The organism is Segatella copri (assembly GCF_019249795.2).
GTDB lineage: Bacteria > Bacteroidota > Bacteroidia > Bacteroidales > Bacteroidaceae > Prevotella > Prevotella copri_B.
This window is the reverse complement of sequence record NZ_CP156891.1, coordinates 2,990,686-3,106,028: the sequence shown is the minus strand read 5'-3', so window position 1 is coordinate 3,106,028 and position 115,343 is coordinate 2,990,686. Positions and strand designations below refer to the sequence as shown.

Sequence of the window (115,343 nt, the reverse complement as noted above, 5' to 3'; positions counted from 1 at the left end):
CTTTGCTGCCTTCAAGGTTCACACCATGGGCCAGGAGATGGCTGCAAAACTTTATGACTCCAAGGGACAGTTGAAACCTTTTGGCAAGTGGGTGGAGGATGTGAGTGCAATCAGTAGCCACCAAGTAGGTTCTTGGCTACAGACGGAATACGACACGGCCGTCATACGTGCCCATGCTGCTGCCGACTGGAGAGAGTTTGAGCGAAACAAGGACATCTTGCCAAACCTCAGATGGATGCCGACCACCTCCAAGGAGCCAGAGAGTAGCCACCGTGCCTATTGGCAGATGAAGCTCACACTCCCAGTGGATGATCCATTCTGGAATGAGCACCACCCAGGAGACCGATGGAACTGCAAGTGTTCGCTCGAAGCCACTGATGACCCAGTGGTCCGTCCCAAGGACATGGAGCCTACAAAGCCTCAGAGGGGACTGGAGAACAACACTGGCAAGGATGGACACACGTTCAGTGACAATCACCCATACTTCCCAAAGGACTGCAAACACTGCGATTTCTATAAAAAAGGTTCTTTCAGGAATAGACTTAAAAGACTATTCTCTAATAGAGCCAAGGATTGTTTTAATTGTCCATTCATAGACGGCTGTATAAATAGATTGGAAGCAAAACAACCTATAGAGGAAAAGGCTTTTGCTCGCAAGCAAGAGGTGAAAGACCAAGACCTCATGCCAAAGATGGACAAAGAACCATGTAGCTCTGTTCTTTCTGGAACTTTGAACCGTACCAACAAAGTAAGAAACGCCCTTCTGAAACATTGCCACCATGACTATGATGTCGATGCTGCCATTTATATATGGAATAATCCATCAGAAATGAAATTCATTAGGGTAAGTCCGCTTGGTGAGGGAAAGGACATGAGCCTTCCAAAAAACATTGCCAACATTGAAAAGAAACAAAAGGTTCTTCATTTCGTAGAGTTCAGACAATATGAATTTGAGTATGAGGGAAAGACCTTCGAGGTTAAAATGGCTCTATGTCAAAAAGGCTATGAGCAATTTTATTCATTGAAGGAAAAATAAAAAATCCCCAAACCTCAAGCCGTGACAGCCTATATGAGCGAATGGGGACGTTGCAAAGATACAACATTTCCTTGAAATGCAAGTAAAAAGAATAAAAAACTTTGCCTATGGATGCAAAAAACTTAGAAAAATTGGTTGAAAAGGCCAAGGATGACATAATGAAGGAAGTAAACGACCGCCTTCCTCGAAAAGTTGGAGTGATAGCTGTGAACCACTTCAAGCAAAATTTCCGTGATGGTGGTTGGCTTGATGACGGTCTTCATCCATGGAAAAAGGCCCTCAGACAAAAGCAAGGTGGCCCAGATGCCAAGTATGGGCCACTCACCTCCAGGCGAAACCACCTGATGAGTTCCATACAGAGCAAGCCAGGGTTGGGTGAGGTGACAATAGAGAACCCTGTGCCATACGCTGCCATCCACAATGATGGAGGCGACATCACCACGCATCCCACGGTCTCGCCCAAGATGAGACGCTTTGCATGGCACATGGCTTACTCGCTCGCTGGTGTCAAGGGGAAGGGAACACTGCCAAAGGAACTTCCAGAAGAGGCACGCTTGTGGAAGTGCCTCGCATTGACTAAAAAAGACAAGATCACCGTGAAAGCCCATATTCCACAACGTCAGTTCATGGGCGACTCCAAGGAGCTACAGGTGAAGGTAAACAAGACTATAAACGATTCATTGGAAAAAATCAAAGATGGAATTATTTCTTTATCAAATCATTAATCATGTCAAGGAGGGGATGCCAGGGCTTTCCCTCGTTGATGAAAACTATGGCCAGTTGGAAAACATCGACAATGCCAACACTGACATGTACCCAATAACTTTTCCAGCCGTGCTCATCGACCTACAGGAGGCGACCTGGAGCAACTTGGCAGACAGAAGCCAAAAGGGGACCATCAAGGTCAACGTTCAGTTGCTCATCGACTGCTATGATGACACCCACTATGACAGCGGAACGATGGAGGCCATAAAAGAAAGGGCTGCGATGGTGGAAGAGCTTCACCGCCTCTTGCAAGGTTATCGACCAAAGGAAGATGGGGCACTTGTGAGGGAAACATCCAAGTTCTACACCGCCAATCATGGCATCAAGGTCTATGAAATGGTCTATTCGGTTGTGGCGACCGATGCCATCAAGGACACGCAAACAGTTGCCCCTCCACGTAAGGTGACGATTTCAATGAAGAGGATGTAGAGCGAGGCTTCAACTTGAAGCCGGTGAACAAAGGTTTCTCTATTTTCTTGCCATCCACGGTCACGCCTGCCTGGATCATGTCTCGTATGATTTGCATGATACGACTTTCTGAGAGAAAGAACTCCTCGGTGCTCAATCTCCTCAAAGCGTCATCGAAACGGAGTCTTCTCACCTCTGTCCAATAATAGTAACGCTCATAAATACGCTTGTTTCTTGAATTTACAAGATTCTTGTCTCTTCCCTTTGCCACGGTGCAAAAATAACAAAAATCTCTCAAAAAGAGACATAAAAAATGAGGCATTCTTTTCGGGATGCCTCATTTTAAGTTTAATCTTTGAACGAACCGCCTACAGACGGCAAAAAGATGGCTCTATCTTGCGCCAAACACCATCCTCGCTCTTCATGCTGAAATAGTAGCTCACCACGGTCTCCTTGGTCACGTTGCTCTCACGGAACAAATCCATGATGCTGGTGTATTCCTCATCGTTGAACTTACCTTCGAGCTGGTAAAGCTTGCTGATGCTTGTATAGTTGAACTTGCCGTTACGGTTACGCTCCAGGAGGTTCATGCAAAGTTGGTACATCGGATCATCCTTGCCCTTCTCGCTCTTCTCAATGTAAGCACCAAGGAAGTCCATCAGTCTTTGCGCTGCAAGCTCGGAACGCTCATCAAAGCCCTTCACATCCTGGCTCTTCACCTCAAACTTGAAGTCATCCACCACGATGGTGAAACCACGCTGCTCCTTGTTGCGAAGCTTGCCATACTCGGCCATCACACTCTTGAAGCCCTCGCTCTCATTGTCAAGCCAGTCACGGAAACCCTTCACCTTCAAGGCTATCTCCACAACTCTGTCCTTCACGTTTCGTGCCAGGCTTCCACGGATGCTTTCATAGGCATTGCGCTTGTCAAGTTCACTCTGCTGCTTGTTGGCAGTCAATGTTCTCAGGAGTTCTTCCTGTTGCTCGGCACTGAGGCCTTTCAAAATGTCTTCTGTCTTCATAATCTTAATAATGTTTATTCGTTGTCTTTTTGCTTTTTAAGTATCATTCTCAGTTTCAGAGATAACAGCTGCAATTCTTCTATATCAAGATCTGCAAACACCTTACCTGCTATCTTTGGACTCTTGCAATAGTTGTTGATGGCTGTCCAGCTGGTAGTATCAACTCCTATTTTCTGCAAGAGCTTCAGGCAGGAACTTCGCTTCTTTCTGCGCTGCTCCACATAGATGTTTCTCTTTTCAGGGAAACGCTTCTCCAGGAGGTTGCAAAGGTCATCATACTCTTTTCGTGTGATTTCCTTCAGACTCTCGGTTCTTCCTCCAGTAGCAACGCTGACCATTTCTTTCTTCAAGTACTCGTTATCACCGATTTTTGGCACTCGTTTCAAGATGGAGTAGAACCTTGCAAAATTAGTCACTTCTTGCATATTTTACTTTTGAATATTCCTAAAAAGAACTTATCATTTATAATAAAATCACACGTCTGCATTTTGTATCTTACGGTGATTTTTATTAATTTTGCATTATTATTATCCTTACGGATAGCAACATCTGCAATTCTTTCTTTATACCATTTGATTAGAACGTCTGTGAATTCTTTCTTTTCCTTCCGATCGAAATCTTTGGCACAGGCAATACCTATCTTAATTTCAGCATAACTTTTTTTGCCATTTACCTCGTAAAACGCTGTTATTATTGCTACGCCTAATTTTTCCTTGTTCTGTTTCATAAGCCTTAATCTTTACAGGTTGGTTTCCATGTGATGTTGATGATGGCATCAAGTTCACCCTTGCCGTTACACTTTGGGCAGGTAACCTTGATTCCTTTCCCGATGTCATCGGTTCCCCAGTACCATCCGTTCCCCTGGCAATACTCACATCGATGTCCCACGCTTACCAATGTCTCATGACTATCATGTCTCATTGGCTTCAGTTCAATCATTCTGTCAACTTTACTCATTTTCAGTTCCCTCCATATTATTTAAATATTCGTTTTTAAGAGCATCCAGTGACATGTCTGTCAGTTTACCAGCTATTTCATCATACATCATCTGCTGATCCATATACGAGAAATTTTCGGTCTTTTTCTGGATGTACTCCATGATTTTGTTTATAACTTCTTCCATGATTCATTCATTTTTAGTCGTCACCCCAATATCTGTTCGCTCCTTCGTCCCAAATGGTGTATTCACCCTTTTCCCCGATGAAGCGACCTTTCGAAAAGGCTTTGAAGCCTTCCACCCATATCTTCAAGGTGGCATCGTACATCACGCTTTGCGCTGCGCTGCCTCTTGGAGCCTTTCCTTGCGCATGGCTGATGAAGATGATGAGCTTGTCACGGTGGGCCTCCTTGAAGCGGATGTATTCCCTGTAGTTCATCTGTGTGTACTGGAAGGAATCCACCACCACGATGTTCACACTCTTGCGCTTGTCAAGGCGATCGCTCAGTTCCCTCATGTTCTCACCGTTCAACAGGTAGAACGATTTGTTCACCTCGCTCATGCCATATCTCTTCAAGGTGTTCTGCATGGTGAGCGAGTCACCTTCCTCCAGACTGTTGTAAGCCATACGGTCAAACTCACACAGGTACTTGCAAAGCTGCATCACGAAGCTGCTCTTGCCGTTGCCGCTGTTGCCCCAGATGAACCATACGCCTGTACGCTCAGGCTCACCAAAGGCATCCTTCCATTTCCCCTTGAAGACAAATGTGCGCTTTTTCTGCTTCAACACCTCTTTCACTGTCAATGCTCTCATTTCTTGATGCTTTTGATTTTCTTCACTCTTCTCACGCTCTTCTTCACTCTTCTCAGGTCGTACTCACAGCCATCGGCCTCTGTTATCACTTCCTCGATGTCCTTGCGGTCACTCAGTCCGTTTGCCGTACAGATAGCGTACACGTCCTGGGGAGTCGTGTCGTCCAGCTCGAAGTACTTTCGACCGATACGGCTGTAGAACTCCTTGTAGCCACGCTTCTTGCATCTTAGGCCACGGCTTATGCGTGTCTTGATGTAATCGGTGGAGAGGAACACCACGCCACATTTGTCCTCAATCTTATTGTAGAGGCTGATGAAATACTGAAAGACGCTTTCAATGAGTTTGTCTGCCTCGTCGAACACCAGGAGAGGGGCATCCATCTGAATCAGCTCGTTTTGGATGGTTATCCATAACTCCCTAACCGTGTACCCATCGGTGCGGATGCCCATCTTGTGGGCTATCTCTCTCACAAAGTCGCCCTTGTGGAGGTCTTCTGAGCAAAGGATGTAGAACACCTCACGGTTTTCCTCACCGTAGATCTTTGCCGTGGTGGTCTTGCCACTTCCAGCTTCGCCCACCACCCAGGTCACGTTTTTGTCGTTCTGGGCATCACGCATGGCAAGGGTGATGTCATGGAAGGCATGTGTCTCCACAATCTGCCAGCCCTCATCGTTGCCACCCACCGTGCCAACCTGGTCGCTTACCTTGCGCCACATGTCTTCGCTGATGTTCTCCCACTTGCCGTTGAGGATGTTGCTCACGGTTCCTGCACTTGTGCCCTTCATGCTTGCCACGGCCTTGTTTTGGCTCGCAAACTTTGACACATACATTCTCAGTCTGCCTGTTATCTGTTCCTTTTCCTTGTTTGTAAACTCCATGATTCAGTTCCTTTCTTTATTTTAAATTGTTATTACATTTTTCCCATTGTCTTGGTATCGTCAAACTCCACCACCTGGCAAATATTATCCCAGTCGATGTTGCTCACTTTCTTGGTCACCTTGCCGATGCTCAGTTCTTCTGGCTGACCTCTGTATTTCCTTGTGCGTCGGTCTATCTGTCTTTGCACCTCCTTGCTCACACCCTTCAGCTTTGGTGTCTGCAAGCCGTGCTGTTCAGGAGCCACGCCCTCGTCATACTCGATTTGCCTTGCCTCCACTTGTCGCTCTATGCGACTTTGCTCGGTTGCCTCACGCTGTTGCCTGATGAAAAGAGCCTCGCCCTCGGTCTGTTCCTGTATGGCTCGGTGTATCACCATGTATGGCTCAGCCACTCTCTCAAATCTAAGCTGTCCTGCTTTGTCCTTCCAGTAGAGGCGAATGCTTGTGAAGTCGTATGGATCATATTTCACCACAAACTTCTGATAGGTGTGCTTTCTTCTCCATTCCAGATCTGGCACTCCAGGGCTGCTCATCACCTCATAGGTTCGCTTCTTGCCCTTGATGGTTATCTCAATGCCACTGGAGGTGAAGGTGCTCATGCGGTCTGCCTGTACCCAGAACATTTCCACCATGTCGCTCACTGTCACCACTGGGGTCTCAGGGTTCATGCTCTTCTCATACATGTCGATTCTCCTTTCTCCAGTGGCAGGGTGTGGCATTTCGTTCCATTCCTTCCTTGCCTCCAGATAGATGGCTTTCAGTTCGTCGTATGTTGGAAGGCTGTCCTTGTTTGCCTCGATGAACTCCAAGTTCGGGCGGCTCGTTTCCTTCTTGGTGGTGATGTTCTGTCCTGTAAAGTTCCATTCCTTGTGAAGTACCTGGCTCTGTAGCCTGTAGAAGAGGTTCTCGATCGTCTTGCTCGCTCCGTTGTATGGGGTGGTGGTACGATGGATGTGGCATAGCTTCTTGAAGAACTCCTGGTTCTCCAGCTTCTTATGGCCACCTTGGTTGTCATACACGATTTCGTAGGGCTTGTGTCCGCTCACCTGTATGGCCATCCTGTAGCTCATGTACTGGGCTTCATAGTCCTCGCTGTCACTGATGCAGAAACCAAGGAGACATTCTGAGTAAGCATCTATCACCTCATACACGCTCGTGGTTCTCACCTTGCCATCCTCATCCTTGTAGTAGAGGTTGAGCTTCGTGCCGTCACCATACCAGAGGGCATCCCTCATCTGTGGAAGTTGGGTCTTGTGTCTGCGGTCAAACTTTTGGTGTGCCTTCTGCTCGCCATGTACGGCATCATACCACAATGGCTGCACGGCTGCACTGTCAAGCCATATCTTCAAGCTGCGGATGCTCTTCAGGGGCTTCCACCCACGGCTCTCACACTCTTGGTTGAACTGGGTGAAAATCTGAGAGTCTGTCAGCACTGGCACACGGCTTCTTTTCAGTGCCACGAGTCTTCTGCCAGCTTCCTCTGTTATCTTCACCGTGTTCTTATTGCCTATCTTGCCACTTATCAGTGAGGGATAGCCATCCTTCTTGAAGGTGCTCATCTTCACTTTCAATCGAGCGAGGTTCTTGGGGAGTGTATGTCCAAAGGCTTCCCTCATCTTCTCGCTTTGCTTGAACACGATGCTCCAGAGGTCGCTTCTTCTGCCACCACCCAGGGCATGTGTCGTGGCTTGCAGGTCATTCATCCTGGCAAGGAGCATTTTCAGCACGCTTGCGTTCTGGGTGTATTCGTCGATGAGCTTCTGTGAAAGTCTTGTTTGAACACCATTCAAATCGTATTCAAACGACTCGTAAAACTTACGAGCTTCCTCATCCACCTGCATGTAGTCCTTCAACTCTTGTCGCTCCAACACGTCCTTGGGGTCGCCATATTTCTCCACGAATCTCATTCTGTACTTCTTGGGAAGGGAGGCATATACATACAGGGCATAGTTTCCTTCTCCTCTTGCTTGTCGGGCACATTGGATGTTGCCACGGCAAACATTTTGTGAAAGAGTGTTGCCTTTGATGACAGGCTCGTCACCACCAGTTAGCTCCTCGAAGGTCACACACAGTATCTTGTTGTAAAACTCCATTCCGTTATTTGTTTAATATTCTTGTATGTTTTTACTCTTCTATCCCATCACCAGGCACACCTCTCAAGGCGATGGCACTGGCAAGGAAGTTCACAACCACGGCAAACACACACAATACGTCACTTCTGTCAAAAGACAATGCGCAAAGCATCACAAAGCTCACCAAGAACCAAATCAATCTCAGTTTCATGGCAAGGGCAAGGCTGAGAAACCATTTCCATTCCTTACCATATATCAGTCTAAATGCTTCCTTCATAATTCTTTATTTTTGAGGATCCAACTTATCGCCTACAGGTATGCCACCAAAATCCTTGATGGCCATGTATCTCACCCTTCTTGCCAGGTGAGAGTCCTTCTTGTAGTTGAGCGATTTACTAACCATTTCGGGTGTAATACCCATCAGTGTGGCTATTCTTTTGCCAACACCATGACCTACGATGATTCTTTTATTCATGCCTTTTTATGTTAAATTCCTATTATTTTTACCTTTTCTCGCCAATATTTTGTATCTTTGGCGGCGTGTTCAATTATTAAACACGCTGCAAAGATAGAATATTTTCTAATATCTACAAAATATTTATTAGATTATTTTCTATTTTTCAATAAAAATAATTAGATTTTAAACAAAATTAGTATGATATTAGACAGAATTAAGCTATATATAGACACTAAAGGCATAAGCATTGCTGCCTTTGAAAAGAGCGTAGGAATGTCAAATGCCTCTTTTAGTAAGTCTCTCAAAAATAATGGAGCCATCGGAACTGATAAATTAGAAAATATTCTAAGTGTTTATTCAGATATTTCCCCTGAATGGTTACTGACAGGGCAAGGAGATATGCTAAAAGAAGAACCATCTTTATCTGTTAGCATGAATCCCCAAGAAGGAACACCATATTATGATGTGGATTTTTTGGGAGGTTTTGATTTGCAAGAAAATAGCCAGGCAATGGTTCCTGCACTAAATATAGTTGCTAATATTTGCCCACGTGCCGAAATGTGGTGCAATATTACAGGGCATTCCATGGAACCCACGATTTCTCATGGTGATATAATTGCATTGCACAAATGTTCCGTTGAAGACATTCAATATGGCGAAGTATATGCAGTAGTCCTTGATACTTTTAGAACAGTGAAAATACTCCGTAAGTCTTCAACTCCTGGTATGCTCAAATTTGTCCCAGTAAATAAAGAGGAATTTGATGAACAAGAATTTTCAATTTCCCGAATATTACAAGTGTATGAAGTTGTAGGAAGTATTAGACGTTTTTTCTGAAAAGTATGACTCTTTTATATACTAAAATGTGAAAGTCCTTAGTTTATAGGGCTTTCACTTGAATTTTGCCCCTTGAATATTCACAAAACACCGTATTTTGCACCCCAAAAAGCTAAGATAAAGCCTATATTTCGCTTATATCGTACCCTTTTCTTGCTTAAAAACAATATTTTGACATTGGTATTTGTCATTCCTAATGTCATTCCAAACTAAACATTTCGTTTTTCCGTGCTCGTATCTGTCACTCCTAATGTCATTCCAAGTGTCATCCCTAACACGATTTTTACGGTAAATTAGCCAATTCGTTATTGACTAAAACGAAAAAACGGCTTACAAACTATTCAAAGATAGTTTGCAAGCCGTTCAAATCCTTTTAAATGAGCGTTTTAGCCGTTTTATTCCTTGCCACCACTTCGTCTTAGATGGCTCTGTATGATCATGGCTTTGCCATTCATCAGACAGCCTCCATCCGTCAATCCTGCATGGAGCAAGCTGCTCTTGGTGTAGCCTATCTGTTCGGGCGTTAAAACGTCAAATATGGCCGAAATAGAGCCGAAATAGTAGTTCTTCCTACCTGATAGCAGGTGTACATGTATTACCTTCGTCATTGCCTTATAATTTTGTCGTAACATGAATAATTTATCGGGTGCAAAGATACCAAATATTTATTATATGGAAGAATTTAATAATATAAAACTTCTAAATATTGCTTATTTAGAATTTTCCAATAATCAAGAAATACAGTTATCTAACTTACTTTTAAAGCCTATAGATGCCTGACGAAGGAACAATCTCTGTTATCCATTCCATCCATCAAAGCCCAAAGAAGGCGATATGAGCCATCAGGAGCCTCTTACGCATAAATGGATGATAAACCACCCACCAACTCCCTCAAAAAGCCCTCATATCGCCTTCAATGTAACATTTTCCCTTTGAACGCTCTTCAAATGTTCGTTGAATGTCATATGAATGTTATATGAATGTAACATTTCGTTTTTGTTTTCGTTCACCCCTCAAATCTCTCAAACTCCCAGTGTTTAAAGGGCTTTCCACTGATTTAGGGTCTCATTCATTTTTACACATTTCGTTTTACCCCCTATATAATTTCCATATTTCTCTTCTTGTAAATTATGGGATATTAAGAAAAATATCGTATCTTTGTCCCCGAATTGAGGCGTTCTTTGCATATTGCAAAATACAGAAACGAGCAGAAGTCCGCTCGTTTCCATATTGTTACCTATATAATATAGGCAAACGCACAACTTCTTGATTTTCAATCAAAGTCCAATTTAGAGCGAGTTAGGATTCTTAACTTTTTAGCCCATTTTCTATCTTATTTACCACTAAACGGCCCAAAACAGAGACTTTTAAATCTTCTTCTTATAGCAGCGATGACGGCGATGCTGCTCGCTCTCCAGATACTGCCACTGGCTCTGAACACCGGTATTGGTCTCCATCTGCGGCATTGCCTCAGCCCATTTAAAACCATAACGTCGATACTGCTTTATCAGATCAGCAAAAATAAGCGCGTTGGCTCCCTTCTTGCGATATTCCGGAAGAACACCTATCAAGAGCAAATCTACCGTATCCGTCTTGTGCCACTTCAGAACCTTCAGCACCTTCAGCCAACCCGTAGGGAAAAGCTTTCCATCGCCTATCTCGCGCAGCGCATCGGTAAACGAAGGGAAGGAAACACCAAAGGCAACCAGCTTGTTGCCAGCGTTGCCATCTACCACACCCGTTACCAGATTCAAGTCAGCCTTCTTGATATAAGTATTTACATATTCATCTATCTGCTTCTCCGTAAGCTGCTGGAAATCATAGAGATTCTTGTAGGTTTCGTTCACGATTTCGAACACCTTCCTGCCCATTCCGCCCGAGGTAAGTTCCTTGCGGGTGAACTTATGAACATGCAGATTATATCGGCTCTCTATCATCTGGGCAGTCTTGGCAAACTTAGCCGGCGTCACTTCCGGAATCCTGATGCGGTACTCCAGCCAGTCGTTATCCTTCTCATAGAGCGGATAACTCTCCAGATGCGTCTTGTAATAAGGATAATTGTAATTGATATACATCGTAGACTTCCGGTCGAAGCCCTCGATGAGCAAGCCCTCACGGTCCATATCCGTAAATCCGAGCGGACCTACGCATTCGTTCATTCCCTTGCTCTTGCCCCAGTTTTCTACCGCGCGCAACAAGGCACAGGAAACCGCTACATTATCCACGAAATCGAACCAGCCGAAGCGAACCTGCTTCTTGTTCCACTCTTCGTTGGCACGATGGTTGATAATGCCAGCAATCCTACCTACGATACGAGCCTCGCTGTCAACCGCCAGGAAGTATTGAGCCTCGCAGAATTCGAAGGCAGGATTCTTCTTTGGGTCCAGCGTATTCATCTCGTCGAAACGCAAAAAAGGAATGGCAAACTTATGACCTCTGTAGAGATCATAATGAAACTGAATGAAGGTTTTCAGCCCTTTTTTAGTCGTTATCGGTATGATTCTTATCTCATCATTCATTAGTCTATTGTTTTATGTATATATATTCAATTGCGGTGCAAAAATACAATAATTTTATGAATAATGCAACTCTTTTCTTATAAATTTATAAAAGTTGGTTCATAATTGTCCAACTTTGTGGATATTTATGTACCTTTGCAGGTTGAAATGCCCCAAAAGAGCATCATAAAGTTATGAAGAAAGAGAAAAGAGACAACTATACGTTCCTCACTCATGCCCCTGTGCATCATGTGATTTTTACGATGGCCATACCAACGATTATCAGTATGCTGTCGACGAGCATGTACAACCTCGCCGACACCTATTTCGTGGGCAGCATCAACACGCAGAGTGTGGCAGCGGTAGGCGTTTCCTTTGCAGCAATGGCTGTGATTCAGGCGATTGGTTTCTTCTTCGGTCACGGAGCAGGCAATTATGTTTCGCGACAGTTGGGCGCCAAGCATACGGAAGAGGCACAGAAAATGGCAACAACGGGCTTTGTGCTGAGTTTTCTTACCGGTCTCCTCATCGCCATTCTGGGTCATCTTTTCCTCACTCCGCTCTGTCTTCTGATGGGTTCTACGCCCACCATTCTTCCTTATACAGAGCGCTATCTGGGCATTATCCTGCTGGGTGCTCCCTTTATGACCACCTCGCTTACGCTGAATAATCTGATGCGATTTCAGGGCAATACGATGTATGCGATGAAGGGCATCATGTCGGGTGTGCTGCTCAATCTGATTCTGGCTCCTCTGCTCATTCTCTACTTCCAGCTGGGCATTACCGGAGCCGCCGTAGCCACCCTCATCAGCCAGTGTTTCGGCTGCGCCATGCTCTTCTGGATGACGCATAAAGGCGAGAACATCCGCATCCGTCTCAGCAATTTCACCCCTACCCGCGCCTTTGCCAAGGAGATTATCTTCGGCGGAACCCCTTCGCTGTCAAGACAGGGACTGGGAAGTATCGCTACGCTGATGCTCAATGTGGCAGCAGGTGCGTTTGGCGATGCAGCCATTGCGGGCATGAGCATCGTTACCCGCATCTCCTTCTTTACCTATGCGATGGTCATCGGTCTGGGGCAGGGATTCCAGCCGCTCTGCGGATTCTGCTACGGCGCCAAACTCTATGGGCGTGTAAAGGAAGCCTTCTTTTTCTGCATTAAATGCGGCACGGTTTTCCTCAGCGTCTGTGCCCTTCTCGGCTTCATCTTCTCAACTTCCATCATCAGCATCTTCCGCGATGATGCAGCGGTTGTAGCCGTAGGTTCGGTGGCTTTGCGATGGCAGGTGCTCAGTTTTCCGCTCGTAGCCAGCATCGTGCTCACCAACATGCTGATGCAGACCATCCGTAAACCGGTGAGAGCCAACATCGTAGCGGCAGCACGAAGCGGACTTTTCTTCATTCCGCTCATCTTCATCCTCCCCTATTTCTTCGGACTGCTGGGCGTGGAGATGTGTCAGATGTGGGCAGATTGCTGCTCGTTTGCCGTTGCGGTTCCGATAGCCTGGAGCGCTTTCAGGGATATGAGAAGAGAGCAGATGGAACTTGGGTAAAGCCACTAGAAGATAAGAAGATACTAGAAGATAAGAGAAAATACTTGAGATAAGAGAAATGGAGAAGACTTATTACATAGGCCTGGACGTTGGCTCTACGACAGCCAAGATAGCCGTTATCGACAGCGATAACCAGGTAATTTACTCAAAATACGAACGCCACAACGCCCGTGTCAACGAACTTGTGTCGCAATATTTCGATGAGATTTTAGCCCTTACCGGCGATGCAGAGGCAAGAATCTGCGTAACGGGAAGCGTAGGAATGGCTACTGCCGAACAGCTCCAGGCGGAGTTTGTACAGGAGGTGGTGGCTGCATCAGTCTATGCCCGTACTGCCCATCCTGAGGCGAAGGCGCTCATCGATATTGGTGGCGAGGATGCGAAGGTTATCTTCTTCAAGAAAAACGGAAATATGGAACTGCGCATGAACGGCAACTGTGCCGGCGGAACGGGCGCTTTCATCGACCAGATGAGTGTGCTGATGGGCGTAGAGAACCAGAAGATGAGCGAGTTGGCGATGAAGGCAGAGCACGTTTATCCGATGGCTGCCCGCTGCGGCGTGTTCGCCAAGACCGACATCCAGAACCTGATGGCACGCAATCTGCCCGAAGCAAATATTGCAGCCAGCATCTTCCATTCCATCGCCGTACAGACGGTGGTAACGCTTTCTCACGGCATCAGCTTCGAGGCTCCTATCCTGCTCTGCGGCGGTCCGCTGACCTTTCTTCCGGCTCTCCGCAAGGCTTTCTGCGATTATCTCCATCTCTCACCAAACGATTTCATCGTATCAGAAAACAGCAATCTCATTCCGGCTCTGGGCTGTGCTTACCGGGCTAAATCGGCAGATTCTGCAGCCTCAGTATCTGTTCTCAGAAGCCGGATGAAAAAAGAAATACAAACGGAATGGACCAGCAGTCTGCTGCCTCTGTTCAAAAACGAGAAAGAGCACCAGGAATGGCTCAAATCAAAGGCGAAATTCGCTACCGAAACCCAACCGCTGAATAAAGGAAAACAGCAGGTTGTGATTGGTATTGACTCGGGCTCTACTACGACGAAGATTGTTGCGGTAAGGGTGAATGCGGAGACGCCTACGGGAGATATTGTCTTTACAAATTACCGCCTGAATCTGGGAAATCCGATCAAGGCAGTAGCGGATGGACTGAACACCCTGAAGCAGGAAGCTGCATTGCGAGGCGCAGAACTGGAAATCGTAGGCTCCTGCTCTACAGGTTACGGCGAAGAACTTATCAAGGCGGCTTTCGGCCTCGACAGCGGCATTATCGAAACAATGGCGCACGAAAGAGCTGCTGCCTCACTCATGCCTGACGTGAGTTTTATCCTGGACATCGGCGGACAGGACATGAAGGCTATCTTCGTGGAGAAAGGGGCTGTGGTGCGCATGGAACTCAACGAGGCGTGCAGTTCGGGCTGCGGAACATTCATCCAGACCTTTGCCAACAACATGGGTTATTCTGTAGGCGATTTTGCCCAACTCGCCTGCCAGTCGAAGGCTCCCTGCGACCTGGGAACCCGCTGCACCGTTTTCATGAACTCGAAGGTGAAGCAGGTGCTCAGAGAGGGCGCATCTGTAGCTGATATTTCTGCCGGAATCTCTTATTCGGTCATCAAGAACTGTCTGTATAAGGTATTGAAACTCCATGGTAATGAGAACCTTGGAGGCAAAATCGTTGTGCAGGGTGGTACGATGAGAAACGATGCGGTGGTAAGAGCATTTGAGTTGCTCACCCATACCGAAGTGGCACGAAGCAACATGCCGGAACTGATGGGTGCCTACGGCTGTGCCCTTCATGCGGCGGCAGATTATAAGCATCGCACTTCTGCAGAAGATACGAACCCTGCCTCATCAAGATCCATCGATGATCTCCAGAATCTGGCTCATTATGAAACCAAACAACTGCAATGCAAAGGCTGCGAAAACCATTGTTATGTTTCCCGCTACACCTTTGCCGGCGGCAACCGATTCTACTCCGGAAACAAGTGTGAGCGTGTGTTTAACAACAAGGGAGCAAACGGGATAAAAGGCAAAAACATCTACGAATACAAATATAGTTTACTATTTGATAGAGAAGAAGTTAACCCACTTGAAGTTGCAAAACACAACGTCAAAGTAGGCATTCCTCGCATCCTCAACATGTACGAGGAATATCCGTTCTGGAATGCGCTGCTCCGGGCAGCAGGATTGGGCGTGATTCTCTCTTCCGATTCCACTTTCAGCCAGTATGAAGGAGCCTTGAATACGGTGATGAGCGACAATATCTGCTTCCCGGCTAAACTGGCTCACAGTCATCTGAAGGAACTCAACGAGAACCCGAAAGTAGACCGCATCCTCATGCCATACGTGGTTTATGAACATAATGACGACCCGAAGAATACGCTGAACAGTTTCAACTGTCCGGTCGTTTCGGGCTACAGCGATGTCATCAAGTCGGTCATCAATCTGAAGAAACCGATCGATACGCCCGTCATCAACTTTGCCCAGCCTAAGGCGCTGGAAAAACAGATTACCGATTATCTCAAGCAACTGGGAGTAAGCAAGAAGACTGCCCGTAAAGCACTGAGAGAGGCCCTCTATGCTCAGGCAGTATATGCAGCTGAGATTAAGAAACAGGGCTGGGAGATTCTGAAGTCAAACAAGGGACTTACGATTCTGCTGGCGGGCCGTCCTTATCATACAGACCCGCTGATTCAGCACAAGCTGAGCGAGATGATAGCCAATCTGGGAGTCAACGTCATCAGCGAAGACATCGCCCGGGGTAATCTCTTTGCAGATTTCAAAGACTTCAATTTGGAGGATCTGGCGGCAGAAAGAAATGAGGCAGCATTAGCCAGCCAGGACAACAACGAAGCATACAACTGTCAGCCAGAGACTTATCTCGTGAAGCAATGGGCGTATATGAACCGCATTCTGAAGGCAGCGCAATGGGCTGCAGAACAGGGCGATGAGGTTCATTTCGTCCAGATGACCAGCTTCGGCTGCGGTCCTGACAGTTTTATCCAGGACGAGATTCGCGACATCATGAAGCGCCACAACAAGCCTTTCACGCTGTTGAAGATAGATGATGTGAGCAATATCGGCTCACTGAAACTCCGTGTCCGCTCGCTCATAGAAAGCCTGAAGGGAGTAAAGGAAGTGAAGAGTGAAGAACGAAGAGTGAAGAAACAATGTTCGGCGGCCGAAGGGAAAGCCAATTCAACACTCAACACTCAACATTTACAACAGACCAAGGTATTCACCAAGCAGGACATTCATCGCAAGATTCTCGCTCCTTTCATGACCGAATACCTCACCCCTATCATTCCGCCTATCCTGAAACTGATAGGCTATGATGTTGAGGTTCTTCCGATGAGCAATGAGGTAAGCGCCGAACTCGGCTTGAAGTTTGCCAACAACGAAGTCTGCTATCCGGCTACACTCATCGTCGGCGACATCATCAAAGCCTTGAAATCAGGCAGATACGACCTGAACAATACAGCAGTAGTGATGAGTCAGACGGGCGGCCAGTGTCGCGCAACCAACTACGCCGGTCTCATCAAGCGTGCGATGATTTCCAATGGATTCCAGGACATTCCGCTGCTCACGCTCGGTGTAACAACCTCAACAGGCGAAGCATCAGGCTCAACAGACGACAAGCAAGACTATAACGAGCAGGACGGTTTCAATGTGCCTTGGCTGAAATACAGTCAGATTATCGTTACCGCCATTTTTTATGGCGATGCAATCAACGAAATGTACAACGCCTGCATCGTAAGAGAGCGTAAACCGGGCATTGCCAGAGAGTTGCGCGATAAATACATGCAGCTGATAGACGGACCTATCGCCCAGAATTCAGCCAAAGGACTTATCCGACTCCTGGAACAGGCAGCCGAAGAATTCAACCAGATGACCCTCGACAGAACGTTGCCGAAGGTAGGAATCGTAGGCGAAATCTTCCTGAAGTTCAATCCTTTCGCCCACCAGTTCCTGGAGCAGAACATCATCTCGCGCGGCATAGAGGTGGTTCCGCCTCTGCTTGCCCCCTTCTTCCTGCAGGAATTTGTGAATGTAGAGATACAGAAACACATGCGGCTGAGTTGCACCAAAGTGCCCGATTTCATCATCAAGGGCGCTTATCAGGCGCTGATAGGCAGAAGATTGCGCCAGGTAAACAAGGCAGCCGGCAAGTTCCGCTACTTCCGTCCGTTCACCAATATCTATGATGATGCGAAGGACGTACAGGGACTGGTTTCACTCGCAGCCCAGTTTGGCGAAGGCTGGCTTCTGCCTGCCGACATCGTAGGTTACATCCGTGATGGCGTGAACAACATCATCTCGCTCCAACCTTTCGGCTGCATCGCTAACCACGTGATTTCCAAGGGTATCGAGAAACGTCTCCACGACCGTTTCCCTTCACTCAACCTCGTATCGCTCGACTTCGATTCCGGTGTTTCAGAGGTAAACGTCACCAACCGACTGCTCCTCTTCCTGGACAGCATCGCAAAATAAGACAAGCCAGACCCATGTACGGTAAAACACCGTACATGGGTCTTTCCGTCTTTCATCCCTCAAAAAATCACTCTAAAAAATACAAAAAACCGTAGCTATTTCTTTGTCATTCAAGAAAATAATCGTATCTTTGCACTCAAATTTTATTGAGACATTAAGAAAATGAGTAAAGATACATTAACTCATCAGCTGACAGAGACCATCGAGGAGCTTTCGAGCGCCGAATCTTTGAAGGGTCTCTTCCATCAGCATCGAGACGGGAATCCACTTCCTTCGGGCAAGGCGCTCGAAGAAATCATCAGTTTGTCCCGTTCTATCCTCTTTCCGGGATATTTCGGCAATTCTTCGGTAAATATCTCAACCATCAAATATCATATTGGAGTAAGAGTAGAGAAACTCTATGAGATGCTGTCAGAGCAGATTCTCGCCGGTCTCTGCTTCGCCAACGACTGTGAAACGGAAACCCAGGCTGAACTGCAGCACCAGCGTGCCAAGGCAGGCGTGATTGCAGCCAAGGCAATCATGGAATTCCCGAGACTGCGCAAGATTCTGGCTACTGATGTAGAGGCTGCCTACGAGGGCGACCCGGCTGCCATGAGCCACGGAGAAATCATCTCCTGCTACCCGGTCATCAAGGCGATTACCAACTACCGCATCGCTCACGTGCTGCACGAACTGGGAGTGCCGCTCATTCCGAGAATGATGACCGAACTGGCGCATTCGGAAACCGGTATTGATATCAACCCGGAGGCTACCATCGGCAAGCACTTCACCATCGACCACGGTACGGGTGTGGTAATTGGAGCTACCTGCATCATCGGCGACAATGTGAAACTCTACCAGGGTGTAACCCTCGGAGCCAAGAGTTTCCCTCTCGATAAGGACGGCAATCCTATCAAGGGAATCCCTCGCCACCCTATCCTCGAAAATGATGTCATCGTCTACGCCAATGCCACCATCCTCGGTCGCATCACCATCGGAGAAGGCTGCGTAGTGGGAGCCAACGTATGGGTTACCAAGGATATGAAACCGAAAACAAAGAAATATAAAAAAGAAAAACAAAGTTTATTAGATATAGAATTCAATAATGGAACAGGAATTTGAACTCATTGCCAAGACCTTCATGGGCCTCGAGCCTGTCTTGGCTGAAGAGCTCACCCAGTTGGGTGCCAATAATGTACAGATCGGTCGCCGCATGGTGTCTTTCACAGGCGACAAGGAAATGATGTATCGTGCTAACTTCCAGTTGCACACAGCCATCCGTATCTTAAAGCCTATCAAGCACTTCAAGGCTAGAAGCGCTGAAGAGGTGTATGATCAGATTCAGAAGATCAAGTGGGATGACATCTTAGATGTGAAGAAGACTTTCTCGGTTGACTCAGTAGTCTACTCAGAGGAGTTCCGCAACTCACGCTTCGTAACCTACAAGGTAAAGGATGCGATTGTTGACTGGTTCCGCGAGAAGCAGGGTACACGTCCAAATATCAGCGTATCTAACCCGGATATCCGCCTCAACATCCACATTGCAGAAGACAATGCCACCTTGAGTCTCGATTCGAGTGGTGAGAGTCTGCACCGCCGTGGCTACCGCCAGGAGCAGGTAGAGGCTCCTCTGAACGAGGTTCTCGCTGCAGGTATGATTCTGATGACCGGCTGGAAGGGCGAATGCGATTTCATCGACCCGATGTGTGGTTCAGGTACCATCGCCATCGAAGCTGCCCTCATCGCCCGAAACATCTCTCCAGGTGTATTCCGCAAGGAGTTTGCCTTCGAGAAGTGGAACGATTTCGACCAGGATCTCTTCGATACGATTTATAACGACGACTCTCAGGAGCGCGAGTTCGAGCACCATATCTATGGTTACGATGTTGACATGAAGGCTGTCAATACAGCTAATCTCAACGTTCGTGCTGCCGGTCTCAGCAAGGACATCACCATCTCACAGGCTGATTTCAAGGACTTCACCCAGCCAGCCGAGAAGAGCATCATCGTGATGAACCCTCCATACGGTGAGCGCATCTCTACCCCTAACCTCCTGAACACCTACAAGATGATAGGTGAGCGCTTCAAGAAGGCTTTTGCCGGCAACGAGGCTTGGGTATTGAGCTACCGCGAGGAGTGCTTCGAGCAGATTGGTCTGAAACCATCTATCAAGATTCCTGTATTCAACGGAAGCTTGGAGTGCGAATTCCGCAAGTATGTGATGTTCGACGGCAAGATGAAGGACTTCCGTTCTGAAGGCGGTATTGTGAAGACTGAGCGCGAGAAGAGCGAGATGGCTCAGAAGCACCGTTTCAAGAAGGAGCGTGAATTCAAGAAGCGTGTAAGCGAGGAGACTGAAAACGAGGAGGACGATATCCGTTCTTTCAAGTTCCATACTCACCGTCTAGAAGACTTCGAGAAGAAGCGTGCAGAGTTCCATAAGGGCGGCCGTTCACGTATCGGTGGCGGTCGACGCAATGATGACGACGATGAGAAGCGTGGCAGCCGCAGCTTCAAGAGCGACCGCAAGGGTGGCCGTGACTTCGGTAGCAAGCGCGACGGAAAGCGTTTCGAGAAAGGCGACAAGCGTGGTGGCTTCAAGGGCGACAAACGTGGTGGCCGTGATTTCGGAGGCAAGCGCGGAGGCAAGAAGAACTTCAGCGTTGACTTCGACGACGAGGATTAAAGACATATCGACCCATACGTCGTGTTTCACGACGCATGGGTGTTAAACCCGATAAAGTAAAGAATATAATGAATCTGAAGAATTCAATTTATAAATTATCTTTTGCTGCTATGATTATGATGGCTATGAATGCAACCGACTTACAGGCTCAGGGCGTGGTTCCTGCTCAGAAAGGCGAGAAAACCTTTACATTGGAAGACCTGAACTTCGGCGGCAACAACTATCGTAACATGGTAGCTAAGAACCGCTGGTGCACCTGGTGGGGCAATGAACTCGTTCGCCAGGATGTGGATGCCTGCTATCTCGTCAACAAGACGACAGGCAAGGAGACCAGACTCTTCGGCATCAATGACATCAACCAGTGGATTGCTCCTACCAAAGACATCAAGGTAAGAGCCCTCTACAATGCTCTCTTCCCGTTTGCAGGCAAGAGCATCGTGATGGTAAGCAACGGCAGCAAGACTTATACCGTAGACTTCAAGAAGCATAAGCTGCTGAGCGAGATGGATTTTGCTGACGGCGAGAACCTCCTGGAGGCTAATGCCCAGCAGAACGCCTTCGCCTATCTGAAGGGCAGCAACCTCTATGTGCGTACCTTCGATGTAACCAGCAACGCCTTGACAAAAGAGAAGAAATCTCACGATTTCCAGCTCTCAAAGGACGGAAGCCGCGAAATTGTTTATGGACAGAGTGTTCACCGCGATGAGTTCGGTATCAGCAAGGGAACCTTCTGGAGTCCGAACGGCGAACTGCTCGCCTTCTATCGTATGGACCAGAGTATGGTAACCGACTATCCGCAGGTCGACATCCCGGAAATCGGTTTCAATCATCCTGAAACACAGAGTTGCATTGCTACTCCTGCACCAGACAAGTATCCGATGACAGGCGAGACATCACACAAGGTAACCGTAGGCGTGTTCGACTGCATGACCGGCAAGACCGTCTATCTGAAGGCTGGCGATCCAACCGACCGCTATTTTACCAACATCGCATGGAGTCCGGACAGCAAGACCATCTATATGTTCGAACTGAACCGCGACCAGAACGACTGCCGTCTGACTGCCTACAATGCAGAAACCGGCGAGAAGACAGGCGAACTCTATCGCGAGACCGACGAGAAATACGTGGAGCCTTGCCACCCTATCCAGTTCCTGCCTTGGGACAGCAACAGCTTTATCATGCAGAGCCGCAAGGATGGCTACAACCACCTCTATCTCTGCACCCTGGGCAAGCACGGAAGCCGCATGGCCAGCAACACAGAATCGCTCGAAATCAAGCAGTTGACTTCCGGTAAATGGGAGGTGATGGAAGTACTCGGCTTCAACACCAAGCGCAAGAGTATCATCATCGCATCCAACGAGAAATCGCCTATCCAGAGAAACATCTTTGCCGTAGATACAAAAACCGGCAAGCGTACGCTGGTAGATGATTGCGGCAAGGGATGGCACAGCGCTACTTTGAGCGAGAACGGACAGTATGTCTTCGACAACTACTCTACTCCTACCGTGCCTCGCAAGATAGCTCTTGTGAACACCGAGAACGGCAAGCGCACCGCTTACTTCACTGCCGAGAACCCTTGGAAGGGCTACAATGTGCCTGAGTACAGCTGCGGTTCCATCAAGGCTGCCGATGGCGAAACTGACCTCTACTGGAGAATGGTGAAGCCGGTAAACTTCGATCCAAACAAGAAGTATCCTACCATTATATATGTATATGGTGGACCTCATGCCCACAACGTAGATGCCCGCTGGAACTACTCTAGCCGTGGTTGGGAAACCTACATGGCAGAAAAGGGCTATCTGCTCTTCATCCTCGACAACCGTGGAAGCGAGAACCGTGGCAAGGCTTTCGAGCAGGCTACCTTCCGCCAGCTCGGACAGATTGAGATGCAAGACCAGATGAAGGGCGTAGAATATCTGAAGACGCTTCCTTACGTAGATGCTGACAAGATTGGCGTTCACGGCTGGAGCTTCGGCGGATTCATGACCATCTCGCTGATGACCAACCACCCTGATGTGTTCAAGGTAGGCGTAGCAGGCGGTCCGGTTATCGACTGGCACTGGTACGAGGTGATGTATGGCGAGCGCTATATGGACACCCCACAGACCAACCCAGAGGGTTACAGGAAGACCTCTCTGCTCTATCAGGCAAAGAACCTGAAGGGCAAGCTGCAGATTATCCAAGGCTTGAACGATGTGACCGTAGTGCCACAGCACTGCCTCACCTTCCTCAAGGCTTGCATCGCAGCAGGCACCCAGCCAGACTTCTTCGTCTATCCTGGCGAGCCTCACAACATGAGAGGTCATCAGAGCACTCATCTGCATGAGCGCATCAGCAATTATTTCTTCGATTATCTCAAGTAAATATCTAGGAGTAAACATCCCCCGAAAAAGGGGAGTTTACTTCTACATCAAATAACAAACAATAACTTACAGCAAATGAAAATTTTATTGTTAGGAGGCGGTGGCCGCGAGCACGCCTTAGCATGGAAAATCGCTCAGAGCGAGAAGTGTGAGAAACTCTTCATCGCTCCTGGTAATGCCGGTACACAGAATGTCGGCGAGAACGTAGATATCAAGGCAGACGACTTTGAGGCGCTCAAGAACTTCACAGTAGAAAATGGCGTTGATATGGTGGTAGTTGGTCCGGAAGACCCATTGGTAAAGGGTGTTTACGATGACTTCAAGAACGATCCTCGCACCCAGAACATCCCTGTCATCGGTCCATCAAAGGCTGGCGCCGTATTGGAAGGCAGCAAGGACTTCGCCAAGAAGTTCATGAAGCGCCACAACATCCCTACTGCCCAGTATGAGACTTTCGACGGCGAGCACGTAGAGGAAGGCTTGAAATTCCTGGAGACACTGAAGGCTCCTTATGTATTGAAGGCTGACGGTTTGTGCGCCGGTAAGGGCGTTCTCATCCTCCCTACCCTGGAAGAGGCTAAGAAAGAGTTCAAGGAGATGCTCGGCGGTATGTTCGGCAACGCTTCTGCACGCGTAGTCATCGAGGAATTCCTCAGCGGCATTGAGTGCTCTGTATTCGTATTGACCGACGGCAAGAACTACAAGATTCTGCCTGAGGCTAAGGATTACAAGCGCATCGGCGAGCACGATACCGGTCTGAACACCGGCGGTATGGGTAGCGTTACCCCTGTACCATTCGCTACCAAGGAGTGGATGCAGAAGGTTGACGAGCGCATCATCCGTCCTACTGTAGAGGGACTTGCTGAGGAGAACATCGACTATAAGGGATTCATCTTCTTCGGTCTGATCAACGTTGAAGGCGAGCCTATGGTCATCGAGTACAACTGCCGTATGGGTGATCCAGAGACTGAGAGCGTGATGCTCCGTCTGAAGAGCGACATCGTGGATCTCTTCGAAGGTGTAGCAGCAGGCGATTTGGACAAGCGCAGCATCGAGTTTGATGAGCGTGATGCAGTCTGCGTGATGCTCGTAAGCGGCGGTTATCCTGAGGCTTACAAGAAGGGTTATCCTATCCAGGGCATCGACGATGTAGAAGGTTCAGTAGTATTCCACTCCGGTACAGCCATGAAGGATGGTCAGGTAGTAACCAACGGTGGTCGTGTCATCTGCGTAAGCAGCTACGGCAAGGACAAGGAAGAAGCCTTGAAGAAGAGCTTTGCTGAGGCACAGAAGATCCAGTTCACCGACAAGTACTTCCGTTCTGATATCGGACAGGACCTTTAGTTTTTTAATGTTGAATTAGATGTTAAGAAAGAAAACTTTTCAAAATAAAGTAGCGGCTAGCCGCTACTCTTTACCTATTACTGCAACCCTTGCCACGCTGGTTTGGGTTGCAGTAGGTTTATTGGTATCCAATATCTGGGTAGAATTTGCTTTTACAGCCATGTCTACCCTGCTGATGGTGGAACTGAACAACCGTAATGCCCTGATGCGTACCTACAGCCGAATGGTATCCTGCACTTTTCTGGCATTACTGACGATGACAGGACTCTCCCACCCCTCTTTAAAAAGCAGTATTGTGACGATGTGTTTCATCGCCTTTTATCTCATTATCTGGAATTGCTATCAGGATAAACGCTCAACAGGCTGGACTTTCTACGCCTTTGCCTGCATCGGTCTGGCATCGATGGTTTTCGTGCAGATAGGCTATTTCATGCCTATCCTGTGGATTATGATGATGGTGTTTACCCTCTCGTTTAGCGTAAAGACATTCTTTGCAACACTAGTAGGTCTCATCGTGCCCTATTGGTTTGCAGCCGGTTATTTCTTCTATACCGACAACATACAGGGGCTGGCTGACCATTTCTGCGAACTCATCAACTACAGCGAACTCTTTGATTATTCGCAGGTTACCGACCATCAGGTACTGGACCTGAGTTTCGTTATCCTGCTCACCATCATCGGTTCCATCCACTTCATACGCACCAGCTACGGCGATAAGATACGAACCCGCATGATCTACGAAACGTTTATCATGATATCGGTTGCCTGCATCATCTTCATCGTCCTCCAGCCTCAATATATACAGGAACTGGGCGGCATCCTGATTGTGAATACAGCACCGCTTATCGCCCATTTCATCACATTCACCAGAGGTAAGTTTACCAACATATCCTTCATCCTGCTGCTCATCATGCTGGTACTTATCATGGCTTACAACATACTCGTACCAGAGAGCATATTACTATGAGTTGGATTATAGATTTCTTAATGAGCTGGGGCTACTGGGGCATGCTGGTATCAGCCTTCCTTGCCGGCAGTTTCTTTCCCTTCAGCAGCGAGGTGGTCATGTCGGGCTTACAGGCTGCCGGACTGGAACCTATCCAGCTCGTACTGTATGGAAGCATCGGCAATGTGCTCGGTTCTATGTTCAACTATGGCGTAGGACGGATGGGCAAGCTGGAATGGATAGAGAAATATCTGCATGTAAAGAAAGAGAGTCTTGACAAGGCTCAGCATTTCATGGCCGACAGAGGAGCCTGGATGGGATTCTTTGCCTTCCTGCCCCTGTTGGGCAGTGCCATCACCATCGTTTTGGGACTGACGAGAGCCAACATCGTGATTTCTGTCATCAGCATCACCATCGGAAAGGTGTTGAGATATGTACTGCTGGTTTACGGACTCAGTTTCATCTTTTAAACAAGCTGCAAAGAAAACAAAGAATTGATTCATATAGATTGACTGCTTATGAGAAAGTATTTATACCTTATTATATTATGCGTGGCTTTCGCGGGCTGTAAAGGCAGCCAGCAGAAAGGCCACACCGCAGAAAGTAACGGAAAGGAATCTGTCGCCAACAGCGATGGCAAACCTGCTGTTACCGTAACTATCCCTCCCTACAAGTTTTTCGTTGATAAGATTGCCGGAGATAAGGTGGATGTCAACGTGATGGTATCCAACGGCAACAATCCTGAAACTTACGAGCCTTATGCCCAGCAGATGATGGAACTCTCCAGGAGTGCCCTCTATCTGAAAGTGGGAAGCATCGGTTTCGAACAGACCTGGATGAAGAAGCTGCAGGACAACGCTCCTGACATGAAGGTGATAGATACCTCCACAGGCATCACGCCTGCCAAGACACCAGGCGGCAATACCGACCCGCATGTATGGATGAGTTGCAAAAACGCCCGCATCATCTCCAGCAACATCTTCAAGGCACTCTGCCAACTGGAACCGGAAAACAAGACTTTCTTCCAGAAAAACTATCAGCAGTTGCTCTGCAGCATCGACAGGCAGGACAGCATCATCAGAAAGAGTTTCAAGGATAATCCGGAGATGGTACGCAAGTTTGTGATCTATCACCCTATCCTCACATACTTTGCCCGTGATTACCAGCTGGAGCAGCTTGCCATAGAGGAAGAAGGCAGGGAGCCGAGTGCCGCCCAGCTGAAGAGCCTCATCGAGAGAGCCAGAAAAGAAAAGATCAAGTTCTGCCTGATTCAAGCAGAATTTGCCAACCGCAACACCACAACCTTCATCAACGAGAGCCACACCAAGCCAATGGATATCAATCCATTGCAGGGCGACTGGAACTGGGCGATGCAGGAAGCGGCAGCAGCGGTACAAGGCAAGAAAATCGTTGTTGGGAAGTAAAAACTACAATAATATGACTCCAATCATAAAAATCGAGTATCTTTCTGCAGGCTATGAAGGCAAGGAGGTGCTCCACGATATCAACCTCACCGTCTACAAAGACGATTATCTTGGCATCATCGGTCCCAACGGTGGTGGCAAGACAACCCTCATGCGCCTTATTCTGGGACTGCTGAAACCCACAGACGGCAGCATCCGCTTTTATAAAGACGGAGAGGAAGTAAGGGAAATCAGCATGGGATATCTGCCCCAATACAATCATCTCGACAAACAGTTTCCTATCTCCGTCTATGAAGTGGTACTCTCCGGCCTCAGCAGGACCAAGAGCCTCTTTTCCAGATACACCCAGGCACAGCACCAGCAGGTACTCGACTGTCTGGAACAGATGCAGCTCACGGAGTTGAAAGACCGCCATATCGCAGCCTTGAGCGGCGGACAACTGCAGCGAGTACTCCTCGCCCGCGCCATTGTTTCGAAACCCGATGTAGTGATACTGGATGAGCCCAACACCTACATCGACCGCCGTTTCCAGAAGCAGATGTACGAGATGCTGGAACAGATCAACCGGGAGTGCGCCATTATCATCGTAAGCCATGATGTAGCCGAAGTGCTCAATAACGTAAAGCACATCGCCTGCGTAAATCATCATCTCCACTACCACGATACGGCAGATATGCCGAGAGAGAAACTGGAAGAGCATTTCTTAAATGTATAGGCTTATTATATAATAATGCCTAAAAAACAGGTGCAAAAATCCATATTATCTCATCTTTTTATTATCTTTGCAATTGGAATGTGCCTTTTTGAAAGGCACAGAGAAAGCATTCAGAAAGAAATATAATACATTAAAGTTTAAACAATAATGAAACAGTACAGATTAGTGGACAATATCTTCGGATGGGTCGCATTCATCATTGCGGCGTTCACTTATTGTTCCACAATTGAACCGACAGCCAGCTTCTGGGACTGTCCTGAGTTTATTACGACTGCTTACAAGCAGGAGATCGGTCACCCACCTGGGGCACCATTCTTCATGCTTTTAGGCAATTTCTTCACACATTTCGCCAGCGACACTACCCAGGTAGCCAAGATGGTAAATACGATGAGCGCCCTGCTGAGCGCCGTCTGTATCATGTTCCTCTTCTGGACCATCACCCACCTGGCTCGCCGACTCGTCATCAGCGACAGGAAAGAACTGACTACCAGCAAGCTGATTGCCATCGAGGCATCCGGTATGGTGGGCGCACTCATCTACACCTTCAGCGATACCTTCTGGTTCTCAGCTGTCGAGGGTGAGGTTTATGCGTTCTCTTCTGCCTTTACCGCTGTGGTATTCTGGCTCATCCTGAAGTGGGAAGACCATGCTGACGAGCCTCATAGCGATCGTTGGCTTGTGCTCATCGCCTATATGACCGGTTTGAGTATCGGTGTCCACCTGCTCAACCTGCTCTGTATCCCAGCCATCGTATTGGTTTATTACTACAAGAAGGTGCCACATGCCAACCTCAAGGGCTCGCTCCTGGCGCTGTTCCTTTCATTCCTCGTAGTGGTAGCCGTACTGTATGGTGTGGTTCCAGGTATCATCACCGTAGGCGGCTGGTTCGAACTGTTCTTTGTCAACACTCTCGGCTGTCAGTTCAATACCGGTGAAATCGTATACATCATCTGTCTCGTAGCCTCAGTTATCTGGGGTATCTACGAAACCTGCCATGCTTCTGAGAAGAACGAGAAGAAGCAGAATATCGCCTTCGTTCTCGGCTTCGGCATGCTCGGCATCCCATTCTACGGATATGGCTGGACTGCTGCCATTACCGGCATCATCGTGCTGGTTATTCTCTGGTTCGTACTCGGCTACAAGCGCAAGCAGGAGGTAGTAACAGGCGTTGACGAATCTACAGGCATCACCAAGAAGAAGATGCAGCTCCTGCCGCTCATCTCAGCACGCGTCAAGAATACAGCCTTGCTCTGCATGCTGATGCTGATGATTGGTTATTCCAGCTACGCACTCATCGTAATCCGTTCTTCTGCCAACCCTCCTATGGACCAGAACTCTCCTGAGGACATCTTTACCCTAGGAAGTTATCTGAGCCGCGACCAGTATGGCGACCGCCCTCTGTTCTATGGCCAGGCTTATACATCACAGGTAGCCCTCGAAGTAGACGGCAACATGTGCAAGCCTGTCATGAAAGAAGGTGCACCGGTTTACCAGCGCAAGGAGAAAGCTTCGGCTGATGAGAAGGACTCTTACTTCGTAGTAAGTCACAAGAATAAGTATATCTATGCCCAGAACATGCTCTTCCCTCGTATGTACAGTTCGGATCATGCCCAGGCATACGAAGACTGGATGGGCGGTGTAGAAGGCACAGAGATTCCTTACGACCGCTGCGGAGAAAGTATCATGGTGAAGATGCCGTCACAGTTTGACAACATCCGCTTCTTCCTCTCTTACCAGTGCAACTTCATGTACTGGCGCTACTTCATGTGGAACTTTGCCGGCCGTCAGAACGACATCCAGGGCAATGGTGAGCCAGAGCACGGCAACTGGATTACCGGTTTCTCATTCATTGATGATTCACTCTATGGCGACCAGAGCAAATTGCCAGACGACCTGAAGGAGAACAAGGGACACAATGTATTCTACTGCATGCCGCTGATTCTCGGTCTCATCGGACTTTTCTGGCAGGCTTGGTATACCCGCAAGAAGAAGGTAATGAAGAACGGCAAGGAAGAGGAAGTGCTCCTCCCTATCGGAATCCAGCAGTTCTGGATTGTATTCTTCCTGTTCTTCATGACAGGTCTTGCCATCGTCATCTACCTGAATCAGACACCTATGCAGCCACGTGAGCGTGACTATGCTTACGCCGGTTCATTCTATGCATACGCTATCTGGTGCGGTCTCGGCGTACTCGCCATCATCGACATCCTGAAGCGCAAGATGAAGCTCAGCGGTACTGCTGTAACAGCCATCGTAGCAGTCATCACACTTCTCGTACCTATCCAGATGGCATCACAGACCTGGGATGATCACGACCGCTCAAACCGTTACACCTGCCGTGACTTCGGTCAGAACTACCTGATGTCACTCCAGGAGAAGGGAAACCCTATCATCTTTACCAATGGTGATAACGATACCTTCCCACTCTGGTACAACCAGGAGGTAGAAGGCGTTGGAACAGATGCCCGCGTATGTAACCTGAGCTACCTGCAGACCGACTGGTATATCGATCAGATGATGCGTCCTGCATACAACTCACCATCCGTGCCAATCACCTGGCCACGTCTCGACTTCTGTTCAGGTACCAACGAATATGTATCTGTTGAGCCTGAAGCAAAGAAGCAGATTCTCGACTTCTACAAGCAGGATCCAGAGAATGCCAAGAAGCAGTTTGGTGACGAACCGTTCGAGCTCAAGAACATCCTGAAGAACTGGGTACGCAGCAAGAACCCTGACATGCACTTCATCCCTACGGATACCCTCTATGTCACCATCGACAAGGAGGCTGTAAAGAAGAGCGGCATGATGATGGCATCAGATTCTATTCCAGATAAGATGGTCATCTCTCTTGCCGGCAAGAGCGCACTCTACAAGAACGACCTCATGATGCTCGAAATGCTGGCACAGTGCAACTGGACCCGTCCGCTCTACGTAGCACTCACCGTAGGCGAAGAGAACTATATGAACCTCGGTGACAACTTCGTACAGGAGGGACTTGTGAACCGTATCACTCCGTTCACCACCAACAAGCCAGGTGCCAAGAACTTCGATACAGAGAAGGCTTATCACAACATCATGACCCGATTCAAGTTCGGCAACCTGAAGCAGAAGGGACTCTACATCGACGAGACAACCATGCGTATGTGTTATACCCACCGTCGCCTGCTCGCCCAGACAGCCCTCCAGCTCATCGCCGAAGGCAAGAAGCAGAAGGCTATCAACATCCTGAAGAAGGCTGATACCGAGATTCCTGCCTACAATGTTACGCTCGACTACATGAGCGGTGGCTTGGATATGGCTCGCGGCTGGCTGATGACCGGTCAGAAAGCCAAGGGCAAGGAATATATAGAAGCGGTATGGAAGAATGCTTCACAATACCTCAACTACTATCTCTCGCTGCCAAACGACCGTTTCCTCCAGGCAGAGCACGACTGCATCCGTCAGATTATGATCATGCAGAGCATCTGCGAGGCTGCCGGAATGGTGAGTCCACAGTTGGAGCAGAAGTATGAGAAGCAGCTCAACAACCTCTACCGTCTCTATCATGGCAGAGGTGGCAGAATGCCGGAAGGCAATCAGTAAAAAATAGAAAAAAGTTTGGTGTCGCGAAACACGACACCAAACTTTTCATTATTCATATAAACCTGTTTTATCCATGTTCATAGAGCAACCAGCCAAATGGCTCAGATGGTTATATCCAAAGGCCATCTGGAGAATGGACAAGAAAGACCATTCTGTCTATCTTACATTTGATGACGGTCCAATTCCAGAGTCAACTCCATTCATCTTAGAGACCCTGAGAAAGTACAATATCAAGGCTACTTTCTTTATGGTAGGCGAGAATGTATTGCGCCATCATGACCTCTACAACCAGATTGTGGCAGAGGGTCATCAGGTTGGCAACCATACATTCAATCATATCGGTGCCTTCAAGCACCGCGTCATCTCCTACGTGCTCAACACCAATAAGGCGAACGATATCATCCATGCCCATCTCTTCCGTCCACCTCACGGCTGGATGCGACCAAGTGAGTATTGGTGGCTGCACCGCACTTACAAGGTCATCATGTGGGACGTGGTGACGCGCGACTATTCCAAATGGATGACGGCAGAAGATGTGGTGAACAATGTGAAACGGTATGCCCGCAATGGCAGCATCATCACCTTCCACGACTCGCTGAAGAGCATTGAAAAGCTGAAGACAGCGCTCCCTCAGGCCATAGAATGGCTCATGGAACAGGGGTATGAATTTAAGACTTTTGAATAAGAAGCTGTTATTCCCAAACAGGAACAGCCCAATAAACACAGACAAGAAATGAGCAAAAGAATCAACAGTTATCAGGCAGTAGCTGCATTTGTAAGAGGTTTCTTCGAAGCTTACGCACGTGGCATCATCGATGCTACCATCGAAGGCAATGACTTCAGCAAGAAGAACGACCCGAAACAGATCAAGCAGATGATGCTGGAGCACTATGGCGAGGTAAACCAATACTTCTTCGACATCATGTTCTCTACCCTCGTACGCCTCAACTACAAGACTGCCGAGGAAGCCAACGAGCGCATGAAGAAGAACTTCGACAGCATGAAACAGGCTGACCCGACCTTTGAGCCAACCATGCTCGACTACCTGCGCATAGCCTGCAAATCGAACCAGCTTTACAAGGCGATGGAGTCTGAATACAAGCGTAACTTCACCTGGCTTCTTCAAGGCAAGTTTACCACACTTGAAGAGCATGTACGCGATTATACCCACGGCATTCTCATCAGTCTCGCCGACGAACCGATGGCAATCCATCTTCTGGTCCGCATCATCGTAAAGGCATACGCAGCCGGACTGAAGTGTGGCAGCAAGGAGGGCGAGCAGCACCAGCTCCACATGCCTACCCTTCACGGCATGTTGCTGAACAATGTCAACATCCTGCTCAACGAGACTCCACTCAAGAGCAGCACCGAAGATCCTGTTGCCCTCTTCAAGGAGGCATGCAAGAATGAAGAAGAAAACATCAACGTTCTTTTCAACACATTAAACGATGCGATGAAAGAACTGGCAGAAGAATAAGAGAAAAGCATCATTGATGACGAGCACAGCACCAGATTCGAGAACCATCCGACTCCATATAGCGTAGAATCTCGTTATTCACTTCTTGGCGAATGGAGAGCATGGATTCTCGGTCGCAATCCACAGTAAAGTCAAGGTCTATATCTACCGAGAGTCTTGGCAGTTGGGAATAACAAAGTGACAATGATTAAGATTATTAAAGATTTAGATATAACGGCTTCGGGTGTTAGCGTATTTAACCGCAAGTGGCAACCTGTCCATTTACAACAAGGAGAAATGGATGGGGCTTGTGCCGTATATTCCATGATGATGAACCTGCTCATACTAAAGGTTCTTACTCGTAATCAAGTTGTCAACTTGAAAACAACATTTAAGGGAAATACCGCAAAAGGGAGACTTTTCAAAGAGTTCTTTGTGACAGAAGGACTGTGCCGTGATGGATTTTATTTTTCCGAAATAAAAGAAAAGCTATCCCATTCTTTTGCTAAAGAGGTTACATCTTCGCCTCTTCAATATACAGCATCTTTATCAGACCAAACTTCTTTTGTAGAAGAACTTAGGACTGCAATAGATAGCGACACGCCTTTGATTACCGCTCTGTCTTTTAAAGGTGGCGCTCATGCTGTACTTGCTATTGGGTATGAAGAACAAAAAGACGGTGTCAAGAAAATATTCTGTTTAGACCCAAGCTATGCCATAAGTCCGACATCCTTTTGGAATGGTGTAATAATCCTAAATGAGGGAAAAGGAAAGTACAGCCATCAGTATATAACAGATAAAGACGAAAAATATATCAATGTCAGTGAATCATTGAATATAAAAAAGAAATAACGATATGAGCGAAGAATTACAACAGAAATTTCTTGACAAACTTTGAGAAGTTGCAAACAAACTACGTGGCAATCAAGGACCTGGAGGCCAAACGTGCTGACCTTGACAAGGAGATTGAGGGCTATCTGAAAGAGTTGGGATTGTTAGAGTAAACTTTCCACAAGTTGTGGCAGAGTTCCCAGATATGAAAGGGCTTTCATACAGAAACTTGAAGTATATCAGACAATGGTATCAGTTTTATAATGAGCAACTTACAATTTGACAACAAGCTGTTGCCAAATTAGACGAAGTAAATGTGCAATAACTTGTTGCACAATTACAAGAAAGATGTCTAAGCTCATGCCTGAAAACATACAGAGCCAGTTGCCTACAATTTGAAGATATTGAAGAAACACTTTCTGATATAAAGGAAACTAAGGATTTCAAAAAAGGTAATGATATGAAAAATAAAGATAATATACCGCAGTTCGTGAATAGCGACTCCTTCATGGCAGACAAGAACTATGTGAAGTGATTGTCTGACCTGAAGAAACGTTTCCGCATGGCACAACTAAAAGCTGCTGTCAAAGTGAATACGGAAATGCTCAAATTCTACTGGAGTTTGGGCGAGGACATTTGCGAGAAGCAGAAACAATACAAGTGGGGTGCAAAGGTTGTAGATAGGCTTAGCCTTGATATGCGTTCGGAAATTCCTCAGAGTGAGGGATTTTCAAGACCTTTACCATGTAAAACGCTGATTTGCGTTCTATTCAAGTCAAATTGAAAGAGGCTGTGTCATAAGTTTATGATTCACCCTCTTCTATTTGTTGAAAGAGGCTGTTGTGCATGCGGTAGTCAACTGTTATACACCAACTATTATCCAGACTTATGACACACCCTCTTACAGGAAGTGGATAATACAACAACCCCAATGCCAATGAACGAACATTGCTTGAAATAAAACAGGAAGCCTTTTGTCGTATCTTTGCCGATAGTTACCAAATGGTGAACAGCGGGGTGAACACTTGCCCCAAGCATTCACCTTTTCGGCTCTGGGGTGAACCCTAGTAAAAAGAACTTTGTATATACAGCGCATGCTAGAAATATAAGAATCTCTATTATAATGGGTTATGGGGTGTTTTTAACACATTATTAACGCCAAAGGTTGGCATCGGGGTTCACCCTTCACCGACTTCATCGCCAAGAGCAGAGGATGACTATTCGCAGCAGGATACCGCCCCCGACCTGCCCTTCTACGGGTGGGTAGGGTAAGTAAGGGGAGAGTACTTTCTAAGAGTTTCCTTATGTAAAGGTTCGTTTACTATAGGAAAGATATAGTATATATATAGACTCCCAGAAAAAGCGATTTCCTACTCACCCTAGTTACCCCCCGGCCGTAAACAAGATAGTTACGATGCCTAAGTATCATGGTTACGATGCCAAAACACGCTATTTTATGTAAGTAATTGAAAATGAAACATCTATTTGTTTCATTAGAAGAAGAGGTTACGAATTAGAAATATACAGGATGTAGTATCCTGCTGTAATTTGCATAACCAATTAAAGAACTCTTTCGGTTGCAAAAGTACAAAAATAAATCGAAGATAAAGAATGTTTCCAGCACATTTTTATCTTCTATTTATTATTTAGACGAAAATCATCATACCGACATTTCTGTTTCTCGAACAGTTTTAGCCATAAAGACACCTCTGACAGACAACGCTCCAAGTTCTAATAGTTTCTTCCCAATTTGAACTAAACTTGTACCTGTAGTGATTACGTCATCAACAAGCAACACATGCTTGCCTTTTATATGTATCCGATTGAATGTCAGATTTTCAATTTTGTTCTTCCCAATTGTACCTTTCATCTTTTCTCTATCAAATTCAATCCACAGAGTTAGGAATCCATCGGCAATATCCAATCGTTTTGCCAACTCCCTGCAAAATCGAGTAAAGCGTCTACCATGTGCTTTCTTTGTTGAAGCGGGTATCGGCACAAGCACAGCATTCTCTTTTATTGCGTCAAAACACGATAGTTTAGAGATGCATACAGAAAACACCTTAGCCCAAAGCAAGGATTTTTCTCCATCTTTGAATGCATAGACGGTATTTCGAACTTGTCTTGCTTTATGGGATACTTGCTTACATGTAAGCGGATAATAGTCATGAATATAGTAATATTCTATATCATGTGCATAATCCTGTCCTATAAAAGAGGTGTCATAAGAGAAATAATCTATATTCGGGAGACCATTACCTAGAAACACAAAATGCAAGACATCTTTCCAAATCTTATATATGTCCTCGTTTTTTGTGCGAAAAATGGTCATGTCAGACATACCCTTCTCTGCAAGACCCATTCCTATGACTAAATCACGATTAAAGAGTTGCTGGTGTACTATTACCCATCCCATATCTTTGCATACAGTCTGTAAATTACACTTTATGCGATGAAGGAAATAAAACTTGTCTGAATTTTCCAGACAAATGACCATAAAACTACCTTTTGTTTGTGACAAGAGTTTCGCAGAAAGATCATACAGATGACCTTTCTTTCCATATTTATTGTTTATGCCTGCATATTGTTGCCCCATAAGCTATAACTATTTAGAATTCAAAAATACGCATTTTATCTTGGGATATTACATTCTGATACAATCTTTATGCTCTTTTATTTTTCATTAGCATTTTTGTTTGCCGTTTCTAGTTTCTTGAGGTTCACATGATAGCCTATTCACACTGTCAAAGTACTATATAAAAGTCAGCCGTCGTCGAAGAAAGACAGTCCTCGTACCTCAGACTAACTTCCTCCGACTATGGCACAGCAAGAAAAATCCTTGGCGGTATGCCTTGAAATACTTCAAGACTATACTGCCAAGGACTTTTCTTTGTTTGCCGTGCTGACAACGGCTGACTTTTATAGCCACAATTCGCAGTCCCATTTTTATCGCACAATCCAAACGACATAAAACAGTGGCACGCCACCTTTCCATGTCTCAGTAGTACGGCATGAGGAAAAGTGTTTCTTTTTGTCGGTTGCAAGCTAACCGATTAAAAGAAACACCATTCCTTGATTTGCCGTACAATTTTGTTTTGCATGTTCCAACATATACAAATTCCATTTTCCAAAACATTTGCAAGACGAAGTTGTATCCATTTCTCAGAAATGAGTATGCGATAATCGTGCAGTCCAAAAACTTCCGTGAAGTTTCTATTTTCATTTGCCGCTCTGATTTTCTTTCCTCCACAGGGTCTTTCCTTTTGGCATCAACCGTTATCGTGCAGGTGCAAAGGTATGGCAGCGGGCTTTGGAAATAAAAGGTCGAGCCTTCGGTTTTCGAAAAAATCTCCACACCGTTGGGTAGTATTTTTCCGAAAAATTCTTTATAATCTGCTGAATAGCTTAAAATGAGCGATTTATAAGTGTTCAACCTCAATAGAGGTAATGATTTGGCAATAGTCACAACTTCTGCAATATGCATATGTTTGCTTTGCCTAACAACTCTTTACAGTTGCAAAAATACAAAATAAAAATGAAACCACACTATGTTGGTGCAAAAAAACAATAGTCATAAAACAAAGATTAACTTCGCCTTATGACTATTGTTGTCCACATTAAACTTATTTATCATTTAATTGGTTCCGCATGCACATAGTATTCACTGTTTATAGGGTCTTCCCCGTCAGTTTTAAGTATCAGTACCATGCGAGAATGTTTTGTACGCCAATATGCTTTAATATCAGCATCTTCGGGTAGTGCCTTAAACGTTTTACACAGCGAAGCCTTTTCTGTTTCTTTTATAGTACTATGTGCTTCATAGTACTGGTCCATAATCTTCAACAGACCTTCTCTTTCACGTTCAAGCACGCCTAACATATATTCCTTGTCGTTTTTGTCTTTTGCTCCTTTCAGTACAATACGTAACTCTGCATACGGTTTTGTAATGTCTTCTTTGTAGGCAGTAGGTGGAGTTAGGATAAACTCACGGCTCTTGTCCAGCAAGCAATATTCTGTTAGTTCGGGGTTCTTGGAATTATACCTTACGTTATCCCAATCGTAACCAAAGAATCCATCATTCACCAAATAGAGCCTCTTTCGGGCTTGATAGACAATACGGCCATCTTTATAGCCATTGGCATAGACAATAGTATTGTCATGAGGCGTGAAGAAGTATGTGCTCCACCAATAGGAAGTATTCAAACAGTTTGTCTTACGTTCCATGATTCCAAAGCTATCTGGCATATCACGACAATCACTCGTCCAAGTAATTGAATCGTAGTAGTTGTAATAGGCATTATCTGAAGAGTTGAAACCATATTCATCGGTAAGCTCAAATGTTACAAGGCAGAAGGTCTGAAACACAGGGTCTGTGTTGTCTTTGTCGTCTTCTGCATAGTATGCCTTAATCTTAAACTTGCAGTTGTCGGGAACAGAACGGTCAATATCCGTATCATACGTGTAACTTTTCTTCATCATTTCCAAATCGGTTTCGGTCATGCGTTTATATACAATCATGCCATATATAGACTTGTAACCATTGCTGCCATCACTCGTCGCTCCCAATTTTTGTATGGTGTACATTAAGGTCTTGCCATTCGACTCGTCAAGCTTAAGAATCTGCATGTATCTGCTGTCTGTTGTCTGCTTGTTGCTGCCAAACAGTATGAAGCCTTTGTCCATGTCATAAGTCCATGATACACGACTGAAACAAAAGGCTGGCAAGGCATCACTATAAAAATAACTAAAAGCTTGCTGTGATGTCTCAAACCAAAAGTGTGTAGGGCTGCCACCAAATCTGTCTTTCCAAAATTCCTCCTTGCTCAACTTTCCGTTTTCCTGTACCTCATAAGTGGCAATACTCTCCCAACCATAGCCCTTGACCTTACTCTGTATTTCTTCTGCTGCTATTGGCTTTCTCCCTTTTAGCACACAGCACCCCTCATCATTAACAGTATAGGTTTGGTTGAATAGATTCATATCCAACTTACATTGCTCAACACTCAATTCCTCAGACTTATCGCAACTGCCAAATACAACAGTGCAAGCTACGATGAGTGCTATTAACCAAAACTTCTTAGTCATAATAATCCAAATTTAAAGATTTTACATATAGACAGATTACGGATTTTCAGTGTTTCAAATTCTGCTGTCCAAGATAACTGAGTGCAAAAATACAAAAGTATCAACGTAATAGTGCATTTTTTTATTTTTTATAACACTCAAAACATACTTTTGTGCAAATAAAGGAAGAATAAACTACACCTGACAAATCTATTTACATATTTCTATGCACTGCCTACAGTTGGTACACTCACTTTCTGCAACCGTTGGGAGCAAAATTTCTTCGCCCTCATGGTGGAGCGAGGCGTTTTGGGGTTCCCAAAACATAACCTCGCTCCCTCCTCTAAGAACAAAAGACGAGATATTTGCCTTTCGGCTTTCCATGCCCAAGGTTGCAGACCTTAATTCTCTCAATTTGCGCCAAACATCAAAGCTGCCACATTGAAAGAACAAGGTCACAGACACAAGCTACTTTGTACATGGAGTTTGCAAAGGAACAGGTGATATTTTCAGTGTGAAACTTGCCAAGTGTTTCAGTTGTGTGTTGTTGATTTCCTTTGTGAACTATGCCGAGTGTGTTATGTGTGCTGTGGGTCCTCGGTATAGTCTGCATAAATCTAATGCCATGCTAAAACACTGCGGAGGTTCGCCCAAGTGGCTGGAGGCGCAAAGCCTCCAAGGAACGTTGCTGCAACCATTTCGGAGAATAGAGCGGTTGCCAATTAATCCACAAGCACATTTTACAGCGTACCAAGTGAGGGCATGTAAAACGTTGAATTGTTGAAGATAGGTGTTATCTTTATGAGAACCAACCACTTATACCCTCAACAAACTCTCAACAAATAGCTCTACACAACAAATTACTGGGCAAAAAAGAAAGAAAGGAATGGTGTTCATGGTTTTCTCTTTTCAACATTATCTTTCTTTTGTTGAGAGATTTGTTGAGAATATGTTGAGCCGTAAATACCTGATGTTCAATACTTCTTTCATCATATTCAACAATTCAACAAAAATAAGGGGTGTTTTGTCCGTCATTTTTATGAACAGAACTCATCCCCCTACAAGTAAGAATGTCATGCTTATGCTTCAGTACTTATTCACGACAGTACGACAGCGCCAAGCCAACAAACAAGCAAGAGGACATTCAACTAAAGGCGGTTGTTCTTCTATTGAGTTGTAGGATGATGACACTACTTTTCTCTTTTGCCCCATACAATCTCTTGAAGATGGTGGCACGAAACCGAGCTGCCCCGTATGAGTTTATACGGAAGCAAAGGGCAACAATCATCGGAAAGCCATACAACGTTTGCCAAATGCCATTGGAAGTTTCCTGTTTCTGTTGGACTTCCGACACCGTCAATAAACCATCCTTGTATATTGACCTTATCACAGCATGGAGTTTCATGGCGGTGACATGAAGCATATCAACCAATTCACCCTCACTCATCCACAAGTCTTGCAAGTTGGACGGAATGGATAACATTCCATTTCCGTCCACGGTGATTACAGTCCTTTTCATGCCATTCCCCCCATTGTCGGCATATGCCCCTTGATTCGACTTTCAAAAGCTGATATGTCATGCTCCAATTTAGTACTTGTCACCTTTGCGTAAATTTGTGTTGTGGCGATGTCCGTATGTCCCAGTATCTTGCTTACACTCTCTATCGGCATACCGTAGTTTAAAGCCAAAACTGCGAACGAATGCCGGGAGACATGAAATGAAATTCGCTTCTTGATGCCACACATTTTTGCCACTTTCTTTATACGCTTGTTTACCATGTCAAGTGAGCCAATATTAAACAAGTGCATATCTTTTCTCAATGGCTTGTAACGTTCAATTATCTGTATGGCTGCATCTATCAGTTTAATTTTGAATGGTACGCCTGTCTTTTGACGCTGAGAAACTATCCATGGAGACCCACTTATAATGGCAACATTGTCCTCTGTAAGATTCTTGATGTCAACGAAAGAGATACCTGTCCAACAACCAAACATAAACAAGTCTCTCGCAAAAGCAAAGTTGGGATTTTCCAACTCTATTCCTGCAAATATGTCCAATTCTTCCTCTGTCAAGAACTCACGCTCCTTGTGGTCTGGGTCAACGTGGTACATGGCAAACGGATTTCTCTGTATCTTGCCGTTGTAGTGTGCTGCCGTGACGATATGCTTCAATGGTATGGAGTATATCCAAATGGTAGATTGCGTGAGTCCAATGACATTCTTCAAATACAGACAAAAATCACGGATGAACTCCTCGGTAAGCTCATTCATGGACATATCGCTGCGCTTGTACTGAAATTTGATGAACTCGGCAACGTACTTTCTTACCGTCAGATACTTGCGGTAGGTTCGGACAGCTCGGTCTTTTCCCACGCGTTGGGCAAAGGCTGCGTTCTCCTTGTCAAAAGCTCTGAGTAATGTCTCATACTCCGTACCTATGCCTTGATATGCGTTTCTCACCATTTCAGCGGTAACGAACGCCTCACGGTCGGAAAGCCGTTGGTAATGCTTAGCGATTTGAGCCTTGATGTTATCAAGCGCAAAGTTCACCTCATTGGCTTCCTTGCTTCTGCCTTTGGCTCTGTTGCCCTTGGCATCCCATATCGCCTTGGTCACGCTCAGCTTGCAACTGAACTGTGCGATAGTTCCGTTGATTGTCACACGTCCCATGATAGGGACAATTCCGTTTCTCTCCTTGCTTCCGTTTACATAGAAGACTGTCTTGAATGTACTTCTCATAATTCCTTGCTTTTTGTTCTGTGCAAAATTAAATCATGAGAGTTGCATGGCAAATTCACAACCTGTGCAGAATTGAGAAGTAAAAACCGAAGCCGTTAAAAATGCTTATTAGAGCGTTTCTTTGAGGTAATGACTTGAAAGCGTTTCTACTTCTCAAATCCGCCATTTTCGCATTTCCTCACGAATGCCACAAAAAGCCAACGACTGCCACAACCACTTGAAACTCAAAACAAAAGCTCAAATCTGCTATTTTTTGCTTTTTTAGTCATTCTTTTTCCGAAAAACCTTGTATTTCCAGCCTCGCCGCCCTTGAAAGGCACCTGAAACGAAACGACCGATGCGACAGGAAGACGCAAAAAAAATGTCGGAAAAGGGAGCGACAAAAAGGTGAAGAAACGAGAACTTCCCTTCAGCTCCTGGAACCGCAAATAAATTTAATTCAAGGCTATATGACAACAAACATCAATATAACACAGACTTGGTGGAGATTACTCTCCGCAGTCGGCTCAACCCTCATCACTTTGGTGGTTTGGTTGGGATATATGGCTCTCTGCATGGTCGGTGAAGTCATATTGGGAATTGTGAAGTTCATCTTCGGCATCATCATTTCCATTCTTTCTATGGTGGTACTGATTGGAACATTCATTTGGTTATTAACACTTTAAAGTACAAGCGATATGAACAGAAGCATTGAAGCGATACCTACATGGGCACTCTGCTACATCATCAATGGCGATGCAAGCGGACTGACTGACGAGGAAATCCGTATGGTGGACGAAGCCATGCGCAAGAACAATATTGAGATAGTAAGTCCAAGATACAACGAGGACATGTGCACAGAACCTTACTTCAGCCGTTATCCGTTCTTCGGACTGCCTACAGAAGTTGAGGACTGCGACATCATCTATCACGAGTAACAACCCCTTTAACAACATCAGATATGAACACTACAGAATATTTCAAGAGAACCATACAAGCCTATTTGGAGGAGCGAGCAATGGAGGACGAACTCTTTGCAGCCAAGTATGACAACCCCGACAAGAACATAGACGATTGCGTCACCTATATCCTTAATTGGGTACAGAAGAGCGGTTGCAACGGCTTTTGCGATGACGAGATATATGGGCAAGCCATCCACTACTACGAGGAGAAGGACATCGAGGTCGGCAAACCATTGAACTGCCAAGTGTCTGTTAACCACCACATCGAACTCACAGAGGAGGAGAAGGCACAGGCAAGACAGGAAGCCATCCGCCAATATCAGCAAGAGCAGATGAACAAGATGCGTAACAGAGATACCGCCAAGCGCACCTCACAGAGAACGGAAACAGAAGTACACCAACCATCATTATTCGACACGTTATGAAACCAAGAACGAAATATCAGAAGCAAGTCGTAACCTCAAACAAGGGGTTACGACCTATCAAGGGAGCGCAAATGCAATGGGCATTCCGTGAATGTCTTGACCACTATGCCTTTCAGTTGAAGCACGGACAGACCACCTGCATGGACTGCGGACACACTTGGACTACGGACGAGGATGCGGACAAATGTGTCTGTCCGAAGTGTAAGGCAAAGTTGGAAGTGCAACGCACCAAGCGACAGAAGGCAATATCTTCTACCTATTTCAGTGTACTCTCCGAGCGCAAGGGACTACAACTTATGCGAGCATTTCAGATGAAAGCCTATTACCGCAAGGGACAAAAGGCAGAAATCAATTGTTGGGAGGTGGCACGCTATTGGATGAACGAAAAAGGCAAGGTGGAGGTTATGGCACGCAAGCGCACAATGGGTATCTATATGGACACGTTCTGCTACGACTCCGACATTGAACTGCGCAGGGACAACACCACCTATCAGCATATTGCTTCATTTCCGGTCTGCCCCGATATGAAAGTCATTCCTCAGATATGGCGCAACGGCTTTGACGGAGCGTTTCACGGCATCAAACCGCTTACATTGTTCAAGGCGATGCTGACAGACCACCGCATCGAAACGATGATGAAACAATGTAGTTACGGACACGTCCGCCACTTCACAGACCACCCACGGCACTTGGAAACTTGTTGGAATGCCTACAAGATAGCCAACCGCAACCATTACCTTATTACAGACATCGGCAAATGGGCGGACTACATCTGTATGTTGGTAGAAATGGGCAAGGACATCAGAAGTCCACATTACATTTGCCCCGACAACCTTGAAGCCGAGCACGACAGAATATCCGAGAAAATCAGAGCCAAGAAAGAAAAGGAGCGCACCGAGGAGGAGATACGCAAGGCATTGAAGAACGAGGACAAGTTCAAGGAAATGAAGAGCCGTTTCTTCGGTTTGATGTTCACGGACGGCAATATCGTGGTGAGAATGCTTGAAAGCGTCAGGGAGCACGTTCTTGAGGGCAAGGCGATGCATCATTGCGTAGGCAGCGGTACAAACTATTCACTCAATCCCGACTGCATCATCTTCTCAGCAAGAATAGCCGAACAAAGGGTTGAGACCGTGGAGTTTTCACTCGAACAGATGAAAGTCGTACAATGCCACGGACTACAGAACAAGGACACCGAGCACCATGCCGACATCATCAACTTGGTGAACAGCAATGCAAGACTTATAGAGCAACGAATGGTTGCAACAACATAAAATCCATATCGGCGGAGCGATGAAAATTCGTTCCGCCACTTTCTTGAGCCGAGGAGCGGAAAAGAAAGTGGCAAAGAAACCGCCTTTTCCTTATCTGCGATGCTTGCAATCGGGTAGGAGGTAAATGCTAGTCATAAAAGGCATTTGCCTCCTATTTTCACATTTACCGACCTCCCACACCACCGTACGTGCGGTTCCGCATACGGCGGTTTCGTGCTTTCTCATCTTGCGATGTGTGGCAAGTTGATTTCAGTTATCCCTATGAGTAGCGTCACTTCTATCCTATTGTCGGATTCCGTCCTATCGTCTTGAATAGAGAGTTCCTTTCGGACATCTGACGAGGAGTCTCACAAGGTAACATTCATTTACTATTGCACTGCACGATTCAGTCCTTCCCTATAAGCACACGTGCCTTGGGTACTATGACCTCTGCTGACTTCTCACGGCAAGCTTTACTCCGTCATTGTACATCGAATTATTCATCTTCACCCATGCGTCCGTGAGACCTCCTCGGATAAGGGCTTATTCTTTCCATCTTATACCCACTTCATTTACACCAACCATTCCGAATAGCTATGGGACTTTGATTTGTCTTGCAATCTCATCCATGGTCAAATGCCTTGTATGAAGTTTCTGTGCGTTAGGTCAGATGTTTGCCGCCAGCTTCTTTCAGATTCCACCTCACGATGGACACCCTTGCTATTGGCTATACGATTCCCGCTATTAGGGCTCGTTAGGGACTTGCACCCATTAGAATAAGCTCATGCCGAGCATACAAGAACAAAGGACAGCCCCCAATCAAAAGGACTGTCCTATTTTATAAAACCTTATTCTATGGAGTAAACAAGAGCAGATACTCCATTTTTCTTCTTCGCTCAATGGAAGGCACTATCTTTCCATTCCACCTTTTGAAGTCCACATAGTCACGATAGCTGTTTCTGTTGCCACTTCGCATCTTGGCATACATCCGGCTTTTCATCACCTTTCCACACCCCACATTGTAGGCAAGTGCAGCCAAGAGCAGCGAGTCACGACCGAAACCACGGAACATGGCGCAAAGCTTTCTGAGGTCAGAGCGCAGCAAGGCATCGGCTTGCCGCTCCGTCATTTTTGGAGAGAACCGCTCGCCAGGCAACAGCTTGTGCCCATATCCGACATAAGGATGGTGCTTCGGTCCGTGCAGACCCTCGTACTTCTTGATGCAGGCGACAGCCAACTCAAAACGTGACACATGACAAACTCGCTTTATCGCCCCTTGCGTCTGGGCAGACAAGCTGCCCGATACAAGAAGCAAGGCTAACAATATCATCAACCTCATACGCTACCGAGTTTGTTGGCACTTCTCGCAAACTCTTCCTCCTCATCAGTATCGTTGAAACAGAACTCCATTTCGTATGACTTGCCGAAGTTGTCCTCTACCACCACGGTCAGCGTCTGTGTCTCCGTACTTGCCGAAGTGTAGTAAAGACGGAACTTCTCGTTCTCCAACAGATAGCGGTCGTTTGGCTGGAACACCGTTCCGTTCTCCATTCTCAGCGAACCTTTTCCGTCATGCTGAAAATAGCGGATGGTATAGATGGTGCCGTCAAACTTTCCCTCCGCCTTCAACTCGCAGCGGATTTCAACGGTCTGTCCACGCACAATGTCCTTTGGCACAGGCATCGTCTCCACCTTGAACGGATACGACTGCTGAATGTCCAGCTCATCGCTGCACGATGAAAGGATTACCGACACGGCACACACGAAAAGGAATGCCAATACGCTCACTGATTTCTTGATTTTATTGTTCTTCTTCATTGTCTTGATGTTTTTGAATGATTGTTACTTTCTTGTCTTATGGCTCATCAGGTACTCGTTCAAGTCCTTGTAACCTGTGTATAGATGCGAATGGTCAATGACCTTATTGCCATATCGCTTTTGCAATTCGACACAGGCATTCTCGCCAGCCTCGTCATTGTCCAAGTGACAATACACTTGTGCATAGCCATCTAAAAGATGATGCACCTTTTGCATATTAGTCACCGAATTGAGAATAATATGATCCTCACCACGACCTATGTCAAGAATTACGGCAGAGAGAAAATCCATAAAACCCTCGTACAGATGGCAGACGTTGTTGTTCCTGCCAATGAGAGTGACGTCCTTTGGCGACACGCAACCTTTGAAGAAACGGTTGCGTATCTCGTAGCCATCGCTGTTGTTCTTGAAACCGACAGCAAAGAACTGTTTGCCATTGTATCGGTATTCCACTTGACAGCAGAAACGGCTCGCCACGTCAGCTGATATGCCACGCTCACGCAAGTACTGCCGAAGTGCAGGATGACTCAAAGGCTTTTCCACAATATCACTAAAGGGATTGCCTTTCGCCTTCACAGCCTTTTCCGCTATTCTTTGATGATGCGGAAACGATGTTGGGAAGCTGCCACCAAGTGTTTCAGATATGAACTTGGCTTGCGCCACAAACTCATTGCTGTTGATGAACTCCCCTGCGAGGTTGAAGATGTCACCACCTCTGGCGATGCCATAGTCATACCAGACATTCTTGTCCGTTGATACCCGAAGCGAAGGATTGCGGTCGTTGCGGTATGGCGCATGATACCAAAGTCCCGAAGCCTTGTGCTTGACAGGCTCAATGCCGAGAACATAGAGAAAGTCCACAATAGGCACTTGTTTGATTTCATTGATGTCCATAGGCTCACTGTTTTAGTTGATGATGAACTTCATGCCGATGCCAAACTGCGTGTGGAAATGTCCCGTGCTGTTGCCCCAAACAAGCCTTTCCTTAACGGAAGCGGTCAAAGCTATAGCATCCGACAGGTATATTTCCGTTTCCAATGCCACGGCACCGCCATAGATAAACGCTCCCTTGTTCTGCAAGGTCGCTCCGTCCGACATGGTTCTTTTGCCCCAGTTTACGGACTCATAGCCAGCCAGTGCCGTACCTCCGATATAGAACAGCACCGTCTTGCTGTTGTCGGAAAGGAAGTTGTAGGAATAACCGAACTCGCCCGTCATTTGTGCCATTGGAACGGAAGTTTCACGGTAAGGCTGATGTACTTGCAGATATTCCGCCCCATACGTCCACTTGTCACCACCCTTGGTATAGCTCGAAAGTCCGAGACCTGCATAATAGCCAGCTTTGCAGGACTTCTTGCCGTTATATACTCCGTCAGCCATGCCGACCTTCACCTCAATGCCTTTCATCTGAGGAAGACATCTTTGGGCGAATGCCTGCCCTGCGGTGAGGGCAAGCATTGCCATGATTGCAATGTTTCTTCTTTTCATCCGTTACTTCACGCTAAGTTCGTTGATTGTCAAAGCTCGCACCAAGTCGCTGTTCTCCACGACAAACGACTGATGGCGACCGCCTTCCTTCTCGTTCATCTCCACGACAAGCTCCTTGTCGTCGGGAATGGTAAATTTCGGCAAGCAGAACACCGTCTGCTCCGTTTTCTTGCCAGCCACACGCACCACATAGTTGTAGGCACGGACAGGAAGAAGTACCTGCTCCTGAATGGCGGTTCGCTTCGCCACCTTCTTGTCCACCACCTTGAACGTGATATAGTCCACGTCAAACGGCACGTTGCTCTGGTTCTTGATTTCTGTGTGGAAATACAGCAAGTCGCTGTGTACATAGATGCCCTTCAAAAAGTACTGGATTCCGAAACGCTTGCTGCCGATGTGCTTCACCTTGCGCTTGTTCTCCTTATGGATTGACTTCATGATGAGGTGTACCAGCATGGGACTTTCCTTGCCCAAATCCTTGAGATAAATCTCCTGCGCATTGTTCGGACGGTTCACCGCCTCACCGTCATGGATGAAGTCCGCCATCTCGATATTGAGCATGAGCGGTTCCTTGGCATACTTCACATTGAAGGTGTAGAATGAGCCATCCTCCGTGATGACGCTCATATTGGTCTCTTTCTTGAAGTTCTTCACGGCTGCTTTTACACGGATAACATTCTCCGCACCGTCCGCCTTGCCAGCTATCAAATCCTCTGATCCCAAGTCAACGTACTTGACAGAGGCAGGAAAGAGAATATGAACCGTCTTGTCATAAGTCACTTCCAAACCATGAGGTGGAATCATGCGGTCGAAGGTCAGCTTCTTGGTCAAGCCGTGATAGAGGTTGCAGTTCTCTTCCTTCTGCGGATACACCTCCTTGGTCAAGGTCAGTTTCTCTTCCTGGTCGGAAGAAACAGTGCTTACTTGCTCAGTCTTTACAGACTTCTGCGCTTTTTTCTTGCCTGTCTTCTGCGCTGATGCAGTGCAGGCTACGCCCAGCATAAGGGCGAACATGATTGTTGTCTTCTTCATTTTAGTTTGCTTTTAATTAAACTTTTGGATTAAGTGGTATAAATGTTGTTGCCTTTCGGCTAATCTTCCTCTTGGTAGAGCATGACCCTGTAGCCAGCCTTCAGGTGTATCTTGACGGTACGCATCTTCTTGGAGATATACTGCGACACGCCTTGTATGACACCTTTTCCCAAGTCGGAGGCAAGCTGTGCCCCGGCATTGGAGGAAATGTTGATGCTGCTGTTCAGCGAGCTTCCCATGTTGGCACCGACTTCCTTGGCTGCGTCAACCTCCATCGACTTCGGGATGAAGATGCCCTCCTGACCGTCATTGTCATAGACTGCAAGCTCAATCGGGATAATCATGCCGTTGTGCTCAATGGACTTCAAGGCTATGGAAAGCCTTTCGCCTTGCAATCGTGCCACTCCGACAATGACAGAATTTCGTGGTATCTCCCTATTGCCGACACGCATAGATTCCAACAATCTCAACCTTACTGCCTGTCCGTCCGTTATGGTCTGGTTGCCGTGGATGCAGGCAGAAATCGTGTTTTTGTCGGAAACACCACCTCTCCCGATGGCGGTATTGAATATTGCCGAAGCCTTTTCCGAGTAAGAGGCGACAAACTCCCCGTTACTCATGGGGCGGTTCAAGGACGAAACTACACGCCTTTGCACTTGCCTTACAGAGGAAACCTTGGCTTTCTTGCCCTTGGTGACAGCTTCCTTGTTTTCCTCTGTTGCAGTTTCTGCTGATGAAGGACTTGCCGCATTGGCATTTCCACCAGGCATGTACTTTGCCGCAAGTTGGTAGGACTTCTCCATAAGGGCGACTTGCTCGTCCATATTGGAACGCTTGTTTTCCTGTTGTATCATGCTTGCCTCCAGCTCATCAAGACGTTTCCTCAACTCAGCATCTTCGCTGCTTCCCCCTTGCTGTGGCTGTTCATAGAAACCGCCCAAGGTTGTGTTCAAGGTTTGGTATGCCTCGGCAGACGAGCGGATGGCATCCGCCTCCTGTCTTTCCGCTTTTGTTGGCTGCTGCCCAGACTGCATCAGGTCAAAGTCCTTTTCTTGCCGTGTAACAGTCGAATCAATGCCCGGCATGTACTCACCAAGAGTGTTCATTACTCTGCTTTTTTCCTTTTGCTTATTGGCAAGATCCTCCTTGGAATATGCCTTGCGCTTGTCCGCCTCCACATCTGTCTTCTCCGCATCGGGCATTTCCATGTTGAATCCCTTGCTGCCTTTCTCTCCCTCTGATGCAGACGGCTTGAAGATGAGCCATAGCACCAGACCGCAGACGAGGCACATGCACGGTATGGCAATCATCTTGTTACGCTTGATACGCTGCTCTGCGGTCAAAGGCTTCTTTTCCTTTGGAGCCTTATCCGGCTCCACCTTGTCATTCTTCTCTTTCTCCATGTATCAATTCATTCAGGTTGGTCACTTGCTGCCCCTTGTCGGTGGGCAACTTTACACTCTCTATGTGCTCAACCTCTATATTAGAGGTCTTGCCGTTTCCGAAGTTGATGATGGCTGAACCTATCATGTAAAGGCTACAGAGGGCAAACAAGCCGAACATGACGAGCACGACTTTCAGTCTCACCCTTGGCGGAAGGGAATCCAGCCTGTCACGCAGTCTTCCCTTCATACCATTCACCTTTTCTTGGATTGTCTTAATCGGATTTTCCATTCTTGCTATTTTTATCGTTCTACTGTACTGATGTCCCTGTTCTCCACAATGGTGAAACCTTCAATGGTAAAACCATTCGGGTTATCGTCGGAGCGTGTGGCATTCACCAACCTGCATACGGTGACAAGACTTCTCTCCGTCACATTGCTCTCTCGGAGTATCACCTGCCGTGCGTAGGTCTTGGCTTGATAAGGGTAGTTATCAAAGTTACAGACCACGCTGTCAACTTGCAGCGACTGGTTGATGTTTCCCGCAATGAGTCGGTTATAAAAACCTTTCTCCGCAAAGTCCTGGTAATAGTTGTATGCGCTCTTGTCTGCCAGCAGCAAGGCTCGTTTCACGTTGTGCTCGATGGCGCTCTTTTCGGGAGATAGCGTAAAGAACAGCTCATGAAAGCGTCTCACGTGTTCCCTTGCCTCGGCAGGTCTGTTCTGTGAGAGGTCTTGCGAGAGGGCGAGCATCAGCGACTTGCCTCCGTCAAGGACGTATATCTTCTCGCGCTGCTTTTCCGCAAATCGGAATGCGAACACCACCGAACATATTGCAACAACAGCGCAACCGATGACGAGGACGATGCAGAACAGGCGTATCTGTCTGAACGAGGTCTCGATATTCTTCAATGACTTGAATTCCATTTTTCTTTTCGTTGTATTGTTCATGAATGACTATATTTTCTTAAATCCGCTCTTGATGAGCCTTCCGGCACGTCCTGCCACATTTCCAGCCGTTGCTCCTGCGATGCTTCCGCCCAGTGAGCCTGCCGTGTTCACGTTCCGGTTGTAGTTGCCGATGCCGCCACCTGCCTGTATAATCCAGCCTGCCACGGTCGGTATGGTGAAGTAACCGATGATTCCGATGATGAGGAAAACGATGTAAACACCGTTGCTTGCCTCAATGGAAAAATTCGGGTCGTTCTGCAATGCCTCGATGTCGTTTTGCAGCATCAGCACCTGTATCTTGGCAAGGATGGTACTGAACAAGTCCGAAACGGGTAGCCAGAGATAAATCTGTATGTACCTGCAGAACCATTGCGTCAGCGTGGACTGGAATCCGTCCCATACCGATATGGCGAAACAAAGCGGTCCGAGGATGGACAGGACGATGAGGAAGAATGTCCTCAGCACGTCTATGACCAGTGCAGCGGCTTGGAACAGCAGTTCCAGCAGTTCACGGAAGAAATCACGGATGATCTTTTTCATGCTGTACATGCCACGCTCCACATACATTCCTGCCATTGTCACCACGTCGCCGGGTGACCAGCCGAGTTCGTCAAGCTGCTTGTCAAACTCCTCGTTGCTTACAAGGTATGCAGTTTCCGGATTGCGTTTCATCGCCTCATACTCCAGTTTGTCTTTCTGCGCCCGGTATTCATTCATGTCGAAGGTCTGTGTCTCCAGCATGGAATGTGTACCTTGAACGATGGGACTCATCACGCTGTTGAGCGTACCGAGCACGATGGTCGGGAAGAACATGATGGCAAGTCCGATGGCAAACGGACGGAGCAGCGGAAATACATCTATCGGCTCTGCCCTTGACAGTGACTGCCAAACCCTCAGGGCGACATAGAACAGCGCCCCAAGTCCTGCAAGTCCCTTGGCGATGTCCGTCATGTCGGAGCACAGCGGCATCATCTCGTCATACAGGGAACGCAGTATCTGGTGAAGATTCTCGAAATCCATAGGCTACCAGTATTTCTCGTTCGACTTGCCGTAGAGTCCCATGATGCGGTCAAGGTCGTTTTTCTTCTTGGCACGCAGATAACTCACGGAAATGTTCTTGTTGGTGTAGTAGCTCACGAGATTGCGGTAACGCTTCATCTTCGAGTAGCAGCGTTCCACCACGTCCATTCGCTCCTTGTCCGTCATGGAAAGGGTCGTGATGTTCACCACGTTCTTCAGTTCTGTCAGCACATCGTTGCTTTCCTCCAGCAGTTTGGTGTAGCCGAAGCCGATGGCGGAGAGTTCCTCCACGGAGAAATTGTCATCGTGCATCATCTTCTGATAGTTGTTGATGTAGATGTCTGTGATGTCACCTACCATGAGGATGGTCTGCTGCACCTTGCGTGCGTCCTTGACGAGGTTGTTCACCGACTTCAGCGCATCGTAGTACTTCTTGCCCTGCTCGTAAATCTTCACGGTCTCCTTGAAGTTGTTGATCATGTTCTGAGCCGTCGAAGATGTGTGGACGATGTTGTTGGACGAGTTGATGATACTCTGCGCAATATTGGTAGGATCTATGACAGACCACTGTGCGCTTGCCTTTCCCACCATCAGGAGGAACAGGCAGATTGTCATGATTACTTTTGTTCTCATTTTACTTTTGGATTAAGTGGATAATGAATTTCATTTGTTCTCTTGTTTGTCCTCTGCAAGCTGCCGGATGGCGGCTTCCATGTCACCGCCGAGTTTCTCCGCCAATGCCCTTACCTCCAGTTTCTCACTTTCTTCTGTCGTATAGGCGAGATATTCTTGCGTGGACACCTCTGTGGCATATACTGCCGACTGCGTTCCTCCGAGTCCTATCCATACTTCCTTGTAGAGACGTGAGGGGTCGTTGGACTGGTTGATGGAGAGAATCTGCGACTTCTCCTTTTCCGTCAATCCGAGCAATGACTGTATCTGCTCGAACTTGTTCATGAACTTCCTCTGGTCAAGGAGTATCTTGCAGTCTGAGTTGTTGATGATACTGTCCTTCACGATAGCGGAGGATATGATGTCCTCGACTTCCTGTGTCACCACGACCGCCTCACCGAAGAATTTTCTGACCGTCTTATAGAGATACTTGATATAGGAAGCCATGTTTGCCGAAGCTATCGCTTTCCATGCTTCTTCTATCACTATCATCTTGCGGATGCCTTTCAGGCGGCGCATCTTGTTGATGAACAGCTCCATGATGATGATAGTCGTGACTGGGAACAAAATTGGATGATCCTTGATGGCGTCAATCTCGAAAACGATGAACCGCTTGTGCAGCAGGTCAAGCTCCTTGTCGGAGTTAAGCAGATAGTCATATTCGCCACCCTTGTAGTAAGGTTCCAGCACGTTGAGAAATCCGTCTATATCAAAATCTTTCTCACGGACTTTCTTTTCTTCCAGCACCTTGCGGTATTCCGTTCCCACAAACTCATAGAAGGTATTGAAGCATGGAACGATGTCGCTTTCCTCTTTCAGTTTACCGATGTAGAGCGACACGGCATTTGACAAGGCAACCTCTTCCGCTCGTGTGGCAGGCTCGTTGTCCTTCTTCCAAAGCGTCAGGAGCAATGTCTTGATGCTCTCTCGCTTCTCGATGTCAAAGACCTTATCCTCGGTGAAGAACGGATTGAATGAGATGGGACTCTCGTCCGTATAGGTACAGTAGATACCGTCCTTTCCGCCTGTCTTTCTGTTGATCATCTCGCAGAGTCCCTGGTAGGAGTTTCCCGTATCGACCAAGACCACATGCGTGCCTTGCTCGTAATACTGTCTGACGAGGTGGTTCATGAAGAACGACTTTCCGCTTCCCGATGGTCCGAGCACGAACTTGTTGCGGTTGGTTGTTACGCCTTTCCTCATCGGCAGGTCAGAGATGTCAATGTGCAGCGGCTTTCCACTGATGCGGTCTGCCATCTTGATGCCGAATGGTGAGGGAGAATCCATATAGTTGGTTTCCTCCGTGAAGAGGCAGGTTGCCTGTTCGATGAAGGTATGGAAACTCTCCTCTGACGGAAAATCACCCTCGTTGCCGGGTATCGCTGCCCAGAAAAGTGTCGGACAATCCACCGTATTGTGGCGTGGCACACATTCCATGCTTGCCAACTGACTGCCCACATCATTGCGAAGATGCTTCAACTCTTCCATATCCTCGCCCCATGCCAGGACATTGAAATGGGCACGGACAGACTGCAACCCCTGTGAGTGAGCCTCGTTCAAATACTCGTCAATCCATTCCTTGTTGATGGCGTTCTGTCGGCTGTACCTTGACAGCGAGTGCATGTTACGGGCGGTTTTCTCGAACTTCTGCAAGGTCTCGTCACTGTTGTCTATGAATACATACTGGTTATAGATATGGTTGCAGGACAACAGCAAGCCAACTGGAGCGGCAAAGGACAGACGGCAGTCACTTCGGTCAGTTGACAATCGCTCAAAGCGGTTGTCCGTAGATACTTCCGTTGGCAGGTCTTCCGTTTGCGACAAGGTATGAAGGCATAGGTGTTTGTTTCCGATACGCATACCACTTGCAGACACTTCCATGTCCTCCAAACATTGCACGTTCTCAGTGGAGAGCGAGAGGTACTTGCCTACAAGTCCAGTCGTTCGTTCCGTGCCTGTGATTTCATCATCCGTCAGTCTGCGTAAGGAGATATAGCCGGAGTCGTTGATGATTATTGCGAACTGCTCCACGGCATCGAGGAATCTTGCGACCGTTTCCTTGTCCTTGATTTCCTTGGGGATGATATGCCCACGGCACAAGGTGGAAAAATTGCTCTGGTGTGCCATGCGCTCCTTGGAGGTCTTGGTAAGGAACAGGTAACACTGGTGATGCAGGTAAGGACGCTCATTGAAGTGTCGCTCATAGCTTCTTGACAGAAAGCTCATGTCGCTATTCTGCAAGTCCGGCGCATAGTTCTCTTTCACGAACCAGTCCTGCTTGTGGACAATGCTGTAGTTTGGCAGCACCTTGATAGCCTTGCACCATGCGGCATGTACCGACTCATACTCCTGCGATGTTACCGTGAAGATTTCGGGGAGCGTCACCTCGTAGGCGACCGTGATGTCGCCATTCTTGGAGATAATGCAGCCTTGCTCCACGGCAAGCAGCGGGAACTTGCTCTCAAGGGTGCTTGATTTTCTGATATTTCTCATTCTTCTTTCTTTTTATGTTTGAACATTCGGTTTGTTTTCCTTCGGTTGAGGATATAGCGTGGATGGCTCTTGGCGGCAAGGAGCTTCATCAGTCCATGCTCACCGTACTTGTTGTTCAGATGGAATGTTCCCCATACAAGCAATAATCCGAGCGTGAGACCCAAGCCGATGCAGACCAGTTGGTCCGCACCTGCCATATAGAGGACTACCACAAGGAAGAAGACGGCAAGCAGTCCACCTGCGAAGATGAAGAGGTACTGTGCCTTCAGTCCCTTGAACTCAACCGAATGACCGATGCCCTTGTTGATTGGGTAGTCAGCCATAAGTCTTATACCTTATTATATTATAAGAAGAACGAGCGGAGGATGGTTGCGCTCACGATGAGGAAGATGCAGGCTCCGAACCAGCTTGCGGCAGTCTTGCTCGTGTCCGGGTCGCCTGACGAGAACTTGCCATACACCTTGATGCCTCCGATGAGACCTACCACGGCACCGATGGCGTAGATGAGCTTCGTGCCCGGGTCGAAGTAGGAGGTCACCATACTTGTTGCCTCGTTGATACCTGCAAGTCCGTTGCCTTGCGCGAATGTTTTTGATACGGCTGCGACAAGCATCGCAGCGAGAAGAATGATTCTGTTTTTCTTGTTCATAAATCGTTTTTTGTCTGTGCCTTGGGGATTGGATGATCCCGTCTGGCGGTTGATACTTTTGTTTACTCATGCGGCATGATGCCGACTTATGGATTCTGTGGCGAGCTGAGATTTTAGCCGTAGTCTTTCTTTTTCATTGTCTTGTACTTTTTTATGTTACACAAAATCGAGGATATTGAAGTCCTCATAATTGTCAGGCAATCGGGAACTGATGTTTTCCTCCACTATATCTTTTTCATTCATCGCTTGGACGGCAATATTTATGGATTCCTCTATCTGCATAAACAGTTTCTCGTCATTGATCATCCGTGCGAACAGTTCCGTTCCATCCAAATCTTTGAACACTTCTCCAGCCTGTACCATTTCTGCCTTGGATGCCTTTGGCTTTTTCACCGTGCGGACAGCAAGGTCTATGTCCTCAAAGGATTTACCCTTGGCTCGTGGTACATTACCCTCGTCCTCGTCAGAATATTCTGTCGGTACATCCTCTATTCGACAATCCTTGAAAGTTTCATCCAAGTCTTCGTCAGGAATCTGAGCAGAGGATTTTGTCTCTTGTTGTGTTTCCTCAAAAGTTACATCTTCCTCTTTCACTGGCTCGGACATATTGCTTTCTGTCTTATCCTCGACCTTATTTTCTTTCAAGGGAGGCTTATACTGATACTGGCTCTTGGGAACAAACTCATAAGGGTCTATCGGTGGTTTTGTTTCTTCACCTTTTCCCTCTTTCGGCAGACATCGCTCCTTTTCCTCTCTCATAAAGAACCATATTGTCCAAAAGTTGAACAATACCAGCAATATGATAAAAACATTCTCCATAGGCTTACACTTCGATAGGTTATTTGCCCACAAAAGCACTAACGCTCGTAGATGTTCGCTGCTTTTCCAAATACATCTCGTCTATCACTGTGCCATATTGCTTGAAGTGTTCCGTCAGAACATGGTCAATGTAGCTTGATATGGACACGGTTCCATCACTGATGAGAGGTATCATATTCGCAATAATATGATGATAGTCCTTGCGAATATAGGTCATTCTTCCAGAACGAGCAGGAAACTCGGTAGGACGTATGAACTTCTCCGTGTATCTGTTACGGAGTGCATTTCCCTTGTTTCCATTAGTGGACTGCTTGCTTACTGTTGTCGTTGGCTTTTTACCATAATTCTTCTTTGTCTGTTTCATGTCTCTTATTTTTATATGTTAGTGAATGTCTTGATATGCTTGCCGAAAGACTCGGCAATATCCTCTTGATAGTCCTCGAAATGAGATGCCAACACATTGTCGATGTAGCTGGCTATCGTCACCTCGTTCTTGCCGATGACTTGTATCAACTTCATGATGCGGTCATGGAAGTTACTGCGGATGCAGACTTGCTTTCCTTTGCGTGCCGTCATTCCCGACTCTCGCATAAAGGATTCCTCATAGTCACGTTTCACAATGCATTCCTTGTTTACTGCAATATCCTTCGTCTTGTTCTTTCTATTTTGTGGAACTTGTGGAGTTGCTATCGCCACATTCTTTTCTGTGAAGGTAGATTTTTTATCCACTTTTGCGCCATCTGCTTCTTGTGCATCACCTTTGTCTTCCATGTCTTGCGACTCATTGGATGTAGCAGCACTTTCAACAGGCTTTGAAACGCTGTAGTCTTCTTGAACCAAGGACTGTATGACAAGGTCGGCATACTCTTCCTCTGCTTTTGTCTTTTTTGCCATGTTACTTATGTTTTGATGATTGTTAATACTTCGTCCACCAACTTGTCAAGATTACTTCCTCTTACAAGGCTCTTGTCTGCGGGAAACACTGTAGAGCGAAATACCGCTTTTCTCTCATTGGCAGTCTCCTTGCGGAAACGCTTGCTGTCTGGCAAAAATGTCTTCAATACAGAAAGTGCATGCTCTGCGAATACCTTTTCGTAGGTATCATACAGTTCCGTCTTTTCACGACCATCCACCATGTTCCAGACAAGATGAATACTCTTGACGTTGCTCCTTCCGATGGTGATGAACGCCTCTTTGATAGTCTTGGCATATCCGATGGAACTTGTCAATACCACACGGTCTGCTATAATCGGCGTGAAGATATGATTCATCTTGGAAACCAAGCAAATCACATCGTTGTTGTTTGCGGTTCCTGGCAAATCAAAGAAGATGAAGTCCAATGTAGGGTGCTTTGCCTTCATCTTCTCGGCAACCTCCAAGGCATCCTCTGCCTTGCTTTTTGTTACAGGATACGGCTTTTTGTTCAACTTCTTGATTTGCTCATAAGCCATCTTCTTGTAATGTGCGTCCTTGACGGACGCTTCTGCATCACGGCTACGGATGCCGCTGATGCTATACTGAGGGTGGTCGCAATCAATGATTGCCACATTGAATCCCTTCACGTAATGCAGGTAACTTGCCACAAGCACCGTGAGCGTCGTCTTGCCTGCGCCTCCTTTTTGGGTGGAGAATGCCACATACTTTGTCTTTTCCATTTTGTTTGTCTCTATGAGTTGTTATACATTATATTGTTGGATTGAGTGTCACCTTGAACGGTCACTTATCCGTTTTTGTGATTGAACGTGTTATTGTCAACATGAGTGTTCAAAAGAACATTTGAACACTTGCTTTTCTAATCAATTGTTCATGTGGGTCTGTGCGGATATTTATGGATGTATTTTTGACTATCCAAATGTGCTTCCACATAGTCCAACAAACAGTAATTCAAGCATTCCAATGAACACCGATTCATTTGAATCACGCTGCAAAGTAACAACGCTTTTTCCGAAAAACAATGGTTTTCAAATCCTGTGGCAGCATGTTGCCGATAGTTGCAGTGGTTGTCTGGGGTGCATCTGTTCCAAGGGCGCTTTTTTAGCCGTAATTTTGCACCCGAAAGGCAAAGCAATGGATAGCGCATCCATATCGTTCCGAGAAGAACTAAGGCTTGATGCTCCGCAAAGGACTGGATTTCCCGAACAGCTTCCATTCGGAATGGGACAGTTTCTTACGAAGGCTAACTTCAATCCACCCTAAGCGGATTTTTATGTCCTCAAAGACATAGCAAGGTATGTTTTGAGTTACTCAAAACCTTTGGAGTTACTCCCCGTAACATCGTGCCAGCGAGAGAAGAAGAAAAGTTCCTTTTCATTCTTCCGAGCGCAGCCGATGTTCGAGGGTACCTCAAAGACCTTGCCCTGCCGGGTTGGTAGCCTCTCCGAAGTCGGGCTCCCCATGTTCCAATCTGACGATAGTTTGTGCAATTCCATTATTGCCGCATGTACCACTTAATCCATTTTAATATGAACACAGAAAAAAAACGAGGGGGACGAATCCCCAAGCTGAACCCGAAGTTGCACCATGTGATGCTTCGGTTCGACGATGACGAGTGGATGAAATTCCTCGTCATGTATGAGCAGACTGATGTGAAGGCAAAGGCTGTCTTTGCCAAGGCACGTATTTTCGGCGAGCCGTTCAAGGTGTTGCGAGAGGACAAGACGCTGGTGGAATACTACACCAAGCTTTCTTCTTTTCACTCGCAGTACCGAATGATTGGCAACAACTACAACCAGGTTGTCAAGGAACTCCGTTGTCATTTCTCCGAGAAAAAGGCAATGGCTTTGCTCTATAAGCTGGAGAACTGCACCAGGGAACTGGTCTCTCTTACCCGTGAGATTGTTGAACTAACCCGTAAGTTTGAGGAAAGATGGTCGCAAAGATAAGTTTCGGAAGTTCATTGTATGGCGCACTGGCATACAATGGTGAGAAGATTAACAAGGAAGAGGGAAAGCTCTTGGCAACGAACAAGATCTTCGATGATTGTTCGGGAAAGACGAGCATCGCCTATGCCTTGCGTGATTTCCAGCGATACCTTTCTCCGCACATCAGAACAGAGAAGCCTGTCGTGCATATATCCTTGAATCCGCATCCCGATGATGTGCTGACGGATATGGACATGGAGAACATCGCCCGTGAATACTTGGAGCGCATGGGATATGGCAACCAGCCATACATGGTTTACAAGCATGAGGATATCGACCGTCATCACATGCACATCGTGACCATCCGAGTGGATGAAAACGGCAAGTGTTTGGATAGCCGATACAACTACCATAGGAGCAAGGCTATCACCCGTGACTTGGAGGAGAAGTACAATCTCCACAAGGCAGACCGCAAGCAACGCCAAGCAGACAATCCGCTCCGTAAGGTGGATGTAAGCCAAGGCAATGTGAAAAAGCAGGTTGCCAACACCGTGAAATCACTCTGCGCCACCTACAGGTTCCAGTCCTTAGGCGAATACCGTACACTTCTTTCCTTATATAATATATCCTTGGAGGAAGTCAGAGGCGAAGTTGGCGGTCGTGAGTATCATGGTTTTGTCTATTCTGCCACGGACGGACAGGGCAACAAGGTGGGAAATCCTTTCAAGGCTTCCAAGATTGACAAATCTGTCGGTGTGGAGGCAATAGAAAAACGGTTCGCTTATTCTACCAAGAAGTTCAAGGAGGAAAAGAAACTCTCCGAGATGACCCGTCATAGCGTGGAAGCAGTCTTGAAGCAGACGTACAATAAGGATAAGTTTGTTGAACTGCTGAAAGCAAAGGGTATTGATGTTGTTTTCCGCCATACAGCTGACGGCCGTATCTACGGAGCAACATTTATTGACCACCGCACTCAAAGCGTGTTCAATGGTTCACGGCTTGGAACGAATCTTTCTGCCAATGCCCTACAGGAGCACTTCACCTTGCCTTACGAGAACGAACAGCCGATACCGCTTGCCATTCCAAAAGAAGAAGACTCTGGCTTGGAGCAGGAACTTCAAGGTTCTGGCTTGTTCGATGAGGACGGCAGCGGTCTTGGACTTATGGCAGGGAATGGTTCTTCCAACGAGGCACAGGAAGCAGCATTTGATAGAGAGTTGCGTAGAAAGAAGAAGAAACGTAAAGGACGAAGCCTTTAACCGTATCATCAGGGTTGGCTTTCTTATACAATGGAGAAAGCCATTCTTCAATCAGAAAAAACGATTAAGCGGATGCAATGAAAGTTTACTTTCGGATTGCTGAGCGTGAGTTTTTTATTCAAACAAATTGTATAACTTCAAAACTGAAAAACAATGGCACAAGAAGACGATTTGAGAGCATTGGGGAAAATTATGGATTTTCTCCGTGCTGTGAGTATCATACTCGCAATTATGAATGTATATTGGTATTGCTACGAGGCAATGCACATTTGGGGAGTGACAATCGGGGTGGTTGACAGAATCCTGATCAACTTCAACCGTACAGGTGGTTTGTTTCATTCCATTCTCTATACCAAGCTGTTTTCGCTTCTTCTCCTGGCGCTCTCATGTTTGGGAACCAAGGGCGTGAAAGCAGAAAAGATGAGTTGGAACAGGATTTTTACGGTTCTTGCAGTTGGCTTCTTCTTGTTCTTCCTCAACTGGTGGATATTATTGTTGCCTATATCTTATTTGGGCAATGCCACGCTGTACATCTTTACAATGACAGCAGGTTATATCTGCCTGTTGATGGGTGGACTGTGGATGAGCCGACTCTTGAAGCACAACCTCATGGAGGATGTGTTCAATAATGAGAACGAGAGTTTCATGCAGGAGACCAAACTCATGGAGAACGAGTATTCTGTCAATCTGCCCACTCGCTTCTACTACAAGAAGAAATGGCAGAGAGGATGGATCAACGTGGTCAATCCGTTCCGAGCGACCATCGTGTTAGGTACACCGGGTAGTGGTAAGTCCTTTGCTGTCGTGAACAACTACATCAAACAGCAGATAGAGAAGGGGTATTCAATGTATATCTATGATTTCAAGTTTTCCGACCTTTCGACGATTGCCTACAACCACATGATGAACCATCAGAATGGATATAAGGTCAAGCCCCAGTTCTATGTCATCAACTTTGACGATCCTCGCAGAAGTCATCGCTGTAATCCTATTCACCCAGATTTTATGAGTGACATTTCCGATGCTTATGAGAGTGCATACACCATCATGCTCAATCTCAACAAGACGTGGGTACAGAAGCAGGGCGACTTCTTCGTGGAGAGTCCGATTATTCTGTTTGCTGCCATCATCTGGTACCTAAGAATCTACAAGGACGGAAAGTATTGCACCTTTCCTCATGCCATCGAACTGCTCAACCGCAGATACGAAGATGTCTTTCCGATACTAACGAGCTATCCCGAACTTGAAAATTATTTATCTCCGTTCATGGATGCCTGGCAAGGTGGGGCGATGGAGCAGTTGGCGGGTCAGATTGCAAGCGCAAAGATTCCGTTGTCACGAATGATCTCACCACAACTCTATTGGGTGATGTCCGCAAGCGAGTTTACACTCGACATCAACAATCCCGAAGAACCGAAGATTCTATGTGTCGGCAACAATCCCGACCGTCAGAACATTTATGGTGCGGCACTTGGCTTGTACAACAGCCGCATAGTGAAACTCATCAACAAGAAGGGACAACTCAAATCATCCGTTATCATTGACGAGTTGCCGACCATCTATTTCAAAGGCTTGGATAATCTGATTGCTACGGCACGAAGCAACAAGGTTGCCGTCTGCTTGGGCTTTCAGGACTTCTCACAGTTGGTCCGTGATTATGGGGATAAGGAGGCAAAGGTGGTTATCAATACCGTTGGTAATATCTTCAGCGGACAGGTTGTTGGCGAGACCGCCAAGACTTTATCCGAGCGCTTTGGAAAAGTGCTCCAAAAGCGTCAGTCCATTTCCATCAACCGTCAGGATGTCTCTACGTCCATCAATACCCAAATGGATAGTCTCATTCCGCCAAGCAAGATTAGTGGTCTTACCCAAGGTATGTTTGTCGGCTCTGTTTCCGACAACTTCACCGAGCGCATAGAGCAGAAAATCTTCCATGCCGAGATTGTCGTTGACACCGACAAAGTAAAGCGAGAGGAAAGCCATTATCAGCCTATCCCTATCGTCAACGATTTCAAGGATACCGATGGCAACGACTGCATGAAGCAAGCCATTCAGGACAACTACAATCGGATAAAGGAGGATGTCAAGCTGATTGTCAAGGACGAGCTGGAACGCATCGCTGCTGACGAGAATTTGAAGCACTTGATACAGAAGTAAAAACCGCATTTATGCCGAAAAAATCTCGTTAATATATAAATTACTATAAATATTTGTAGTAAACCGCATATTTTTCGAGATTTTTTCGTTACTTTGCAATAGAATTAAAAACAGATTAGATTATGCTTATCAGATTCGACTTTAGTAACATCTTTTCTTTTTTAGAAGAAACGGAGTTCAATATGTTGCCTGCAAAATCTTTGAAGAGTCATACAGACCATCTTCATAAGATTAATACCAACGTGAATGTTCTGAAAGGTTCAGTCATTTACGGTGCAAATGGTGCTGGCAAATCAAATATGATTAAAGCAGCAAATTTGCTGCGTGACATTGTTTTAAAAGGTAGAGTTCCTTCTGACATCAGATATATCAGAAATAAATTTTCTGATGAGGTTACTCCTGTCTCACAATCAGTAGAGTTCAGCTATAAGAATAAAATATATAACTATGGAGTTACTTATGTGTCAAAGCTCTGCTTGGAGGAATGGCTTTATGAAACAGGTGTAGAAAAAGATGAAATGGTCTTTGAACGTACCTACTCTAAAGAGACAAACAAACCTGTTGTCAAAATGGGCAGGAAATATGTCGATGGTGATGAAAAAAAGGCTCTATTGGTTAGTTTGCTGGAAGATAACATTTTGAAAAATGATGAATTACTTATCAAACATGAGGATATTATCAAAGAGCCAAGAATCAACAGAGTCAGGGAATGGTTCAAAGACAATCTGAAAATCTTCTTCCCTGAGACCAAGTCTGCGTCTATTTTTGATACTCAATACGAAAATCTGAAATTCAAGCATTTTTCTGAAAAGCTCTTAAGAAGTTTTGATGTAGGCATTCAAGACATAGAGTTGCATGAAGATGATTTGGATAAATTTGTCTCGCAGACTGGTATGCCTTTGGATAAAATTTTCGAGGACATCAAGACTAATCTCAAAAAAGAAGAGTCTGGTGTGATTGAAACGCAGTATTTTACTATTGGCGTTACAAAGGAAGAAGATGATAAATATATGATCCGAAGAATAACAACCAGTCATGTTGTAAACAACAAGGCTGTGAGTTTCGAGTTAAAAGAGGAATCGGATGGTACACAACGATTGTTTGATTTTGCGCCAGTTCTTTATGACCTGATGCAGTCTGACAAGACTATCATTGTCGATGAGATTGACAGGAGTATCCATGCCAACCTATTGAAGATGTTTGTAGAAAAAGTGATGGGAATGCCTATCCTTGGACAAATTATCTTCTCATCCCACGAATCATGCCTTCTTGATTGCTCTATCTTCAGGAATGATGAGATTTGGTTTGTTGAGAAAGACAGAAAGAACCAAAGCTCTCGTTTCTATACGCTTAATGATTTCAAACCACGAAATGATTTGGACATTCAAAAAGGCTACTTGAAAGGACGCTTTGGAGCTATTCCTTTCTTAGCTCATTTAGAGGATTTAAAATGGGAGGACTGACGTATGCCATATAAAAAACGCAGCTACTATAAGCATGAGGAAGCCAAGGCAAGAGACTATAGTCTTTTTGTTATCGCATGTGAGGGTACAAAGACAGAACCAAGTTATTTTGCACCGTTCGATAATTTCGAACGTATCAAGGTTAGAATCTTGGAGCATAAGCAAACTGAGTCTGCCCCTTCACATGTATTGGCATCAGCGAAAAAGTATATGACAGAAGAGGGGCTGAATGCTGAAGATGGTGACTCTCTCTGGTGTGTTATCGACGTGGACAAATGGCCTATTGACATGATAAAAGAATTGGGTAGTTTCTGCATAAACACCCCAGGATGTCATATAGCCATCAGTAATCCATGTTTTGAGGTATGGCTTCTATACCACAAGCTTACTGATTTGAAAGATATAGATTGTTCTAAGTCTCACAACGTAAAGGTTGCTTTGTCAAAACTCACCCCTGGTGGATTTTCGGCAACTGAATATGTAAAACTGATGGCTCAAGCTATCATTAACGCTAAAGCCAAGGACTCTCAACCTGGAGAGCAACATTACTTCCCAGCACTTAAAGAAACCAAAGTATATGAACTGGGTGAGGCTTTAATGGAAAGGATTGGCAAAAATAGTTGGCAGGATTTTATAAACAAGAATATTTAAAATCAGAACCTATGATAAAATTTAGGCAGTAACGTATCCCTATGGAATTTCGTTACTGCCTAAAATAAGTAACGCCCCTCTAGTATGCTGCCTTTCGGCGCGCCTGAGGGGCTTATTATCTTTAGTTGAATGAACTGTCTTTCTTTTTGCGCTGCAAAGTTAAGAACTTTTTTTGAAACTACCAAATAAAAAACAAAGATTTTTCTAAGTTTTTTCAAATTTTCCACATTTCTTCGTCTTTCCAATCCTCAGGGAAGCCCATGGCAGGTAGCGACACGACATCTTTATACTCATCCAACAATGCTATCAGCCTGGTTTTGAATGGAGAAGTAGGATTCACCGTCTGCAACAGATAGTTCAGGATACAGGCAGTATAATAGAATTTCTTCAATCTCGCCTTATGAGGTTCTCTGAGCCATTTGTGCTTTTTGGAAAATTCCAACCGCTCCGGCACGATACTCATATCTCGATTCCAAAGACGGGCATGATGGGCACAGATGTTCCTCACGTAGTTGATGGCATGCAACCAGGAGCAAAATGTCTTCGGAGGCAATCCGAAATACGAGGCGATACCCGCTATGTCAGCACGGTTCTTCAACCCCATACATATTCTTGAAAGATGGTTGAAATACATAATTTCCACACTCATCCAAGAAGGTGGGTTCACCGGATCATAGTACTTGCTGGTATAATGCTGTATGAATACCTCAGCACGATTGTTATGCAGCTGTTCCCTGATATGACTTTGTATTTCCGAATATACATCAATGGTTATCTGCTTGCCATCACGCAACATGATGGTCTTGGGTTCATTGAATATATCCTGTCTGTCTTGCCAATGCGAACCGTATTTATGACTTAATTGGTAGATAATCTGAGTTCTGATGGCTACCTCAAGCCTTTCTATCGCATCAAATACCAACAAACGGAGCTTTCTGTCAAAAACATAAAGGTTATAGACGCAATCCCAGGTGATATCTTTCTTGAAAGAATCCAATATCTCTCCTTCTTGATTGGCTTCTTTAAAAGGCAGCATATAGGCACTCATCCTATAATAGCTGATATTGGCAAGATGCCTTTTGGCACGTGCCTCGTCAGCAAATTGAAGCCCTCTGGATTTGAGGAGTTCAACCTGCTGCTGATAGGTCAATGGTGGCTTTGTATATCTTTCCATACTCTCACAGTTTTATTTAAGTTACAAAAGTATAGAAAAATTCCTGTATGAAAGAAGAAATGCCTTATTTTCTTGTATTCTGATAACATTTTTCAGTAATTCTACAGAAAATGAGCATTTTCATCTCCTCATTCTCTCCAATTCATCATCCCGTCGCATCTTATCATTCAACTTCTCCTGCATCTTGTCCAGAAAGTAAGTACGACTGTAGTTCTTACGTCTCCGGATATCGGTATAAAAACGGTAGCAGTCCTTGGCCTTGACACCAAAGAATTGGTACATGGCTTGAGCCAGCTCTTTGAATTTCACTTCGCCGTCATTCACACTTCCCATCACGCAGATGCCATATACCATCTCTACGAGGTCTACTGCGTTCCCCGTCCAGCATATCGGCAAAGCCTTGTCCGTCTTCTCATGGGCAACAGCAACAGAAGCCCCCTTGCCCACGCTTGCCTTTACCTGCAGCATCATCTTACGGATGAACGACAGGGCTTTCTTGATATACAGTCCAAGAGTACATCCTGTATCTGGATGTAACAGAGGATGGTATTGCAACTCTGTCTCTGCAAACACCAGGGCATGCAGAGCCTCCTTGCTCTCTGACGTACGGTGGCACAGGTCTATAACCTGAGTTACAAACTGGTGATACTCCTCCTGGATCTGCCCCATCTCCATCTTTCCACCAAGATTGTTGATAACCTTGAAGAAGGCTGTCTCTATCAATATATTATAGCTCATAAGTCTTTCTGTTTTGATTGTTAAACTTCTATTTGTCGGTGTACACACAACCCCTAGAAGTCCAAAAGCAATGCCAACAGATGCCAGACTGCGCCAAAACAGAGTATAACTTCCTGATTATCAACACAGCAACAACAACCACAACCGAGCAGTACAAAAACAAAAAGTGTTCAAAACCTGAACACCTGTTCACGTTTTGAACACCCTATTCTACACTTTTGCCTTCACAAAAGCCTATTCTATACCATACTTCTCCTTCAGATTGTACAATGTCGTCCGTCCAATCTTCAGTATCTCTGCGGCTTTGGTATGATTTCCCTTAGCGAGTTTCAAGGCTCCAATGATTCGTTCCCGTTCCGAATCCACATCTCGCAGCGCCGTCGTCCCCGATGTAGTCCCCGAAAAAGAATCAAACTTCAGGTTCTCTTCCGTGATCTGCTTCTCTTTCGCCATGACCACGGCATTTTTGATGACCCGTTTCAGTTCTCTCACATTACCTGGCCAGGTATAGGTTTCCAAAGCCTTGATGGCTCCGGTACTGAAACCATCTATCTCTTTTCCGAACCGCAGTTTGTATCTCCTCAGAAAGAATTCTGCCAATGGTCTGACATCCTCTACCGCCTCTCGCAATGGCGGCAACTCGATAATGGTCTCGCAGAGACGTTGCAGCAGGTCATGCTTGAAGGTATCATTGTTCACTGCCTTGCCCAAATCTTCATTCGTAGCCAGCACCAACCGCACATCAGCCTCGATGTCCTTTGTTCCACCTACTCGTCTGAATCGCTGTTCCTGCACCACTCGCAGCAACATCTTCTGCACCTCCAAAGATAGGTTGCCTATCTCGTCCAGAAACAGGGTTCCTCCCTTCGCCTCCTCGAACACGCCCACACGGGCATTGTCTGCCCCGGTAAAAGCACCCTTCTCATGCCCCAGAAGTGTAGAGGCGGCAAGCTGTTCATTCAGGGTGCCGCAATCCAAGGTGACGAATGGCTTGTTGGCTCTCTTGCTTTTCTCATGTATCATCCGGGCGATATGCTCTTTCCCCGTTCCGCTCTCTCCCAGGATCATCACCGTTATCTGGATGGGAGCAAACATATTCACCTGTTCTATCACCTTCGTGAAGGCTTCACTGGTCCGGGCAAAGATTTTCTCACGACTCTTGGCGATATGTTCATTCCCTTTCCACAGGGCATTCAGAAATTCAAACAGCTCTCCCTGCATCTCACTCTTCGGAAAATAATTGGCTGCGCCCTTCTTGATGGCTGCCACGGCAGAGGAATAACTCTCATAGTCCGTCATGATGACAAACTGGTTCTCATAACCATTCTCCCGCATCCATTCCAACAGTTGGATGCCGTCTCCATCGGGCAACCGAAGGTCAGAGAGTACGATGGTAAACTCATCCACCTCCCGCACCAGTTCCATGCCCTTGCGCATGTTGTAGGCTTTGGAAGTCTCCCACCCCTGACGCTTCAGCATATTACAGATGCGTTCACAGAAGGTCATACTGTCTTCTATCACTATGATTCGCTTCGTCATTTCATTCCTCCTTCCTGTTCTTCATGAATAGCCTGGATGATATCTTCGCACTGCCGTTTGATTTCACAGATTCCCTGGGCTATTTCCTTGTCAGTAGTGGTAGTATTCTTCACGGAAGAAAAAACGCGGTTCAGCTTTTCACCGCATCCTATCAGTTCCCAGGTTCCTCTCATGCTATGCAATATTTCTTTCAGCTCATGGCGGTCGCCTTTCTCCCAGGCCTTGTCAATACGGCGGATGTTCTCCTCCGTCTCTTCCTCAAAAAGCCACAGCGTTCTTTGCTTCTCACCAAATTCATATAGGGGTATCAGGTCTATGTTCCCTTTCCCGTTCACCTCCTTCTGAATGAATCGGTTGGCAACCGACATCAATTCGTTCGGGGAGAAGGGTTTGGATAGACATCCCGAAAAGCCCTTCCCGGTCAGATAGTCCTCTGTGATACCTGCCGATCCCGTCACGGCAACAACGGGTATCGTCCGGGAATTTCCGATGTTTGACATTCGCAGGATCTTGAGCACATCATATCCGTTTGCGCCCTGCATCTTCAGGTCGGTAAACAGAATGTCATAGTCCTTCTCACGCATCTTAGCCAGCAATTCATCCATACTCATACTGGTATCGCATCTGATTCCGTTTTCCGCAAAGATGCCCTGCATTCGATGGAGTATCAGTTCATTATCGTCTATGACGACCACTTCCGCTCGGTTGTCCCCGATCATCTCATTCTCTCTTTCAATGTCTTTCTCATGCACCAGTGGCAATGGGATTTCCACTGTGATGGTACTGCCGACATTCTTCTTGCTCGACAGTTCAATCTTTCCATCCATCATATCCACCAGGTTTTTCACGATAGACAGTCCCAAGCCGAATCCGTCTTTCGTTGCCGCATTGCTCAGCTGCCTGAAGGCATCAAAGATTTGCTGCTGTTCCTCTTCGTCCATTCCGGTTCCGGTATCATGCACGGAGATAAACAGCATGCCGCCCTCATAACTCAGACGAAGGGTCACAGAACCGGCATCCGTAAACTTTAGGGCATTGGACAACAGGTTTCTTACGATTCTTTGTATCTTTTCCTTGTCGCCCAGCACGATGTCATCCGACGAACTCTCCACGATCAGCACCAGTCCCTTCTTGTCCGCCAGTCCTGCAAATTCCGATGCCAGCCTTGTTCCAAGCCCTTTAACGGTAAAGGGTTTGGCTATTATGGTCTCCTTCCCGTTGTCCAGTCGGAAATAGTCCAACAAATCATTGAGCATCTGCTCCATACCTGCTACGGCTTCCAAAGAGATATCTATTTCATCAGCAGATTCTTTCTTCATGACACCCAGATGGTGTTTGAGGGTTGCCAACGGGATTCGCAGCTCATGGGTGATAGCCTGTATGGTCTGGCGGCGCTGGGTGAGAAGTTCTATGTTCTGCTGGTTTTTGGTATTCAGTTTTCCGATGAGCTGATCGGTTCTTTTCTTGTTTCTGATAACCTGCAGGAACATACAGAATAATACCAGAATCAATAGGGAGAGCATACCTATATAATAATAGGTATAGTTACCTTCCAGTGTGGCTATCTGCTGCTCTCTTTCCACGATTCCCTTGTTGACATGCTCGTCAACAACGGCAATCATTTTCTGCAGATGATGGTTGATGGCTTCATTTCGGATGCCCAGACTGTCCAGATGCCCATTGACCTTACGGCTCTGTTGCTGATGCCTGACGACAATCTTCTGATTGAGCACAGACAGCATTTGGGTCGTAGCGGTGGGCTGTGGACGCTTCATGGTATCAACGGCAGCCTTCTCTTCTTTTCCGAACAGTCGTGCCCAAAATCCCTGTTTTTTCTTTTGAACCGCAGGACGGGGAATGGAGGACTGTACTTGCTGCTCCTTCTTGCTTTTCGCAACGATCTTGGGCACTTCCGTCGTCAGCTCCTCATGAATATCATTGCGCTTCTGTACGGCATTCCTGATTTGCAATAACAGTCTTTCCTTCTCAACAAACAGCTGACGGAGATTCTCTGCTTCTATCTGACGGCTCATCTTCCCCATATTCTCCAACATATGGTCCACTTCCATCCGAAGTTGATGATAGTCTTCTACGTCAGTGGCATCCCAGTCTGCTACCGTCTCGCCAAGCAACGATATCTCGGCGATATGCATGTTCAAATCATGCATATCCTTGCGCCACTCATGCAGTTCTGTGTTCCTGCATTCTATCTCTTTCCTGTCGTGCCATTCTGATAGGCCGATCATAATGGTACATCCTATGATGAGAATGGCTGCCATGATACCGCATGCCATCCATCGGCAGATATGTCCAGTCTGTTTCTTGCGTTCCATCTTTATATTTTCTTAGCCGTTACAATTCTATGGTCCTGCTGTAACCATCATTACCTTGTACTTCAACCGCATGTTCGTTCCACCTGTATATGTATTTATATTCCGGAGGCAGGATGATATTACCCCTCCTGTCCAATAGTCCATACAAACATTTCTGTATGCCTATTCTGCATTCTGCATAATCACCTCGGAAGTCAGAGATATACGAATAAATGGGGTTCACAATGATGTCGTTCATCACCCTCAGTCCCCATCTGCCATCCTGCTGGAAAGGCTCTACATTCTTCAGATATTCCTTCAGTTGTCTGGCTGTCATCTTTTTCCTTGCCGTATTCGCCTTCTTCACCGTTATCATCTCATCATTCACGGCAATGATGTTCTGCATCTTCTTCACATAGGTTGGAATGATACCCTTGCCAGCCCTCAACCCAGCAAACATACTCTCCCAGTTACGAGGCTTGTCGGGCAAGCCGAACTTGCGGTAGTTACCTACGTTGTCGATAATCATGCACACCTTATCCTTGTTCTCCTTGTTGATGCGCAACCCGCGCCCCACCATCTGCAGATACTTGGCTAGCGACAGCGTAGGACGGGCCATCTGGATAAACTCCACGTCAGGACAGTCAAAACCCTCGTCGAAGAGGTTCACGTTCACCAGACAGTCTATCTCGCTGCGTCTGAAAGCCTCCACCATCTCCTTGCGTTTCTTGGCAGGAGTCTTACTGTCCAGTGCCACACTTTTCATTCCAAGGGCATTGTAGCAGGCGGCTATCGCCTGGGCATGCACAATATCTATGGCATATACGATACCTTTCTTGCCGTCAGCATATTTCTTTACGCTGTCATAAAGCCTTTGAATAGTCTGCGGAATATTCAGTTTCTCGTCCATCTCCTTGATGGCATAATCGCCATCGCTTCCTCGTCCCTTCAGCTGGTTCACGGTCAACTGATCGTTGGAGTACTTGCCGATAACCACGTAGTCGTAAGGTGACAGATAACCACGCAAGATAAAGTCGTTGGTACAGGGCGATTTCAGCAATATCTCGAACAGTTTGCTGAAGGATTTCTTGTTCATGCGGCATGGAGTTGCCGTCATACCGAGTTTCAGAGCCTTTCTGTTCCTGCCAAACAGGTCTTGATAGGAGGTTGCTATGGCGTGATGCGCCTCATCCACTACGATGAGTCCTGGCGTACACCCAGCCCCTTCCAGTTCGCCGATATGTCTGTTCAACCATTGAATGGACAGCACCCTTATCCTTACTTTCGCTTTCAGCTCCATTTCCTTCTCCCCATAGTCCAGACAGAATCTGTCCAGCGTCTGCTGCATTTGCTCCACCAGTTCACGGCGGTGCGCTACAATCCACACTTCGTCCGTGTCATGGTTATCAAGGAACCATTTCACCACAGCCGCCATCACGTAGGTCTTTCCCGTACCTGTCGGCATCTGCACCATCACCGAACTGCCCACCTTCTCCTTCTTACCATTCTCATTGTAGAATGTACCGGAAACAGCAGTGGTCAGCACGTTGATGATGTCCTCCAGCATCTTCTGCTGATAGTCATAAAGTTTGATTTTCTTCATCACAAATTATATTTTCGCAATTCAGCTCTCGACACCGTTTGAAAATAGGGAACGTATGGCACTCCATTACTTTCCAATCTCAACCCATTTCTACTGTCTTGCGTGATGTATATGTCTGAATCAATAGCATAGCCAGAGAAATTCTTATACTCTCTCACCACAAAATAAGAAAAGTCATCCGTCTTCTTCAAAATCTTGAACCATAACCGTGGTTCCTGCTTCAAAAATAGAAACTCACTGTTAATGACACAAATGTTGTCATCAGCCACAATCTGCCAATTTCTCAATACGGTATCTCGCAAATCCGGGATATTCCGAACATAATACCAGTCGCTCTCTCTCAGCAATCTCACAAATCCTCGCTGCTCCGCCACAGGCTTGGCATAATGCTTCAACCCTGAAATGCCATCCACCCAATAGCTCTCGCCAAACACGTCCTTGGGTACATACCATATCTCGTCAACTCCTTTCTGCACCTCATCACGCTCCCAAACCTTGCTATTATGAATAGGATAGAAAAGTCCATGCTTATAAATCTTCTGATGCTTCTCCGCAGCCTTTTTCTCCTTCCTGCTGTATTTCTGGCAATAATCATTCATCTCCACCTGTGTCTCGATGGGAGTCAATTCCATGTCGGGATTTCCTTGGGCATAGCAATTTTCCTCATCATCCACATATAACCTCACACTACCAGCCTTGTCCTTCAACTGATACACCTTGTCAGGTTCATCCATCGAGATATATTTCCTTTTCCAATTAATGCCTCTGCCCACTTGCAACTCCAATGATTTCAAGTTGATGTAAGCCTTGTCGTCAATAAACTTGGAGCGGATGCGAGGATAGAACCTCATACCGTCCTCCGTACAGAACTCCACACCCAACAGTCTCACCGTCTGTGGACGCTTTGCAAACCTCAGTCCGCTCCGCCTGTCAATCCATCCGTCCTTATCCTCTACAATCTCATCATTCTCGTTGTCCTCAATCATCTTCTTCTGCCTGTCATGCCCAAGAATTTTCATCATCTCCTCATTCTCGCTCACCACGCTGCCCCAATGACAGAAGCTATTGTTAATCCTCATGCAAATCTCCTGCAACGAATCCGCAAGCTGCGACCTCCCTTCAAACATCTGCTGCCAGTCCCTGTCAGCTGAAGGCATCCCGAACCGCCGATACAGTCCCACATTATCCAGTATCACGCAATAGCTCTTCCTCTTAGCCACACGCAACCCACGTCCCACCATCTGCAAGTACTTCGCCAGCGACAACGTAGGTCTCGCCAACTGAATAAACTGCACATCAGGACAGTCAAATCCCTCCGAAAACAAATCCACGCTCACCAAAACTCGGATTTTACCTTTTTTGAATTGCTCTACCAAACTCTTTCTTTCGTTCGAGGGTGTCTTGCTACTAATCGCTACAGCGTTTATATCATTTTGGCGGTAGAACTCCGCAATATGCTCCGCATGCTCAATACTAAAGGCATACACAATGCCTTTCTTCCTCGCCACATACCTCTTCACCGTCATACAAAGCCTTTCAAGCGAAGGCCTCACATCCATCACCTCATTCAGTTCCTTCTGCAGATAATCCCCATCAGCCCCGCGCTTCTTAAGCGAGTCAATCAACCTCTGGTCCAGTCCATCCGGCTTGATAGAGTAGTAGTCATACAGGCTCAACCGCCCCTTGGCAATAAAACGATCCATGCTCCAAGACGTGAGCAACGTATCAAACAAGTCAGCAAATCCCTCACCTTTCAGTCGATAAGGCGTAGCCGTCAGTCCCAACTTCTTCGCCTTCGGAAATGCCCTCATCACCTCCGCATACGTCTTCGCCACCGCATGATGCGCCTCATCAATCACAATCAGCGAAGGTTCCTCCCTCATCTCCCGATAATGCAACGTCAACCACTGTATCGACATCACTTTAATAAAAGCAGTATCATCATCTGTCGATGTTGGCAAATCAAACCTTGCAAGTGTTTCTTCTATTTGCACAACGAGTTCTCTTCGATGGGCAACAACCCACACACATGGATTCTTCACTCTTCGTTCTTCACTCTTCACTACTGCTGCAAGCAGATACGTTTTCCCCGTTCCCGTCGGCATTTGAACCATGACGGATTGGAGCTTTCCAAAAGCCTTCCCAATCCGTTCCACCATTTCTTTTTGATAATCAAACAGCTCCATCATGATTTACAGCATAATCCTTTCCGTACTTCCATTATCCTTGATACCCAATACAGAATACCTATTGATGAAATGGAATCCCCTGTATTCTGCAGGAACAATCACATACCCATATTTGTCGATAATTCCCGACACCATATGATTATTGGCAGGATGAAAGACCGCATAGATACCTTTGAAATCGGAAATGTAAGAATAGATAGGCGGCAACACGATTTCATCGCCCGATTTCAGTCCCATTCTCCATTCACCCTTAACCTCAAACGGCACGATGTTCTCCTTGAACGTCCTCAACTCCTCAGCCGTCATCTTCTTCCTGCCAGTCTCAGCCTCTTTCACCATCATCATCTCATCATCCACGGCAATGATACAATTGACTTTCTTCACGTATGACGGCACCGCACCCTTGCCAGGCATATCACCCTCAAACATGGCATCCCAATCACGATACCTGTCAGGCAATCCAAATTTCCGATAGTTACCCACATTATCAATAATCATGCACACCTTCTTCGGGGCTTTCTTATTGATGCGCAGTCCACGCTCCACCATCTGGAGATATTTGGCAAGCGACAGTGTTGGTCGAGCCATCTGGATATACTCCACGTCAGGACAGTCAAACCCCTCGTCAAAGAGGTTCACGTTCACCAAGCAATCCAATTCTCCTTCCCTAAAAGCCTCCACCGCTTTCTTTCTCGTCTTGGCAGCCGTCTTACTGTCCAACGCCACCGCCTTGATGCCAAGCGCGTTGTAACACTCTGCTATCGCCTTGGCATGGTCGATGTCGATGGCATATACGATACCTTTCTTGCCAGCAGCATACTTCATCACACTATTATAGAGTCGCCGAATAGCAGGCGGAATATTCAGTTTCTCATCCATTTCCTTAATGGAATAATCACCGTCACTGCCACGTCCTTTCAATTGATTGATAATCTGCTGGTCAGTAGATTTCATCCCGATAACCACATAGTTATAAGAAGCCAAATACCCACGCATAATAAAATCCCTTGTTGAAGGCGAAGTAATCAAACGGCTGAACAACGTGCCAAAAGATGCTTGCTTCATGCGACAAGGCGTTGCCGTCATGCCAATCTTCAAGGCTTTGTGGTTTCGGATAAACACATCCTGATAAGAAGTGGCAAGGGAGTGGTGGGCTTCATCCACGATAATCAGACCCGGCCTAAAACCATTCTTTTCCAAGTCCCCAATGTTTCTTGTGAGCCATTGGATGGACAACACCCTTATCCTCACCTTTGCCGTCAGTTCATCATCCTTCTCACCATAATCCAAAGCAAAGCGGTCGAGCGTCCGTTCCATCTGCTCCACCAGTTCCTTACGATGCGCAATCAGCCATACCTCTCCCTTGGAATAAGTCTCCAAGAACCATCTCACCACAGCCGCCATCACGTAGGTCTTACCAGTCCCCGTAGGCATCTGCACCATCACCGAACTCCCCACATTCACCCTTTTTCTCTTCTCATTATAGAGAACAGAGTCAAAGACTGCAGCGGAAAACACCTCAGTGATGTTCTCCAACATCTCTTGTTGATAATCAAAAAGCCTGATTTCTTTCATACGATAGATTCAAAATCCTTTCTCGGCATACCATAATCCTTATAGCATTCCGTATCTTCTATTTCCTTCCATGCTTTGTGAAGATACTCCTTCACGTCTTCTGGCAATCTGCCATCTGCAGCAAGCCCATGAAAAACTCTCAGCATATCATTGACAGCATACTCAGGACTATACATGTCATCAAAATAGTTATAATGCTCATCCATGACAAAATGCCTACACATGGATTTCGTCATTTGCATAAACATCAATGCAGCATCCATATACTGACCCTTGGCAATCAACCGCTCAATCTTTCTATTCTCTTCAAGCATCAACTGCCATATCAAATCACAATCCCAACCAATATTTCTACTGTTGAAGATACGACTCTCATAATCCTCATTCAATGGAATGACAGACCGTGCCTCTTTCTCTGCTTCCATTCGTTCCTTTTCCTCTCGCTCTTTTTGAAGAGCTATGCGTCTTGCCTCACGCTCTTCCTCCTCATTCATTTCTCGCTCTACAGCCACTGTTTCACCATTGAAAGGAGCCGCAGGAACCAAGGCGAGCAATTTCTTTTCCAAGCCACGGAAGTTTCTGTATTCCTTTGAATGCAACAAGATAAACCTACAAACCTCTTGGCGTATTGTCTCATTGTTCCAAGCCTTCACCGTCTCCACCAATGCTGTGTAACTTGCCAACACCAACTTACCGATTCTCGACTTATATTCACCAATCAGTTCCGCTATGTCATCACGGTTAATCAGCAATGGAAGATGTTCACACAATCCCTTTGCAATGGCAAAAGCCGCATCAGGACGATTCTTAGCTAATATCTGTGGTATGGATTTCTTGTGCCAACGCTCCAACAGGCGCAACTGATGCATAAAGTCCTCATTGTCCTTTGGCTTGAATGTCACTTCCTGCATGAAATACTTTCCATACGCCTCCTCATAATTCACTGCTAAACCACGAGGTACAAAATCTATCTTCGGTCGCTCCATCTGTCTGCGATAATGCTCCACCTCACGCATCCGCTTCTGCTTCTCGTCCCATTGGATGCGTAAGAACTTCTCCTCTCTGATTCTAAGTTCTACATCTTTAAACTCAGGAGTCTTCATCGCCTCCTCTTTAAGATGATTCTTGATGACTTTGTTCAAGTATCTTCTCCATGCCTCTTTGTTCTCCTCATTAACGAACGGAGGACACTCATCTGCGGATGAAGCTAGCCAAGTAATCTCGTCAAACTGGAGATACCATCGATAACGTTTATGTTGGTTGTGATTTTCCATTACAATGTATTTTTCTTGTTACCCATTCATCATAGCTCAACAACATTTTCTTTTCCAAACCATTCTTGAGCCTTATCAATTACACTTTTAGTAGGCTTGTGATAAAACACAGCCAAACGTTCCATAGCCCTAGTACAACATACATAGAAGATTTTTTCTGTTCTAACAACAACACTTTCTGTACGAGAGGTTGAAGTAAACAACTTGTCGAAATTATAATTGTTCCATCTGCCATTGTCCAATATCACTAACACATTATCAAACTCTGCTCCCTTAGTTCTATGCTGAGTTGAAAATGGAGTTTGACCTTCAAGATAATTGTAAAGGTTAACAAACTCTTGGTATGGCACTTCCATCATACGGTCATATATATATGGGGAACGTTCTTTGTAATTCCGTACTTTGTCATCTATCAGACAGATATTTTGCTCATCCGCCAATTCTATTACTTCTTGAATTGTTTTATGCTCTATGTTTTGAAGAGATTCAATAGAAGCCTTCAATTTTTTCTTATCTTCAATGCTTCTAATACTTCTTTCCCTTGTATATCCTGTCACTTTCAAAAATTCAGATACATTTCCATTCTGAAATAACCGTATAGCCTGTTCTATCTTACACAAATGCTTTACTAATGGCGAACGTTTAGAACCTGTTTTGCTTTCTTCGTCTTCACTTTGCTTCTTGTCATCAACAAGTTGAGAATTTTCCACATAGGTGCGTCTTAAAACCAAATAATTGTAGTTTTTAGCTTTCTCAAACAATGACATATGGGCATCAATGAAATCTTTCTGTCCCTGAGTAGGCTTGTAACTTTTTTCATCAACACCTTTCTCACATAATGCTTTTAGAATTTCTCCGAATGTCATCTCAGACATTTCTTCATCAGAAATATTTGATTGTACACAGGTTTGTAATTTGCCTCCTTTTATGTATTTCAGCAAAGGATCTCCACTATATATTTCCATCAATGTAGAAAAGCCCGCCTTTCCTGCAATCAGATTATGTGTAAGATTTAATTCTTTTGTCGCTTTTGCATCATGGAAATTCCATTGCTTTTCCTCTGAAAGATAACTTCTAACTAAAGAAAGGACATCACCATCCTTTTGTGTATACAAAAACAAGCATTGCCCATCCTTTATCTGTCCATCTCTCATATTTGGAGCTTTTACATCGCCAGATGGTACTTGCATCAATCCATCCGTTCTGATTTTATTTGCCAAATCAATAACCATTTGGGGATTGCGCCTGTTTTGAAGTTTCTGAACTTCAAAAACTTCACCCTTATTTCCATCATATTTATAAGCATTCAAGTCACCAATACCTTTATCGTAAATACATTGCATGGCATCACCGAAGAAACCAATGATACATTTTTTGCCAGACTGCTTCAAATATGACAGCATAATCTCTACCACCATAGGGAAAGTATCTTGATACTCATCTATCATGATAAAAGGATAACGGCTCTTCAATATATCAGACAACTTTGGATATTCCTTGAACATTTCATGCGCAACGATTATCACCTCATCGTGCGATAGAACACCTTCCTTCAGATTTGTATGTTCTTGATAACTTATACCAACAGGCTCTTCTCGGTTACTATAATAGTCTGTTGGAATTTCTTCCATACCTGATATTTGTAATCCAGAATCGGGAGTGTTCAGAAGTTTAATGACCACATTGCACAATTCTTTCTGATAATTTTTGATATTGTCCCATAGGAAATCGTGGATAGTTGATACCCTTAAATTTTCATGATTCACTCTTTGTGCAATCTCTTTTACAGCTGCATTGGTATATGTTATACATGCAACCAAGGAAGATGGATAGTTTTCTATAATCCATCTTACAACCTCCACAAGTGTGTAAGTTTTACCACTGCCAGCGCCGCCACTCAACAAAAAATTGTGTCCTTGTTGGATGTACTCAGTTATTTGAGCCAATTCATCCTTTAATCTTTCCTCAGCCATAACAATCCTTCTTTAATGTAATTAGGTATATTCCAGTGACCATTTTCTGGATTTGTCTCAGTATTACCATGGAGCAGAATTTCTATCGCCAAAGAAGACTTACCGTTTACACCATTTTGTGCTAATTCATAAGGATTGTTGTCTTCTTGGAATTTTTCAACACATTCCGGGTCTAATGACGAAAATGAGTTTGATGTTATGAATTCCTTATTTTCAGAAAAGAAAGCATCCTCAAAACTACGAGGTTGGTATGCTCCTTTCTTACCATATTGAAAAGCTATCATAAGGTTTCCATTGTTGTTTCGTTTCCAACAGATGGCTGCATCATCCCAAGAAAGTTTCACAGGTACATCTGAAAGAATGTCTTTAATACTGCTGATTTTCAAGAAAGACTTGATAGAGGCATTAGATGTTACCATGTTATCATCAGTTACATCATATGGGGCTTTTTCATATTTTGTTGTCTTTCTACCATTTTTGTCAGTTTTCTCCACAGGTTTACAACAGTCTAAATCTGTTATTATTAAACATTTTCTGAGTCCAATAAATCTCATGAACTTTTCGAAAATATGTGAATACGCTCCAACCTCAATAATTGATACATTCTGCGACAAGAGATAATTTTCATTTTCTTCAGGTTCATGTTCCTCATCTATCATCTTCATCATAGCTGGAAGTAGTATCCTCTCTGTGTCACCCTCTATAAAAATAGCTTTGTCAGCAAAGAACAATTCACTTCTATTCAACGTAAGATATTGCTTTAGAAATGCGAAGTATTGTTTGTATTCTGCGTCACCCTCATATTCCTTTTGCAAATCCTTCATATTTTTGGCAATTACACTGTTTTTCTCAAAGATTCCATTCTTCTGAGAATGCACCATGTATTTTATATCGTTAAAATCACAATCAGCCACGATATGAGCAGAGTGAGAGCTAACAATATATTGCAACTTGCGAGAAATCCCATCTTTATGCAAAATTCCTTGTTTCAGCAATTCCTTGATATTTTTGATGAAAACATATTGCATCTGTGGATGAGTATGTGCCTCAGGTTCCTCTATAAACAGCAAATTAATATCTGCAGGCTTACGTTCTTTGTTCCTTTGCATCTTCTTAATAATGAGATCGATGTCAAATATCATCGAAATCAAATTCATATAACCAAGGCCATTATAGTTTTCTGGCAGTTTCTTATCTGCCTGTTGATAAACGACAGTTGTGTTACCTTTCAATAATTCTCTATGTTGCAAAGAAGAAACCACCTTTATGATAGTTTCATTTTTTGACATACCACCAAACGTTTTCACCTTATTAATAATATCCGCAAACATCTTGTCATAAACAGAAGAAAGAACAACGTCCGTATCTTTTAATCTATCTTGAAATTGTTCTATAGCTTCTTGTTGCTTGTCATCAGTTTCTTGAACTTTATACAATTCAGATGTTTGTGTGGATAAGGTCTTATCAACCTCTTTATTGTCAACATTCCTTTTTGCGTTGATGTATTGGAAATTCACAACATCTTTAAGATTGAAGTTTGTTACATCTTTCAAATTAATATAATTCTCTTCCTCAAAAGATTCTGTATCCTTATTAATATGAATAGATTTTCTTATCAGAAAGAAATATAAAGACTGCTTTGAATCCAAGAAATCGTCAAGTGTCTTAGCAACATATTGCCCTTCCTTCTCACGAGATTTTGCTTCCTTTTCTTTTTCGTGGTTCTCAAAAGTTTGATAAGCTTCTCTAAGATTCAAATACATGTCGTATGATAATGTATAATCAAATCCAAGCCCCAAGAAGTTATTTGCAACATCCAAGTCCATAAGGATGGGACTGATATATTCCAAGTCATCCTTATCATTATACTCTATCAACAAACGAAGACGAATACCTAATTCTTCATAATCTTTCTGTTCGAGTTTTTCATTTTCTATCAATTCTTTCAATTCCGTTCTAAAATCCAAATTGAAATCATTGTATTGAAATTTCTTGGTCTCTCCATAATTTAAAAACTTGTCAAGAACAACCAAGAGAGAAGTCTTTCCAACATTGTTCTTACCAATGAGAAGAGACAGATCATCTTCCAACTCCAATCTGAATTCTTTCAAGAGTCGGAAATTTTCTACTATTATTTCTTTTATTTTCATAGACTTGTTTGATTTTAGTTTTATTGTTTATATGCACAAATAGGATAAAAGCTGGTTCAAACTTTTACTCCACACCTTCCAAAAGAAGAACCATGTTCTAAACAGCGGCTCACACAATGCCTCACTTGAATAATGCTTCACAAAACGCATATTCCTTAGCGACATACGGAAGTATCGGTGCACCTTGCCTTCGCCAGTCTTATCCCCAAGCCTGTCATCATACTGTCCGAAGTTACCACCTCGCATAATCTCATCAAGAAGGAATGCACCTTCCTTCTCATTAATCGGAGCAATCATTTTCTCCTCTTCCAATCCAAACACCTCATGCAGCACATACATCACAGCACCTGCAAACTTCCAAAATCCCAACCATTTCAAATCCCGCTGCAACGCAGCCAAATCCTTTGAATCTAAATCAGTGAGATCAGTGAGATCCGTGTGCCACTTCACAACAACAAAATAATAATCGAGAAGTTGTCTCAACCCGATTCCCTCCGTAAATACATGCCTATACAGATGCGAAAGAATATAAACAACATTGAAAGAAAGGGTAGGTACGGTAATCTCCCCATATCCATCAGGCAATGTTACCACATTCGAGCATTGCAAGTCCATCACCTTGCCAAACCACTTCTGCATCCTGCGATTATGACAAGGGCAAAACATATACGAAGGTGTGAAATGCACCTCTATCGGAGTCTTCATCACTGGAAAATCCACATGATGATAGCGCATCACTTGATTCGGACAAACCTTGTCAACATACTCCATTATACGTTTTCTGCCACCATTGAGGTAAATATCTATATCTCCTGGTGTGCGCATATAAGGATTGGGATAGAGTAGCGCATTACCTTGCCCTTTCAGGATACAATTTCGGAATCCTGCATCCTTGAAGTTTTTGCAAACCTTTGCCGAATCAATAAACAAACACATATTCTGCTGCTTAATCCTCTGCGCCATTCCCATCCATGTCATCAGCAAGTCTCCATCAGGAGCCAATTCTTTTGGCAACTGTTGAATTCCATGAAACAGTACCCCTATCAATGCCTGTTTTTTGGCAATACCATACAATACACCCCAATCAGCATCCTTCACAGACTCAGGAATCCCCTCAGTCGTCGCTCCTATGCAGAATCGTAAAAAATCAAAAAATATTCTTTGCTGTGCTTTCATTGTTATACTTTTGCAAGCATGAAACAAGTGATACGCCTCATATTATCCTACATAGCCGCTATCATCCTCCTTCCGATAGCGTTGCTATATAGCCTCTACCGCAGGAAGTAACCAGCCAAAGAGTTACTTCATACGGAAAGGATTCTTGTATATCCCCAAAAGTTGCTTGGCAAAGTAATAGAAGAACTGCATATCATCCACAAAGTAACGCTTGAAGAGGCGCTTTGGCTCCTTCATACAGCGATACAACCACTCCATACCAATCTTCTGCCAAATCTTAGGCGCACGTTTCAGAGTACCAGCCTCAAAATCGATGGTAGCACCGAGAGCCATAAACACCTTTACCTCAGGCATCTTGTCTCGATACTTCATAATCCACTTTTCCTGCTTAGGCGCACCAACGCCCACTAACAGCACATTCGCTCCACTCTCATTCACGATGCGCACCAACTCTTCACATTCCTCCTCATGCTTCTCGAAGCCAAAGGAAGGAGAATGAGCGCCAACCACCATCTTGCGACCTACCTTCTCATTGATACGCTCCATAGCCTTGGCAGCAATTCCCTCTTTGGCACCCAACAAGAATATCTTGCAATCCGCATCATCCTTGTGATACATATAATAAGAGGTGAAAAAACTCGAACCAGGGATAGCCTCCTTGATTGGTTTCTTGAGCAACTTACCGAACAGGTAGAGAATCTTGCTATCACACACCACCCATTCCGACTTCTGATACACATCATAAAACTCCTTGTCCTTCTGAAGCTTAATCAGATGGTCAAGATTAGGAGTCACAAGAACACCCTCCTTCAGGTTCTCCAAGAGTTCCTGACGAGTGATGTTCTGAATATTAATATTTAGTACTTTTACTGTTTCCATTGTTTTTTCAAAATATCATTATACAAAATCTTTGTTTGATTATCAATCACGACACAAATCAGAAAGGCAATTCTTCATTTTGACCACCATATACAACTCCCTTCGAAGAGTTGTCATGCCTAACAGTTGTTTTTGGAAATGCAGGCTGACTTTTTATATCATCAATATTGAAGATTGCGTTTAAAGATATCGAATCATCATCAACTATAGAGACTATATCACGATAGTTATTCGAATTTAAATAAGAGCGTACACTATTGACAGGTCTATCGCACAAATTAATCATCTCATGATTTTGAATCAACACAACCCCATCAAAATATTCCAAGACACAGCCTTTAGAAACAAAACAACTAGAAAGAGGCTTACCTGTAAACTTTTTATGTTCGACAAACGGCTTAACCCTTTGCGAGATATAGAAAGGCTCATCAATCTTTCCTTCTTTAATTTTAGCATTTACTATACTACCATCATTCATCACGAAGAAACTTTTATCCGAGCTATTAAAACTATACATTATGTCTGATTTATCAATTTTTGTTCTTGAAAATAAATCTTCCATACCATACACAGCCTTTGCGAATTGGCTAATTACTTTTTTCTCCCTTATCTTTGTTGTAGTATAGAAACTTTTATTATCATTTTTCGTTCTATCTATACATTCATTATATATATATTCAAAATTGCTGGCATTATTATAATTTACCACATCAGACGTCATCCATCCTGTACGCAAAGAACGCTTTGCAAACGATTTTCCCTCATCGATTCTAAAATCAGTTTCAAAATCTAATACTTCCCCTTTGAACAATCCATCCCAGTCTGCCGAAACGACAACTGTACTATTCCTAGCATTTAGCCCAATAACTTTACCATCAAAACATTTGGATAAATGGGAAGGATTAATTTGATAGCTTCCATCCATATTCAGTTTCGACTCATACAGTCCATTTTGGCATCCAAGAAACAGCCTACCACCATAAGCACGTAAGTCTAAAGGTATAGACTGACACATATCTATCGTATTACAATATTCTTCTATATCAGAGAATTCAAGTTCAAAATCAATTTCTTCCGAAGCTTTTTGCCACACTTGTCTAAAAGTTTCTTTTATCTCGTTTACTCCAAATATGATTCTCGCTGCCTCACTTTTTGAGTATTCATTATGAAGAAAAACAAGCTCTATCAAATTAGCATATTCTGGATATTGTACTTTCAGACAATTAACAATATGGTGATAAGACACATTGACCACTCTACCATCATTCAGTACGATAAACAGATAACCACCATACAGATAGCAATCCAATGCACCTACCTTTATAGAAAAATGAATAATCGGATTCATAGTTTATGTTTTAATAATTTACGACATACAGATATATCTATAACACCTATACTAAACCAATGATTAATCAGTTTGTCGCCCAAATTCGAACTATCTGTAGGATAGCCATGCCAAGATTCACCTTCATTTTGGGGCTGAGGAAAGAATGCTAACCGTTCTCCTGTCATTCCTAATATGCAACCATTTTCTTTAATCGCATAAAGACCTTTAACGTCGTCATTAACCCATCTTACATCCCTAATAAGTGGCTCTTCGCTCAATACCCTTCCATCATGCTCATCAGCCAAATTAAAAATTTCATATTCAAAATTGGCATTCGCTATCCAACGAGTCTTGTCTTTTCGTATTTTAGCTTTATAGCTATGATAAGGAGCAGGCTGATAATAATGCTCCACTTTATTTGGTCCTAGTTTCATATTCATCCAATTTTAACTTTAATTTGTCCTGTTCTTCCTTTCGTTTTTTAAGACGTTCTTTCAATTTATATAAAGTAAAAGTTGCAAATCCCAAGCAAAACAGAAACGCAGGAATTATTAAGAATAAACCTTGTTTATACATTTCAATATCTTCTACATTCTTCTCTTCTGAGGCAACAACACTTCCCAGTACTGCACTAAAGGAAAAAAGAGACAGCAACATACTTATATAAAGACTTCTTCCATCTTTCCTTTTATGGGCATCATTAGATGATATGTGTGTTGGCTCATCTTTCATGGTCATCAAAAGATTACAATATTCATTCTTTTGGCTTGAGTTCAAAAACGAATTGCTCAAGATTTCAAGAACAAGAATACTTACCAACTGCTTTATTCCTATGACATCAGAAACCTTTACACCATATTTTACTGCTATAGCACTTCGCAATGCTGCTAAAACATCATTAGCAGGAATCGCCTTATCTATTACTAATGGGCGAACAGCATAAACCACCTCATTAGTTGCCAATCTAACTTTTTGTTCATATTCCTTATTCTCCTTTTTACTCAAAAAGAACTTGGTTATAAAGAACACAATAAGTGAACTTATAACACCTCCACCTATTCCAACAATCCAAGGATTTGCAATTAAATCATCCATATAAACGATTATTTCAAATACAAAAAAATAAAACGACTTACTCTCCTACATTTCATGCAATACCATCGGCACATACAGTCTTCACATTCTTATCTTCCTCATCACCCACTTTTCCAATGGATAGACCACATAGCTTGCTATCGTTGACATCACAAACATCTCGTTCCATAGCCTATAAATAGATTACTATCAGGAATGCGGCTACCCAACCAACAATACACAACTGTACAAATCTATCTTTCATCAGCACCTTGGTCGGACTTCCACTTTTAACATCTACGATTGTAATCTGCAAGTATCTCAATATACCAGCCAAGACAAATACTGTGGTAAGGTAAATATAATGAGAATTAAACTGCTTCATAACATCATCCGAAACTGTATACATTACATAAGCAACCAATGTAACAGCCGAAACAATAGTCAAAGCCTGATTCATAAAATCTAAGTTATAGCGGTTGACATTCTTTCTTGGCAACACTCCCGTTTCTTGATACAATACAACATCATCTCTTCTCTTGGCAAAAGCAAGGAACAATGCTAACAAGAAAGTCATCAAGACTATCCAATGAGAAAGAATGATATCATTGACAACACCACCTAAAATAACACGAAGGACAAAACCAATTGCAATGATAAAAACGTCTACTAAAGCTATTTGCTTAAGCTTTACACAATAGGCTATATTCATCAGATAATAGAAGCAAATAACACCAATCACCTGCATACTGCAATTTCCAAGAGTCCAAAACGCAAGGTTTAAAGAAAGAAATAGCATCAACGCCATTAATCCATAAGCTTGCGGAATACTAACAGCACCAGAAGCAATAGGACGCTTACATTTTTTAGGATGCTTTCTATCAGCAGCTACATCATATATATCATTAAAACAATATATACTACTAGCAGCAAAGCTATAACAGAAGAATGCTATAACTGCATTTGTCAACATCTGCACATTTGTCAAATCCCCATGAAAAAACAATGGCAAGAAAATAAACATATTCTTTACCCATTGTTGCGGACGTAATAACAATATAATATTTTTCATTTCAAAATTTCTTTTTAGTCAAAAATAAAAGTTTTTTGTCTTTAAATGACATTAGCCCTATAGTTGCATATAGAATCATAATTGGCACATAAGAATAATGGTATCTCATTCCTCCATATAAAACACAATGCATTCCACAAGCTAAAATAATAGGCAGAACAAATACTCCCCAATATCCCCATATTTTTTTTCGAAGTTTCCATAAACCAATTAACATTAAGAAGAATGTTATATAATAGAAAAGAGAAAAGCCTACTATTCTAAAAGCTCGTTTACATAGCTCCAATTTTGAATATAATGATGTATTTGAGGTTGCTAAATTATTTAAAGGTAAATCCATATAATTATCTCCCCACCAAAGTCGAACCATCTTAATTGGTACATAGGATACATATTTAACAGGATGCTGAGCTATCCACTTTATTGCATGTGATTGCCAAATAGAATCTTTTTGATAAACATTGGTATTTTTTTCAATATATCCAATATCCCCTTTTTTAAAGACTTCATCATTCACAGTACCATTCATATGATCGTTTGCTCCCATAATCAAATTAACACCTAACGTTGAACCCGAAGCATCCTTTGCAGCAGTATTACTAGAGATTATCAAAGACAAAACTGTTGAAAAGACGAAATAAGATAAGCAATATACCACAATTCGCTTCCAACCAAAATTTTTAAAGTACATATAAAAGAGTATGGAAGCTACAAAAATAACAAGCAATGGGCGTGTATAATTGGCATAACACATTATCATGGAAGACAGAACCAGCCAAATATACTTAGGACGCAATAGTGCTAAACTTCCAAACAACAAACAAGTAAAAAACAAATCACTCATCACTGGTATAGAAGATATCATATTACTATACATGAGACAATATAAAATTGTAGCATAGTCCGATGCTTCATCATTTACAAGTTTTTCAATTATTTTTCGAACAGACGCCAATAAAATCAGATTCAAGACTATTCCAATAATACCATGATACATAAATGTTCCAAATACCTTTAATTCCAATATCAAGAAATTAATGAATCCTGGATTAAACAAATATTGTTGACTATTTAATTGGTGTACATTTGGATACCATTGCCCCCCCCATGTAACATTCCATTGCAGAATCCATATATAATTTTGCATCACTATATTGTGGAAGGTTCCAATATTTTACAACTAAAAAAACTTGTACTACAAGCCATAACACGAAAGATAGCCTCATGACTATCTTTCTTTTATCATATAGAAAATCCATACTCTTCATTATTCAAATAACAATACACTTTCTATTAACTATAATTTTCAAACAGGATTATAATCAAACAAGACAATCCTTACTCAGCATTTTCAAATACAATGCTTTCAAATCTCCGAATACTTTCTCTGGGAAAAAGTCCTGTACTACATTGAAAGCATTATTACCTTGTTTTCTAATCGCATCACGATTTTCAATATAAAACTTGATAGCATCAGCTATACCCTTTGTATCACCAGGCTCAACCAAGATACCATTTTCACCACTCTTGATAATCTCAGGAATTCCCCCTACAGGAGTAGATATGACAGGATGACTATAAGCCATTGCTTCAAGGATAGCAATAGGCAATCCCTCATTGTAGGATGGCAAAATATAAACATCTTCCCAATTCAAACAATCGATTTTCTTCTGACCTGCAATCCAACCTTCATATGTTATAAACGATTCCAAGCCATTCTCACGAATATAAGCCTTGATATCACCATCAACCTCATTACCTCCCATACGAAGTAAAAGCTTATCGGCAAAATACTCCTTATTGTTCACAATAGCTTCCAATAAGTCAAAGCCTCCTTTGCGCTTGCTGATTTCCCCCATATACATCAGATGCAACTTACCATCTTCAGTATGTTTTTCTGGAGCTATCTCTGGAGGTGACACGATATTGTTAAGAACATGAATCTTGTCCTTGTCCATTCCGATGGATGAAAAATACTCTTTCCATGATTGCGACAAAACAATTAAGGCATCACACATTGTCAATGTATCTGTAATACCTTGTTTGTCTTCTGCTTCCTGATAATACTCAACGAAGTCAGCTGCATGTTCATGCAGAATCACCTTTTTGCTACATTTTTTGGCAAGACGAATAAATAACTTACATCTATCAAACGAAGCATTAGCTGCTCCGTGTATATGCACGATTTTTATACGTTTGTCAAAAGTCAGTAAGAACCAAGTTCGCACCAATGCCTGCAGAGCATACCAAGACTTCACCAACTTATTACCCAACTTCCAAGTTGGAATAAAACGCATGTTCTCAATATACTTATCATAAGATACAAGAACTGCAGTCATACCACCCTTCGTTTTCTTAGAAACTCCCAAGAAAAGGACTTGAGAGGACAGTTCTTTATTGATATATTTTCTTTCCATATCCTAACACTTTATCCCTGAAGATTTCTAAAATCAGCTATATTTATGCAATTTATAGGTATGCCAATCCGGCAAAACTAGATGAAGATTCTTCTGCACACTTCATATGTAAATTACAGATATTATTATAAAATGAGGGATTAATTATTAACACAAACATAGTTTTAATATTTACTTTTTTAATCTGTACAACCAGTCCAATAACCAGTAAAGGAAGAATCCCACCTTATGCTTCAACCTCTTACTATAAAATACATCTGCCCAAAAACTTTGATAAGCGTATTTTTTCAATGCCTCATCCGTATCAAGGAAGAATTTTTTATCCTTGTTCAAAATAGCTTCTTTCATCATACCGCGCCTTATATCCGAACGAGCTATCGCTATATCTCTTGATGAAACATAATAAGCATTAGTCTTTGCATACGCTATGATATGGTTCAAAGCAATAAGGGCATCTGGGCGTACCGCTGACACCAATCGTCTAGTAACACTACTTTCATTAACACGATAGCCGTAATAATCCTTTTCAATATAGATAAACGACTTTGCTTTTATCAGTAGTTCAAACAAGACCATCCAATCCTCGCCTGTACGTATACCTTGCTGAAAGCGAATATTATTATCAAAAAATAACTCCCTTTTATAGAAAGCCCCGCACACACCTAACATTGCAGATCTACGAACAACAAGTTGGATATATTCATCTTTATCTTGACAGAACTTCAATCCCCAAGAAGAAGCATTTCCTTTTTTGTCAAATAAATAAGCTCCATAACGCACTATATCATGTTCTGCAACCTCTTGTTTTTCCAACACCATGAATGTCCCATCCTTCAATATATCATCGCCATCCACAAAACAAATCCAATCACCATCTGCGACCTCCAATCCCTTATTACGTGCTACACTGACACCAGCATTAGGTTGGTGTACCACCACGATATTTCCCTGTTCATGGGAGAAAGTATCACATATTTTCCCAGATTCGTCTGTGCTTCCGTCATCTATAAGAATCACTTGTGTATCAAAATGGTCCGGCAATTTTTGGTTGAGTATGCTATTTACACATTCTTCAATCCATTCAGCACAATTATAAATTGGTATTATAACTGATATTTTATGCTTGTTCATATTATTCGAGGTATTATTTTATCATTAAAAAGTTTTATATAATAATTATTCAATACATGTTTTGGCAAATGCAAAGCAAAGAAGATAGCCATTTTACCACCAATGCCACACAAGGAGTTCAATTTTGCCCATAAGGGTAAATAAGCTGCACTGGCTTTATTTGGCAGCACTCGGTAATCCGACATCAGTAATTTATAAATGACAGCCAATTGATTATTCCTACAAGAGCTGTCTATATTATCCATAAAATCTGCGGCGGATATGAGACGAGACTTAATATTTCGCGCGCTAGGAGCCTGCGTTATACTTCCTGGGCGAATATTATAAATATAAGTATCTTGCTTGCAAATGGCATACGCTGTAACATGTTTAGCTGCGAAGAAATTCCAATAATCATCTTCATGGAGTAACCCCTCTTTGAAAAAGAGATTATTTGCTAACACCCACTCTCGGTTTACCAACTTATTCCAAGCAGTTGGTGGATAGTATGCCATCAACATATTACGCTTGATATATTTAGCATCTTCCGAATATTCTTTTAACTTTTTTGATTTCATACTCAAATATTCAAAGCCTTCAGATGTAGCTTGGGCGCCAGCTTGCACGATTTGAGCCTTAGGAAACTTTTGAGCCGTTTCTGCAAGTACCTTAATGCAATCTGGAGTTATATAGTCATCACTATCCAAAAAATAAAGGTAATCACCCTTAGCTTCTAGAATACCAGTATTACGAGCCGCAGAAAGTCCTCCATTCTCTTCTCTATTGATGATTCTGAACTTGATGTTTCCCCTAGATTCATCTATTAATTTCTGAGCAATATTAATACTCTCGTCTTTAGTACAATCATTTACAAGAATACATTCTACCCCCGATGTTAATGATTGCGACATTATTGATATCAAACACTTCTTTATATATGGCTCTACTCCATATATAGGAACTATAATTGAAATTATCATATTTTTCTAATTTTTCTGGATTTAGCAGTATCCTGCATATAATTAAATATCAACGTAAACACTAAAACCATTGCAGGATTTACGCCTGGAATAGTTGATAAAGAATGCATAACCAAAATTCCTATAACAAATAATATTATAAACTTATTATCTTTACGCCATGAGTATAAAATTGGTGAAATAAAAAGAAGCAAATACGAAACCAATCCTAAAATTCCTTGATCTGCAATTACTCCAAACCACATCGATTCTGCACCAAATAACTCTTTTTCTAAATGGTTTAAAACTACATCATTATATAGGAAACCAAGTCCATTACCTATAATCGGAGAACGCATCATATAATCCCATGAAATCATAAATTGAATTAAGCGCATATCAGAACTACTTCCATTTACTTTCTCTGTATTAAATATAGAATCGAAGATTTGCGACAAATAATCGCCTGCAAAGATAAATACAAAAGGAATTATAAAACATAAAAGCAATATATGGCTAACCTTCAATTTTGAAAATGACATTCCAGTACACATTAATAAACCTATAATGCAGCTTCGGGCACCTGTAAGAAAAACACACATTGCACATAAGCAAATTACAATTATATTTAATCTCGTTTTTTTTATATATGCAGTCTTGTAAGCAACCAAAAGCAATGCATAATTAAACAACATAACTCCACCTAGCGTAGTATGCATAGAAAATATAGCCTGCGCACGTTTTAACCCAAATCTAATTTCTGTAATAAGAGGAGACTCTATATAGCAGCCACTCAAAACTAAACTATTTAATAGAGGATTACTTCTAGTTATAGTTTCGAACAATGCATATATTGATACCAAGCATCCAAAAACAAGAGCAGTTTTCACCAAAGCATGAATTGTTTTTTGCGCATTATTCTGTAACAAATACCATAGAATATAGGTATAGCCTACAGATTGACAAATATTAAATACCAATGTAGGAGTATGTCGATATCTTGCTGACACAAAAAAATTCGTACATATCATTGATAGAGCAAACAAAAACACAGTCGATTTAAATGGAAATGTCCTATAATATGCAAAAAATCGATTATAACGAGTAAAAAATATAAATGCAACTATCACAGACAAAAAGCTATATGGGCTTATAGTACCTATAACAAAACTTCCAAGAAAAGTATAGGTCACCAATATAAATGGGAAAACTGTTGCAAAGTTCCCATTCGCTTTTATGGCCAAATAAAAAAATAATATACCAATAATTATATTCATCCTAAACAAAATTTGTTCATCAGTAATTTAATTAGCATTTTAGATGATTTAGAATCCACTTTTCGACAAAACAAACAGCGGCTATCTATAATCTTATGGAAATCCTCTTCTCTTAATACCTTTGGAGGACTTTTAACATTCCAATCCATAATACGAAGATTATTATTTATGATATTTTCTGAAAATGGAGAATTCAGTAACACTGTTTGAAAAAACACTTCTTCACCACAAGTTGTGTTTTCTAAGCGGTTCAATAAATCTCTAGAAATATCAGAATCTAGGACCCATTTTATTGCCCCCCCACAAATTGAACAATATACCAAACCTCCATAAAGTCTATATGAAGGCAAATCATATCCTCTTGTAAAAAGACGTTGACAGATATAATATAAATAATTCAAAACTTTACAACTACGTTTTCTCAAATCTAATTTCGAGGCGAAACTTTTATAACGAACTATTGCAAGTCCTCCATGCCACCATTTTTTTCTTGGCAAATTGAAATAACTTATATATATTTTATCTTTATCCAGAAGTTTTTCAAAGTTGTCAAATGAAGTAGCATAAAAATCCTGTCCTGTTATTAGATGGTAAAAATCATATTGCTTTCCTGAATGAAATGCTTTATTCATTAAGAAAAGAAATGCCTTTAAATGTTCTACAGCTCCCCAGTATATTCGATACTCACTAAAGACATTAGCTCGTTTAGATATATCAGAACGAGTTAACTTTGATTTTTTATCAATATGAACATAAAAATCAAAGTTTTCTGGTGCAAACTCTATTATGCGGTTTATTTGTTCAACATCTTTATAAACCGTCATTAAAATACAATGCTTCATATTTCAAAATATTAAAATATCTCTATATTTATCAACTCCATTCAATGTTAAGAATTCAGAATCACGCCCTGCAACAATATAACCTTTAGACCCAAGTCTTCGATTATTTACTATCATATAGCAAGCTTTCTTTGCTCTTGTTATTCCTACATAATGCAAATCCAAATCTTGTTGCCATGACGGGTATTCACAATTATAAAAGTCTCTATTTATTATTACTCTTCTAAAACATCTTCTATTACTTTACAGAAATTACTAAAATAGATTTCTCGGGTGAACAGAGTTGCACGTTCTAAGGCCTTTTCAGACATTTGCTTGCGAAGACTCTCGTCATCATATAGACGAATTATATTTGCACATAAATTATCAACCACATGATTGTCGAAAGGTATGAATAAAGTCGTTCCATCGGTAAACAACTCAGGATTTCCTCCGACCTTGGTCGCTATTGTAGGCAATCCACAATGCATCATCTCTAATGTAACGAGGGCGCAGGCCTCGTTCCATAGGGACGGTACCGTCCCTATGGAACTGAGCTGATAGAACTTATACAAATCAGCATTATCTATAAAGCCTGTATAAACTATTCGGTCAGCATTTTCCAATGAGACTTTTTGAACTTTCTTGGAATAATCATTCAAGTTTCCATTACCAAAATCAGAAGAACCAATGACCAATAGCTTTATTTTTGGATTATCTATCTTGAGGATAGCTTGCATCAGCTCCAACACACCCTTTACAGGAATAATTCGACCACAAAACACGACAACAAAATCATCATCAGCAAAACCCAATTGATGTCGTAATGCCAGTTTTTCTTCCTTAGGGAATGGCTTTCTGAATCTGTTGGCATCCACTCCATTCAGCAGCACATGAGTTTTTTTCCCTGGCATTGTCTTTGAAGTTGACAGATATGCCTTTCTTACGAAATCACTTACTCCTATCAGATGCCCAAAAGCATTATCACATTGCGCATCAGCAAACAATTCGCAATGAAGATGCAAGCAAACTTTATCCTTACCTAACAATGGGGAAATACGATACATCAGTTCCATATCACACCCCTCAGCAATAACCACGTCAAACTTTTTCCCTTCTTTTTTCATATACTGTAGTACCTGGAACTCGTAAGTATGAAACTGTGGGAAAGGCTTTCCTGTTAATCTTCTCATCAGTCCACGAGCTTTCCAAGCCAGTTTATGATACAGCCCGCCCCATTGAACATAGTTTTCAAAATGAGTGTGGCGATAAGGCTGTTGAGCAGCCATTCCAGACTGGTCTTTCTTCGTGATAACAGTCAGTTCAAAGTGAGGATTCTTTTCATTGTCCTCACATAGTTGCTGAATCAACAGTTCTATGGCTCCACCTTTTACTGCAGGTACAGGAAGTACACCTGATGTTATAAAACAAATATTCTTCATTTTTTTATTATTTTTTCTCTTACAACATTGAAAGCCATAAGAAGTATGTCCTTGTTAAACCAATAATATAATAAAACACATATTATATATGACATTATCAATGTGATATGCTCAAAGATTAATGAGCAGATATAAATCAACACAAATAACAAGCATTGCTTTACCGAAAATGCGACACTTGTAAACCTTACTATTTTTCTTGAATAGTATAATCTTGACAAAGCGCATATCAACTGGGACAGTACGATAGCAAAGCAAGCTCCCCATAATCCCCAATAAGGAATGAGTAAGTAATTCAATCCCAAGGCAGCCAATCCTCCAACAACTACCGAATAAAAAGTAAACTTAGTTTGCTTGGAAGCAGAGAAAACTGTTCCTAAGAATGCACTCATATTTGAAAAAATGACAGATAAAGCCAACAGAGGAATATACATCCATGCATCATTATATCTTTCATTAGTCATTAACTTAATAAAAGGATGAGCAAACACAACTATTCCCATACAAGCTACTATCTGTACAGCCATGATTAACCTATACATTTTATTAAAATATTCACAAAAATCTTCCTTCTTGAATTCCTCAACAACAGTAACAATCCAAGCCTGTTGGAAAAAGGTAAAGACAAGATTCATTATTGTTGGCAATTTTGAGGCTACTGCCATCAAACCCAATGCAAACAACCCTGCATATTGTTCAAGAAGCGGTCTATTTAAACCAGAAACAAGCCACCATAAAACGGCTGTTGGAATTAAAGGTATAGAAAATTGCAACAGTTCTTTCAATGATTTTAACTGAATATTAGTAACAGATAAATATTCATATGACTTAGAATAAAAGAATGTAAACAATGCTGTCGCTAAATTTGAAACGATTGTTGCAACAACAAATCCATAAACTCCAAATCTAGGTATAAATGCTATTGACAAACCTGCTGTTGTAAAAGTCTGAATAATACCAGTGAAACTGAACACTGACATTTTGTTTATTCCACGGCAAAAATCTTGCGTGTATTTTTGAAACAGACCAGAAATCAATATGCCATATATGTACCAAATATTATCTACAAACGTATTGTGTAATGGAATTTTCGAGACCAAGCCAAATACAACCGCACACAACAGACTACATATTATCTGAAAGAAAAAGCCACTAGAATAATAGGCTTTCACTTTCTCCCTGGATGCTTTAATAGGAAAGATGTATATGGCATCGCTTACATCACAGGCAACAACATTTAAAAGCAAACTGGCATAAACAGTCAGCAAATCTGTCAAGCCATAATCCTCTGGTGAAAGCCATGCCGTATAAAGAGGAAGCATAAAAAAGCCTACCAATTTCGACCCAATGTTCCCTATCAGAATAAATACAACATTCTTTGCTAATTTTTTATTTCTTCCCATGCGACTTCAGATAATTTTTCTTAGCATCTTCCAATGTCCTTACCCCTTCACCTTTCAATATTCCTGGATGTACCCTATAACCATACCAATCAATTGGAATATCAATACCAAAAGATAAAGCTGCCGAAGAAGAAACAGTAACAACCCTCTCAAACTTAATTCCTAAAATCGCGAGAAACTGCATAGCTACTGTTTTATCGAAGTACATTACTTTTGGAAAAAATTTACGATAATCTATTTTATCACGTGGATGGGGTTTAATAACAACATCATCTTCATCATAATTGGAGAGAATTTTGCGGTAAATCTCCACTTGTTCTTCCTCTGTAACAAAATGATCGTCAGAAAATGCTTGAGTCAACAATATGATTTTTTTAGCTTGTATTTTTGCCAAACTCTCTTGCGAAATATCAAATATTGAAAGTATTAAATCTTTCTTTTCCAGAGAACTCTCAGCCCATTTTTTATTCAAATCAACAACGTGATGAACCTTGTTTTGCAAATATATCTTTTCTGCAGGAAAAGATGTATAAATATCTGAAACCATTGAAGATGTAGCTACAGGAAAACCATAATAGTCTCCAAATAATAATCTACGAATTATTTTTTTAAAGATATTCCCTTTTTTAGTTTTCAAATAATCTTGAAACATTGGACCAGTCTCCCAAATATCAAAAATCATAGGAGCATCTTCTATATAATTCATCTTATGCCCTCGTAAAATATTCCATCTAAAATCTAGCCCAAATATATCTGCATTTTTAAGTTCAGGATATATAAATTTATTAAAGAATGAACTTAAAGCCAAAACAAAACGATTCTTGAAATTATCTTTTAAGAAACGTACTTTAGGCATTTTGTTTCTTATTGATTCTTCAATATTTTTATCAAAAAAATAAATTGTATCTAAAATTTCTTCTTTACTTGAAATCAATAAATAAAAAGTAAATACATATAGAGAACCAGGAAAACAAACTCTGTGATATTTCATATTTTTATCTTTTAACTCTTCCACTTGTATTTCCATTCATTAAGGATTCAACTTCTTCTACTGTTGCCCAATTGAAATCACCTTTCAACGTATGCTTATAAGCACTAGCTGCAGCTGCAAAGTCCAAAGCTTTTTGATTATCCTCATAATGAAGCAATCCGTAAATCAAGCCTCCCATAAAGGAATCACCACCACCTACTCTATCTACGATATCCGTGATATCATACTTGGCAGACTGATATAGTTGCTTTCCATCATAAAGGATACCACACCAGGTATTATGATTGGCATTGATAGCACCACGTAGTGTTACTGCCATTTTTTTGCAACGAGGGAAACGAGTCATCATCTGCTGACAAACGGACTCAAAAGTACTCTGGTTGATACTACCTTTCGTATTGTCTGCATCAAAGTTCTTTGGTTTGATACCAAAAACCTTTTCGCAATCTTCTTCATTACCCATGATTAAATCACATCCTTCAACCAAAGCTGGCATCACTTCAGAAGCGTCCTTGCCATATTTCCACAGATTGCCACGATAATTGATATCACACGATACCATTACTCCCAATTCATTAGCTACTTGAATAGCTTTCAAACATTCATCAGCTGCATTTTGTGACAAGGCTGGAGTAATGCCTGTCCAATGAAACCATGTTGCATCTTTCAATATCTCATACCAATTGATGCTATCAGGTTCTATCATCGCTATTGAAGAATATTCACGATCATAAAAAACCTTGGATGGTCGCATGTTACTACCTGTCTCCAGATAGAGTATACCCATTCGTTTACCTGAACGTTGAATATAATCTACACCTACATCATGACCTCGTAATTCCATGATGCAACGTTCTGCTATGGGATTATTTGGCAAACAAGTAACGTAGTCGGTAGATATACCATAATGAGCAAGACTAACTGCAACGTTAGCTTCTGCACCAGCATAACTAACATCCAGGCTATTGCTCTGTATTAATTTGAGATAATCAGGTGCGCCTAAGCGCACCATGATTTCTCCAAATGTTACAACTTTATTTGTTTTCATACAAATTCTTATACATAATTTCTGCAATAGTAAAATCATCCTCCCAGTCAATGTCCTTTGAATGAATCTCATCCATCACATGAAGGAGAACTTTATTACCTAAGCGATTCTTCAATTCTGTATAAACCTCTCGTTTTGCAAGGAACATTGTATGATTGATTTCATACAAAGGCTCCAAATCCTGAGTACGTGGCCAAGGAATATCCGTTGTATTATTCACCAACTTACCCTCTTTATTCAACAAGAAGTTTTTCAGTTCAGTCACACCAACCAGAGAATCATACCCCTCATTGAGCTTGGAGAGATACAACTCTATACCCTTGTCATATTCTTCTGCTCCAGCCAAAGGGGTTGTTACATGTCCCCAAAGAATGTGGTTTGCATCCGTAATGGTTGGAACATAACAAATCAAATCCTGCAAATTAGTAGAACTAAGACAGAGTTCATCAGGTCTTGGAATAATACGCAATCTCTTATCTGAAGCATATTTTTGCGCTACTTCCATACACTTCTCATCATTGGTAGAAAGAATAATCTCATCTATCAACTTTGTTCCCAAGAGTTGTTTTATCTTATTCTCAATAAGGCCTCCATCCATGCCGGCAAAAGGACGAGTATTTTTATTCTTTACTCGTTCACTACCTTTGCGAGTTGGCAAAAAAAATGCTATTTTTTCCATATTATATAAACTGATATATTGATTTAACTTCTAGTTCTTTGTATAATGTATCTGTCAAGGAAATCAATGGTTTGTTGAAATAAGTTACAAAACCATTAAACAAAGTTCTGTTTTCATTGGTTAAGTCCATTTCCTTTTCAGAAAGGACTTCTCCCTTATAACCATCATATCCAATAACAAAAATATCTTTAGCCTCCAAATCCAATGCTATTTGTAAAGCAATAGCTGTACAAGAATCTAAGTAATCATTTGTAAATACAATGTCTTTTAGCTCATATGTTGAGTCTTCCGCAAAATCAGGAACTTCAGTTCCCATCTTTCTTGGGAAAGGAGCCAAAACACACTTACCATTGAATTCTTCTGCATTGATATTTCGTTTCATTCGCTTCGCTTCATTTCCTACGAGACAATAATACTTATCATTTTCAATATCAAGATAAGAAGCTGCATGACGGCAAGTGACAAAAATCACAGCAACGTTTGGATGGGATTTCAGATACTCCTTGATAGCTTCTTGATGCTCAATAGCAGAATTACCACCTCCAATAATCAAGACCTTATCTGTTGTTTCTGTATCCAAAAGAGGATAATGCGCATTATCAGCAACACAATTACGTTTGTTATCCAAAGCTCTAACTATGCTATTGAAACTATATGCTCGGTTGGTTACCCATTCCATAACTTCCTTCTGTGGAATTCGATTGGCACCGGAAATCATATATGGCAGATTAGTGCCCCACTGATATTTATCAAGCAATGGTTGGAAGTTGGAAACATAATCACCTAATACATTGAAATCAACATCCAAGCCTTCGTTTTTAAGATAAGTAAGAAGCAATTCCATATTCAGGTTACCTGCACCTCTTCCCATACCCAAAGCAGTAGCATCAACAAAGTCTACACCGCATTCAATAGCTGTCAAAGTATTAATCAAGCCGAGCTGCAAGTTGTTGTGTCCATGGAATCCTACAGCACAAGTGGTATTCGCCTTCACCTTTGCAGTAATGTCTCTTACTTCTGTTGGAGTAATACCACCAAATGAATCCACCATACAGAACAAATCAGCAACTCCATCAATCTCCGAAAGATTATCCAAGAATCCCTTATACTCTGTACTCCATTTTGACATATACATGGTATTGAATGCCACTTCAAATCCCATAGCCTTTACAGCCTTAGCCAAAACAACAGCACGTTCGAAATTCCGTGGATCGACTGCCAAACGAACCATGTCAGCCAACCCATTAATTGGAGTAAGAAGTTCATCTAAATCTTCTGGCAATGTACTTTTTTCATTCAGCATTACCGCAAGCTTCTTATTAGAACTCTTACGCAACTTCTTCAATATGGAAACTGGTGTATAACCAAACTTTCCCATATATTCTTTAGTTGGTTTATTACGATAACCAACTTCCAAGTAATCTACAGGAAGTTTATTGGTTGTCTCGATATAAGTCTTGACAACATCAGAACTAAAATCCCAATTCGTATAGTAACCACCATCACGAAGGGTACAATCTAAAATTTTTGTATTCATCAACATATAATATATATTACTTCACTGTGCCCTTAGCACAGATTGCACATATTAATCCAATAAGTCTTTACCTTCAATACAGAGTTTTTGTATTTTATCAATAAACATCCCCACTATATTACAAGCTGTTACACCTATCAGATAAAAAAATGTATCATTTTAAGGGTAAAGGATTGCTAAGCGCATCTCTTCGCCTCTTCTATTTTTTCAACATAGTAACTGGAAGCATAGACTTATAGTCCTTATCCCCATCTTTTATACGGGTAAGGCATCTACTCTATTTACTAAATGATAATTCAACGAAATGTATTTCTTATTTTAGAGAATTGCTCTTCAGCTCTTTACTGATAACCTTACCCATTGATTTCTCAATATCGAAGAAGGTCATAGGGTCGTTGTAATCTATCTCAGAAATGGCATTATCCATATCATTTATAGCATAACCTATCCACTCTATGGATTCTTCCAAGTCTTTCATATTGATTCGAGAATAGGTTTCCTCGAAACGGTCGAGAAAGAAGGATACCACATTAGGATTCTTCTTGAAGTACTGATGAAAGGTCTTGCAGACCTTGGCTTGCCCTTTATAGTTGAGCTTACGGATGTCTTCAAACATAGGCATTGAACAAGAATAGGATTTTACTGAAGAAACCTTCTTACCCATCTTCTTGCGTATCTCCTTTGCTTCCGGTATCGTATCGTCGTAAATGTCTTGACACTCCTCTGGGAGCATCGAGAGCATTCGCTCTAAAAATTCTTTATCAGCCATAATAGTTTTTTATATTTATATGGAGGCAGGCTCCATGCCGGAGCCGAAAAGTAGCTTAATAAAATAAGCTCCTGGCATTTCGCCTGCCGTAATTTTATATGGATGCGTCCAAAAATATCACATCATTACCCATTATCGAATTGAGATTTTCTTTATACTCTCTTGATAAGTAATAGAGAAAACTGTATATTACTGATACAAATCGACATTGATATCGAATGGACTATCAAAGCCTTTCAACATCGCATGCTTCATATCCTTGTCGGAAAGATTGGCATGCTCGGTTGGAATTTTCCAATCGATACCAAGGCTATCATCGAGAATGCTGATACCACCATCTGCTTCTGGGTGATAGAAATTATCACACTTGTATTGGAAGACAGCAGTTTCTGAGAGAACTGCGAAGCCGTGGGCAAAGCCCTTTGGAATGAAGAACTGGCGATGATTATCTTCTGTCAGTTCTACTGCCACATGCTTGCCGTAGGTTGGAGACCCCTTACGAATATCCACTGCAACATCAAGCACAGCTCCCTTGACACAGCGAACCAGCTTAGTTTGTGTGAATGGTGGACGCTGGAAATGCAAGCCACGCATTACGCCATAAGAACTCATGCTCTCATTGTCCTGGCAGAAGTTTATCTTATGTCCCAAGATTGGGGCTACTTTCTCATCGAATTCTCGCTGTGAGAAGCTCTCGAAGAAATAACCACGAGAGTCTTTGAAGAGGCGTGGCTCTATAATGAGTACGCCATCTATTTCTGTTTTAATTATTTCCATAATAATATTTTTCTAACTCAAATGAATCGACTCTGCTATAACCATTTTACTCAACTCTGGAAGCATACGCTCTATCTTCTTGCACTTCACCTTATTATAATAGAAGTCCATATCATCCAAAAGGTCGTAGCATTGCTCCTCTGGCATATCTCCACCATATCCTCCTGCTACGATTGCAATTGCTGCCAATCTACGGGCATCTTTGTCTATACGAAGGTCATATACTCCTTTTAATATGATAGGTAATGACTCATACATGACATTGCAATAGTGCAGCAACTCAGAAAATTCATCGGATTCCGTGAGATAGGCACTTAGCATTTCCTCTTGGTATTTGCGGAGAAGCAAGAAGTACTTCTCTTTGGCAACATGTCCCCTGATGTTTTGTGTCATTACCCAAAACAGGGCATGAGAGAGGACTATTCTGTCCTCACTGGAATGATAATAGAAGAAGCTGTCTTCTGGCTTTCTATTCACATTCAGACGTTGCTCCATTTCTGCAAACATCTCCTTACGTATATCTCTTAATTCTTTTACTGCCATAAGTTTGTTTTGTTTATCTTTTCATATGATATGTCTTGACATAAAGCAACTGCGTATTCCTTGCTATTCACTTGTTGCTATCGGATTGAAATGACATAATCTATCGTTTAATTACCCATTGTTTTTTCTTTGGATTATATTTCAACTTGTCTCGATATACATCCAAAAGCATTAATGCAGAATCCAATTTTGGAGAGCTTATATTAGTAAAGACTTGATTACCTTTATAGCTATAGTTATATTGGATTTTATAATACTTCTCTGAATTTTTAAGCAAAAGATTTTTCACCCATAAACTGTCTTCTGTTGCAGAAAGTCTTGAGCCTAATTTATTGTATTCGTGTACCAAAGTATTGTATTTCTCTACAATTTTCTTCCAATCTCCAGCATTACGCTGACTAAGAGTATTATAGTCTTTTATCAAACTATCAGAAGATATTCGTTTCCCGTTTTTGTAAAATCTATCCTCATCCTTAATATAAGCAACATCATGTATTGTCTGTATTTTTTCTACTTCAACTCTTGTTTTCTTTGAATCCTTTAAGACATAAGTCTCTTCGTTTTTTAAAGAATCATACTTAACATCAAAATATTCTTTTATCAAATCATTGCTATGGGACAGTTTCTGAATCAAAGAATCACGTTGTTCAATCTGGCTTTCAAGAGTAGAAATCTGTTCCGTTGCATCATAAAAGAGATAAAGAAGAGTCAATGATACTGCAACAAGCCATAATAAAGCCAATTTTAAAAGTCTATTATTGTTCATTAGACCCTCCTTTCTTTGAACTGTCATTTAATTTATCCTGCAATTCACGATTGATTGACTTTTGCTCCATTATCTGACTGTTGAAATCGATTTTCAAATCAGTAAGTTCCTTATTGTGCTTCTGATTCAGCAAGATTATCTCTTCCTTGTTCTCTCTATCTGCAGTCCATCTTCCTGTATAATATCCTGCACCAAAAACAGTTATGGTAAGGCCTACAACCTCTACCCAGAAAGAAGTGCGTTCTTTATAAGAAGATGTCTTTTTATTTTGTATTGGACGCATAACAGTTGATCAATTGAATACAAGTATTAATCTTTAGTGAAAAATAATTGAACTTAATTATCGTTATTGACAATATTAAAGCTGTCTTCAATCTTTTTTACTTGCAAAGAATTGATAAGACTGTCAAGCTCTTGCAATCTGTCCTGATGGTTATTTTTGAAAGAAGTAATACTATTATAGATCTCTGCTGTCGCTTGATGACCATCAACATTTGTACAATCTGTCAATATTGCAGGAATGAAAAGCATAAGCAAAGCTCCCATTTTAACATTCGACTTAAAATCAATTCGTCCTGGGCTATTTAGATTTATAGACGCATCGATTCCGTTTACGTCGTATTCTAAACTTTCTGACTGTATATACTCCTCAAACAATTGTAACATCAAATCACCAAACTTAAAGAGGTGACGAGCTTTGATTGTCTCGGATGTCAAAGCTATCACATAGTGTGATTCATCATCAATAACGAACTGGCTACAGATACATCTTTCTATGTATTCTTTATAGTCACCAACATCGCAAATTGCTTGATGGGAGGTGAACAACTTGTAAAAGAAAGGATCAAAATATCTTTTTTCAAGTTGCTTAATCCATTTCACTTTTCTTGTATAAACAAACTGTTCTGTAGTTTGCTTGTTATCTGCAATAAAGTCTTCTTCAAAAAGACCTATACATATTTTGTTTGAATTTTCTGCTGGTATTATAACAACATCACCTTTGTGTATATCGTAAACGAACTTATACACTTGTGAAACTGCCACTGACAATGCACGCTCATCAGCATACAAACTATTGTTGAAATTAACAGACTCCTTGATAGTTTGCTTTACTTTCTTTACAACTAAGTCAGGCTTGTCGTATTCTTGATTAGCATCATACACAGCTTTATATGGTATGTCGTTTCTGTTAAGTGCAACATACCCTTTTTCTACGAACAAATCAAAATACGTACCAGAATTGGTTCGTACCATCCAATATCTACGCTGCAAATTTCCAGCTTTTACTGAATCCGCAAATTTCTCTATATTTTCTTGTAAAGTCATTTTTCTTTTATTTTAATATAGTAATACGTATATTTTTTATTGGCATCATTATATGCTAAAATTCCTATTTTATAAAAATAGCCATCTCCGTGTGAGGTAATCGGCAGGACAAAATGATTTTGTTTGTCTTTATACTGGTATGCTTTGTTTTGTTCTTTTTTATCTACAATGTATATAGCTTTTGCTCTTTTTCTTAAATTAGGATCATATATTTTTAAGATAAATGACAAGTTGCTCTCATTAGACAAAGATAACTTTTGAATACTCATTTCTTCATTCGTAACTTCATACTGTGCATATATATTCAAATTCTTGATCGTTATAGTATCATTCAACGATTCCACCAAAAATTTTGAATGGTTTATAATGTTACGTATTTTATGTAATCTACTATCTAAATCAATATTAGCAAATACTTTTTGCTCATTTATAGATAAAGCAATACTGTCAATTTGCTTTAACACTCTATCAGACTGACTTAAATATTCTAGCTTTTTATCAATTGCACTTATTGACTCTATACTATCAATTTCTGAATGTAACAAATCACAAAGAACAGAAATTTCCCTTTCACTTTTGTGAATTTCATTATCGGCAATATACCTCAGAGTCATAATACCCCCAACAAAAAGAGCGAAAGCCAAGACTGTCCATCTTTTCAAATTATGGAATACGTGAGTCTTAAACACAACCAATATAAAAAAGACTGCTAAAGATAATATTATAATAATAAACAAAATATTACTTGTCATCTTTGTCTTGTTTTTCGTCTTTGGATGTTGTATGAAGTATCGCTTGAATTGATGTCGTCCAAGTTAGTCCCACAAAAATACAAGCTTCCGTTGTTTGTGGCTTTGAAAGCAAGTATCCGAAAAATGTACCTATTATAATTATCAGAAAGAAATTCACTCTAAAATACCATTTGGCATTCTTGGAAGGAAAAAACTGTTGCAGAAATGGTATTGTTCCACTGAATCCTTTTGGCAAAAGGGAAAGCATAGCGGCAAAACCAGCCGTTGAAGCAATGATGGCAATTTTTACAAATAATTCTGACATATTTTAGTTATACATCGTAATTTACTCAAAATTGATATTTTGCTCTTCTGCCTCATTTACTCGATGATAATGAGGAAATTTGCGAACTCGTGTAATTACATACTTAACCTTTACTGTTCCATCAACTTCTTCCGTTTCAATTATCTGAATATCGCAAGTTATAAAATCACCTTTACTAAAGGCAATATCTCGATGTTCTATAAGTTGCAAGAAACCAAGGTCATTCATTTTCATTGCTCTGACCTTACCTTCATAACGAACTTTCCATTGTACAGACTTAGCTTCCAATGTTGGTGAAACAATTTGCAATCTGACGTTAGGCACATTACGAATCGTAACGTCATCTTCTACATCTGAAATAGTCTCAGCCAACAGCTCTTTATTGATTGTAACAGAAACAGTCCTGTCCTCTTCATCTTTATATTTCAGAGCAAGGCTTTGAATACTACTGGAATTAATGACTGTTGTAGCTATTTTATTTACGGAATCACGTGTCTGTTTGTTTTTGTATATGTCATCACGGGAAATTTCAACATCAGAATTTGGCAATGAAACATTCAGCGAGGGATGATCAGTAGTAAAATACCAAAGCAATAAACCTCCAACAAAACTCGACAGTGTAGGATAAATAAAGCGTTCTGAAAACTTCTCTACATTAAAAGGTATCTTAAAACTGCCTTGTTCCAAGCCAAGTACCTCTATAGAAACATTATCAAAACCACAAGAATACACCTTGTTCAAGGTATCATTCATAGAAATAGTCATTCCTTGAAAGCCTTGCAGAATAGGTACCAATTCTGCAATTGACACCCTGCTATTTTCTACGTTCAAGACTAATTCTATCTGTTCAGACTCTCTCATTGCTAAAAAAACAAAATGAATACCCTTAGATTTATTTCAATTTAGCCCTATCACTCCACCGTCTCCAAGAAGCCTCTGTCTATCTCAATGGTTGCACCGCTGATATACTTGATTTCATTGCCGATGGTGGCTTTCTTACCAGATAGACGTTGCACGTATGCTTCCAATCCTGCCATTTTGCCTTCGGTAATTCTTACTTTCTGTCCCTTACGTAAAGGACCTGAGCAAGGAGTGACAGGAAGGTCTGGATTTTCCACAAGGCTACGATAATCGTTCAGCTCTTTATCGCTGATGCGGTAAATTTCACGATAGCCTGGCATTGTGAGCATCTTATAGACATCGGGACGAAAACGGATGGTGTCGAGATGGTCGGGACTGACATGACAGAAGATAAAGGTGGTAAGCAAGACCTTTTCCTTGACTCTTCGCTTGTTGCTTCGTTTGTCAATGACTACCATTCTTTGCATAGGAACCCAATATTCAAACCAAATCTTATGTCTTTGGAAATAAAGTTCAAGGGTTTTACCGATGGTATTCTCGCAGTTGCACCTTACGACAGCGACATACCAACCTGCATCATCGGGCATTTTTGGCTCATTTTCATGTCCCAATGCCTCATTTTGGGGATTTTTAAGCACGGCTTCGCCGTCGTCCCCCATCTGAGGAGCCGAAACCTGATTCTCTATTTTTGTCACGTCCATCTCTTAACTGAATATTAGTTCGTTTTCGATGTTTTCTTCTGAATCTCTACATAAGAGATACAGAATCTCCCTGCAAAAATACGAAAATTGTTGGAAACTAGCAAATTATGCGTGTTAAAAAATTAATATCATTCTACAAAAATCAACATTTTTTCACCGTTCTTTTCACACACAATTCCCTAAGTCGTTGATTGAAAGAAAGTTATCGGTTTTTCTGTATCTCTTATGTAAAGATTCTAAAAAATTGATTCATTTTGGTTCATTTTACAAAAATCCCTCTTTTTATTCTTTTTTGTGGCTTATAGGGCTGCCAGTATCTTGGCGTTGGCATCATCTACTTCTGAGCTTTTGATGGAATTGAGATAGATTTGTGTGGTGGTTTCAGAATGATGTCCCAATGCCTCGCTGATGACGGAAATGGAGATATCATTGTCTCTTGCTGCCGTTGCCCAGGAATGGCGGGCAACATAGAGAGTGAGCTTGCCCTTGATTCCTATCTTAGCACCAAACTTCCTGAGATGGTAGGAAATACGGGATTCTGCATTGTGATACAGGCGCACTTCTTCCTGCTTTTTGTCAATAGTTTTGTCATGACTTTTGTTTCCAGCATCAACAAGGAAAGGGAAGAGATAAGGTGAGGAGGCAGTCTGCGCCTGATACTTTTCCAACATCTCCTGCATATCCTTCTCCCATCGGATGGTGAGGCGTTGACCTGTCTTGCTTCGGGTGTAATGGAGATAACCGTCCTTGAGGTCGGATTTGCGGAGATGAGCCAGGTCGATGAATGAGATACCACGCAGATAGAAACTCATCAGGAATGCATCTCTTGCCATCTCTTCTTTGGGAGTGAGATCCTTAACAGATTGCAGACTCTTGATCTGGCTGACATCCTCTGTAGGTATGGCTCTCTTGCGGGTTGGGGCAATACCGGTATAGACATTCGTGAAGGGATGCTGCTGTGGCGTCAGTCCCTTTGCCACAGCTTTGTTATAGGTGGCACGGAGGATGCGGAGATAAAAGGAACTGGTGTTTTTGCATACCTCCGCTGTATGATGCAGATACGCCTCATACGAGCGCATCACTTCAGCATCAATCTCTCTTAGGGCAATATCCTTGTTGTCTCGGTATCGCTTAAAGCTGTTGAGGGTTGCCTTGTAATGCAGTGAGGTGCGGTATTGCCCGTTCTTCAGCAACAGGACGATGAGGAGGTTCATGAACTGGAATAACGACTCTGATGTTTTCTTGTTTCTTGACATAATACGTAAATATTTTTGTAAATTATAAAAAAATGATAGGGACACCTCTGTCTCTTTCAAAGAAACAAAGATGCCCCTATATAATAGTAAGGTATCAGAATCGATAGTTTGCACATACCCGTTGTGGCGGCTGACGAGCTCTCTCGCTTTCATTCATAGGCAGTGTTGTTGCCGGGGTCGTCTCTTCTTTTTCAGCAGCCTGCTGCGGTGGTGCCAGTTCCAGTTGTATCTTCCTATCCAAAGCAGCCAGTTCTGTCTTCAGACTTTTCAGCTCATCTTCTCTCTTCCAGACCTTGGTAGCAATTTCCTGCAGCTGCGGTATCTCCTTCTCAAGTGTCCTGCATCTTGAATCATACTGTTCAATGTACCCTTGTATCTTCTGCAGGGCATTCACAAAGTTGTTTGCCGCAGCTATCGGGTCCGACTTGGCGACATGTCCGTTGTTGTACTGATACTTGTAATGGCCCTCAACAACAAAGCGGTTATCAACGAAGGGAAGACCGCTCTCAAAGCTTGTCTCGCTCACAACCTTGATAGGGAAACCATAAATGGCACCTATTTCCTTGTATTCCCCATCTGTCCTTTCCGTTTTTGCCATCCTTTGAAGCTGTTTGCCTATCACTTCCAGATTATTGGACTCGAGACCGTTAAGGGTGATGAGATTGAGTATATTCCCGTCCTTGTCCTTCTTCGCCTGACTCATAAACTTGTCATAGTCCGCTGTCATGCCTTTGAGTATAGCCCGATTGCCATCCAGTTCTTCTGACTTTGATTTCAGTTTCAGTTCCGAATCACGTTTGCCCCTGTTGAATGATTTGCGCTCATCCTCCAGAGAAGCAATCTTCTTCTCCAGCTTCGCCTTGTCAAGCAAGTCGGTATTGCCTGAGAGAATAGCCATGTACTCGGAAAAATTCATGCCCGATTTCTCGTCCATCGCTCCCTCGTCAATGGTTCTCGCCCCCAAGGCTCCGCTTTTCAACTGCGAGATAAAAGTCTGCTTGCAGTGCAGCAGATTGAACTTGTACGAGTCAAGCGACTTTTCCACCGCATAGATGATGACATCCACCTTATTGTCGGCATACAGCTTGGCAATCTCGTTGCCTGCACGCACCCCTCGACCGTCACGCTGTGCCAAGTCTGACGGTCGCCACGGTGTGTCCAAATGATGAATAGCAACACACCGTTTTTGTGCGTTTACACCTGTGCCCAACATGGATGTGGAGCCGAATAATACACGCACTGAACCCTCGTTCATGGCTGCTATCACCGCCTTTCTTGCCCTCTCGTTCTTGCACTCCTGAATGAAGCGGATTTCAGACGACGGTATGCCGTAATCCTCTATCAGCTTGCGCTTGATTTCAGAATACACGTTGAATTCCCCAGGTCTGTATGTGCCAAGATCTGAGAATACGAACTGCGTCCCCTTGTCATTGTCATAGCGTTTGTAATAGTCCGCTATCATCTTGGCACAATGGCTTGCCTTATTGTCGGGATGGTCCTCACAAGTCGGGTCTATCATGCGCATATCGAGCGCCATCTTTCTGGCATAGTCTGTGGCTATGAGCATCTTTGCCTTCTCTTCCGTTTCCGACAGAGGCGGCCTTCCGAGGATGGTGGCATCACCCGTCTTGGCAAACTCCATCAGCTTTTGGATGAAATCCTCCTGCTCGGGTGTCGGTGGTATGTTATGAAGAATCTCGTTCTTCTGTGGTCTGTCCACGCCTACAGCCTCCGCCGTACGATAGTCGGTTATCTCGTTGTAGAAGGCAGCAAGCTCCGGTACCTTGATGAAGTATCGGAAACGCTCTTTCTGTACGATGTTGTTGGTGACGTTAAACTCGAAGTCGGTAGTTTTCTTGGCGAAGATGGCCGCCCACGCATCGAAACAGCGGATGTCCTGGCGCTCCAGTTCCTTGGGGCGCAGGTACTTGAAGAGCAGATACAACTCTGTCAGTGAGTTACTGATAGTTGTTCCCGACAGGAATGTCGCTCCCAGATCTCTGCCTGTCCGCTCCTGTATGGTACGGATAGCAAAGAGCATGTTGAGTGCCTTCTGGCTTCCCTCGCTGTTGCCGAGTCCTGCTACACGGTCGTGACGGGTGTTGAACATGAGGTTCTTGAACTGGTGGCTCTCGTCCACAAACAAGTGGTCGATGCCCATCATGCGGAAATCCACCACATCATCGGTGCGCTGCTCGATGCTGTAGGCTATCTTCTGCAACTTCACCTCCAGATTCTGCTTCCGCTTTTCCAAGCCTTTGAGCATTCCCCTCGACACGTCCTTGCCCTGCGTACGTATCACTTTCAAGTTTTCCTCCACGGTATCAAGCTCAGCCTGCAATATCTGCCGCTGGAGTTCTGGCGATTGCGGTATCTTCCCGAACTGGTCATGCGACATGATTACACAGTCATAGTCGTTGTTCTTGATGTTGTTGAAGAAACTGACACGGTTCTTGGTGGAAAAATCCTTCTCCGAGGCATAGAGTATCCTCGCATGTGGATAAGCTGTCTGATAGGTGGCAGCTATCTCCGCGACATTGGCTTTCAGCCCGATAATCATCGGCTTGTGAGCCATACCGAGGCGTTTCATCTCATGCGCAGCCATGCACATGATGAGGGTTTTGCCTGTTCCCACCTCATGGTCACATATCCCGCCGCCGTTCTGCAAAAGCATCCATACACAGTCCTTCTGACTTGGGTACACACTCTTGACACCATACTTTCCGCCAAGGGCTTTCAGATCCAAACCGGGGAAGGTCTGGTGAGAACCGTCATACTTCGGACGCACGAAGCAGTTGAACTTCCGGTTGTACATTGTGGTCAAGCGTTCCTTAAAGGAGTCAGACTGCTCTTCCAGCCATTCAGTGAACCCGTTGCGGATTTCGTCAATCTTGGCATTGGCAAGCTGTATGCCCTCGCTGTCACGCACCTTGATGTCGTTGCCGTGTTCATCCTCACCGATGCTCTTCATCATGTCGGGACAAGTGTTGTGCAGGGCATGTTTCAGAAGACTCATGCCGTCATAGTGGCGGTAATATCCCTTCACCATATACTCATCCGTGATGGCCATGGTCTTCATACTGCATTTTGCCGAATATTCGTCCATGCTGTCGGAATAGACGATGCTGACCTGTGTATTGAAGAGGTGGCTCATGTAAGCGGAATACACACCTGTAGGTATCCAACGCTCACCGAAGTTGAAGTCCAAATCCTCAAAGGCTATCGGTTCGGGAATGCTTGCCTTCAAGGCTTCCAACGACTCCCTCACGATTGCATGGTCGGGATTTTCCTTCAGCCATTCTTCTATACGCTCCGCTTTCTCTATTACATTGCCTGCAATGAAGCGGTCGGCTATCTCGTAGCCGTCTATGAGCGGATTGTAATAGATGCGCCCTTTAAGCGTTTCCGTCAGTTCCTGTTCCGGCATATCCGATAATTCGGTCATATACGGCAAGTCGATACGGCCGAACTTGTTGAGTGAGGCGGTGAGCGCTTCCTCTGGAGAATCCACATGACTGACCTCGTCAAGCGAAAAAGAGACCGGGTGGTCGAAGATGTCTGATTTTGTGAACTGTCCGTTTTCTACCCGTTCCAACGACAGCATGTCGCGCCCTGAGGCATCCATAAGAATGAACTTCACGTTCTGCTTGGCATTGAGGTTGCCGAAGCGGATGAAGAAAGCGTCATAATAGACATTCAGACTCTCACGCATCTGCTTGTTTTCCGTCTGTTCTTCCGCTTCATAGGTGTAAAGTTTCTGATAGGCATCACGGAGGGCGATATACAAGACAGCCTTTTCTTTCTGCTCCATATTCAGATCCAACGGCATGAAGGTAGCACCATACTTGGTAAGGTCTTTCAATACACCGATGTTTCTGGCAGAGTCGAGCACCATAGAACCCTCACGATGAAAACTTTCCAGTTTCTCATCAAACGGACGGGGCTTCATAACATTCTCTTTCTTCCTTGCCAGCTCCTCCCGCTTTCTTTCTTGCTCTTTTTGTTGTTCCCGCTCATGATTTGTTTCTTTCAATGTGCTCTGAGTCTTGGAATCTTCTTTTGCCTCATTCCCTTTCGACTGTCCATGCCCGATTTGAACTTTGAGAACTTCTATCGGTTCCATAGGTGGCTTAAACTTCGGATCAAGCGTATCTTCAACGCCCAGAGCCTTGAGTTGTTCCTGACGGTGCAGTTCCGCCTTTTGGCGCAGCAGCACCCTGTCTTCGGGAGCCATGGTCATCATCATCTCGTAAAAGCCGTTGATTGGCGGATTCTCTTCCCAAGAGATGCTTGCGTATGGTTCATCACCAGGCAGGATTGGTTTTGCCTCTTGTGCAGTTTTGTTTCCCTGCGTCGTCTCGTATCCCGGTGCCACCTCGTTTTCTCGTGCCACCTCTTGCCCCTTTACCATCACGTGCTCCAGTTGCGTTTCGTGCATATGTACTGTCTCATTTCCCCTTGCCATTATCTGCTCCAGTTCAACTGCGTCCCTTGGTGCCGTTTTGTGTTCCAGTTCCACCTCGTCCCTTGTTACCGTCTTGCGTTTCTGTGCCGTCTCATGCCCCTTTGCTTCTGCCAACAAAGGCTTTGCTTCTTTTTCAACTGGTTTTGTCCCAACTTCAAAAGTCGGATTGACATTTTTCACCAGCGGGCTTGCTTTCTTTCTAGGCATTTTCTTGGCGGCAGCACTCCCTGTAGCGGCTGCACCCACAGAGGCTGCTGTTTTCTTCTTCGTCGCATGACCCTTTAGGCGGTTATCTTCTTCCATGCCCCAAAGGTCAAACAGAGTCATTTGAACTGGCGGCTGCTGATGAGATTGCCCTGTTGGCGGTACTGATTCACTTTGCCTCGGTTTTGATTGCCCTTGTTCTAGCCCTGGTTCTGGTTGCTTTGTTTTTGAATGCCCCAGTTTTGTTTGCCCCGATTGCGATTGCTCCTGCCCCCGTTCCACCTTATTCCATAAGGTGTTATTCCCTGTAGCAAGTACTGGTTCACTGTGCCCATGTTCTATTTGCCCTTGTTCTGCCCCCAGTTTTGTTTGCTCCGGTGCTGCTTCTATTTGCCCCAGTTCTGGCTCCATTTCTGGTTGCCCCAATTCAGGTTGCCCCAGTTTTGTTTGCCCCACCTCCGGCCACCGTTCCACCTCATTCCATGAGGTGGTATGCCCTGTAGCCGATGCAGGTTCACTGTGCCCATGTTCTATTTGCCCCAGTTCTGGCTCCATTTCTGGTTGCTCTGGTGCAGGTTGTTCCAGTTTTGTCTGCCCTACCTCTTGCCACCGTTCCCCCTTATTCCATAAGGGGTTTTGCTCTGTAACCGGTGCAGATTCTCTGTATCCCGGTGCAGGTTGCCCCTGTTTCTGCCACCGTTCCACCTCATTCCATGAGGCGGTTTGCTCTTCCACCAAATATCTGCTCAAATGAAAATTTCTTCCGAAATCTTCATTGAGCATTTTTCTTAAATCCTCAGCAATGCCTTCCACGCCATCCTCATGCGTGTATATCATTGCAGGTTTGCCGAACGGGTCAGTATCCAACTTTGCCGTTGTATGGATAATGCGTTCCGGATGCTCCAGAAAGTAGTTGTTTGTCGGAATGCGGTTCTCGTCATTATAGACGGTATCAAGCAGATTGTCGTCTCCTCGCAGCGACTCCTTTTGGCTGTTTTTCTGGAGGATGATGAGGTCACTGCCCACTTCCGTATTGGCATTTTCCGTGAACAGGTTGTTGGGAAGACGAATCGCTGACACGAGATCTGCATGATAGAGCATCATAAAACGCGCGGCACTGTTGTTTTTGGCATTCAATACGCCTTGTGAGGTGATGAAGGCAACCAACCCACCATCCCTTACCGTATCAAGAGCCTTGACAAAGAAGTAGTTGTGTATGCGTCTGGTGACAAGTGCCCTCATGCCTTTCATGGCTGTATAGGACGGATCAAACACGGCAACATCGCCAAAAGGAATATTTGAGATGGCGAGGTCGAAGTAGTCATTGAAAGGCTTTTCTATCTTCTCGAATCCCTCTATGCGCACTTTCTGCTCCGGGTGCAGATGGCGGAGTATCTTTCCCGTAAGCAGGTCTTTTTCAAATGCCATAATGTCTGCCTTGGGATTGTTATCCAAGACGGAATCGACAAAGGCACCGATGCCTGCCGAGGGTTCAAGCACCTTTTCGGGGATAATCTGATGCTCTTTCAACACATCCGTCAGAGCCTCCGTAACGGCTGACGGCGTGTAGAATGCCGTGAGGACAGACTGTTTCAGACTGTCCATCAACTGTTTGTACTCGCTTTCATTCTTGCTGTTTTCACGGATAAGTCTATGCAGCTCCACTGTTGGAGCAAACAATTCAAGGTCTGACTTTGCCCAATGGACGGCATCCGCCAGTTCCCTGGCAGGGTTCAGGATGCACTTCAATCCCCCAAATCCGCAGTAGCGCTCCAGAAGGAGACGCTCACGGGCGGTCGGCGTGCGCTGTTCCCTGTCAAGGATGAATGCCGTCTCTATCGCCTTGATGTTGTCGTTCAGACGTTGTTTTCTATTGTACGCCATTTGACTCAATAAAAAGGGCTACGGCTCCAGTCAACTCTGTATAGAGCTGGTCATAGTCCGGTGACTGGGCAAAATCGTCATCGGTGAGGTCGTAAATGGAATACACGTTGTCAACCAGAGGCAGGAGGTGCTTGACAAACGCTTCCTGATCTTCTACTGCTACCTCCAGGGGAAACTCACGGTCAACAACATCGTACAGGATACTGTACTTGGAAAAGCGGAGACCTTTCAGCAATGCTGACATGGCAAGCTCTTGTGCCGCATCGGCAAAGAGGGCATCACGCCGTGCCTGCTCATATACTTCTGCGGCATGGTCTGCACGTTCGCGGATAAAGTCCGCATCGCTGGCTTGTGGGAAACGGTTCTCCCTGAGGTGGTTCAAGAGGTACAGTCCGTAATAGGACAGCTCTGTCTGTGCCTGTTTCTTTCTGTTCATTTGTCTGTTGAATGGATTAAGTGGTGAATAATAAACCGTGGATGGCGGTTGATGTTTGTGTGAAAGCAAGAAAAAGGCACTCGGTATCCCTCCGAGTGCCGCCACTTAATCCACAGTAAATAAAAGCATCTAATAAAGATAGTGCAAGGCGAACGCAATAAAGCTTGCTTTTATTGCTGAGCCGAAGCCTATCTTCGCAGTGAAACTGCAAAGACACCATTTATGAACCATGTTTCGGTGGCAAAGGTACCAACTATTTCTTGTATCTCTTCACATTTCCTCGCTTTTCTGTTGTTTTGCGCTCTGCAAA

General features: G+C 43.6%; 103 protein-coding genes and 2 pseudogenes (2 of these 105 only partly in view). 27 read left to right on the top strand and 78 right to left on the bottom strand.

Annotation, left to right across the window (positions count from 1 at the left end):
• From KUA48_RS12895 to KUA48_RS12885, 3 genes are all read left to right on the top strand, one after another.
• A protein-coding gene (locus KUA48_RS12895) for a phage minor head protein (protein WP_218433514.1) crosses the window boundary here: on the top strand, positions 1-1,036 show its 3' portion. Its footprint begins 119 nt before the window's first position; 1,036 of the gene's 1,155 nt are visible here — the last part of the coding sequence; its start codon lies beyond the left edge, outside the window; its stop codon occupies positions 1,034-1,036.
• Between the two features lie 107 nt (positions 1,037-1,143).
• A complete protein-coding gene (locus KUA48_RS12890) occupies positions 1,144-1,761 on the top strand; it encodes a phage virion morphogenesis protein (RefSeq protein ID WP_218433513.1) in 618 nt (205 codons plus the stop codon).
• Between the two features lie 16 nt (positions 1,762-1,777).
• Positions 1,778-2,230, top strand: coding sequence for a hypothetical protein (locus KUA48_RS12885; protein ID WP_256624490.1), 453 nt, complete (start codon positions 1,778-1,780; stop codon positions 2,228-2,230).
• Here KUA48_RS12885 and KUA48_RS12880 read toward each other — a convergent pair.
• The 11 genes from KUA48_RS12880 to KUA48_RS12830 all read right to left on the bottom strand — a co-directional run bounded on the left by KUA48_RS12880 (position 2,169) and on the right by KUA48_RS12830 (position 8,407).
• Positions 2,169-2,480 carry a transposase gene (locus tag KUA48_RS12880; RefSeq protein WP_218433511.1) on the bottom strand — a complete coding sequence of 104 codons (312 nt, stop codon included), beginning with the start codon at positions 2,478-2,480 and terminating at the stop codon, positions 2,169-2,171. The genes KUA48_RS12885 and KUA48_RS12880 overlap by 62 nt on opposite strands.
• A gap of 97 nt (positions 2,481-2,577) precedes the next feature.
• Positions 2,578-3,231 (bottom strand): DUF3164 domain-containing protein, encoded by a 654-nt coding sequence (locus tag KUA48_RS12875; RefSeq protein ID WP_218433510.1) that lies wholly within the window; start codon positions 3,229-3,231, stop codon positions 2,578-2,580.
• Positions 3,232-3,245: 14 nt separating this feature from the next.
• Positions 3,246-3,656 carry a hypothetical protein gene (locus KUA48_RS12870; RefSeq protein WP_218433509.1) on the bottom strand — a complete coding sequence of 137 codons (411 nt, stop codon included), beginning with the start codon at positions 3,654-3,656 and terminating at the stop codon, positions 3,246-3,248.
• Positions 3,644-3,958 carry a hypothetical protein gene (locus KUA48_RS12865; RefSeq protein WP_218433508.1) on the bottom strand — a complete coding sequence of 105 codons (315 nt, stop codon included), beginning with the start codon at positions 3,956-3,958 and terminating at the stop codon, positions 3,644-3,646. Before KUA48_RS12865 ends, KUA48_RS12870 begins: the two co-directional genes overlap by 13 nt.
• 5 nt (positions 3,959-3,963) lie before the next feature.
• Positions 3,964-4,188 (bottom strand): hypothetical protein, encoded by a 225-nt coding sequence (locus KUA48_RS12860; protein ID WP_218433507.1) that lies wholly within the window; start codon positions 4,186-4,188, stop codon positions 3,964-3,966.
• Entirely contained in the window at positions 4,181-4,354 is a 174-nt protein-coding gene (locus KUA48_RS12855) for a hypothetical protein (protein WP_153095084.1), read from the bottom strand. The genes KUA48_RS12860 and KUA48_RS12855 overlap by 8 nt, the downstream gene beginning before the upstream one ends.
• Before the next feature lie 13 nt (positions 4,355-4,367).
• The gene (locus KUA48_RS12850) at positions 4,368-4,982 is read right to left on the bottom strand and encodes a hypothetical protein (protein ID WP_218433505.1); all 615 of its coding nucleotides are present in this window, start codon (positions 4,980-4,982) and stop codon (positions 4,368-4,370) included.
• The gene (locus KUA48_RS12845; protein WP_218433504.1) at positions 4,979-5,860 is read right to left on the bottom strand and encodes an AAA family ATPase; all 882 of its coding nucleotides are present in this window, start codon (positions 5,858-5,860) and stop codon (positions 4,979-4,981) included. The genes KUA48_RS12850 and KUA48_RS12845 overlap by 4 nt, the downstream gene beginning before the upstream one ends.
• 32 nt (positions 5,861-5,892) lie before the next feature.
• Positions 5,893-7,953, bottom strand: coding sequence for a transposase family protein (locus KUA48_RS12840; protein WP_369503283.1), 2,061 nt, complete (start codon positions 7,951-7,953; stop codon positions 5,893-5,895).
• 31 nt (positions 7,954-7,984) lie between these two features.
• The gene (locus KUA48_RS12835; RefSeq protein WP_118064669.1) at positions 7,985-8,209 is read right to left on the bottom strand and encodes a hypothetical protein; all 225 of its coding nucleotides are present in this window, start codon (positions 8,207-8,209) and stop codon (positions 7,985-7,987) included.
• 6 nt (positions 8,210-8,215) lie between these two features.
• Positions 8,216-8,407 (bottom strand): hypothetical protein, encoded by a 192-nt coding sequence (locus tag KUA48_RS12830; RefSeq protein WP_118064667.1) that lies wholly within the window; start codon positions 8,405-8,407, stop codon positions 8,216-8,218.
• Positions 8,408-8,587: 180 nt separating this feature from the next.
• On the opposite strand from KUA48_RS12830, the gene KUA48_RS12825 reads away from it, so the two are divergent.
• Entirely contained in the window at positions 8,588-9,226 is a 639-nt protein-coding gene (locus tag KUA48_RS12825) for a LexA family transcriptional regulator (protein ID WP_153095080.1), read from the top strand.
• A gap of 395 nt (positions 9,227-9,621) precedes the next feature.
• Here KUA48_RS12825 and KUA48_RS12820 read toward each other — a convergent pair whose 3' ends face one another.
• Positions 9,622-9,834, bottom strand: coding sequence for a hypothetical protein (locus KUA48_RS12820; protein WP_118064684.1), 213 nt, complete (start codon positions 9,832-9,834; stop codon positions 9,622-9,624).
• Between the two features lie 759 nt (positions 9,835-10,593).
• A complete protein-coding gene (locus KUA48_RS12815; RefSeq protein WP_218433587.1) occupies positions 10,594-11,745 on the bottom strand; it encodes an N-acetyltransferase in 1,152 nt (383 codons plus the stop codon).
• Positions 11,746-11,918: 173 nt separating this feature from the next.
• On the opposite strand from KUA48_RS12815, the gene KUA48_RS12810 reads away from it, so the two are divergent.
• From KUA48_RS12810 to KUA48_RS12750, 13 genes are all read left to right on the top strand, one after another.
• On the top strand, positions 11,919-13,277 hold the full coding sequence (locus KUA48_RS12810) for an MATE family efflux transporter (RefSeq protein WP_218433585.1): 1,359 nt from the start codon (positions 11,919-11,921) through the stop codon (positions 13,275-13,277).
• 58 nt (positions 13,278-13,335) lie between these two features.
• Positions 13,336-17,781 (top strand): acyl-CoA dehydratase activase-related protein, encoded by a 4,446-nt coding sequence (locus KUA48_RS12805; RefSeq protein ID WP_218433583.1) that lies wholly within the window; start codon positions 13,336-13,338, stop codon positions 17,779-17,781.
• 162 nt (positions 17,782-17,943) lie between these two features.
• Positions 17,944-18,885 carry a serine O-acetyltransferase gene (locus KUA48_RS12800; protein ID WP_117694464.1) on the top strand — a complete coding sequence of 314 codons (942 nt, stop codon included), beginning with the start codon at positions 17,944-17,946 and terminating at the stop codon, positions 18,883-18,885.
• Positions 18,869-20,449 (top strand): class I SAM-dependent RNA methyltransferase, encoded by a 1,581-nt coding sequence (locus KUA48_RS12795; protein WP_218433581.1) that lies wholly within the window; start codon positions 18,869-18,871, stop codon positions 20,447-20,449. The genes KUA48_RS12800 and KUA48_RS12795 overlap by 17 nt, the downstream gene beginning before the upstream one ends.
• Positions 20,450-20,568: 119 nt before the next feature.
• Positions 20,569-22,812, top strand: a complete 2,244-nt coding sequence (locus KUA48_RS12790) for a DPP IV N-terminal domain-containing protein (RefSeq protein ID WP_256624498.1) — start codon at positions 20,569-20,571, stop codon at positions 22,810-22,812.
• Positions 22,813-22,887: 75 nt separating this feature from the next.
• Positions 22,888-24,156, top strand: coding sequence for a phosphoribosylamine--glycine ligase (gene purD, locus KUA48_RS12785; protein WP_218433577.1), 1,269 nt, complete (start codon positions 22,888-22,890; stop codon positions 24,154-24,156).
• 19 nt (positions 24,157-24,175) lie between these two features.
• Complete coding sequence (locus KUA48_RS12780; protein WP_218433575.1) at positions 24,176-25,123, top strand: hypothetical protein; 948 nt, start codon at positions 24,176-24,178, stop codon at positions 25,121-25,123.
• Positions 25,120-25,572: a YqaA family protein gene (locus tag KUA48_RS12775; protein WP_118080959.1), complete on the top strand. Its 453-nt coding sequence runs from the start codon at positions 25,120-25,122 to the stop codon at positions 25,570-25,572. Before KUA48_RS12780 ends, KUA48_RS12775 begins: the two co-directional genes overlap by 4 nt.
• A 48-nt stretch (positions 25,573-25,620) precedes the next feature.
• Positions 25,621-26,526, top strand: coding sequence for a metal ABC transporter solute-binding protein, Zn/Mn family (locus KUA48_RS12770; protein WP_118254163.1), 906 nt, complete (start codon positions 25,621-25,623; stop codon positions 26,524-26,526).
• Positions 26,527-26,539: 13 nt separating this feature from the next.
• On the top strand, positions 26,540-27,241 hold the full coding sequence (locus KUA48_RS12765; RefSeq protein ID WP_218433573.1) for a metal ABC transporter ATP-binding protein: 702 nt from the start codon (positions 26,540-26,542) through the stop codon (positions 27,239-27,241).
• A 147-nt stretch (positions 27,242-27,388) separates the two neighbouring features.
• A complete protein-coding gene (locus KUA48_RS12760) occupies positions 27,389-30,823 on the top strand; it encodes a DUF2723 domain-containing protein (protein ID WP_218433572.1) in 3,435 nt (1,144 codons plus the stop codon).
• Between the two features lie 73 nt (positions 30,824-30,896).
• Positions 30,897-31,508, top strand: a complete 612-nt coding sequence (locus KUA48_RS12755; RefSeq protein ID WP_006847742.1) for a polysaccharide deacetylase family protein — start codon at positions 30,897-30,899, stop codon at positions 31,506-31,508.
• Positions 31,509-31,556: 48 nt separating this feature from the next.
• A complete protein-coding gene (locus KUA48_RS12750) occupies positions 31,557-32,300 on the top strand; it encodes a hypothetical protein (RefSeq protein ID WP_022120806.1) in 744 nt (247 codons plus the stop codon).
• A gap of 10 nt (positions 32,301-32,310) precedes the next feature.
• Here KUA48_RS12750 and KUA48_RS12745 read toward each other — a convergent pair whose 3' ends face one another.
• Positions 32,311-32,484: a nucleotidyl transferase AbiEii/AbiGii toxin family protein gene (locus tag KUA48_RS12745; protein WP_153086830.1), complete on the bottom strand. Its 174-nt coding sequence runs from the start codon at positions 32,482-32,484 to the stop codon at positions 32,311-32,313.
• On the opposite strand from KUA48_RS12745, the gene KUA48_RS12740 reads away from it, so the two are divergent.
• Both KUA48_RS12740 and KUA48_RS12735 read left to right on the top strand, forming a co-directional pair.
• Positions 32,484-33,131 carry a hypothetical protein gene (locus KUA48_RS12740; RefSeq protein ID WP_022120805.1) on the top strand — a complete coding sequence of 216 codons (648 nt, stop codon included), beginning with the start codon at positions 32,484-32,486 and terminating at the stop codon, positions 33,129-33,131. The two genes, KUA48_RS12745 and KUA48_RS12740, sit on opposite strands and share 1 nt — an antisense overlap.
• 541 nt (positions 33,132-33,672) lie before the next feature.
• Positions 33,673-33,894 (top strand): DUF1016 N-terminal domain-containing protein, encoded by a 222-nt coding sequence (locus tag KUA48_RS12735; protein WP_153073244.1) that lies wholly within the window; start codon positions 33,673-33,675, stop codon positions 33,892-33,894.
• An 876-nt stretch (positions 33,895-34,770) separates the two neighbouring features.
• Here the strand turns inward: KUA48_RS12735 and KUA48_RS12730 are convergent.
• From KUA48_RS12730 to KUA48_RS12715, 4 genes are all read right to left on the bottom strand, one after another.
• Positions 34,771-35,706: a ComF family protein gene (locus KUA48_RS12730; protein WP_153089035.1), complete on the bottom strand. Its 936-nt coding sequence runs from the start codon at positions 35,704-35,706 to the stop codon at positions 34,771-34,773.
• Positions 35,707-36,740: 1,034 nt separating this feature from the next.
• The gene (locus KUA48_RS12725) at positions 36,741-38,195 is read right to left on the bottom strand and encodes a hypothetical protein (protein ID WP_089545425.1); all 1,455 of its coding nucleotides are present in this window, start codon (positions 38,193-38,195) and stop codon (positions 36,741-36,743) included.
• Positions 38,196-39,318: 1,123 nt separating this feature from the next.
• Positions 39,319-39,693 (bottom strand): hypothetical protein, encoded by a 375-nt coding sequence (locus KUA48_RS12720; RefSeq protein WP_038606222.1) that lies wholly within the window; start codon positions 39,691-39,693, stop codon positions 39,319-39,321.
• Positions 39,690-40,913 carry a site-specific integrase gene (locus KUA48_RS12715; protein WP_022459668.1) on the bottom strand — a complete coding sequence of 408 codons (1,224 nt, stop codon included), beginning with the start codon at positions 40,911-40,913 and terminating at the stop codon, positions 39,690-39,692. The genes KUA48_RS12720 and KUA48_RS12715 overlap by 4 nt, the downstream gene beginning before the upstream one ends.
• Positions 40,914-41,590: 677 nt before the next feature.
• On the opposite strand from KUA48_RS12715, the gene KUA48_RS12710 reads away from it, so the two are divergent.
• Genes KUA48_RS12710 through KUA48_RS12700 form a run of 3 tightly spaced genes read left to right on the top strand, consistent with a single transcriptional unit; the run spans position 41,591 to position 43,553 of the window.
• The gene (locus KUA48_RS12710; RefSeq protein WP_068856519.1) at positions 41,591-41,830 is read left to right on the top strand and encodes a hypothetical protein; all 240 of its coding nucleotides are present in this window, start codon (positions 41,591-41,593) and stop codon (positions 41,828-41,830) included.
• Positions 41,831-41,853: 23 nt separating this feature from the next.
• A complete protein-coding gene (locus tag KUA48_RS12705; protein ID WP_004312216.1) occupies positions 41,854-42,279 on the top strand; it encodes a PcfK-like family protein in 426 nt (141 codons plus the stop codon).
• Positions 42,276-43,553 carry a PcfJ domain-containing protein gene (locus KUA48_RS12700; RefSeq protein ID WP_218432282.1) on the top strand — a complete coding sequence of 426 codons (1,278 nt, stop codon included), beginning with the start codon at positions 42,276-42,278 and terminating at the stop codon, positions 43,551-43,553. The genes KUA48_RS12705 and KUA48_RS12700 overlap by 4 nt, the downstream gene beginning before the upstream one ends.
• A gap of 832 nt (positions 43,554-44,385) precedes the next feature.
• Here the strand turns inward: KUA48_RS12700 and KUA48_RS12695 are convergent.
• The 17 genes from KUA48_RS12695 to KUA48_RS12615 form a co-directional block, all read right to left on the bottom strand.
• Positions 44,386-44,871, bottom strand: a complete 486-nt coding sequence (locus KUA48_RS12695; protein WP_218432283.1) for a lysozyme — start codon at positions 44,869-44,871, stop codon at positions 44,386-44,388.
• Positions 44,868-45,359, bottom strand: coding sequence for a DUF3872 domain-containing protein (locus tag KUA48_RS12690; protein ID WP_371833711.1), 492 nt, complete (start codon positions 45,357-45,359; stop codon positions 44,868-44,870). The genes KUA48_RS12695 and KUA48_RS12690 overlap by 4 nt, the downstream gene beginning before the upstream one ends.
• 15 nt (positions 45,360-45,374) lie before the next feature.
• Positions 45,375-46,244 carry a toprim domain-containing protein gene (locus KUA48_RS12685; protein WP_218432285.1) on the bottom strand — a complete coding sequence of 290 codons (870 nt, stop codon included), beginning with the start codon at positions 46,242-46,244 and terminating at the stop codon, positions 45,375-45,377.
• A 12-nt stretch (positions 46,245-46,256) separates the two neighbouring features.
• The gene (locus KUA48_RS12680; RefSeq protein ID WP_218432286.1) at positions 46,257-46,838 is read right to left on the bottom strand and encodes a conjugal transfer protein TraO; all 582 of its coding nucleotides are present in this window, start codon (positions 46,836-46,838) and stop codon (positions 46,257-46,259) included.
• 3 nt (positions 46,839-46,841) lie between these two features.
• Entirely contained in the window at positions 46,842-47,870 is a 1,029-nt protein-coding gene (gene traN, locus KUA48_RS12675; protein ID WP_218432287.1) for a conjugative transposon protein TraN, read from the bottom strand.
• Positions 47,871-47,929: 59 nt separating this feature from the next.
• Positions 47,930-49,273 (bottom strand): conjugative transposon protein TraM, encoded by a 1,344-nt coding sequence (gene traM, locus KUA48_RS12670; RefSeq protein WP_218432292.1) that lies wholly within the window; start codon positions 49,271-49,273, stop codon positions 47,930-47,932.
• Entirely contained in the window at positions 49,254-49,544 is a 291-nt protein-coding gene (locus tag KUA48_RS12665) for a TraL conjugative transposon family protein (RefSeq protein ID WP_153089026.1), read from the bottom strand. Before KUA48_RS12665 ends, traM begins: the two co-directional genes overlap by 20 nt.
• Before the next feature lie 11 nt (positions 49,545-49,555).
• The gene (gene traK, locus KUA48_RS12660) at positions 49,556-50,179 is read right to left on the bottom strand and encodes a conjugative transposon protein TraK (RefSeq protein WP_068856390.1); all 624 of its coding nucleotides are present in this window, start codon (positions 50,177-50,179) and stop codon (positions 49,556-49,558) included.
• A gap of 30 nt (positions 50,180-50,209) precedes the next feature.
• Positions 50,210-51,223, bottom strand: a complete 1,014-nt coding sequence (gene traJ, locus KUA48_RS12655) for a conjugative transposon protein TraJ (RefSeq protein WP_218432293.1) — start codon at positions 51,221-51,223, stop codon at positions 50,210-50,212.
• Between the two features lie 3 nt (positions 51,224-51,226).
• Complete coding sequence (locus KUA48_RS12650; RefSeq protein WP_370867672.1) at positions 51,227-51,838, bottom strand: DUF4141 domain-containing protein; 612 nt, start codon at positions 51,836-51,838, stop codon at positions 51,227-51,229.
• Between the two features lie 48 nt (positions 51,839-51,886).
• Positions 51,887-54,388, bottom strand: coding sequence for a TraG family conjugative transposon ATPase (locus tag KUA48_RS12645; RefSeq protein WP_218432294.1), 2,502 nt, complete (start codon positions 54,386-54,388; stop codon positions 51,887-51,889).
• Positions 54,385-54,711, bottom strand: a complete 327-nt coding sequence (locus KUA48_RS12640) for a DUF4133 domain-containing protein (RefSeq protein WP_153114134.1) — start codon at positions 54,709-54,711, stop codon at positions 54,385-54,387. Before KUA48_RS12640 ends, KUA48_RS12645 begins: the two co-directional genes overlap by 4 nt.
• A gap of 20 nt (positions 54,712-54,731) precedes the next feature.
• Positions 54,732-55,037, bottom strand: coding sequence for a DUF4134 domain-containing protein (locus KUA48_RS12635; RefSeq protein ID WP_218432295.1), 306 nt, complete (start codon positions 55,035-55,037; stop codon positions 54,732-54,734).
• A 156-nt stretch (positions 55,038-55,193) separates the two neighbouring features.
• Positions 55,194-55,856, bottom strand: coding sequence for a hypothetical protein (locus tag KUA48_RS12630; RefSeq protein ID WP_218432296.1), 663 nt, complete (start codon positions 55,854-55,856; stop codon positions 55,194-55,196).
• Between the two features lie 19 nt (positions 55,857-55,875).
• A complete protein-coding gene (locus tag KUA48_RS12625) occupies positions 55,876-56,220 on the bottom strand; it encodes a DUF3408 domain-containing protein (RefSeq protein WP_153089022.1) in 345 nt (114 codons plus the stop codon).
• Positions 56,221-56,231: 11 nt separating this feature from the next.
• Complete coding sequence (locus tag KUA48_RS12620; RefSeq protein ID WP_218432301.1) at positions 56,232-56,750, bottom strand: DUF3408 domain-containing protein; 519 nt, start codon at positions 56,748-56,750, stop codon at positions 56,232-56,234.
• Positions 56,751-56,755: 5 nt separating this feature from the next.
• Positions 56,756-57,511 (bottom strand): ParA family protein, encoded by a 756-nt coding sequence (locus KUA48_RS12615; protein ID WP_218432303.1) that lies wholly within the window; start codon positions 57,509-57,511, stop codon positions 56,756-56,758.
• 807 nt (positions 57,512-58,318) lie between these two features.
• On the opposite strand from KUA48_RS12615, the gene mobA reads away from it, so the two are divergent.
• From mobA to KUA48_RS12590, 5 genes are all read left to right on the top strand, one after another.
• Positions 58,319-58,738: a conjugal transfer protein MobA gene (gene mobA / locus KUA48_RS12610; RefSeq protein ID WP_194252854.1), complete on the top strand. Its 420-nt coding sequence runs from the start codon at positions 58,319-58,321 to the stop codon at positions 58,736-58,738.
• On the top strand, positions 58,723-59,976 hold the full coding sequence (gene mobB, locus KUA48_RS12605) for a conjugal transfer protein MobB (protein ID WP_153089018.1): 1,254 nt from the start codon (positions 58,723-58,725) through the stop codon (positions 59,974-59,976). Before mobA ends, mobB begins: the two co-directional genes overlap by 16 nt.
• Before the next feature lie 153 nt (positions 59,977-60,129).
• A complete protein-coding gene (mobC, locus tag KUA48_RS12600; protein WP_218432305.1) occupies positions 60,130-62,133 on the top strand; it encodes a conjugal transfer protein MobC in 2,004 nt (667 codons plus the stop codon).
• A 122-nt stretch (positions 62,134-62,255) separates the two neighbouring features.
• Positions 62,256-63,596, top strand: coding sequence for an ATP/GTP-binding protein (locus KUA48_RS12595; protein WP_153088345.1), 1,341 nt, complete (start codon positions 62,256-62,258; stop codon positions 63,594-63,596).
• 3 nt (positions 63,597-63,599) lie between these two features.
• The gene (locus tag KUA48_RS12590; protein ID WP_134842680.1) at positions 63,600-64,247 is read left to right on the top strand and encodes an RloB family protein; all 648 of its coding nucleotides are present in this window, start codon (positions 63,600-63,602) and stop codon (positions 64,245-64,247) included.
• Between the two features lie 214 nt (positions 64,248-64,461).
• Here the strand turns inward: KUA48_RS12590 and KUA48_RS12585 are convergent, their stop codons facing one another.
• From KUA48_RS12585 to KUA48_RS12375, 43 genes and pseudogenes are all read right to left on the bottom strand, one after another.
• A complete protein-coding gene (locus KUA48_RS12585) occupies positions 64,462-65,421 on the bottom strand; it encodes an Abi family protein (protein WP_153088343.1) in 960 nt (319 codons plus the stop codon).
• Positions 65,422-65,541: 120 nt separating this feature from the next.
• The gene (locus KUA48_RS12580) at positions 65,542-66,159 is read right to left on the bottom strand and encodes an RteC domain-containing protein (RefSeq protein ID WP_153088341.1); all 618 of its coding nucleotides are present in this window, start codon (positions 66,157-66,159) and stop codon (positions 65,542-65,544) included.
• A 234-nt stretch (positions 66,160-66,393) separates the two neighbouring features.
• Entirely contained in the window at positions 66,394-67,698 is a 1,305-nt protein-coding gene (locus KUA48_RS12575; RefSeq protein ID WP_153088339.1) for a sigma-54 dependent transcriptional regulator, read from the bottom strand.
• Positions 67,695-70,031, bottom strand: coding sequence for an ATP-binding protein (locus KUA48_RS12570; protein ID WP_153088337.1), 2,337 nt, complete (start codon positions 70,029-70,031; stop codon positions 67,695-67,697). The genes KUA48_RS12575 and KUA48_RS12570 overlap by 4 nt, the downstream gene beginning before the upstream one ends.
• A 19-nt stretch (positions 70,032-70,050) precedes the next feature.
• Positions 70,051-71,613, bottom strand: coding sequence for a DEAD/DEAH box helicase family protein (locus KUA48_RS12565; RefSeq protein ID WP_153088335.1), 1,563 nt, complete (start codon positions 71,611-71,613; stop codon positions 70,051-70,053).
• Positions 71,613-73,802 carry a DEAD/DEAH box helicase gene (locus tag KUA48_RS12560; RefSeq protein ID WP_194252837.1) on the bottom strand — a complete coding sequence of 730 codons (2,190 nt, stop codon included), beginning with the start codon at positions 73,800-73,802 and terminating at the stop codon, positions 71,613-71,615. Before KUA48_RS12560 ends, KUA48_RS12565 begins: the two co-directional genes overlap by 1 nt.
• 3 nt (positions 73,803-73,805) lie before the next feature.
• Positions 73,806-75,377 (bottom strand): DEAD/DEAH box helicase, encoded by a 1,572-nt coding sequence (locus KUA48_RS12555; protein WP_153088333.1) that lies wholly within the window; start codon positions 75,375-75,377, stop codon positions 73,806-73,808.
• Complete coding sequence (locus tag KUA48_RS12550; protein ID WP_217755947.1) at positions 75,374-76,651, bottom strand: hypothetical protein; 1,278 nt, start codon at positions 76,649-76,651, stop codon at positions 75,374-75,376. The genes KUA48_RS12555 and KUA48_RS12550 overlap by 4 nt, the downstream gene beginning before the upstream one ends.
• A 29-nt stretch (positions 76,652-76,680) precedes the next feature.
• On the bottom strand, positions 76,681-78,624 hold the full coding sequence (locus KUA48_RS12545) for a UvrD-helicase domain-containing protein (RefSeq protein ID WP_153088329.1): 1,944 nt from the start codon (positions 78,622-78,624) through the stop codon (positions 76,681-76,683).
• Positions 78,606-80,774 (bottom strand): ATP-dependent endonuclease, encoded by a 2,169-nt coding sequence (locus tag KUA48_RS12540; protein ID WP_218432307.1) that lies wholly within the window; start codon positions 80,772-80,774, stop codon positions 78,606-78,608. Before KUA48_RS12540 ends, KUA48_RS12545 begins: the two co-directional genes overlap by 19 nt.
• A gap of 27 nt (positions 80,775-80,801) precedes the next feature.
• A complete protein-coding gene (locus tag KUA48_RS12535; RefSeq protein WP_217755949.1) occupies positions 80,802-81,950 on the bottom strand; it encodes a nucleotidyltransferase family protein in 1,149 nt (382 codons plus the stop codon).
• Between the two features lie 123 nt (positions 81,951-82,073).
• Positions 82,074-82,829 (bottom strand): WecB/TagA/CpsF family glycosyltransferase, encoded by a 756-nt coding sequence (locus KUA48_RS12530; protein WP_217755951.1) that lies wholly within the window; start codon positions 82,827-82,829, stop codon positions 82,074-82,076.
• A gap of 58 nt (positions 82,830-82,887) precedes the next feature.
• A complete protein-coding gene (locus tag KUA48_RS12525) occupies positions 82,888-84,177 on the bottom strand; it encodes a hypothetical protein (protein WP_217755952.1) in 1,290 nt (429 codons plus the stop codon).
• Positions 84,174-84,593: a hypothetical protein gene (locus tag KUA48_RS12520; protein ID WP_217755954.1), complete on the bottom strand. Its 420-nt coding sequence runs from the start codon at positions 84,591-84,593 to the stop codon at positions 84,174-84,176. Before KUA48_RS12520 ends, KUA48_RS12525 begins: the two co-directional genes overlap by 4 nt.
• Positions 84,574-85,254 (bottom strand): hypothetical protein, encoded by a 681-nt coding sequence (locus KUA48_RS12515; RefSeq protein WP_217755956.1) that lies wholly within the window; start codon positions 85,252-85,254, stop codon positions 84,574-84,576. The genes KUA48_RS12520 and KUA48_RS12515 overlap by 20 nt, the downstream gene beginning before the upstream one ends.
• 172 nt (positions 85,255-85,426) lie before the next feature.
• Positions 85,427-86,305, bottom strand: coding sequence for a decaprenyl-phosphate phosphoribosyltransferase (locus tag KUA48_RS12510; protein WP_217755957.1), 879 nt, complete (start codon positions 86,303-86,305; stop codon positions 85,427-85,429).
• 1 nt (position 86,306) lies between these two features.
• Entirely contained in the window at positions 86,307-87,452 is a 1,146-nt protein-coding gene (locus KUA48_RS12505; protein WP_218432309.1) for a hypothetical protein, read from the bottom strand.
• A 175-nt stretch (positions 87,453-87,627) separates the two neighbouring features.
• Positions 87,628-88,722 carry a glycosyltransferase family 4 protein gene (locus KUA48_RS12500; RefSeq protein ID WP_217755960.1) on the bottom strand — a complete coding sequence of 365 codons (1,095 nt, stop codon included), beginning with the start codon at positions 88,720-88,722 and terminating at the stop codon, positions 87,628-87,630.
• A gap of 171 nt (positions 88,723-88,893) precedes the next feature.
• Positions 88,894-89,853: a glycosyltransferase gene (locus KUA48_RS12495; protein WP_217755962.1), complete on the bottom strand. Its 960-nt coding sequence runs from the start codon at positions 89,851-89,853 to the stop codon at positions 88,894-88,896.
• Positions 89,850-90,812 (bottom strand): glycosyltransferase family 2 protein, encoded by a 963-nt coding sequence (locus tag KUA48_RS12490; RefSeq protein ID WP_217755964.1) that lies wholly within the window; start codon positions 90,810-90,812, stop codon positions 89,850-89,852. Before KUA48_RS12490 ends, KUA48_RS12495 begins: the two co-directional genes overlap by 4 nt.
• On the bottom strand, positions 90,809-92,068 hold the full coding sequence (locus tag KUA48_RS12485) for an O-antigen ligase (RefSeq protein ID WP_217755966.1): 1,260 nt from the start codon (positions 92,066-92,068) through the stop codon (positions 90,809-90,811). The genes KUA48_RS12490 and KUA48_RS12485 overlap by 4 nt, the downstream gene beginning before the upstream one ends.
• The gene (locus KUA48_RS12480) at positions 92,065-92,910 is read right to left on the bottom strand and encodes a beta-1,6-N-acetylglucosaminyltransferase (protein ID WP_218432310.1); all 846 of its coding nucleotides are present in this window, start codon (positions 92,908-92,910) and stop codon (positions 92,065-92,067) included. The genes KUA48_RS12485 and KUA48_RS12480 overlap by 4 nt, the downstream gene beginning before the upstream one ends.
• Positions 92,911-93,125: 215 nt before the next feature.
• A complete protein-coding gene (locus tag KUA48_RS12475) occupies positions 93,126-94,331 on the bottom strand; it encodes a glycosyltransferase family 4 protein (RefSeq protein ID WP_218432311.1) in 1,206 nt (401 codons plus the stop codon).
• Positions 94,328-95,734, bottom strand: coding sequence for a polysaccharide biosynthesis C-terminal domain-containing protein (locus tag KUA48_RS12470; protein WP_217756581.1), 1,407 nt, complete (start codon positions 95,732-95,734; stop codon positions 94,328-94,330). Before KUA48_RS12470 ends, KUA48_RS12475 begins: the two co-directional genes overlap by 4 nt.
• Positions 95,721-96,761 carry a glycosyltransferase family 52 gene (locus tag KUA48_RS12465; protein ID WP_218432312.1) on the bottom strand — a complete coding sequence of 347 codons (1,041 nt, stop codon included), beginning with the start codon at positions 96,759-96,761 and terminating at the stop codon, positions 95,721-95,723. The genes KUA48_RS12470 and KUA48_RS12465 overlap by 14 nt, the downstream gene beginning before the upstream one ends.
• Complete coding sequence (locus KUA48_RS12460; protein WP_217756583.1) at positions 96,730-97,773, bottom strand: sugar kinase; 1,044 nt, start codon at positions 97,771-97,773, stop codon at positions 96,730-96,732. The genes KUA48_RS12465 and KUA48_RS12460 overlap by 32 nt, the downstream gene beginning before the upstream one ends.
• Complete coding sequence (locus KUA48_RS12455; RefSeq protein WP_217756584.1) at positions 97,760-98,452, bottom strand: cytidylyltransferase domain-containing protein; 693 nt, start codon at positions 98,450-98,452, stop codon at positions 97,760-97,762. The genes KUA48_RS12460 and KUA48_RS12455 overlap by 14 nt, the downstream gene beginning before the upstream one ends.
• Before the next feature lies 1 nt (position 98,453).
• A complete protein-coding gene (locus KUA48_RS12450; RefSeq protein WP_217756585.1) occupies positions 98,454-99,989 on the bottom strand; it encodes an aldolase catalytic domain-containing protein in 1,536 nt (511 codons plus the stop codon).
• Between the two features lie 313 nt (positions 99,990-100,302).
• On the bottom strand, positions 100,303-100,758 hold the full coding sequence (locus KUA48_RS12445; protein WP_217756586.1) for a hypothetical protein: 456 nt from the start codon (positions 100,756-100,758) through the stop codon (positions 100,303-100,305).
• Between the two features lie 189 nt (positions 100,759-100,947).
• Positions 100,948-101,535 (bottom strand): dTDP-4-dehydrorhamnose 3,5-epimerase, encoded by a 588-nt coding sequence (rfbC, locus tag KUA48_RS12440; RefSeq protein WP_217756587.1) that lies wholly within the window; start codon positions 101,533-101,535, stop codon positions 100,948-100,950.
• A gap of 12 nt (positions 101,536-101,547) precedes the next feature.
• Positions 101,548-102,078: a hypothetical protein gene (locus KUA48_RS12435; protein WP_218432313.1), complete on the bottom strand. Its 531-nt coding sequence runs from the start codon at positions 102,076-102,078 to the stop codon at positions 101,548-101,550.
• Between the two features lie 100 nt (positions 102,079-102,178).
• Complete coding sequence (locus KUA48_RS12430) at positions 102,179-102,844, bottom strand: hypothetical protein (RefSeq protein ID WP_217756589.1); 666 nt, start codon at positions 102,842-102,844, stop codon at positions 102,179-102,181.
• Positions 102,834-103,127 (bottom strand): hypothetical protein, encoded by a 294-nt coding sequence (locus tag KUA48_RS12425; protein WP_217756590.1) that lies wholly within the window; start codon positions 103,125-103,127, stop codon positions 102,834-102,836. Before KUA48_RS12425 ends, KUA48_RS12430 begins: the two co-directional genes overlap by 11 nt.
• 53 nt (positions 103,128-103,180) lie before the next feature.
• Entirely contained in the window at positions 103,181-104,170 is a 990-nt protein-coding gene (locus tag KUA48_RS12420; RefSeq protein ID WP_217756591.1) for a hypothetical protein, read from the bottom strand.
• The gene (locus KUA48_RS12415) at positions 104,167-104,922 is read right to left on the bottom strand and encodes a hypothetical protein (RefSeq protein ID WP_217756592.1); all 756 of its coding nucleotides are present in this window, start codon (positions 104,920-104,922) and stop codon (positions 104,167-104,169) included. Before KUA48_RS12415 ends, KUA48_RS12420 begins: the two co-directional genes overlap by 4 nt.
• Positions 104,912-105,226, bottom strand: a complete 315-nt coding sequence (locus KUA48_RS12410) for a hypothetical protein (protein ID WP_153072751.1) — start codon at positions 105,224-105,226, stop codon at positions 104,912-104,914. Before KUA48_RS12410 ends, KUA48_RS12415 begins: the two co-directional genes overlap by 11 nt.
• A gap of 21 nt (positions 105,227-105,247) precedes the next feature.
• Entirely contained in the window at positions 105,248-106,087 is an 840-nt protein-coding gene (locus KUA48_RS12405) for a hypothetical protein (RefSeq protein ID WP_153072752.1), read from the bottom strand.
• Positions 106,088-106,137: 50 nt separating this feature from the next.
• Positions 106,138-106,788 carry a transcription termination/antitermination NusG family protein gene (locus KUA48_RS12400; RefSeq protein ID WP_217756593.1) on the bottom strand — a complete coding sequence of 217 codons (651 nt, stop codon included), beginning with the start codon at positions 106,786-106,788 and terminating at the stop codon, positions 106,138-106,140.
• A gap of 299 nt (positions 106,789-107,087) precedes the next feature.
• The gene (locus KUA48_RS12395; protein WP_218432314.1) at positions 107,088-108,044 is read right to left on the bottom strand and encodes a site-specific integrase; all 957 of its coding nucleotides are present in this window, start codon (positions 108,042-108,044) and stop codon (positions 107,088-107,090) included.
• 94 nt (positions 108,045-108,138) lie between these two features.
• Positions 108,139-113,634, bottom strand: a pseudogene (locus KUA48_RS12390) (helicase-related protein); the annotation flags it as partial.
• Between the two features lie 72 nt (positions 113,635-113,706).
• Positions 113,707-114,318 (bottom strand): annotated as a pseudogene (locus tag KUA48_RS15725) (N-6 DNA methylase); the annotation flags it as partial.
• A 265-nt stretch (positions 114,319-114,583) separates the two neighbouring features.
• Positions 114,584-115,138, bottom strand: a complete 555-nt coding sequence (locus KUA48_RS12380) for a DUF1896 domain-containing protein (protein ID WP_371833699.1) — start codon at positions 115,136-115,138, stop codon at positions 114,584-114,586.
• Positions 115,139-115,286: 148 nt separating this feature from the next.
• Positions 115,287-115,343 carry the 3' portion of a type IA DNA topoisomerase gene (locus tag KUA48_RS12375; protein ID WP_217755913.1) on the bottom strand. Its footprint extends 2,100 nt past the window's final position, so the window shows 57 of its 2,157 coding nt (coding positions 2,101-2,157); its start codon lies beyond the right edge, outside the window; it ends in the stop codon at positions 115,287-115,289.

Bases quoted from the DNA above. Each gene is read 5' to 3' on its own strand.
- KUA48_RS12890 (WP_218433513.1), top strand. From the start codon at position 1,144: ATGGATGCAAAAAACTTAGAAAAATTGGTTGAAAAGGCCAAGGATGAC.
- KUA48_RS12885 (WP_256624490.1), top strand. From the start codon at position 1,778: ATGCCAGGGCTTTCCCTCGTTGATGAAAACTATGGCCAGTTGGAAAAC.
- KUA48_RS12875 (WP_218433510.1), bottom strand. From the start codon at position 3,231: ATGAAGACAGAAGACATTTTGAAAGGCCTCAGTGCCGAGCAACAGGAA.
- KUA48_RS12870 (WP_218433509.1), bottom strand. From the start codon at position 3,656: ATGCAAGAAGTGACTAATTTTGCAAGGTTCTACTCCATCTTGAAACGA.
- KUA48_RS12865 (WP_218433508.1), bottom strand. From the start codon at position 3,958: ATGAAACAGAACAAGGAAAAATTAGGCGTAGCAATAATAACAGCGTTT.
- KUA48_RS12860 (WP_218433507.1), bottom strand. From the start codon at position 4,188: ATGAGTAAAGTTGACAGAATGATTGAACTGAAGCCAATGAGACATGAT.
- KUA48_RS12855 (WP_153095084.1), bottom strand. From the start codon at position 4,354: ATGGAAGAAGTTATAAACAAAATCATGGAGTACATCCAGAAAAAGACC.
- KUA48_RS12850 (WP_218433505.1), bottom strand. From the start codon at position 4,982: ATGAGAGCATTGACAGTGAAAGAGGTGTTGAAGCAGAAAAAGCGCACA.
- KUA48_RS12845 (WP_218433504.1), bottom strand. From the start codon at position 5,860: ATGGAGTTTACAAACAAGGAAAAGGAACAGATAACAGGCAGACTGAGA.
- KUA48_RS12840 (WP_369503283.1), bottom strand. From the start codon at position 7,953: ATGGAGTTTTACAACAAGATACTGTGTGTGACCTTCGAGGAGCTAACT.
- KUA48_RS12835 (WP_118064669.1), bottom strand. From the start codon at position 8,209: ATGAAGGAAGCATTTAGACTGATATATGGTAAGGAATGGAAATGGTTT.
- KUA48_RS12830 (WP_118064667.1), bottom strand. From the start codon at position 8,407: ATGAATAAAAGAATCATCGTAGGTCATGGTGTTGGCAAAAGAATAGCC.
- KUA48_RS12825 (WP_153095080.1), top strand. From the start codon at position 8,588: ATGATATTAGACAGAATTAAGCTATATATAGACACTAAAGGCATAAGC.
- KUA48_RS12820 (WP_118064684.1), bottom strand. From the start codon at position 9,834: ATGACGAAGGTAATACATGTACACCTGCTATCAGGTAGGAAGAACTAC.
- KUA48_RS12815 (WP_218433587.1), bottom strand. From the start codon at position 11,745: ATGAATGATGAGATAAGAATCATACCGATAACGACTAAAAAAGGGCTG.
- KUA48_RS12810 (WP_218433585.1), top strand. From the start codon at position 11,919: ATGAAGAAAGAGAAAAGAGACAACTATACGTTCCTCACTCATGCCCCT.
- KUA48_RS12805 (WP_218433583.1), top strand. From the start codon at position 13,336: ATGGAGAAGACTTATTACATAGGCCTGGACGTTGGCTCTACGACAGCC.
- KUA48_RS12800 (WP_117694464.1), top strand. From the start codon at position 17,944: ATGAGTAAAGATACATTAACTCATCAGCTGACAGAGACCATCGAGGAG.
- KUA48_RS12795 (WP_218433581.1), top strand. From the start codon at position 18,869: ATGGAACAGGAATTTGAACTCATTGCCAAGACCTTCATGGGCCTCGAG.
- KUA48_RS12790 (WP_256624498.1), top strand. From the start codon at position 20,569: ATGGCTATGAATGCAACCGACTTACAGGCTCAGGGCGTGGTTCCTGCT.
- purD (WP_218433577.1), top strand. From the start codon at position 22,888: ATGAAAATTTTATTGTTAGGAGGCGGTGGCCGCGAGCACGCCTTAGCA.
- KUA48_RS12780 (WP_218433575.1), top strand. From the start codon at position 24,176: ATGTTAAGAAAGAAAACTTTTCAAAATAAAGTAGCGGCTAGCCGCTAC.
- KUA48_RS12775 (WP_118080959.1), top strand. From the start codon at position 25,120: ATGAGTTGGATTATAGATTTCTTAATGAGCTGGGGCTACTGGGGCATG.
- KUA48_RS12770 (WP_118254163.1), top strand. From the start codon at position 25,621: ATGAGAAAGTATTTATACCTTATTATATTATGCGTGGCTTTCGCGGGC.
- KUA48_RS12765 (WP_218433573.1), top strand. From the start codon at position 26,540: ATGACTCCAATCATAAAAATCGAGTATCTTTCTGCAGGCTATGAAGGC.
- KUA48_RS12760 (WP_218433572.1), top strand. From the start codon at position 27,389: ATGAAACAGTACAGATTAGTGGACAATATCTTCGGATGGGTCGCATTC.
- KUA48_RS12755 (WP_006847742.1), top strand. From the start codon at position 30,897: ATGTTCATAGAGCAACCAGCCAAATGGCTCAGATGGTTATATCCAAAG.
- KUA48_RS12750 (WP_022120806.1), top strand. From the start codon at position 31,557: ATGAGCAAAAGAATCAACAGTTATCAGGCAGTAGCTGCATTTGTAAGA.
- KUA48_RS12740 (WP_022120805.1), top strand. From the start codon at position 32,484: ATGATTAAGATTATTAAAGATTTAGATATAACGGCTTCGGGTGTTAGC.
- KUA48_RS12735 (WP_153073244.1), top strand. From the start codon at position 33,673: ATGGCACAACTAAAAGCTGCTGTCAAAGTGAATACGGAAATGCTCAAA.
- KUA48_RS12730 (WP_153089035.1), bottom strand. From the start codon at position 35,706: ATGGGGCAACAATATGCAGGCATAAACAATAAATATGGAAAGAAAGGT.
- KUA48_RS12725 (WP_089545425.1), bottom strand. From the start codon at position 38,195: ATGACTAAGAAGTTTTGGTTAATAGCACTCATCGTAGCTTGCACTGTT.
- KUA48_RS12720 (WP_038606222.1), bottom strand. From the start codon at position 39,693: ATGAAAAGGACTGTAATCACCGTGGACGGAAATGGAATGTTATCCATT.
- KUA48_RS12715 (WP_022459668.1), bottom strand. From the start codon at position 40,913: ATGAGAAGTACATTCAAGACAGTCTTCTATGTAAACGGAAGCAAGGAG.
- KUA48_RS12710 (WP_068856519.1), top strand. From the start codon at position 41,591: ATGAACAGAAGCATTGAAGCGATACCTACATGGGCACTCTGCTACATC.
- KUA48_RS12705 (WP_004312216.1), top strand. From the start codon at position 41,854: ATGAACACTACAGAATATTTCAAGAGAACCATACAAGCCTATTTGGAG.
- KUA48_RS12700 (WP_218432282.1), top strand. From the start codon at position 42,276: ATGAAACCAAGAACGAAATATCAGAAGCAAGTCGTAACCTCAAACAAG.
- KUA48_RS12695 (WP_218432283.1), bottom strand. From the start codon at position 44,871: ATGAGGTTGATGATATTGTTAGCCTTGCTTCTTGTATCGGGCAGCTTG.
- KUA48_RS12685 (WP_218432285.1), bottom strand. From the start codon at position 46,244: ATGGACATCAATGAAATCAAACAAGTGCCTATTGTGGACTTTCTCTAT.
- KUA48_RS12680 (WP_218432286.1), bottom strand. From the start codon at position 46,838: ATGAAAAGAAGAAACATTGCAATCATGGCAATGCTTGCCCTCACCGCA.
- traN (WP_218432287.1), bottom strand. From the start codon at position 47,870: ATGAAGAAGACAACAATCATGTTCGCCCTTATGCTGGGCGTAGCCTGC.
- traM (WP_218432292.1), bottom strand. From the start codon at position 49,273: ATGGAGAAAGAGAAGAATGACAAGGTGGAGCCGGATAAGGCTCCAAAG.
- KUA48_RS12665 (WP_153089026.1), bottom strand. From the start codon at position 49,544: ATGGAAAATCCGATTAAGACAATCCAAGAAAAGGTGAATGGTATGAAG.
- traK (WP_068856390.1), bottom strand. From the start codon at position 50,179: ATGGAATTCAAGTCATTGAAGAATATCGAGACCTCGTTCAGACAGATA.
- traJ (WP_218432293.1), bottom strand. From the start codon at position 51,223: ATGGATTTCGAGAATCTTCACCAGATACTGCGTTCCCTGTATGACGAG.
- KUA48_RS12650 (WP_370867672.1), bottom strand. From the start codon at position 51,838: ATGACAATCTGCCTGTTCCTCCTGATGGTGGGAAAGGCAAGCGCACAG.
- KUA48_RS12645 (WP_218432294.1), bottom strand. From the start codon at position 54,388: ATGAGAAATATCAGAAAATCAAGCACCCTTGAGAGCAAGTTCCCGCTG.
- KUA48_RS12640 (WP_153114134.1), bottom strand. From the start codon at position 54,711: ATGGCTGACTACCCAATCAACAAGGGCATCGGTCATTCGGTTGAGTTC.
- KUA48_RS12635 (WP_218432295.1), bottom strand. From the start codon at position 55,037: ATGAACAAGAAAAACAGAATCATTCTTCTCGCTGCGATGCTTGTCGCA.
- KUA48_RS12630 (WP_218432296.1), bottom strand. From the start codon at position 55,856: ATGGAGAATGTTTTTATCATATTGCTGGTATTGTTCAACTTTTGGACA.
- KUA48_RS12625 (WP_153089022.1), bottom strand. From the start codon at position 56,220: ATGAAACAGACAAAGAAGAATTATGGTAAAAAGCCAACGACAACAGTA.
- KUA48_RS12620 (WP_218432301.1), bottom strand. From the start codon at position 56,750: ATGGCAAAAAAGACAAAAGCAGAGGAAGAGTATGCCGACCTTGTCATA.
- KUA48_RS12615 (WP_218432303.1), bottom strand. From the start codon at position 57,511: ATGGAAAAGACAAAGTATGTGGCATTCTCCACCCAAAAAGGAGGCGCA.
- mobA (WP_194252854.1), top strand. From the start codon at position 58,319: ATGAACACAGAAAAAAAACGAGGGGGACGAATCCCCAAGCTGAACCCG.
- mobB (WP_153089018.1), top strand. From the start codon at position 58,723: ATGGTCGCAAAGATAAGTTTCGGAAGTTCATTGTATGGCGCACTGGCA.
- mobC (WP_218432305.1), top strand. From the start codon at position 60,130: ATGGCACAAGAAGACGATTTGAGAGCATTGGGGAAAATTATGGATTTT.
- KUA48_RS12595 (WP_153088345.1), top strand. From the start codon at position 62,256: ATGCTTATCAGATTCGACTTTAGTAACATCTTTTCTTTTTTAGAAGAA.
- KUA48_RS12590 (WP_134842680.1), top strand. From the start codon at position 63,600: ATGCCATATAAAAAACGCAGCTACTATAAGCATGAGGAAGCCAAGGCA.
- KUA48_RS12585 (WP_153088343.1), bottom strand. From the start codon at position 65,421: ATGGAAAGATATACAAAGCCACCATTGACCTATCAGCAGCAGGTTGAA.
- KUA48_RS12580 (WP_153088341.1), bottom strand. From the start codon at position 66,159: ATGAGCTATAATATATTGATAGAGACAGCCTTCTTCAAGGTTATCAAC.
- KUA48_RS12575 (WP_153088339.1), bottom strand. From the start codon at position 67,698: ATGACGAAGCGAATCATAGTGATAGAAGACAGTATGACCTTCTGTGAA.
- KUA48_RS12570 (WP_153088337.1), bottom strand. From the start codon at position 70,031: ATGGAACGCAAGAAACAGACTGGACATATCTGCCGATGGATGGCATGC.
- KUA48_RS12565 (WP_153088335.1), bottom strand. From the start codon at position 71,613: ATGAAGAAAATCAAACTTTATGACTATCAGCAGAAGATGCTGGAGGAC.
- KUA48_RS12560 (WP_194252837.1), bottom strand. From the start codon at position 73,802: ATGATGGAGCTGTTTGATTATCAAAAAGAAATGGTGGAACGGATTGGG.
- KUA48_RS12555 (WP_153088333.1), bottom strand. From the start codon at position 75,377: ATGAAAGAAATCAGGCTTTTTGATTATCAACAAGAGATGTTGGAGAAC.
- KUA48_RS12550 (WP_217755947.1), bottom strand. From the start codon at position 76,651: ATGGAAAATCACAACCAACATAAACGTTATCGATGGTATCTCCAGTTT.
- KUA48_RS12545 (WP_153088329.1), bottom strand. From the start codon at position 78,624: ATGGCTGAGGAAAGATTAAAGGATGAATTGGCTCAAATAACTGAGTAC.
- KUA48_RS12540 (WP_218432307.1), bottom strand. From the start codon at position 80,774: ATGAAAATAAAAGAAATAATAGTAGAAAATTTCCGACTCTTGAAAGAA.
- KUA48_RS12535 (WP_217755949.1), bottom strand. From the start codon at position 81,950: ATGAAAGCACAGCAAAGAATATTTTTTGATTTTTTACGATTCTGCATA.
- KUA48_RS12530 (WP_217755951.1), bottom strand. From the start codon at position 82,829: ATGGAAACAGTAAAAGTACTAAATATTAATATTCAGAACATCACTCGT.
- KUA48_RS12525 (WP_217755952.1), bottom strand. From the start codon at position 84,177: ATGAATCCGATTATTCATTTTTCTATAAAGGTAGGTGCATTGGATTGC.
- KUA48_RS12520 (WP_217755954.1), bottom strand. From the start codon at position 84,593: ATGAAACTAGGACCAAATAAAGTGGAGCATTATTATCAGCCTGCTCCT.
- KUA48_RS12515 (WP_217755956.1), bottom strand. From the start codon at position 85,254: ATGGATGATTTAATTGCAAATCCTTGGATTGTTGGAATAGGTGGAGGT.
- KUA48_RS12510 (WP_217755957.1), bottom strand. From the start codon at position 86,305: ATGAAAAATATTATATTGTTATTACGTCCGCAACAATGGGTAAAGAAT.
- KUA48_RS12505 (WP_218432309.1), bottom strand. From the start codon at position 87,452: ATGCAAAATTATATATGGATTCTGCAATGGAATGTTACATGGGGGGGG.
- KUA48_RS12500 (WP_217755960.1), bottom strand. From the start codon at position 88,722: ATGGAAAGAAAATATATCAATAAAGAACTGTCCTCTCAAGTCCTTTTC.
- KUA48_RS12495 (WP_217755962.1), bottom strand. From the start codon at position 89,853: ATGAACAAGCATAAAATATCAGTTATAATACCAATTTATAATTGTGCT.
- KUA48_RS12490 (WP_217755964.1), bottom strand. From the start codon at position 90,812: ATGATAATTTCAATTATAGTTCCTATATATGGAGTAGAGCCATATATA.
- KUA48_RS12485 (WP_217755966.1), bottom strand. From the start codon at position 92,068: ATGAATATAATTATTGGTATATTATTTTTTTATTTGGCCATAAAAGCG.
- KUA48_RS12480 (WP_218432310.1), bottom strand. From the start codon at position 92,910: ATGAAGCATTGTATTTTAATGACGGTTTATAAAGATGTTGAACAAATA.
- KUA48_RS12475 (WP_218432311.1), bottom strand. From the start codon at position 94,331: ATGAAGAATATTTGTTTTATAACATCAGGTGTACTTCCTGTACCTGCA.
- KUA48_RS12470 (WP_217756581.1), bottom strand. From the start codon at position 95,734: ATGGGAAGAAATAAAAAATTAGCAAAGAATGTTGTATTTATTCTGATA.
- KUA48_RS12465 (WP_218432312.1), bottom strand. From the start codon at position 96,761: ATGGAAATACAAGTGGAAGAGTTAAAAGATAAAAATATGAAATATCAC.
- KUA48_RS12460 (WP_217756583.1), bottom strand. From the start codon at position 97,773: ATGAAAACAAATAAAGTTGTAACATTTGGAGAAATCATGGTGCGCTTA.
- KUA48_RS12455 (WP_217756584.1), bottom strand. From the start codon at position 98,452: ATGGAAAAAATAGCATTTTTTTTGCCAACTCGCAAAGGTAGTGAACGA.
- KUA48_RS12450 (WP_217756585.1), bottom strand. From the start codon at position 99,989: ATGAATACAAAAATTTTAGATTGTACCCTTCGTGATGGTGGTTACTAT.
- KUA48_RS12445 (WP_217756586.1), bottom strand. From the start codon at position 100,758: ATGGCTGATAAAGAATTTTTAGAGCGAATGCTCTCGATGCTCCCAGAG.
- rfbC (WP_217756587.1), bottom strand. From the start codon at position 101,535: ATGGAAATAATTAAAACAGAAATAGATGGCGTACTCATTATAGAGCCA.
- KUA48_RS12435 (WP_218432313.1), bottom strand. From the start codon at position 102,078: ATGGCAGTAAAAGAATTAAGAGATATACGTAAGGAGATGTTTGCAGAA.
- KUA48_RS12430 (WP_217756589.1), bottom strand. From the start codon at position 102,844: ATGAACAATAATAGACTTTTAAAATTGGCTTTATTATGGCTTGTTGCA.
- KUA48_RS12425 (WP_217756590.1), bottom strand. From the start codon at position 103,127: ATGCGTCCAATACAAAATAAAAAGACATCTTCTTATAAAGAACGCACT.
- KUA48_RS12420 (WP_217756591.1), bottom strand. From the start codon at position 104,170: ATGACTTTACAAGAAAATATAGAGAAATTTGCGGATTCAGTAAAAGCT.
- KUA48_RS12415 (WP_217756592.1), bottom strand. From the start codon at position 104,922: ATGACAAGTAATATTTTGTTTATTATTATAATATTATCTTTAGCAGTC.
- KUA48_RS12410 (WP_153072751.1), bottom strand. From the start codon at position 105,226: ATGTCAGAATTATTTGTAAAAATTGCCATCATTGCTTCAACGGCTGGT.
- KUA48_RS12405 (WP_153072752.1), bottom strand. From the start codon at position 106,087: ATGAGAGAGTCTGAACAGATAGAATTAGTCTTGAACGTAGAAAATAGC.
- KUA48_RS12400 (WP_217756593.1), bottom strand. From the start codon at position 106,788: ATGGACGTGACAAAAATAGAGAATCAGGTTTCGGCTCCTCAGATGGGG.
- KUA48_RS12395 (WP_218432314.1), bottom strand. From the start codon at position 108,044: ATGTCAAGAAACAAGAAAACATCAGAGTCGTTATTCCAGTTCATGAAC.